The sequence below is a fragment of the Martinezella miluonensis genome, from assembly GCF_900094545.1.
Lineage (GTDB): Bacteria > Pseudomonadota > Alphaproteobacteria > Rhizobiales > Rhizobiaceae > Rhizobium > Rhizobium miluonense.
In genome coordinates this window covers 1-112685 of sequence record NZ_FMAH01000012.1, presented here as the reverse complement: position 1 = coordinate 112685, position 112685 = coordinate 1, and the positions used below count along the sequence as shown (strand labels likewise).

At 59.6% G+C, this 112685-nt stretch carries 110 protein-coding genes, 1 rRNA gene, 1 pseudogene and 1 riboswitch (1 of these 113 running past the window's edge); of the genes and pseudogenes, 50 read left to right on the top strand and 62 right to left on the bottom strand.

The features are described 5' to 3' along the window. The 11 genes from cydB to GA0061102_RS13030 all read left to right on the top strand — a co-directional run. Nucleotides 1–117, top strand: partial view of a cytochrome d ubiquinol oxidase subunit II gene (cydB, locus tag GA0061102_RS13085; protein WP_092847853.1) — the end only. 1038 nt of this gene lie to the left of the window's left edge; only the last 117 of its 1155 coding nucleotides appear in the window; its start codon lies off the left edge, out of view; the stop codon is at nt 115–117. 18 nt (nt 118–135) lie between these two features. Further along, complete coding sequence (cydX, locus tag GA0061102_RS13080) at nt 136–261, top strand: cytochrome bd-I oxidase subunit CydX (protein ID WP_004115294.1); 126 nt, start codon at nt 136–138, stop codon at nt 259–261. 259 nt (nt 262–520) lie between these two features. Next, complete coding sequence (locus GA0061102_RS13075; protein ID WP_092847848.1) at nt 521–1912, top strand: aminotransferase-like domain-containing protein; 1392 nt, start codon at nt 521–523, stop codon at nt 1910–1912. A gap of 206 nt (nt 1913–2118) precedes the next feature. Next, the gene (locus GA0061102_RS13070; protein WP_092847839.1) at nt 2119–2523 is read left to right on the top strand and encodes a DUF983 domain-containing protein; all 405 of its coding nucleotides are present in this window, start codon (nt 2119–2121) and stop codon (nt 2521–2523) included. Nucleotides 2524–3288: 765 nt separating this feature from the next. Then, nucleotides 3289–4173: an AraC family transcriptional regulator gene (locus tag GA0061102_RS13060; protein WP_092847829.1), complete on the top strand. Its 885-nt coding sequence runs from the start codon at nt 3289–3291 to the stop codon at nt 4171–4173. 204 nt (nt 4174–4377) lie between these two features. Next, a complete protein-coding gene (locus GA0061102_RS13055) occupies nt 4378–5463 on the top strand; it encodes an ABC transporter substrate-binding protein (protein ID WP_092847826.1) in 1086 nt (361 codons plus the stop codon). 86 nt (nt 5464–5549) lie between these two features. Next, nucleotides 5550–6371, top strand: coding sequence for an ATP-binding cassette domain-containing protein (locus GA0061102_RS13050; protein WP_092847823.1), 822 nt, complete (start codon nt 5550–5552; stop codon nt 6369–6371). Beyond that, nucleotides 6368–7618, top strand: a complete 1251-nt coding sequence (locus GA0061102_RS13045; protein WP_092847820.1) for a sugar ABC transporter permease — start codon at nt 6368–6370, stop codon at nt 7616–7618. The genes GA0061102_RS13050 and GA0061102_RS13045 overlap by 4 nt, the downstream gene beginning before the upstream one ends. Nucleotides 7619–7643: 25 nt before the next feature. Next, nucleotides 7644–8372: an SDR family oxidoreductase gene (locus GA0061102_RS13040; RefSeq protein WP_092847951.1), complete on the top strand. Its 729-nt coding sequence runs from the start codon at nt 7644–7646 to the stop codon at nt 8370–8372. Further along, entirely contained in the window at nt 8372–10003 is a 1632-nt protein-coding gene (locus tag GA0061102_RS13035) for an FGGY-family carbohydrate kinase (protein ID WP_092847817.1), read from the top strand. The genes GA0061102_RS13040 and GA0061102_RS13035 overlap by 1 nt, the downstream gene beginning before the upstream one ends. 384 nt (nt 10004–10387) lie before the next feature. Then, the gene (locus tag GA0061102_RS13030) at nt 10388–10786 is read left to right on the top strand and encodes a (R)-mandelonitrile lyase (protein WP_092847814.1); all 399 of its coding nucleotides are present in this window, start codon (nt 10388–10390) and stop codon (nt 10784–10786) included. Between the two features lie 95 nt (nt 10787–10881). On the opposite strand, the gene GA0061102_RS13025 is transcribed toward GA0061102_RS13030, so the two are convergent. After that, nucleotides 10882–11757, bottom strand: a complete 876-nt coding sequence (locus GA0061102_RS13025; RefSeq protein WP_092847945.1) for a LysR substrate-binding domain-containing protein — start codon at nt 11755–11757, stop codon at nt 10882–10884. A gap of 114 nt (nt 11758–11871) precedes the next feature. Between GA0061102_RS13025 and GA0061102_RS13020 the strand changes: the two genes are divergently transcribed. The 4 genes from GA0061102_RS13020 to GA0061102_RS13005 all read left to right on the top strand — a co-directional run bounded on the left by GA0061102_RS13020 (nt 11872) and on the right by GA0061102_RS13005 (nt 15905). After that, nucleotides 11872–12780, top strand: coding sequence for a DMT family transporter (locus GA0061102_RS13020; protein WP_092847948.1), 909 nt, complete (start codon nt 11872–11874; stop codon nt 12778–12780). A 268-nt stretch (nt 12781–13048) separates the two neighbouring features. Further along, a complete protein-coding gene (locus tag GA0061102_RS13015; RefSeq protein ID WP_092847811.1) occupies nt 13049–13426 on the top strand; it encodes a hypothetical protein in 378 nt (125 codons plus the stop codon). Nucleotides 13427–13975: 549 nt separating this feature from the next. Continuing rightward, on the top strand, nt 13976–14680 hold the full coding sequence (locus GA0061102_RS13010; RefSeq protein ID WP_092847808.1) for a transcriptional regulator NanR: 705 nt from the start codon (nt 13976–13978) through the stop codon (nt 14678–14680). A 352-nt stretch (nt 14681–15032) separates the two neighbouring features. Then, nucleotides 15033–15905: an undecaprenyl-diphosphate phosphatase gene (locus GA0061102_RS13005; protein WP_092847805.1), complete on the top strand. Its 873-nt coding sequence runs from the start codon at nt 15033–15035 to the stop codon at nt 15903–15905. 178 nt (nt 15906–16083) lie between these two features. On the opposite strand, the gene GA0061102_RS13000 is transcribed toward GA0061102_RS13005, so the two are convergent. From GA0061102_RS13000 to thiM, 4 genes are read right to left on the bottom strand one after another with little or no spacing between them, the layout of a single operon-like run. After that, nucleotides 16084–16848: a 3-oxoacyl-ACP reductase gene (locus GA0061102_RS13000; protein ID WP_092847802.1), complete on the bottom strand. Its 765-nt coding sequence runs from the start codon at nt 16846–16848 to the stop codon at nt 16084–16086. Next, nucleotides 16845–17666, bottom strand: a complete 822-nt coding sequence (gene thiD, locus GA0061102_RS12995) for a bifunctional hydroxymethylpyrimidine kinase/phosphomethylpyrimidine kinase (protein WP_092847799.1) — start codon at nt 17664–17666, stop codon at nt 16845–16847. The genes GA0061102_RS13000 and thiD overlap by 4 nt, the downstream gene beginning before the upstream one ends. After that, entirely contained in the window at nt 17663–18298 is a 636-nt protein-coding gene (thiE, locus tag GA0061102_RS12990) for a thiamine phosphate synthase (protein ID WP_092847795.1), read from the bottom strand. The genes thiD and thiE overlap by 4 nt, the downstream gene beginning before the upstream one ends. Continuing rightward, on the bottom strand, nt 18295–19098 hold the full coding sequence (thiM, locus tag GA0061102_RS12985; RefSeq protein ID WP_092847792.1) for a hydroxyethylthiazole kinase: 804 nt from the start codon (nt 19096–19098) through the stop codon (nt 18295–18297). Before thiM ends, thiE begins: the two co-directional genes overlap by 4 nt. A 47-nt stretch (nt 19099–19145) precedes the next feature. After that, a riboswitch (TPP riboswitch) is annotated at nt 19146–19242 on the bottom strand. 235 nt (nt 19243–19477) lie between these two features. On the opposite strand from thiM, the gene GA0061102_RS12980 reads away from it, so the two are divergent. Both GA0061102_RS12980 and yghU read left to right on the top strand, forming a co-directional pair. Next, nucleotides 19478–19624 (top strand): DUF1127 domain-containing protein, encoded by a 147-nt coding sequence (locus GA0061102_RS12980; RefSeq protein ID WP_092847790.1) that lies wholly within the window; start codon nt 19478–19480, stop codon nt 19622–19624. 503 nt (nt 19625–20127) lie between these two features. Next, complete coding sequence (gene yghU, locus GA0061102_RS12975) at nt 20128–21003, top strand: glutathione-dependent disulfide-bond oxidoreductase (protein WP_092847784.1); 876 nt, start codon at nt 20128–20130, stop codon at nt 21001–21003. 72 nt (nt 21004–21075) lie between these two features. Here the strand turns inward: yghU and GA0061102_RS12970 are convergent, their stop codons facing one another. Next, entirely contained in the window at nt 21076–22452 is a 1377-nt protein-coding gene (locus GA0061102_RS12970; protein WP_092847775.1) for a sigma-54-dependent transcriptional regulator, read from the bottom strand. Continuing rightward, entirely contained in the window at nt 22449–24311 is a 1863-nt protein-coding gene (locus GA0061102_RS12965; RefSeq protein WP_245298000.1) for a sensor histidine kinase, read from the bottom strand. The genes GA0061102_RS12970 and GA0061102_RS12965 overlap by 4 nt, the downstream gene beginning before the upstream one ends. 233 nt (nt 24312–24544) lie before the next feature. Here GA0061102_RS12965 and GA0061102_RS12960 point away from each other — a divergent pair, with 233 nt between their 5' ends. The 5 genes from GA0061102_RS12960 to GA0061102_RS12940 all read left to right on the top strand — a co-directional run bounded on the left by GA0061102_RS12960 (nt 24545) and on the right by GA0061102_RS12940 (nt 29705). Further along, entirely contained in the window at nt 24545–25873 is a 1329-nt protein-coding gene (locus tag GA0061102_RS12960) for a dicarboxylate/amino acid:cation symporter (protein WP_092847772.1), read from the top strand. Between the two features lie 323 nt (nt 25874–26196). Beyond that, the gene (locus GA0061102_RS12955) at nt 26197–26715 is read left to right on the top strand and encodes an NUDIX hydrolase (protein WP_245297997.1); all 519 of its coding nucleotides are present in this window, start codon (nt 26197–26199) and stop codon (nt 26713–26715) included. Between the two features lie 297 nt (nt 26716–27012). Next, complete coding sequence (locus GA0061102_RS12950; RefSeq protein ID WP_092847770.1) at nt 27013–27258, top strand: helix-turn-helix domain-containing protein; 246 nt, start codon at nt 27013–27015, stop codon at nt 27256–27258. A gap of 453 nt (nt 27259–27711) precedes the next feature. Next, a complete protein-coding gene (locus GA0061102_RS12945; RefSeq protein WP_092847767.1) occupies nt 27712–28443 on the top strand; it encodes a response regulator in 732 nt (243 codons plus the stop codon). Then, nucleotides 28440–29705 carry an ATP-binding protein gene (locus GA0061102_RS12940; RefSeq protein WP_092847765.1) on the top strand — a complete coding sequence of 422 codons (1266 nt, stop codon included), beginning with the start codon at nt 28440–28442 and terminating at the stop codon, nt 29703–29705. Before GA0061102_RS12945 ends, GA0061102_RS12940 begins: the two co-directional genes overlap by 4 nt. A gap of 859 nt (nt 29706–30564) precedes the next feature. Here the strand turns inward: GA0061102_RS12940 and GA0061102_RS12935 are convergent. From GA0061102_RS12935 to GA0061102_RS12925, 4 genes are all read right to left on the bottom strand, one after another. Beyond that, entirely contained in the window at nt 30565–31215 is a 651-nt protein-coding gene (locus tag GA0061102_RS12935) for a hypothetical protein (RefSeq protein WP_092847927.1), read from the bottom strand. 204 nt (nt 31216–31419) lie between these two features. After that, on the bottom strand, nt 31420–31581 hold the full coding sequence (locus GA0061102_RS33150; protein ID WP_167667973.1) for a hypothetical protein: 162 nt from the start codon (nt 31579–31581) through the stop codon (nt 31420–31422). Nucleotides 31582–31663: 82 nt separating this feature from the next. Beyond that, nucleotides 31664–32515, bottom strand: a complete 852-nt coding sequence (locus GA0061102_RS12930; RefSeq protein ID WP_092847762.1) for a helix-turn-helix domain-containing protein — start codon at nt 32513–32515, stop codon at nt 31664–31666. A gap of 69 nt (nt 32516–32584) precedes the next feature. Beyond that, nucleotides 32585–32812: a DUF1127 domain-containing protein gene (locus tag GA0061102_RS12925; protein WP_092847924.1), complete on the bottom strand. Its 228-nt coding sequence runs from the start codon at nt 32810–32812 to the stop codon at nt 32585–32587. Between the two features lie 206 nt (nt 32813–33018). Between GA0061102_RS12925 and GA0061102_RS12920 the strand changes: the two genes are divergently transcribed. Next, on the top strand, nt 33019–34161 hold the full coding sequence (locus GA0061102_RS12920; protein ID WP_092847759.1) for a M24 family metallopeptidase: 1143 nt from the start codon (nt 33019–33021) through the stop codon (nt 34159–34161). A gap of 68 nt (nt 34162–34229) precedes the next feature. On the opposite strand, the gene GA0061102_RS12915 is transcribed toward GA0061102_RS12920, so the two are convergent. The 7 genes from GA0061102_RS12915 to GA0061102_RS12885 form a co-directional block, all read right to left on the bottom strand. Further along, complete coding sequence (locus GA0061102_RS12915) at nt 34230–35279, bottom strand: DUF2278 family protein (RefSeq protein WP_092847756.1); 1050 nt, start codon at nt 35277–35279, stop codon at nt 34230–34232. Nucleotides 35280–35430: 151 nt separating this feature from the next. Further along, a complete protein-coding gene (locus tag GA0061102_RS12910) occupies nt 35431–36489 on the bottom strand; it encodes an ABC transporter ATP-binding protein (protein WP_092847753.1) in 1059 nt (352 codons plus the stop codon). Between the two features lie 4 nt (nt 36490–36493). Beyond that, nucleotides 36494–37324 (bottom strand): carbohydrate ABC transporter permease, encoded by an 831-nt coding sequence (locus GA0061102_RS12905; protein WP_092847750.1) that lies wholly within the window; start codon nt 37322–37324, stop codon nt 36494–36496. Nucleotides 37325–37327: 3 nt separating this feature from the next. Beyond that, nucleotides 37328–38260, bottom strand: a complete 933-nt coding sequence (locus GA0061102_RS12900; protein ID WP_092847921.1) for a carbohydrate ABC transporter permease — start codon at nt 38258–38260, stop codon at nt 37328–37330. An 88-nt stretch (nt 38261–38348) separates the two neighbouring features. Next, nucleotides 38349–39608, bottom strand: a complete 1260-nt coding sequence (locus tag GA0061102_RS12895; RefSeq protein WP_092847747.1) for an ABC transporter substrate-binding protein — start codon at nt 39606–39608, stop codon at nt 38349–38351. Nucleotides 39609–39647: 39 nt separating this feature from the next. Further along, a complete protein-coding gene (locus tag GA0061102_RS12890) occupies nt 39648–40814 on the bottom strand; it encodes a PLP-dependent transferase (protein ID WP_092847744.1) in 1167 nt (388 codons plus the stop codon). Further along, complete coding sequence (locus GA0061102_RS12885; protein WP_092847918.1) at nt 40811–41506, bottom strand: FadR/GntR family transcriptional regulator; 696 nt, start codon at nt 41504–41506, stop codon at nt 40811–40813. Before GA0061102_RS12885 ends, GA0061102_RS12890 begins: the two co-directional genes overlap by 4 nt. 204 nt (nt 41507–41710) lie before the next feature. Between GA0061102_RS12885 and GA0061102_RS34050 the strand changes: the two genes are divergently transcribed. Both GA0061102_RS34050 and GA0061102_RS33145 read left to right on the top strand, forming a co-directional pair. Then, nucleotides 41711–41965 (top strand): hypothetical protein, encoded by a 255-nt coding sequence (locus tag GA0061102_RS34050; RefSeq protein WP_092847741.1) that lies wholly within the window; start codon nt 41711–41713, stop codon nt 41963–41965. 428 nt (nt 41966–42393) lie between these two features. Then, entirely contained in the window at nt 42394–42534 is a 141-nt protein-coding gene (locus tag GA0061102_RS33145) for a hypothetical protein (RefSeq protein ID WP_167667971.1), read from the top strand. A gap of 33 nt (nt 42535–42567) precedes the next feature. On the opposite strand, the gene GA0061102_RS12875 is transcribed toward GA0061102_RS33145, so the two are convergent. Beyond that, the gene (locus tag GA0061102_RS12875; RefSeq protein ID WP_092847738.1) at nt 42568–43242 is read right to left on the bottom strand and encodes a helix-turn-helix transcriptional regulator; all 675 of its coding nucleotides are present in this window, start codon (nt 43240–43242) and stop codon (nt 42568–42570) included. Nucleotides 43243–43365: 123 nt separating this feature from the next. Between GA0061102_RS12875 and GA0061102_RS12870 the strand changes: the two genes are divergently transcribed. The 3 genes from GA0061102_RS12870 to GA0061102_RS12860 all read left to right on the top strand — a co-directional run bounded on the left by GA0061102_RS12870 (nt 43366) and on the right by GA0061102_RS12860 (nt 46351). Beyond that, a complete protein-coding gene (locus GA0061102_RS12870) occupies nt 43366–44502 on the top strand; it encodes an aminotransferase class I/II-fold pyridoxal phosphate-dependent enzyme (RefSeq protein ID WP_092847733.1) in 1137 nt (378 codons plus the stop codon). A 108-nt stretch (nt 44503–44610) separates the two neighbouring features. Next, entirely contained in the window at nt 44611–45897 is a 1287-nt protein-coding gene (locus GA0061102_RS12865) for a DUF763 domain-containing protein (RefSeq protein WP_092847731.1), read from the top strand. A 265-nt stretch (nt 45898–46162) separates the two neighbouring features. Then, nucleotides 46163–46351: a hypothetical protein gene (locus GA0061102_RS12860; protein WP_092847728.1), complete on the top strand. Its 189-nt coding sequence runs from the start codon at nt 46163–46165 to the stop codon at nt 46349–46351. 38 nt (nt 46352–46389) lie between these two features. Here the strand turns inward: GA0061102_RS12860 and GA0061102_RS12855 are convergent, their stop codons facing one another. The 3 genes and pseudogenes from GA0061102_RS12855 to GA0061102_RS12845 all read right to left on the bottom strand — a co-directional run bounded on the left by GA0061102_RS12855 (nt 46390) and on the right by GA0061102_RS12845 (nt 48687). Then, nucleotides 46390–47118 carry an esterase family protein gene (locus tag GA0061102_RS12855; RefSeq protein ID WP_092847726.1) on the bottom strand — a complete coding sequence of 243 codons (729 nt, stop codon included), beginning with the start codon at nt 47116–47118 and terminating at the stop codon, nt 46390–46392. Then, nucleotides 47115–48074, bottom strand: coding sequence for an acetylxylan esterase (locus GA0061102_RS12850; RefSeq protein ID WP_092847723.1), 960 nt, complete (start codon nt 48072–48074; stop codon nt 47115–47117). The genes GA0061102_RS12855 and GA0061102_RS12850 overlap by 4 nt, the downstream gene beginning before the upstream one ends. 68 nt (nt 48075–48142) lie before the next feature. After that, a pseudogene (locus tag GA0061102_RS12845) lies at nt 48143–48687 on the bottom strand (GNAT family N-acetyltransferase). Nucleotides 48688–48835: 148 nt separating this feature from the next. Between GA0061102_RS12845 and GA0061102_RS12840 the strand changes: the two are divergent. The 3 genes from GA0061102_RS12840 to GA0061102_RS12830 all read left to right on the top strand — a co-directional run bounded on the left by GA0061102_RS12840 (nt 48836) and on the right by GA0061102_RS12830 (nt 51667). Continuing rightward, entirely contained in the window at nt 48836–49222 is a 387-nt protein-coding gene (locus tag GA0061102_RS12840; RefSeq protein WP_092847716.1) for a hypothetical protein, read from the top strand. Between the two features lie 30 nt (nt 49223–49252). Further along, nucleotides 49253–49546, top strand: coding sequence for a hypothetical protein (locus GA0061102_RS12835; RefSeq protein WP_092847705.1), 294 nt, complete (start codon nt 49253–49255; stop codon nt 49544–49546). 375 nt (nt 49547–49921) lie between these two features. Then, entirely contained in the window at nt 49922–51667 is a 1746-nt protein-coding gene (locus GA0061102_RS12830; protein WP_092847702.1) for a GGDEF domain-containing protein, read from the top strand. 81 nt (nt 51668–51748) lie between these two features. Here GA0061102_RS12830 and GA0061102_RS12825 read toward each other — a convergent pair whose 3' ends face one another. The 5 genes from GA0061102_RS12825 to GA0061102_RS12805 all read right to left on the bottom strand — a co-directional run bounded on the left by GA0061102_RS12825 (nt 51749) and on the right by GA0061102_RS12805 (nt 57688). After that, nucleotides 51749–52711 carry a Csu type fimbrial protein gene (locus GA0061102_RS12825; protein ID WP_092847697.1) on the bottom strand — a complete coding sequence of 321 codons (963 nt, stop codon included), beginning with the start codon at nt 52709–52711 and terminating at the stop codon, nt 51749–51751. 15 nt (nt 52712–52726) lie between these two features. Then, nucleotides 52727–55141: a fimbria/pilus outer membrane usher protein gene (locus tag GA0061102_RS12820; RefSeq protein WP_092847694.1), complete on the bottom strand. Its 2415-nt coding sequence runs from the start codon at nt 55139–55141 to the stop codon at nt 52727–52729. Further along, on the bottom strand, nt 55113–55832 hold the full coding sequence (locus GA0061102_RS12815; RefSeq protein WP_092847691.1) for a fimbrial biogenesis chaperone: 720 nt from the start codon (nt 55830–55832) through the stop codon (nt 55113–55115). Before GA0061102_RS12815 ends, GA0061102_RS12820 begins: the two co-directional genes overlap by 29 nt. A 25-nt stretch (nt 55833–55857) precedes the next feature. After that, complete coding sequence (locus GA0061102_RS12810; RefSeq protein ID WP_092847682.1) at nt 55858–56355, bottom strand: Csu type fimbrial protein; 498 nt, start codon at nt 56353–56355, stop codon at nt 55858–55860. A 427-nt stretch (nt 56356–56782) separates the two neighbouring features. Further along, nucleotides 56783–57688, bottom strand: coding sequence for a hypothetical protein (locus GA0061102_RS12805; protein WP_092847679.1), 906 nt, complete (start codon nt 57686–57688; stop codon nt 56783–56785). 289 nt (nt 57689–57977) lie between these two features. Here GA0061102_RS12805 and GA0061102_RS12800 point away from each other — a divergent pair, with 289 nt between their 5' ends. Beyond that, nucleotides 57978–58592, top strand: coding sequence for a hypothetical protein (locus GA0061102_RS12800; RefSeq protein WP_092847677.1), 615 nt, complete (start codon nt 57978–57980; stop codon nt 58590–58592). Between the two features lie 93 nt (nt 58593–58685). On the opposite strand, the gene pepT is transcribed toward GA0061102_RS12800, so the two are convergent. The 3 genes from pepT to GA0061102_RS12785 all read right to left on the bottom strand — a co-directional run bounded on the left by pepT (nt 58686) and on the right by GA0061102_RS12785 (nt 62192). Then, a complete protein-coding gene (pepT, locus tag GA0061102_RS12795; protein ID WP_092847675.1) occupies nt 58686–59918 on the bottom strand; it encodes a peptidase T in 1233 nt (410 codons plus the stop codon). Nucleotides 59919–60166: 248 nt separating this feature from the next. Further along, nucleotides 60167–60691 (bottom strand): DUF992 domain-containing protein, encoded by a 525-nt coding sequence (locus GA0061102_RS12790; protein WP_092847672.1) that lies wholly within the window; start codon nt 60689–60691, stop codon nt 60167–60169. Between the two features lie 253 nt (nt 60692–60944). Next, a complete protein-coding gene (locus GA0061102_RS12785; RefSeq protein WP_092847910.1) occupies nt 60945–62192 on the bottom strand; it encodes an adenylate/guanylate cyclase domain-containing protein in 1248 nt (415 codons plus the stop codon). A gap of 209 nt (nt 62193–62401) precedes the next feature. Here GA0061102_RS12785 and GA0061102_RS12780 point away from each other — a divergent pair, with 209 nt between their 5' ends. After that, nucleotides 62402–62983, top strand: a complete 582-nt coding sequence (locus GA0061102_RS12780) for a nucleoside 2-deoxyribosyltransferase (protein WP_092847668.1) — start codon at nt 62402–62404, stop codon at nt 62981–62983. Nucleotides 62984–63091: 108 nt separating this feature from the next. Here the strand turns inward: GA0061102_RS12780 and GA0061102_RS12775 are convergent, their stop codons facing one another. From GA0061102_RS12775 to GA0061102_RS12755, 5 genes are all read right to left on the bottom strand, one after another. Continuing rightward, nucleotides 63092–63910 (bottom strand): phosphate/phosphite/phosphonate ABC transporter substrate-binding protein, encoded by an 819-nt coding sequence (locus GA0061102_RS12775; protein WP_245297995.1) that lies wholly within the window; start codon nt 63908–63910, stop codon nt 63092–63094. A 5-nt stretch (nt 63911–63915) separates the two neighbouring features. Beyond that, on the bottom strand, nt 63916–64920 hold the full coding sequence (locus tag GA0061102_RS12770; protein ID WP_092847663.1) for an ornithine cyclodeaminase family protein: 1005 nt from the start codon (nt 64918–64920) through the stop codon (nt 63916–63918). A gap of 121 nt (nt 64921–65041) precedes the next feature. Further along, nucleotides 65042–66568: an HAL/PAL/TAL family ammonia-lyase gene (locus GA0061102_RS12765; protein WP_092847660.1), complete on the bottom strand. Its 1527-nt coding sequence runs from the start codon at nt 66566–66568 to the stop codon at nt 65042–65044. A gap of 623 nt (nt 66569–67191) precedes the next feature. Next, the gene (locus tag GA0061102_RS12760; protein WP_092847655.1) at nt 67192–68970 is read right to left on the bottom strand and encodes an adenine deaminase; all 1779 of its coding nucleotides are present in this window, start codon (nt 68968–68970) and stop codon (nt 67192–67194) included. Further along, on the bottom strand, nt 68960–69958 hold the full coding sequence (locus GA0061102_RS12755) for a LacI family DNA-binding transcriptional regulator (protein ID WP_092847647.1): 999 nt from the start codon (nt 69956–69958) through the stop codon (nt 68960–68962). The genes GA0061102_RS12760 and GA0061102_RS12755 overlap by 11 nt, the downstream gene beginning before the upstream one ends. Before the next feature lie 514 nt (nt 69959–70472). Between GA0061102_RS12755 and GA0061102_RS12750 the strand changes: the two genes are divergently transcribed. Further along, entirely contained in the window at nt 70473–72239 is a 1767-nt protein-coding gene (locus GA0061102_RS12750; protein ID WP_092847639.1) for a methyl-accepting chemotaxis protein, read from the top strand. Between the two features lie 282 nt (nt 72240–72521). Here the strand turns inward: GA0061102_RS12750 and GA0061102_RS12745 are convergent, their stop codons facing one another. The 12 genes from GA0061102_RS12745 to GA0061102_RS12690 form a co-directional block, all read right to left on the bottom strand. Then, nucleotides 72522–72941, bottom strand: a complete 420-nt coding sequence (locus GA0061102_RS12745; RefSeq protein WP_139115055.1) for a hypothetical protein — start codon at nt 72939–72941, stop codon at nt 72522–72524. A gap of 124 nt (nt 72942–73065) precedes the next feature. Next, nucleotides 73066–73962, bottom strand: coding sequence for an ABC transporter permease (locus GA0061102_RS12740; protein ID WP_092847633.1), 897 nt, complete (start codon nt 73960–73962; stop codon nt 73066–73068). 11 nt (nt 73963–73973) lie between these two features. After that, a complete protein-coding gene (locus GA0061102_RS12735) occupies nt 73974–74909 on the bottom strand; it encodes an ABC transporter permease (RefSeq protein ID WP_092847630.1) in 936 nt (311 codons plus the stop codon). Nucleotides 74910–74911: 2 nt separating this feature from the next. Beyond that, nucleotides 74912–75907, bottom strand: coding sequence for an ABC transporter ATP-binding protein (locus GA0061102_RS12730; RefSeq protein ID WP_092847626.1), 996 nt, complete (start codon nt 75905–75907; stop codon nt 74912–74914). Then, entirely contained in the window at nt 75904–76920 is a 1017-nt protein-coding gene (locus GA0061102_RS12725; protein WP_092847620.1) for an ABC transporter ATP-binding protein, read from the bottom strand. The genes GA0061102_RS12730 and GA0061102_RS12725 overlap by 4 nt, the downstream gene beginning before the upstream one ends. Beyond that, entirely contained in the window at nt 76913–77776 is an 864-nt protein-coding gene (locus GA0061102_RS12720) for a metallophosphoesterase (protein WP_092847617.1), read from the bottom strand. Before GA0061102_RS12720 ends, GA0061102_RS12725 begins: the two co-directional genes overlap by 8 nt. Before the next feature lie 67 nt (nt 77777–77843). Beyond that, entirely contained in the window at nt 77844–79484 is a 1641-nt protein-coding gene (locus GA0061102_RS12715; RefSeq protein WP_092847611.1) for an ABC transporter substrate-binding protein, read from the bottom strand. A 135-nt stretch (nt 79485–79619) separates the two neighbouring features. Continuing rightward, the gene (locus GA0061102_RS12710; RefSeq protein WP_245297994.1) at nt 79620–81155 is read right to left on the bottom strand and encodes an alkaline phosphatase family protein; all 1536 of its coding nucleotides are present in this window, start codon (nt 81153–81155) and stop codon (nt 79620–79622) included. After that, a complete protein-coding gene (locus GA0061102_RS12705; protein ID WP_092847604.1) occupies nt 81148–81969 on the bottom strand; it encodes a DeoR/GlpR family DNA-binding transcription regulator in 822 nt (273 codons plus the stop codon). The genes GA0061102_RS12710 and GA0061102_RS12705 overlap by 8 nt, the downstream gene beginning before the upstream one ends. 132 nt (nt 81970–82101) lie before the next feature. Continuing rightward, nucleotides 82102–82629, bottom strand: a complete 528-nt coding sequence (locus GA0061102_RS12700) for a GNAT family N-acetyltransferase (RefSeq protein ID WP_092847601.1) — start codon at nt 82627–82629, stop codon at nt 82102–82104. Nucleotides 82630–83112: 483 nt separating this feature from the next. Beyond that, a complete protein-coding gene (locus GA0061102_RS12695) occupies nt 83113–83796 on the bottom strand; it encodes a glutathione S-transferase family protein (protein ID WP_092847598.1) in 684 nt (227 codons plus the stop codon). A 22-nt stretch (nt 83797–83818) separates the two neighbouring features. Then, a complete protein-coding gene (locus GA0061102_RS12690) occupies nt 83819–84229 on the bottom strand; it encodes a DoxX family protein (RefSeq protein ID WP_092847595.1) in 411 nt (136 codons plus the stop codon). Nucleotides 84230–84312: 83 nt separating this feature from the next. Here GA0061102_RS12690 and GA0061102_RS12685 point away from each other — a divergent pair, with 83 nt between their 5' ends. After that, nucleotides 84313–84771, top strand: a complete 459-nt coding sequence (locus GA0061102_RS12685) for a MarR family winged helix-turn-helix transcriptional regulator (protein WP_092847591.1) — start codon at nt 84313–84315, stop codon at nt 84769–84771. Nucleotides 84772–84844: 73 nt separating this feature from the next. Here the strand turns inward: GA0061102_RS12685 and GA0061102_RS12680 are convergent, their stop codons facing one another. From GA0061102_RS12680 to ctlX, 7 genes are all read right to left on the bottom strand, one after another. Beyond that, on the bottom strand, nt 84845–85996 hold the full coding sequence (locus GA0061102_RS12680) for a M20 aminoacylase family protein (protein ID WP_092847588.1): 1152 nt from the start codon (nt 85994–85996) through the stop codon (nt 84845–84847). An 8-nt stretch (nt 85997–86004) separates the two neighbouring features. Further along, the gene (locus tag GA0061102_RS12675; protein ID WP_092847585.1) at nt 86005–86769 is read right to left on the bottom strand and encodes an ABC transporter ATP-binding protein; all 765 of its coding nucleotides are present in this window, start codon (nt 86767–86769) and stop codon (nt 86005–86007) included. A 26-nt stretch (nt 86770–86795) separates the two neighbouring features. Further along, entirely contained in the window at nt 86796–87497 is a 702-nt protein-coding gene (locus GA0061102_RS12670; protein ID WP_092847578.1) for an ABC transporter permease, read from the bottom strand. Beyond that, complete coding sequence (locus GA0061102_RS12665; protein WP_092847568.1) at nt 87497–88210, bottom strand: ABC transporter permease; 714 nt, start codon at nt 88208–88210, stop codon at nt 87497–87499. Before GA0061102_RS12665 ends, GA0061102_RS12670 begins: the two co-directional genes overlap by 1 nt. 184 nt (nt 88211–88394) lie before the next feature. Then, a complete protein-coding gene (locus GA0061102_RS12660) occupies nt 88395–89195 on the bottom strand; it encodes a transporter substrate-binding domain-containing protein (protein ID WP_092847560.1) in 801 nt (266 codons plus the stop codon). 29 nt (nt 89196–89224) lie between these two features. After that, nucleotides 89225–90028, bottom strand: a complete 804-nt coding sequence (locus tag GA0061102_RS12655) for a dimethylarginine dimethylaminohydrolase family protein (RefSeq protein ID WP_092847557.1) — start codon at nt 90026–90028, stop codon at nt 89225–89227. A gap of 41 nt (nt 90029–90069) precedes the next feature. Next, nucleotides 90070–91032 (bottom strand): citrulline utilization hydrolase CtlX, encoded by a 963-nt coding sequence (gene ctlX, locus GA0061102_RS12650; protein WP_092847552.1) that lies wholly within the window; start codon nt 91030–91032, stop codon nt 90070–90072. A 207-nt stretch (nt 91033–91239) separates the two neighbouring features. On the opposite strand from ctlX, the gene GA0061102_RS12645 reads away from it, so the two are divergent. Genes GA0061102_RS12645 through GA0061102_RS12630 form a run of 4 tightly spaced genes read left to right on the top strand, consistent with a single transcriptional unit; the run spans nt 91240 to nt 92989 of the window. Then, a complete protein-coding gene (locus GA0061102_RS12645; RefSeq protein ID WP_139115054.1) occupies nt 91240–91500 on the top strand; it encodes a hypothetical protein in 261 nt (86 codons plus the stop codon). A gap of 49 nt (nt 91501–91549) precedes the next feature. Beyond that, complete coding sequence (locus GA0061102_RS12640) at nt 91550–91879, top strand: ArsR/SmtB family transcription factor (protein ID WP_092847542.1); 330 nt, start codon at nt 91550–91552, stop codon at nt 91877–91879. After that, complete coding sequence (locus GA0061102_RS12635; RefSeq protein WP_092847534.1) at nt 91876–92355, top strand: SRPBCC family protein; 480 nt, start codon at nt 91876–91878, stop codon at nt 92353–92355. Before GA0061102_RS12640 ends, GA0061102_RS12635 begins: the two co-directional genes overlap by 4 nt. 13 nt (nt 92356–92368) lie before the next feature. After that, nucleotides 92369–92989, top strand: coding sequence for a glutathione S-transferase family protein (locus GA0061102_RS12630; RefSeq protein ID WP_092847898.1), 621 nt, complete (start codon nt 92369–92371; stop codon nt 92987–92989). 41 nt (nt 92990–93030) lie between these two features. Here the strand turns inward: GA0061102_RS12630 and GA0061102_RS12625 are convergent, their stop codons facing one another. From GA0061102_RS12625 to GA0061102_RS12595, 7 genes are all read right to left on the bottom strand, one after another. After that, nucleotides 93031–93507, bottom strand: coding sequence for an RrF2 family transcriptional regulator (locus tag GA0061102_RS12625; protein ID WP_092847526.1), 477 nt, complete (start codon nt 93505–93507; stop codon nt 93031–93033). Nucleotides 93508–93582: 75 nt separating this feature from the next. Next, a complete protein-coding gene (hmpA, locus tag GA0061102_RS12620; protein ID WP_092847523.1) occupies nt 93583–94791 on the bottom strand; it encodes an NO-inducible flavohemoprotein in 1209 nt (402 codons plus the stop codon). Between the two features lie 343 nt (nt 94792–95134). Next, nucleotides 95135–95896 (bottom strand): SDR family NAD(P)-dependent oxidoreductase, encoded by a 762-nt coding sequence (locus GA0061102_RS12615; protein WP_092847520.1) that lies wholly within the window; start codon nt 95894–95896, stop codon nt 95135–95137. Between the two features lie 13 nt (nt 95897–95909). Beyond that, the gene (locus tag GA0061102_RS12610) at nt 95910–96722 is read right to left on the bottom strand and encodes an ABC transporter permease (RefSeq protein WP_092847517.1); all 813 of its coding nucleotides are present in this window, start codon (nt 96720–96722) and stop codon (nt 95910–95912) included. Continuing rightward, nucleotides 96722–97588: an ABC transporter permease gene (locus tag GA0061102_RS12605; protein ID WP_092847513.1), complete on the bottom strand. Its 867-nt coding sequence runs from the start codon at nt 97586–97588 to the stop codon at nt 96722–96724. Before GA0061102_RS12605 ends, GA0061102_RS12610 begins: the two co-directional genes overlap by 1 nt. A gap of 84 nt (nt 97589–97672) precedes the next feature. Then, on the bottom strand, nt 97673–98836 hold the full coding sequence (locus GA0061102_RS12600; RefSeq protein WP_092847511.1) for a polyamine ABC transporter substrate-binding protein: 1164 nt from the start codon (nt 98834–98836) through the stop codon (nt 97673–97675). A 22-nt stretch (nt 98837–98858) separates the two neighbouring features. After that, the gene (locus GA0061102_RS12595) at nt 98859–99950 is read right to left on the bottom strand and encodes an ABC transporter ATP-binding protein (protein ID WP_092847508.1); all 1092 of its coding nucleotides are present in this window, start codon (nt 99948–99950) and stop codon (nt 98859–98861) included. Between the two features lie 185 nt (nt 99951–100135). Here GA0061102_RS12595 and GA0061102_RS12590 point away from each other — a divergent pair, with 185 nt between their 5' ends. From GA0061102_RS12590 to GA0061102_RS12575, 4 genes are all read left to right on the top strand, one after another. After that, a complete protein-coding gene (locus tag GA0061102_RS12590) occupies nt 100136–100948 on the top strand; it encodes a helix-turn-helix transcriptional regulator (RefSeq protein WP_092847504.1) in 813 nt (270 codons plus the stop codon). Between the two features lie 175 nt (nt 100949–101123). Further along, on the top strand, nt 101124–101759 hold the full coding sequence (locus GA0061102_RS33975; protein ID WP_159432160.1) for an EthD family reductase: 636 nt from the start codon (nt 101124–101126) through the stop codon (nt 101757–101759). A gap of 83 nt (nt 101760–101842) precedes the next feature. Then, nucleotides 101843–102760 (top strand): alpha/beta fold hydrolase, encoded by a 918-nt coding sequence (locus tag GA0061102_RS12580; protein ID WP_092847496.1) that lies wholly within the window; start codon nt 101843–101845, stop codon nt 102758–102760. Between the two features lie 10 nt (nt 102761–102770). After that, a complete protein-coding gene (locus GA0061102_RS12575) occupies nt 102771–103622 on the top strand; it encodes a sigma-70 family RNA polymerase sigma factor (RefSeq protein WP_245297993.1) in 852 nt (283 codons plus the stop codon). A 101-nt stretch (nt 103623–103723) separates the two neighbouring features. Here the strand turns inward: GA0061102_RS12575 and GA0061102_RS12570 are convergent, their stop codons facing one another. Then, a complete protein-coding gene (locus tag GA0061102_RS12570; protein WP_092847492.1) occupies nt 103724–104752 on the bottom strand; it encodes a LacI family DNA-binding transcriptional regulator in 1029 nt (342 codons plus the stop codon). Nucleotides 104753–105107: 355 nt separating this feature from the next. Between GA0061102_RS12570 and GA0061102_RS12565 the strand changes: the two genes are divergently transcribed. From GA0061102_RS12565 to GA0061102_RS12530, 7 genes are all read left to right on the top strand, one after another. Next, the gene (locus GA0061102_RS12565; protein WP_092847486.1) at nt 105108–106010 is read left to right on the top strand and encodes a substrate-binding domain-containing protein; all 903 of its coding nucleotides are present in this window, start codon (nt 105108–105110) and stop codon (nt 106008–106010) included. 144 nt (nt 106011–106154) lie between these two features. Further along, on the top strand, nt 106155–107699 hold the full coding sequence (locus GA0061102_RS12560; RefSeq protein ID WP_092847483.1) for a sugar ABC transporter ATP-binding protein: 1545 nt from the start codon (nt 106155–106157) through the stop codon (nt 107697–107699). 68 nt (nt 107700–107767) lie between these two features. After that, entirely contained in the window at nt 107768–108691 is a 924-nt protein-coding gene (locus GA0061102_RS12555; RefSeq protein ID WP_092847896.1) for an ABC transporter permease, read from the top strand. A gap of 2 nt (nt 108692–108693) precedes the next feature. After that, nucleotides 108694–109650 carry a tagatose kinase gene (locus GA0061102_RS12550; RefSeq protein WP_092847479.1) on the top strand — a complete coding sequence of 319 codons (957 nt, stop codon included), beginning with the start codon at nt 108694–108696 and terminating at the stop codon, nt 109648–109650. Beyond that, a complete protein-coding gene (locus GA0061102_RS12545) occupies nt 109647–110921 on the top strand; it encodes a D-tagatose-bisphosphate aldolase, class II, non-catalytic subunit (RefSeq protein WP_092847477.1) in 1275 nt (424 codons plus the stop codon). Before GA0061102_RS12550 ends, GA0061102_RS12545 begins: the two co-directional genes overlap by 4 nt. A 279-nt stretch (nt 110922–111200) precedes the next feature. Then, nucleotides 111201–111623, top strand: a complete 423-nt coding sequence (locus tag GA0061102_RS12540; protein ID WP_208858644.1) for a DoxX family protein — start codon at nt 111201–111203, stop codon at nt 111621–111623. A gap of 752 nt (nt 111624–112375) precedes the next feature. Then, nucleotides 112376–112685: ribosomal RNA gene (locus GA0061102_RS12530) — 16S ribosomal RNA — on the top strand; the annotation flags it as partial.

The window sequence follows — 112685 nt, the reverse complement described above, 5'->3', positions numbered from 1 at the left end:
GTCGTCACCATCATCTTCCTACCGCTCGTGATCGCCTACACCGCCTGGGTCTATCGGGTGCTGTGGGGCAAGGTCGATGCGGAGATGGTCAACGACAAGGGCGGCCACGCCTACTAACCTTCAAGGAGATTTCGCATGTGGTACTTCGCTTGGCTCCTCGGTTTCCCGCTGGCTGCAGCCTTCGCCGTCCTCAATGCCATGTGGTACGAGCTCGTCGACGATCAAGCCAAAGAGAAGGCTGCCCGCAAGCAGGGGAAATGATCTCGGCTGCCAGCCTTGCTTGAGAATACGACACGCCGATTTTCGCCGGCGTGTCCACTTGTTCAAGGATTCATATCAGCACAATCTATTCCGGATTGAGTGCATTCAATTCTTGCCTCTTTGGCCTCTCCCGGGGGGAGCGTCCATGCTGTAACAAAGCTGCGGATGGCATTTTCACATGACTTGAGTGGCGTGCAACAATATACCATCAATGTCGGATAGGTTCATTCCCGTCAGATCCCGATTCCGGAGCATTGAAATGAAGAACTGGCACCCCGATCTCAGCCGTTCCGCAAATCCTCGCTATATCGCCATCGCCGACCTGATCGAGATGGATTTACGCAGCGGCGTCCTGGCTGCCGGCGATAGGTTGCCGCCGCAGCGCGAGCTCGCCAAACGCCTCAACGTCGATTTCACCACGGTGGCGCGGGGCTATGTCGAGGCGCAGAAGCGCGGACTGGTGGACTCGCATGTCGGTCGCGGCACTTTCGTAATCGGTGGCGCTGGTGCGGAGCGGAGAGGTTTCGTTTCCGATCCGCGCCGAGCATCCGCAGTCGACTTCTCGATGAACTTGCCGCCCGATGTGACGGATCCGGACGTCATCGCCCGTATGCGCGAGGGCATGTCGGCCGTGGCTGCCAATCTCGTGTCGTTGCTGCGCTACCAGGATTTTGGAGGCTTGGGCATGGACAAGGAAGCCGCTGCCGTGTGGCTTGGTCGACGCAGCTTGACGCCGCCGCTGGAGCGCATTTTCATCACGCCCGGGGCTCATCCTACGTTGCTCGCAATCGTCGGCTTGCTTGCCAGGCCGGGCGACGTCGTGTTGTCGGAAAATATTACCTATGCCGGAATACGCTCGATCGCCGCCCAGCTCCGGCTCAACCTTGCCGGTCTGCCAATGGATGAGCAGGGTGTTCTGCCCGACGCTTTTGGCGAAGCCTGCGAGAGAATGCGACCGAAGGCACTCTACCTCAATCCGACGCTGCAAAATCCGCTGACCCTTACTGTTCCAGAGGGACGCAGACGGGAGATCGTCGCCGTTGCCCGGCGGTATCAGGTGCCTATCGTGGAGGATGATGCCTATGGCTTCATTCCGTTACGGGGGCCGCCGCCGATTGCCGCGATTGCGCCGGATATCACCTGGCATATTGGCGGACTGGCAAAATGCATCGGGGCGGGGCTTCGCCTTGCCTATGTCGTCGTGCCCGATACCAAGAACGCGTGGCCTTTTGTCAGCGCCATGCGGACCGGCAATGTCATGGCATCGCCCCTTAACATGGCCTTGGCAACCCGCTGGATCGAGGACGGCACGGCAGACGGCATCCTGCGCTTCGTGCGAATGGAGGCCGCTGCGCGTCAAGAGATGGTGGCAAGCATATTGCCTTCCGGCAGCTATCGGGCCGATCCGATCAGTTTCAACATCTGGCTGCCACTGACCAACGGCTGGACGCGGTCCACCTTCACCAGCCACATGCGCAACGCCGGCCTCGGCGTGGTGGCAAGCGATGCCTTTACCGTCGAAGGACCAGCGCCGGAGGCCGTCCGCGTTTGCCTCGGCGGCCCCGTTGGCCGCGATAGGCTGAAGGGTGCGCTGGACTTCATGGGCCACGCACTCGAAGGGCCTCCGGAAATGGCCGCTTCCTTTTTCTAGATCGATCGCTTCGTCGCGGCGCCTGGATTGAATGCATCATGACTGGAAACGACTTGAATAGGCCTTTGCCGCCCTGTCGTTACTTCCGGCTGCGTCATTCTGACGAATGGACTCGCATACTGCCTTCAATGTAGCTATATTGAATGCAAACAATATGGCCATTGAATGCATCATGCCGATGGCCTTCATTTGAAAGCGAGATCGCCATGGATACCGACTATCCTCCGTTAAGCCCGTTGCAGACTGGTCTTCGCTGCCGTTGCCCGCGCTGCGGCCAGGGGCGCATGTTCGACGGATTTCTGACCCTGCGCAAACAATGTGAGGCGTGCGGGCTGGATTATTCCTTCGCCGATCCGGCCGACGGACCCGCATTTTTCGTCATCTGCTTTGCCTGTATTCCGAGTGTTCTTCTCGGTGTCTGGCTGGAAGTGGCCTTCTCCGTTCCGGTCTGGGTTCATTTCCTGGTGACGGGACCGTTCATGCTGGCGACCTGCATTCCACCGTTGCGGCCGCTCAAAGGTTGGTTGGTTGCGAGCCAATATTTCTACAAGGCCGAGGAAGGCAAGCTCGCCCGCCTGCCGGAAACCGAGACGCTGCACTCAGCAAACTAATGTCTGTGGGGATTCATCTTGAATTGATGACGGCTGCGGCGAGATGGATGATAGCACCACTTATGCCGTGTGGATGGGAATTTTATGATCGAAGTTAGATTCGACGATGGTTTGAACAAAACATGAAGCTGCTGAAGCAGCAGTTTTGAGGTGGTGCTCCTCACGATAGATAGTGTCAAGTAATAGCCTGGAAATATTCAAAATGCTGGATTGGTTCCCTATAGTCTTCATTCTGTTCAAGGTTCTCGTGTTAGGCACGGGCATGTTCTTCGCCATCAAGTGGCATCACGATCAAGGGAAGAAGAAATAACGAAACCAGCGAACCGTAAGCGTCCGCCGAACACACCCTTGACGCCTCAGATTAAAGCGGAAATTGAAGCGCGTCCCACACTCAGAGGCGAATCGGCCGACCTCGACCGCCTAGTCCACTATGGCTGCCGTTCTTCTCCACTGTGTGTAACTGCAACTTTCCGATATTGGTGGCTGACCAGCGGCACGCCGGCTGCAGGTCCTTGTCAGCTTTAGGCAGAACTCTCTGCGCTCTGCGCCGGATATCAATGCTTCGGCATCGCAGTGCCCATCCCGCACTGCACATTCGACCAAATATGCCGCCCCTCATGTCAAAAAGTATCGGTTGAGCGTACAAGGCGTAGTAGCGGCAGGTTGCTGCAAGGCGTAGATTTGACCTCATAGAAGACGTTATGGCCTCTGGGAGGAGGCGCCGCAGTCCTAGTAGCGTGCGGACGGACGAAAGGAGGTTGGCTGATGAATCCCGATTTGGAAGTGGTCGCGATCGGCAGCGGAGAATCCTTCAAGGCGTGGGAACACGGTTATCCCTACCGCACGGTTCGCTGGCATTTTCACCCCGAATATGAAATCCATCACGTCGTTGCGACCACCGGGCAATATTTCATCGGCGACTTCATTGGCGAATTCGAGCCGGGCAATCTGGTTCTGACAGGCCCCAACCTGCCGCATAACTGGGTTAGCGATGTTCCGGCCGGCGTGACGCTTCCCTTGCGTTGCCGGGTTCTGCAATTCTCCGAATCCTTCCTGGCAGAGGCGAGCCGGGTCTTTCCCGAGCTAGCGGCCTGCGCCGCCATGCTGGAAACGAGCCGCCGTGGCGCGCTCTTCACCCCCGAAACTGCCGCCATCGTTGGTCCCATCCTGGGCGAACTTGTCGAGGCGACAGGTATTCGCCGCATCGAACTTTTCATGAATGTTCTCGGTGCGATGAGCAGTGCCCAGGGGACACGGACGCTTGCCAGCGCCGGTTATCAGCCCGATCCATCTGGCTTTATGTCCGCAGGCGTCAATCAAGCGCTGGCTTACATCAACACGTATCTGACCGAGCCCTTCAGCGAAGGCGATCTTGCCGAGTTGACCGGCCAGAGCCCGAGCGCCTTTTCACGCAGTTTCCGCCGCCATACGGGCATGGCGCTGGTGCAATATGTCAATCGGCTGCGCATTAACTTCGCCTGCCATCTGTTGATGAGCAAGGCTGAGATGACGATTACCGACATCTGTTTTGCGGCAGGCTTCAACAACATCTCAAACTTCAATCGGCGTTTTCTGGATCAGAAGGGCATGGCGCCCTCCCGGTTCAGATCCCTATTGGCACAGCATGCACGCGCGGTGGAGGCCGCCTAACAAAAGGGAGGACAGGGAGGAAACCATAATTCAGGGCAAGCGAACGGGCCGGCATCTTTGCCGCTCGAAGGAGAAGGCTTGCCCGAAACTTACCGCCGCGTCGGTCTGACGACCGTTCTTGGCGACGCATCAAACAAGAGCATCGCGTGCGGACAGCCGCGATGATCGAGGGAAACCATTACCATTTGGAACGGAGAATTTCCAATGACTCATGTCGCACTCAAAATCGCCGGCGCAGCCGCGCTTGCGGCCGGCCTTCTCGCCGGTTCGTCCGCATTCGCCCAGTCCGCCAAGGTGACGGACGCGACCGTCGCCTTCCTGATGCCCGACCAGAGCTCCACACGCTATGAAGAGCACGACTTCCCCGGTTTCCAGGCGGAGATGAAGAAGCTCTGCGCCGGCTGCAAAGTCATCTATCAGAACGCCAATGGCGATGCCTCGCGTCAGCAGCAGCAGTTTAATTCGGCAATCTCGCAGGGTGCGAAGGCCATCGTGCTCGACCCGGTGGACTCGACGGCGGCTGCTTCGCTGGTGAAGCTGGCGCAGAGCCAAGGCGTGCGCGTTATCGCCTACGACCGTCCGATCCCGTCGGCTGCTGCCGATTACTATGTCTCCTTCAACAATGAGGAGATCGGCAAGATGATCGCCAAGTCGCTGGTCGATCACCTGAAGGCGAAGGGCGTGAAAGCAGGCGATGGCGGTCTGCTCGAGATCAACGGTTCGCCGACCGATGCCGCTGCCGGCCTGATCAAGAAGGGTATCCATACCGGTCTTGCCGAAGGCGGCTATCCGGTCTTGGCGGAATTCGATACGCCGGAATGGGCACCGCCGAAGGCGCAGCAATGGGCAAGCGGCCAGATCACCCGCTTCGGCAAGAAGATCCTCGGCGTCGTTGCCGCCAATGATGGCACGGGCGGCGCAGCCGTCGCTGCCTTCAAGGCTGCCGGCTTCGATCCGGTCCCGCCGGTGACCGGCAATGACGCGACCATCGCCGGCTTGCAGCTCATCATTTCCGGCGACCAGTATAATACCATCTCCAAGCCGAGCGAGATCGTGGCCGCCGCTGCCGCCAATGTCGCGATCGAATTGCTCTCCGGCTCTGCACCGAAGGCGGACACCAAGCTCTTCGATACGCCGACCAAGCTTTTCACGCCGGCATTGGTCACGTCCGAAAACCTCAAGGCCAAGATCATCGACAAGGCGGTCAACGGCAAGCCGATCCAGACGCCGAACCAGCTCTGCATCGACCGTTATACCGATGGCTGCAAGAAGCTCGGTATCGGCAGCTGAGAGCTGCTTCCTCCCAGTCTCCGGTCGCTTCGGCGGCCGGAGACGAACGCAATCGATAGCATTTCAACCCGAGAAGGTGGCGAGTCATGAGTGACGCTTCCGATCATAGAACCCCCTCAGGCGAGCTTGTGCTCAGCCTCAAAGGGGTCTCCAAGCACTTCGGCGCCGTCTCGGCACTGACGGACATCAACCTCGACGTGTATGCCGGCGAAGTCGTGGCGCTGGTTGGCGACAACGGCGCGGGCAAATCGACACTCGTCAAGGTTCTGGCCGGCGTCCACCAGCCGAGTGCGGGCACGATCACGTTCCGCGGCAAACCGGTCACGCTTAGCGATCCCGCAACAGCGCTCGATCTCGGCATTGCCACGGTCTTCCAGGATCTGGCGCTTTGCGAAAATCTCGATGTCGTCGCCAACATCTTCCTCGGCCGGGAGCTGAGCCCGATGAAGCTCGATGAAACAGCAATGGAGGTTCGCGCCTGGACTTTGCTCAATGAGCTGGCGGCGCGGATCCCGAGCGTTCGCATCCCGATCGCATCGCTTTCGGGCGGCCAGCGGCAAACGGTGGCAATCGCCCGCTCGCTGCTGCTGGAGCCGAAGCTCATCATGCTTGACGAGCCGACCGCAGCGCTTGGCGTGGCACAGACCGCCGAGGTGTTGAACCTCATCGAGCGCGTCCGCGACAAGGGGCTCGGCGTGATCATGATCAGCCACAATATGGAGGACGTGCGCGCTGTCGCCGACCGCATCGTCGTTCTGCGCCTCGGCCGCAACAACGGGATTTTCTATCCCGACACTTCAAATCAAGAGCTTGTCAGCGCCATCACCGGTGCCACGGAAAACTCCGTGTCGCGACGCGCCGTGCGGCGCCAGGCCCAACAGGAACAGAAAGAAGGGGGCCAGCCATGAGCCAGGATAGCAAGCAATCGACCCTGCTGCTCGATCGCAGCGACGTCCGGGTCAACCATGACACCGGGCTTGTGGCAACGATCCGCTCCTCCATCGACAAGGTGCGCTCCGGCGATCTCGGCTCGCTGCCCGTCGTCGTCGGCCTCGTCATCATCTGGACGGTGTTCGGCACACTCAACCCGACGTTCCTCTCCAGCAACAATCTCGCCAATCTGCTGTTCGACGCCTCAACCGTCGGCATCATCTCGCTCGGCATCGTCTGCGTACTGATGGTCGGCGAAATCGATCTTTCCGTCGGTTCGATCAGCGGCTTCGCCTCGGCCACGGTCGGCATGCTTTGGGTGAATGAGGGCTGGCCGGTCGTCTTGGCGATCCTGGCGGCGCTCGTCGTCGGCGGCGTGATCGGCGCCATCTACGCCGTATTGTTCAACCGGCTGGGCATGCCGAGCTTTGTTGCGACATTGGCGGGTCTTCTCGCCGTGCTCGGCATGCAGCTTTATTTGCTCGGTGCGACGGGTTCCATCAATCTGCCCTATGGCTCGGCGATCGTGAATTTCGGCCAGCTCCTGGTCATTCCCCGTCCGCTTGCCTATGTCTTCGCGCTCATTCCGGGTGTGATCATGCTGGTTACCGGCTTAGGCACTGTGCGGCGGCGCAAACAGGCGAACCTGTCGGCGCCTTCCGTCGCTGGCCTGTTGGCGAAGGCAGCCGTCATCACGGTCGCTTTGGAGTTCGTGGCCTTCTATCTCAATCAGGACCGCGGCATTCCCTGGATGTTTGCCCTGTTCGTAGTGCTGGCGATCGTCATGAATTATGCGCTGACACGTACGCAATGGGGCCGGTCGATGTCCGCCGTTGGCGGCAATCGCGAGGCAGCGCGCCGCGCCGGCATCAATGTGCGGCGGATCTATACCAGCGCCTTCGTTCTCTGCGCCATGTTCGCAGCCCTTGGTGGCGTGCTGGCGGCAGCGCGCCTGGCTTCGGCCAGCCAGCAGGCGGGCACCGGCGACGTCAATCTGAATGCGATCGCGGCGGCCGTTATCGGCGGCACCAGCCTCTTTGGCGGTCGCGGCAGCGCCTATTCCGCTCTACTCGGCATCATCGTCATTCAATCGATCGCCAGCGGTCTGACCATGCTCGATTTGTCGTCGGCGCTTCGCTACATGATCACCGGCGCAGTTCTTGCCATTGCCGTCATCGTCGACTCGCTGGCCCGCCGTTCCCGCGCCTCGCATGGGCGCGGCTGATTTCTTCAAGAAGGTAAGGATTGTTATGAGACAGGATTTCGCCGGCAAGGTCGCCGCCATCACCGGGGCCGCGTCTGGAATTGGTCTGGAATGCGCCAAAGCACTATTGAATGAGGGCGCCAGCGTCGCCCTCGTCGACCGGGCCGAAGACAGCTTGAAAAGCCTTTGCGCCGAACTGGGTCAGAATGCTCATCCGGTCGTCGTGGATCTTCTGAAGCCCGAGAGTGTGGCGACCATGATGCCGCAGATTCTCGATAAGTTCGGCAAGCTCGATATCTTCCATGCCAATGCGGGCGCCTACATCGGCGGCGAGGTCGCGGAAGGCGACCCAGATGCCTGGGACAGGATGCTCGATCTCAATATTAACGCCGCTTTCCGTTCGGTCCGGATGGTGCTGCCGCACATGATCGAGCGCAGGACGGGCGATATCATCATGACCAGCTCGATCGCCGGTCTGGTGCCTGTGGTCTGGGAGCCGATCTACACCGCCTCCAAGCATGCCGTTCAGGCGTTTACGCATACGGTACGACGTCAGGTCGCCAAGCATGGCATCCGCGTTGGTGCCGTCGCGCCGGGTCCGGTGGTGACGGCATTGATCAGCGATTGGCCGCAGGTAAAGCTGGACGAGGCGATTGCCGCCGGCGGTCTCATGGAGGCAACGGAAGTGGCGGAGGCGGTCGTCTTCATGCTATCGAGGCCGCGTAACATCGTAATCCGGGATCTGGTGATCCTGCCTTTGAGTACGGATCTCTGATGACGGCACCTTATTTCATCGGCATCGATGTCGGCACCGGCAGCGCTCGGGCCGGCGTTTTCGATGCGCATGGCCATCTGCTGGCCGCAGCCAAGCGACCGATCACCATCTGGCACGAGACCGGCAGCATCGTCGAGCAATCCAGCGAACAGATATGGAGGGCTGTGTGCGACAGTGTCAAAGAAGCTGTCGCAACGGCTGAGATAGCGGTCGATAACGTCGTCGGCATCGGCTTCGATGCAACCTGCTCGCTGGTCGCCGTCAACGCAGATGGCAGCCCCGTGGCTGTGGGGCCGTCGGGGGACGCCGATCGCAACATCATCGTCTGGATGGATCATCGCGCCGCCGGCGAGGCGGCGGAGATCAATGCAGGAAACCACGCGGTGCTGCGCTATGTCGGCGGCCGCATCTCGCCCGAGATGGAGACGCCGAAGCTGTTGTGGCTGAAGCGAAATCTGCCGCAGTCCTTCGCTGCAACGGATCATTTCTTCGATTTGGCTGATTATTTGACCTGGCGCGCGACGGGTTCGCTGCAGAGATCGGTGTGCACGGTGACGTGCAAATGGACCTATCTGGCCCATGAGAAGCGCTGGGACGCGCAGTATTTCAAGGATATTGGCCTCGGCGAACTTGCCGACGAAGGCTTTGCACGGATAGGCACCGAGATCGTCGAGCCGGGTACTGCATTGGGTGACGGCCTGAACGAGGCCGCCGCGCGTGATCTCGGCCTTGCTGTCGGCACGCCGGTTGGCGCATCGCTGATCGATGCCCATGCCGGTGGCGTCGGGACCCTGGGAGGGCAGGGGCCGGATGGCAAAGCAGATGTCAGGAGCAGGCTCGCCTATATCTTCGGCACATCGGCCTGCTCGATGGCGTCGAGCGAAGGGGCCGTGTTCGTTGACGGGGTATGGGGTCCCTATTACTCGGCCATGGTGCCCGGCCTCTGGCTGACCGAAGGCGGTCAATCTGCGGCAGGGGCGGCGATCGATCATCTCGTCACGATGCATCCGGCCGCCGCCGAGGCGCATGCCAAGGCTGAAACAGACGGACTGTCGCTGGTTTCCTGGCTCGACCGCCGGGCCATGAAGGCAGTTACGAACGCTTCCGACGCCGTGAGGCTTGCACAATCCATCCAGGTCGTTCCCGAGTTCCTCGGCAACCGCTCGCCCTATGCCGATCCGGATGCTCGCGCCGTTATCTCCGGGCTTGGGCTGGAAACCGGTGTCGATGATCTGATTGCTCTTTATGTCGCCGGCCTCTGCGGCATTGGCTACGGCCTCCGGCAATTGCTCGAAAAGCTGGCACAGGATGGCATTGGCTGCGATCTCATCATAGCGAGCGGCGGCGCTGCCCAGAGTGGTCTCGTACGTCAACTACTGGCAGACACGACCGGTCGTCAGGTCGCCGTTGCCGATACCGAAGAACCCGTTCTTCTCGGTGCCGCCATGCTCGGCGCTACGGCAGGTGGACATTGCGGCTCTCTTGTCGAAGCCATGGCTGCCATGTCGAGGCTGGCGAAACGGTTTGAGCCGGCGGACGGTGCCGTCAAGGCACTGCATGAGCGGCGCTACGAAGCCTTCGAACTGCTTCAGTCGGCAGATCGCAGCATCCGCGCGTTGATGACATCTTAAGTCCTGCTGCGAAGCCGCATCAGCCGCGGTGGCGCAGGGCTTCCAGCACGCGAATAAGGCGGCAGCGACGGGAGCGATGCGGACGGCAATCATGCCATCCTCGATCGTCTGGCCGAGGCGCACGCCGGCATCGAAGCTCTCCCCGACGATATCGAGCAGGCCGCAATTGTTGATTATCTCGACATCGATGTCGGGATAATCCCTAAGCACGCGGGTCTGAAGTCCGGATCTCGGCGCTCTGGCCGGTGATAGTCCGGGAGAAACACTGATAGATATTGCTCATAAGTCTATGCATCGACGCCCCCCTATTGTTCTGTGGAACAGGCGTTAAATTAGCGCGATACGGTCGCGCCACTGCGGCTCATGACAAGGAAGGACGCCATCATGGATATCAACAGGAACGGTATGCAGCCCTCAGGAAAAGGCCCGTCGGACTGGTTCACCGGCACGGTGCGCATCGACCCGCTGTTTGCCGTCAACGAAGCACGCCGCGCCGCGGCCGGCAGCGTGACTTTCGAACCCGGCGCCCGCACCGCATGGCATACCCATCCGCGCGGCCAGACGCTGATCGTCACCGCAGGCCTTGGGCGCGTCCAGCGTGAGGGCGGTCCGGTCGAGGAAATCCGTCCGGGAGATATCGTCTGGTTCGAGCCCGGCGAAAGGCACTGGCACGGCGCTTCGCCGACGACTGCCATGACCCATATCGCCATCCACGAACACCTCGACGGCAAGGTGGTGGATTGGATGGAGCATGTCACCGACGATCAATATCAAGGAAAGTGACGCCTTCCATCAAGGTGAAGGTGTGATTGGCGTCTGCCGCGGCAAGAATAGCTGGCGGCAGGCGGTTTCCGCTGCGGTGCCGGCGCCCTGAAGCCTTAAGGCTGCAGCAGGCTCGACATGGGCCGAAACGCTTCCCTGACCATGTCCGCAAGCTCTCGGATCGCCGCGCTCGAGTGATAAGGGTTACGGCGAAGCACGACGCGGGAAGAATCGACCGGAGGAAAGCCATCCTCGAGCGTCAGCTCTCTGCAGCCATGGGGGATGTTGCTGCGCGACAGCGTCGAAACGGCAAGGCCGGCGAGAACGGCGCTCTTCAGGCCCGATCCGGTGTCGGCGATGAAGGCGATGCGATAGCGCAATCCCGCCTGCTCCAGCGAACGCAGGGCAAAATCACGGCACCAGGTCGAGTTCCGGTAAACTGCGATGGGCAGCGGTGTCGCCTCGTGCAGGCGATGAACCAACGAGGTGACCCAGACCGTGGGGTCGATGCAGAGAATTTCGCCTGTCGTCTGGTTGCTCCAGTCGAAGACAACGGCAAGGTCGAGTTCGTCCCTCTCAAGGGCTGCAAGATTGCGGGCGGTATAGTCGCAGGAAACGGTCACCTCGACAGCCGGATGCCGGACGGCGAAGGCGGCAAGGGCCGCCGGGAGTATGGTCTGGCTGTATTCCTCGGGAATTCCGATCCGTACCGGTCCGTCGAGCGGTTTGGTGCGGATTGTCGCGGCTGCTTCGTTCAGGAGTTCGATAACCCGCTGCGCATAGGGAAGCAGCTGATTTCCCGCCCGGGTCAGCGCGGCGCCCCGCGCATTTCTCTCGAACAGTGTTTCGCCGATCGTTTCCTCAAGGCGCCGGATCTGAGCGCTCACGGCGGATTGCGTGCGTCCGATGCGCTGCGCGGCAACGGAAAAATTCAACGTCTCGCTGATGACGAGGAAGGTTCGAAGCAGATCGCTTTCGATGGGTTCGCGCATGAACGACCACAAATATTTCTGATGGCTACTATCTCTACTATTCGTTTGCCTGATGTCAAATATCAGCGCACACAGATGGCATTCGATTCCTATTTTATCCTTGAGTCCTCTCAAATGACCTTCCAGCTTCCGGCCCGCTCCGCTCTAACCAGCGATTACGAGAGGGGTGTCATTCTTGTGGCGATCGCAACGCTCGCCTGGAGCTGCAGCGGCATCTATGCGCGGCTTCTGACCACCGACATATGGACGGCGATTGCCTGGCGATCGCTGTTCGGCGGCGTGTTCCTGTTTATCCCGAGCTTGTTCCTCGAAGGTGGGTTCTCGTGGCGCCAGTGGAGCTCGGTCTTTCGCCCTGCCGGTCTGGCGATGATCGCCTGCCAGGCCATCAGCCAGGCCTGCTTCATCGGTGCGCTCTACATGACCACGGTCGCAAACGTGACCATGATCTATGCGACCGCGCCTTTCATCGCCGCTTTCCTCAGCTGGACGATGCTGAAGGAGCGTGTGGCGAAGCGAACCTTGATTGCCGGCGCCATCTGCCTGATCGGCGTGGCCGTCATTGTCGCCTCGTCGATCGGCGGCGGCACCGGCGTCGGCGATCTGCTGGCGCTCGGCATGACGGTCACCTTTGCGCTCATCATCGTCATCCCGCGGATGGACCGCAGCGTGCCGATCCTGCCTTCGAGCATCGTCAGCGGCTTCCTCACATTCGTGATCTTCGTTCCTTTCGCGTCGACGGCCGCGCTCGATGCCCATAACTGGTTCTTGCTGGCGGCCTTCGGCGCCACGAATTTCGCGCTTGCCTTTGTCCTGTTCCTGTTCGGATCGAGGCGAATGCCCGCAGCGGATGCGGCCCTCATCAGCTCTATGGAGATCGTGCTGACCCCCTTCTGGGTCTGGCTCATTTTCTCCGAGAGACCGCCAGCCGCGACGTTCATTGGCGGTATGATCATCTTTGCCGCGATCGTCTGGCACACAGCGGTCGACCTCCGTCAAAGCCGCCGTGCGCGCGTCTCAGCCTAGAAGACTATAGCCATACCGTGACGAATGACGAGCTTTGCCTGGAGCGCTGTTCCGAATAGCCTGGCCCGATGTGAAGGGGCTTGAGATTCGATAATAATTTCCAGAAATATCAACAGATTAAACGACAATTCTAAGGATCTTTCGAGGATTCCCCCTGCAAGGATGTGTCGTGGATCCATCATCGTCCTGAAACAAAATGTAACAACTTCAAACACTGCGTTACGTCCGAATCGGTATATTCGCCTCATCTCAAACAAGAGGCTGCTTGATGCATTCAGACAATTCGCCGTCCCTTTCGCAGACCGATGTACTAATCTGCCTGGACAATCAGCAGGCCGCGACGCGCATAGGTTCCGTTCTGTCGGAGCGAGGTCTGACGGTGGCGACCATACCGGCGACAGGCATTCAGGAATGGTTCGAACCGAATGGCTGTCAGGTGGTGGTGACGCATACGGCGATGATCGGTGAGGTGCGCACCCGACTGAAATTGCCGATCGTCAACCTCGAAGCTTTCATCTTCGATCGTCCAGACCATGCTACCGAAGGTGCCGCACGGCAGTTCGACGGCGATGCATTCATCAAGCGGGTCTTCTCGGTCATGGGTGACGCCCAGAAGCGCGCGCCGCGCGGATCCGTGCCAGCCTAACCCTGGCCGGCGTGATGGGCGCCTAAACGCGGCTTCGGCCCTATAGAGCATTTCTAGGAAAAGTGCGCTGCGGTTTTCCTGGAAATGCCTAAAAAACAAGAAGATAGAGCGTTTTCGCGATTCGAAGAAAAGCGGAAATGCTCTCGGGAAGTCCGCGAGTGCTCGCCCCTATCAGTCCTGCTTGTTTCCCATCCCTTCGATCGGGCGCGGCACGCGCTTAGAAGTGGATCGGTTCTGCCGTCGTGCCTTAGTACCCCAGGCAAAGCGAGAGGCTACGGGTATGGTCCCGATCTAGATCCAAGTCTTCATCCGCAATCCGACGGCGAACTTTGACAGCAGTTCGCCTCAATGCTGCCCGAGGTTTCGATAGAGTAGGCAAGGCTGCTCCTTCCGCGGATGATTTTCGGATGGTGAGATCTGACATGATGAGAGCTTCCTGCTCTCCGAGCGATTTTTCGCTCGGTGGCGGGCGAGTTGTCCGGTATGGACTACCGCGGCGGTGAGCAAGAATGCATAGGCAAGAAACAGCCTTGAGCGCGCAGGGATTCCATGGGGCAGCCAGTCGAACAAATTGTACGCCGAAAACTTTCCGATGAAGTGTTCGACCGGCTGGAACGGCTGATCACATCGGGCGAATTGAGGCCGGGCGATGAAATGCCGTCGGAGCGCACCCTTATGGAGCGCTTTGGCGTGGGACGGCCCGCCATCCGTGAAGCCATGCAGACGCTTGCCAATATGGGATTGGTCAATATCTCTCATGGCGAGCGGGCCAAGGTGCTTGAGCTCACAGCGAAGTCCATCTTCCGGCAGGTCGATCTGACGGCGAAGATCATGCTGTCGCAGTCACCGGCTTCACTGGAGCATCTGAAGAGCGCGCGCATCTTCTTTGAGCGCGGCATGACGCGCGAGGCGGCGGCGCATGCGACTGAAAAGGATATCGCCGACCTTCGGGAGATTATCGAGCTGCAGCGGACTTGGCTCGGCCATCCTGAAGAGTTCATTTCTGCCGACATGCAATTTCACACGCGCATTGCCCAGATTTCCGGAAACCCGATCTTCGTTGCCTTAAGCGAGGCCATGCTGATCTGGCTGAAGGCCTACCAAACGGATATGCTGATCTGGACCGGCAACGAGGATTTTACCCTCATCGAACACGAGGAAATCCTCCAGCGCCTCGCCGAGAACGATGCAGACGGCGCGGAGCGGGAAATGCTGAAGCATCTCGAAAGGTCGCGCGCGTTCTATACGAAATGAGGCGCACTTTCGCAGAAATACCTCTGATGTCAGCCCTGCTGCGGCCCGATCTTCATCGCAATTTCCCTCGCTGCTCAGGGTATCGGGCTTCTATCGCGCTCCATCCGTCATCTCTGCCACAGGAAGGCCTTGCGCGAAGGTGATGGTCGAATGTCATGAAACCTAAAAACAAGGCTGGCAATTTCAGATAGAGTTCAGCCTGCCCAATTATCTTCGCCCTCGATTCCGAGCGCGAGATTGGCAAAGCCTCTGATAGGTATGGCCAGTAACGTGTCGGAAAACGGTTTCGCAGCAAAGTTCATCGCACCGTTCAGGTGCAAAGCCCCCCAAAGAGAACTGAGGATTTCGAAACGTGGCTGATGTTTGTACACAAGGCGTGGACACGGGCTTTGTCGCCCTGGGCTATGCCAAAATTGCTATTCTAGGCGTCGTGCAGGGCTTGACGGAGCTTCTGCCGGTCTCTTCCACTGCCCATATGCGCCTGGTGCCGGCCTTGCTCGGCTGGCAGGATCCGGGCTCGGCGTTTTCGGCAGCCATGCAGCTTGCCGCGCTGGCGGCGATCGTCTCCTATTTCTGGAGCGACGTGCGCTACGTCACCTTCGGGTCGCTCGACGCCATCAGGCGGAGAGATTGGGGCTCGCCCGCCATGCGGCTTGCGATCGCCATTGTGATCGCGACGATCCCGATCGTCATCGCCGGCCTGCTGCTGGCATCTTCGCTGAATGCCTGTGGCACGTCGTTCCGCAGTCTGTGGGTCATCGGTATTGCCTGCGTTGTCATGGGCGTGCTTCTGGCCGTTGCGGAATTGTATAGCCGCCACAGAAAGAACATCGAACAGATGACGCTGATCGATGCGCTGTTTGTCGGCATCACCCAGGTCGGCGCTCTCGTACCCGGCGTTTCGCGCTCCGGCTCGACGTTGACCGGCGCGCTCTTTCTTGGCCTGAAGCGCGAGGAAGCGGCCCGGTTCTCCTTCCTGCTCGGCTTGCCCGCAATCGCGCTTGCCGGCCTGAAGGAACTGTTCACGCTCTATAAGGCCCATATTCCAATGGAAGCCTGGTCCATTCTGATCGTCGGACTGATCGTCGGCAGCATCTCGTCCTTTGTAACCATCTGGGGACTGATGCGCTTCCTGGAACGGTTCTCCACCTGGCCCTTCGTGATCTACCGCGTCGTGTTGGGCGTAGTCATCATCTTCGGCGTGCTGACCATGGGCTGGGCCTGACCGGCCGACGCAAACTGAGCTCAGAGAGAAAGATGGAGGTGTCGACCAAAAGTCGGCGCCTCCTTGTCGTTTTGCCTAGAGCATTTCCAGGAAAAGTGCGCGGCGGTTTTCCGTCCGGAATGCGTAAAGAAACAAGAAGATAGAGCGTTTTCGCGATTCGAAGAAAAGCGGAAACGCTCTAACCGAAGACCAGCCCGCCATCGACGATGAGGTTTTGTCCGGTCACCGCGCGCGCCCAAGGGCTGGCGAAGAATAGAACCGCGTCGGCCGCTTCCTCCGGCGTGGTGACACGGCGAAGCGGCGTATTGGCGGCGATGAGATCGAAGACGGCTTCCGGCGTGGCGCTGCTGGCATCGGTCGTGCGCAGCAGGCCTCCTGAAACCATGTTCACTGTGATCCCGAGCGGCCCGAGTTCGGCTGCAGCTGTTCGGGTCAATGACAGGAGGGCCGCCTTCGCCGCCGTATAGTCGTGATAGGGCACGACTGGATTCTGGAAGAGGTTGGTGCCGATCGTGACAATTCTGCCAAAGCCATTTGCCACCATCGCCGGCCGCACCGCCTGAATGAGGTTGAGAGCCCCCTGCAGGGCCGTCTCGAGCTGCGTCGCCATCTCAGCCCAGCTCAACGCATCCAGTTTCGAGCGCGCATCGCCATTGAAGCTGAAATCGGCAAGCGCATTATGAATGATCGTCGTCGGTGCCCCGAAATGAGCGGTCACCTGTTCCACCAGCCGTTCCGTTTCGGCGGGGCTGCGCATATCGGCTTGGAAAGCCTTCGCACGATCGCCGAGCTGCGTCGCAAGCGTTTCCGCCTGCGCGCGGCTGGCTCGATAATTGATCGCGACCTTCGCGCCTTCGCGGGCAAAGGCTGCCGCGATTGCTGCTCCGAAACCACGCCCGGCGCCTGAAACGATAACGATCTGGTCCTTGATTGGCAGGCTCATCTCTTCACTCCTTCATTGTCCGCCCATAGCGCATGGAAATGCTGCACGGGTCCGTGGCCGCTACCGACCGAAAGCTGACCAGCGGCCGCGACAGCCTGGGCGAGATAGTCCTTGGCCGAGGCTATGGCTTCCGGAAGCGGCAGGCCCTTGGCGATCTCGGCGGCAATGGCGCTGGAGAGGGTGCAGCCGGTTCCATGCGTGTTCTTCGTCGGCAAGCGGTCGGCTTCGAACCAGGTGATGGTGCCGGCGCTTGCCAGCACATCGGGGCTCTCATCGCCTTCGAGATGACCGCCCTTCACGAGTACGGCTGCAGGGCCGAGCTTTGAAAGGGCGAGCGCCTGACGCGCCATGTTTTCGCGGCTTCTTGCTTCGGCTTCGTGCAACAGTGCAGCCGCCTCGGGCAGGTTCGGCGTCACGACTGTCGCCAGCGGCAGCAGCTGCGTGGTCAGCACGTCGACGGCATCGGCGGCAAGAAGGGCTGCGCCGCCTTTGGCGATCATGACGGGATCAAGCACGACGGGGACATCGCGATGTCGCGCCAGGATCTCGGCAACGGCGCTCGCGATCGCCGCATTGGCGATCATGCCGATCTTGACGGCATCGACGCGGATATCGGCAAAGATCGCCGCGATCTGATCGGCGACGAATTGCGGAGGCACCGGATGAACGCCGGAAACGCCTTGCGTATTTTGAGCGGTTAGTGCGGTCAAAGCAGCCATTCCATAAACGCCACAAGCCGAAAAAGTCTTGAGGTCGGCCTGGATGCCGGCGCCACCGGAGGGATCGGAGCCGGCGATGGACAGGACGTTACGGATCATTTGCGTGCCTCCCTGATGGCTTGGGCGATAAGGACTGTCGCGGCCGCGGGATCGGGCGTGCCGCATATGGCCGAGACAACGGCCAGCCCGTCTGCCCCGGCCGCCAGCACCGCAGCGGTGTGCTCGGCCTTCAGGCCGCCGATAGCGACCGTTGGAACTGGGCAGAGCTTGACGATGCCGGCCAGCCCGTCGAGGCCGATCGGCTGCTTGTGGTCGGGCTTGGTCTGCGTTGCAAAGACGGGGCCGACCCCGGCATAATCAACGATCCCCGCATCTATCGCCGAGGCGAGGGCCTCGGTCTCTACCGAAAGGCCGAGAATCATATCCGGGCCGATCATCCGTCGTGCCTCATGGGCATCCATATCCTCCTGACCGATATGCAGGCCATCGGCGCCGATGGCGATAGCGGCCTCGACGTTATCGTTGACGATAAGGCGGGCATTGCTACCGGCCAGCATTTGCTTGAGGGCAAGGCCGGTCTCGATCATGGCTGCGGTCGAGGTATCTTTGTCGCGCAGCTGCACGATGGTTGCGCCGCCGGCGAAAGCGGCACGGGCTGTTTCGACCATGCCGATATCAGCGCATAGGACAGGATCCAGAACGAGATAGAGTGAAAGATCGAAGCTTTTCATGCCGTCATGATCCTCGCTTTGGCGGATAGGGTCTCGGCGTCGAGGGCAGCCAGCGCATCGAGAAAGCGCCAGGAAAAGGAGGCGGGGCCATCGGCCGCCGCTCCGGCCTGCTCCCCGGCAACGGCAAAGACGGCGAGGGCCGCGACAGTCGCATCGAAGGGATTGTCGGGCGTGGTCGCCGCGAATGCTCCAACAAGGCAGGTCAGCGAGCAGCCGAGTGCCGTGACCTGAGGCATGAGCGGCGAACCGCCGGCGATGCGTCGCGCCTTGCGTCCGTCGGTCACGAAATCGGTGACACCGGTGACGGCGACCACGCATTCATGCCGTTCGGCGAGTTGCCTTGCCAATTCCTCGGCCAATTCGACGGGGTCGCGGCTGTCGACGCCCTGGCCGCGACCGGCGCCACCGGCAAGCGCAATGATCTCCGAAGCATTGCCGCGGATGATCGTCGGCTGCAGCTCCAGCAATTGTGCGACCGCCTTGCGCCGGAAGGCTGTAGCGTAGTGAGCAACGGGATCGAGAACCCAGGGCTTGCCGGTCTCTCTTGCCGATCTTGCTGCGGAAAGCATGCCCGCGAGCCATCCGGTCGATAGCGTGCCGATATTGATCGTCAACGCGCCCGAGATGGCGGCGAATTCGGCGGCTTCTTCCTCGGCGTGGACCATGGCAGGCGATGCGCCGGCGGCGAGCATCACGTTGGCGGCGATATTCATTGCCACGAAATTGGTGATGCATTGTACCAATGGTGGGTTGGCCCGCATGGCATTGAGTAAAGTGCCTGTCGTGGTTTGGTCCGGCATATCGCCCCTTTCAGGCGGGCGAGACGCATAGGGGCACGAGCAATGTTGCAAAGCCCCGAGCGACTCCCTCCGCCAGCATGATCTGGTTCAGGTTCAAAGGGTGCTTCTCAGCCCGCCGAACAGCGGACGCCCCTGTCTCTCGTCCCTTCCTTTGTCGCAGACAACGCCGGCGATGTCATCAGCAAATTGCAAGGGATGTGGTTGGCCGGTCGTGACGGGTGTCACCGGAGCCGCATTAATCCATGCATTCGATGCATGGGTGCAGTGAAGCCTTGGCGCTGCAAAAGGGCAGGGGGTTGGACTATATGTGTCCCATCGAAGCGAACAAAGCGCCAAGCACGGCAGCTCAGCTTCGAATGCCCAAGGAAAGGGGATCATCATGAACGTAGCACGCTCTTTCAATAACTGGCGCAAGTACCGGCAGACGGTCGCTGAACTGGGCCGTATGTCTACCCGCGAACTGCACGATCTGGGTATCGATCGCGGCGAAATCCGCAATGTTGCCCGCGCAGCCCTCGCTGGCTGACAGTCGGCAAGGCTAAGTTATAAGCTGTATTTTGCGAGCGCCTGCCTCCTCCCGAGCAGGCGCTTTTGTTTTGTCCGCATGAAAGCCCGAACTGTGCTCTCTGCCGAAAAATGCTCCAGTCGAGCTTTTGCTTTTCGCATAGCGCATAGCTGTCTTGCAAAGAAATGCCTATCAACTGAGCAAAAGACTGGTATGTTTAATTCATCGAAGCGATGCACCTCCTCCCGCATCCCTTCGCTTTGCAGACGCCCTTCTCCTCCTCCCAAGGTCGTCTGCGTGAACAGCGGAACTCCTCCTCCCATCCGCTGTTCGGTTCTTGAAGAAAGCCTGCCGCACCTCCTCCCGCGGCAGGCTTTTTTGTTCTGTCCAAGACCATCAAAAGCATCGTGCGCGCCTCTCGTAAAAATGAACTGACGTCACTATGTGCGACAGGCGTTGCGCACTACGTTGCGCGCTACATCGAAGATCACCTCAACCTGATTCACCGAACAAGGAGGATGCCCATGACCGGTTCTGCCGAGTATACGCCGCCGAAGATCTGGACTTGGAACAAGGCGAATGGCGGCCAGTTCGCCAATATCAACCGTCCAATCGCCGGGCCGACCCATGAAAAGGAATTGCCTGTCGGCCGGCATCCTCTTCAGCTCTATTCGCTCGGTACGCCGAACGGCGTGAAGGTCACGATCATGCTCGAGGAGCTGTTGGCGCTTGGTCATAGGGGCGCCGAGTATGACGCTTGGCTGATCAGGATCGGCGATGGCGACCAGTTCGGCAGCGGCTTTGTCGAAGTGAATCCCAATTCGAAGATCCCCGCATTGCTCGACCGCAGCGGCCTCAAGCCGATCCGCGTCTTCGAATCCGCTTCAATCCTGATGTATCTCGCCGAAAAATTTGGCGCCTTCCTGCCGACCGAGCAACCGGCTCGCGCCGAATGCCTGTCCTGGCTGTTCTGGCAGATGGGCAGCGCACCCTATCTCGGCGGCGGTTTCGGCCATTTCTATGCCTATGCGCCGACGAAGATCGAATATGCGATCGATCGTTTCGCCATGGAAGTGAAGCGCGAACTCGACGTGCTCGATCGTCGCCTCGCCGAGAGCGAATATATCGCCGGCAGCGAATACACCATTGCCGACATCGCAATCTGGCCCTGGTACGGCGGCCTTGCTAAGGGCTGGCAGTATGGCGCAGGCGAATTCCTGCGGGTCCAGGATTACAGGAATCTCCAGCGCTGGGCCGAGCAGATTTACTCGCGCCCGGCCGTCAAGCGCGGCCGCATGGTCAACCGTATGTCGGGCGATCCTTCCGAGCAATTGCGCGAGCGTCATGATGCCAGCGATTTCGAAACGAAGACGCAGGACAAGATTGAAGCCGTGGGCTGACCTTCAGATCCTTGCCTTGATCCGGAGATGCTCGCGGCTCAAGGCCGCGAGTTTTCGTTTTTGGGTGCCGGCTTACGAGCCCTGCCGTTCGCTTCCGTCAAAACCCGCAAAGTCGCCTCTGACGATGCCGTGGCGTTGCAGCTTGTCGTAGAAGGTCTTCCTCGGGATCCCTAGAGCCTCGATAGTGCGGCGGACATCGCCATTGTTCTGCGACAACGTCTCGCGAATGAGCTCGGCCTCATAGCGCTCCATCCGGGCGGGTAGGGATAATGCTGCATCCGTGGCAGGCGCGTCACCGGGTTTCGGCGCGGCTGCGGTTTCGAGGCCAAGCACCAGGCGTTCGGCAAAATGGGAGAGCTCGCGAACGTTTCCCGGCCAGTCGTGCTGCAGCAAATGGCGGCGGACTGTGCTGGAAATGGCCGGCGGCTCGCGCTTGAAGCGATTGGCGGCACGCTCGGCAAAATAGCTGAAGAGTAGGGGAATATCGTCGCGCCGCTCGCGCAGCGGCGGGATGGAGAGCGTGACGACATTGAGGCGATAATAGAGATCCTCGCGAAAATCCCCACGCTGGGCGGGATCGCCGAGATCGACCTTGGCCGCCGCCACCACGCGCAGATCGACGGGGCGAACCTCGTTCGTACCAAGCGGCGTCACTTCGCGCATTTCCAGTACGCGCAGCATCTGCACCTGAATCGCCGGCGGCATGCTTTCGATCTCGTCGAGAAACAGTGTACCGGCGCTTGAATGTTCGATGCGGCCGATGCGCTTCTTCTGCGCGCCGGTGAATGCGCCCGGCTCGTGGCCGAAGAGTTCGCTTTCGATCACGGTTTCGGGGAGCGCCCCGCAGTTCAGCGCAACGAAATTGCCCTTTGCGCGACGACTCCAGCGATGCAGCAGGCTTGCCACCACTTCCTTGCCGCTGCCCGTCTCACCGGTCACAAGCACATCGATATCCGTATCGGCGATCTGCCGCAAGGTATGGCGCAGCCGCTCCATGGCCGGGGTCTGGCCGATCAGCGGCAGATCGCCTTGCGCCTGCTCGGCGGCGAGGCGGAGCGAGCGGTTTTCAAGAACGAGCCGGCGCTTTTCAGCGGCTCGCCGCACGCTTTGCACCAGCCTGTCCGTGGCAAACGGCTTGGCAATGAAATCATAGGCGCCATCCTGGATGGCCTGCACCGCCATGGGAATATCGCCATGGCCGGTCATCAGGATGACGGGCAGATCGGCATCGCGTTCCTTGATGTGGGCAAAGAGCTGCTGTCCATCCATTTGCGGCATGCGGATATCGGAGACGACGACCCCGGCAAAACCCGGTTCGAGAGCGCCTAAGGCGTCGCTTGCCGCAGAGAAAGCCGAGACGGCAAAGCCTGCCAGCTCCAGCGTCTGCTTCGTTGCCTTCAGCAGATCCTTGTCATCGTCGATGAGAAAGACCGGAGAGCTGTCGTTCATGTCGTGGCCTTGCGCAAATGAATGGTGAAACGGGTTCCTCTGCTGCTGCTTTCGACCTCGATACTGCCGCCATAATCGACGACGATATCCTTGGAAATGACAAGGCCGAGGCCGAGGCCCTTTTCCTTGGAGGTATTGAACGGCGTGAACAGCGAGTCGAGGATTGCGGCTGGAATGCCAGGCCCATTGTCGGAGACGATGATCTCGACGTCATCCGACGTCTCCTGCACCGAGACTTCGACCTTGGCGTGATCCCGGCCTTCGAGGGCTTCCAGCGCGTTCTGAAAGAGGTTGATCAAGACCTGCTCAAGCCGGATCCGGGTGCCGACGACGTTGACCCCTGTCGGCGGCAGTTCGATCTTGAGGGCGTCGAGGCGGCCAGCGAAACGGCTTCTGAGCAGAACGACAGCACCTTCGATGACGCTTCTCATGTCCACCGGCTCGGGCGCCGTTCGTCCCTTCCGGGCAAAGGCCTTGAGCTCCTCGGTGATCGTTCCGATCCGCTCCGTCAGTGCCGCGATGGAGGATAGGTTCTCCTTGACCGGTTCAGTCTGCTGCCGCTTGAGGAAGACGCTGGCATTCTCCGCATAGGCGCGGATCGTTGCGAGGGGCTGGTTGATTTCATGGGCGACGCCGGCCGCGACTTGGCCGAGAATGGCGAGGCGGTTGGCCTGCACGAGATCCTGTTGAACCCCCTGCAGTTTCGCCTCTGTCGTGCGGTGATCGGCAATCTCCGCCTCCAGGCGATCACGCGCGCGGCTGAGATCTTCGGTACGTTCGAGCACGCGCCGCTCCAGCTCCTCGCGGGCGATCCTGCTGACGGCGATCTGCATCGCAGAAACATCACGCCTGCGCAGCAGGAAAGCGGCGAATGCCAGGATCGGCAGCAACACGGTCAAAGTGAGAAAGCGTGTCTCTCGCACCGAGGACGCGATCGCCTGGTCGGTCGGTATCAGGTAGCCGAGCCGCCAGGGTGTCGATGGGATCGCGGTCGTCAGCTGCAAATATTCGGCCGCACTGCTGCCCGGCAGAACGGCGCGCATAATGGTCGCATCCGGACCTATGGGCTCCGGACGGCTGATTGGCAGCTGCGAGAGGGGTGCCGCACCAAATTGCAGGCTCTTTCGAATGGCGGCGGCTTCCTCGCGTGAAAGCGGCCCCGCGGCCATGAAGCGCCAGGAGGGCAGGCTGGTAATGAGCACGATACCACGTTCGTCTATAACGTAAGCGGGGCGTCCGGTCTCGCTCCAATCGGCTTCCAGCTGATCGAATTCCATCTTCACCACAACGACGCCCAAGGCCGAACCGGCATCGCCGACGCGACGGGAAATATAGAGGCCCGGGCGATTGCTGACGGTGCCGAGCGCATAGTGCTCGGCTGTTCCCGCCTCCATGGCTTTACTGAAATAGTCACGGAACGAATAATCATTGCCGACAAAGCTCAACGGCTCGCGCCAATTGCTCGAGGCCATGGCGATACCGTCCTTGCCGACGACATAGAGAACCGAAGCACTCGTGCCGGAGACCAGGCTTTCCAGTTTGCGGTCAAGAGCGATGACGGCATCGTCCTGCCGTCTTGCTAGTGCATCGCGCACCTGTTGATCATCCGCCAGCAACAGCGGCAGCGCGCGCGGACGCTCAAGCACCGCCCGCAGGAGAGCAACCTTGAGGTTCGCATCCGTATGTCCCTGCCTTTGCAGCATTTCGAGGGCTGTGAGGCGACCGTAATAGCTGGCACCGTACAAGGCGGCGGTGATGATGGCTGCGCATAGCAGCGCAAAGACAAGCCAGACCCGCCGGGATCGCCGTCCCAGTTGCTCTGGTGTCAAAAATCGTCCTGTCGCCGGCTGCTGCAGCATTCTCACATTGTGCATGTTTTCGCGCGCGGCGCAATTCTGGCTGTGTGGATTTTCGCACAAATCCGGAGGCGTATTTCAGCTGAGAGAATTTAAATTCATATAAATCAATGGATTATCTCGGTGCAATTCATCTGGCACGCTCATTGCAGTGGGAAATGGAACAGTCGGAGGCTGTTGAATTCTAGTCGTCGCCCGGAGGGCCGAGAGATCGGTTGGGCTTAACGGAGGACATCATGATTGCTCCCATCGCTGCCGCCGAAACGCGCGGCAAACTTCCCTTTTACCGGCATCTCTATGTGCAGGTCCTGACCGCAATCGCCGCCGGCATTCTGCTTGGCCATTACTATCCGCAGTTTGGCGCGTCGCTGCAGCCGCTCGGCGATGCCTTCATCAAGCTTGTGCGCATGGTCATCGCACCCGTCATCTTCCTGACGGTCACCACCGGCATTGCCGGAATGTCGGATCTGAAGAAGTTCGGCCGTGTCGTCGGCAAGTCTTTCATCTACTTCCTGACCTTCTCGACCCTGGCGCTGATTGTCGGCCTCATCGTCTCGAACGTCTTGCAGCCGGGCGCTGGCATGCATATCAATCCGGCGACGCTGGATACGAAGGCAGTCAACAATTATGCGGCGCAGGCTCATGATGCCTCCGTCGTCGGCTTCCTGATGAACATCATTCCCGACACGATCGTCGGCGCCTTCGCCAAGGGCGATATTCTCCAGGTGCTGTTCTTCTCGGTCATCTTCGGCATCGCGCTCGGCGCTGCCGGCGAGCGCGGCCGTCCCGTAACCGATTTCCTGCAGGCGCTGACCACCCCGATCTTCCGCATGGTCGCATTGCTGATGAAGTTTGCTCCGATCGGTGCCTTCGGCGCCATGGCCTTCACCATCGGTAAATACGGTATCGGCACGATCGCCAATCTGGCATTCCTGATCGGCACCTTCTATGCCACGTCGCTGCTGTTCGTGCTCGTCGTGCTCGGCGCTGTCGCCCGCTACAACGGCTTCTCCATCCTGGCACTGATCCGCTACATCAAGGAAGAGTTGTTGCTCGTGCTTGGCACGTCTTCCTCGGAAGCCGCATTGCCCGGCCTCATGAACAAGATGGAGCGTGCGGGCTGCAAGCGTTCGGTCGTTGGCCTCGTCATCCCAACGGGTTACTCCTTCAACCTCGATGGCACCAACATCTATATGACGCTGGCGGCACTTTTCATTGCCCAGGCGACCGATACGCCCCTGTCCCTCGGCGACCAGATCCTGCTGCTGCTCGTGGCCATGCTGAGCTCCAAGGGGGCTGCCGGCATCACCGGCGCAGGCTTCATCACGCTCGCCGCGACGCTTGCAGTCGTGCCTTCGGTGCCGATCGCCGGCATGGCCTTGATTCTCGGCATCGATCGCTTCATGTCGGAATGCCGTGCCCTGACCAACTTCGTCGGCAATGCGGTCGCTACAATCGTGGTTGCCCGCTGGGAAAACGAACTCGACCAGACCAAGTTTGCCGCCGCCATGGCGGGGCAATTGAGTGAAGAGATCGAGATACCGGCGTTGCAGGCGGCAGAATAAGCCTCCCGTCGATCCCCCCAAGTGCGAAACGGCCCCTCTCGGGGCCGTTTTCAGTTTCTGCTCCTGACTGGATTGTCAGCTCCTGCCCCGATCACAAGGCCATGATCAACAGCTGCCTTCATAATACTGTCATTGCAACGGCTCACAGCATGATGCTGACAATTGCGAATTTCGGCAGAGCCGCAGAAGGGACAGGAGGGCAGCGTGGCGCAGAAAGTTTTGATGAGCACGCGTCTGCGAATTTCGCGGCGGCCTTGCGGCGGGCGGCGAGGTCGCGGGTAGTCGGCAGCATGGCGTCTTCATTGTCAGCGCAGGAAAAGGCCTTGAGGCGTTCAGAGAGTTTTCTTTCCGAACTTGCATTGCATGCGGAGGCCCTGCTTCATGGCCCCGTCTACGAGCAATATGCCGCCATCTGCTATAGAAGAGTGCCTGAGCACCGTACTGCCGAGGTTCTTATGGTCACGAGCCGGGAAAGCGGTCGTTGGATCGTGCCCAAAGGATGGCCGATCAAGGGCAAGAAGCCGCACGAGGTCGCAGCAATCGAGGCTTTTGAGGAGGCCGGCGTGCGCGGCAAGGTGAAGAAGAAGCCTTTCGGCTACTTCACCTACCTGAAGCAGCTTGGCGACGGCTATTGCGTTCCCTGCGTCGTCGGATTGCACCTGCTCGACGTCGAGCAGGTTTTTCAGGATTTTCCCGAAAAAGGCCAGCGCCGTAGCGAATGGGTCTCCTTCATCGAAGCGGCAAGTCGCGTGCGCGAACCGGAGTTGAAGGGGCTTCTGCTCGCAGCCGAACGAAAAATATCCAAGTCGAGCGGAAAAAATAGCCGAGCCAATAAGGCCTAGGGGGCTGGATGCCGTGTTCTTCCCATTTGCGGCCAGCGCTTGTTTGGTTTGAGTGATGGCACCTGCAGCTGTTGGCTTGCGATAATGCAACCGGGTGTTTGTCCATCCTGACCGTGCCAAGCGAGCTATATGCCAGGATCTCGGCTGCCATGCGCTTCGATGCTTGCCTATGCCGCATTGATGCCTATATTGACCCAGCGCTCGGCCACATTTGTTTGGGTCGTTATGCTCCATGGCTGCAATAGCTGCCTTCACCCGGCATTGATTTTGCCGGTGGACTTTGGAAGGAGAAATTTCATGTCCATTACTCAGAATAATATCGATAGTTCAAAAGCTTCCACCGTTCCGCATGGTGAAATTGCAGCTGCTGTGCGGCAGGCGCGGGAAGCTATCGGCTATACGATTGCTGATCTGTCTGAGACCTGTGGCCTCACCAATGAGGAAATTGTTGAGATCGAAGCCGGCGCCGATGCAGATCCGGCAAAACTTCGGCGGATCGCTGCCGCGTTGCAGGTTCCGCCTTCGACTTTCTTCATCGTTTGACCTAGAGGGCGCGCCCCGGCGCGGGGTGCGCCTCTACAGCCCTTGCGGCGGGAAGTCCGCAATCAGTTCAGCGCCCATATCTTGCATGAGTCTCGTGCCTCCAAAATAATTTGGTCGTCAGCGGTAGTCTGAACTCTTCCATCTCATCTTCGATCCCCATGTCGATTGCTGACTAGCCGCTGGAATGACCGATTCCTCTTCGGCGCGGAGGTGGATTGCCACGGTCAGATCTTCGGCTTTCGGGCTGGAGTGTCGAACGGCTAAGGGTGGCGTGATATAGTGAGCGTGCGCACCTGTTTTGCTCGATGGCATTATTTCATTGCTCAACATTTCTGCCTGCGGGAATTTTGTAAACTAACGTTTCCCGCGTGGAATTTCCGTATTCATGCCGCAAAACCCTTCTTTTCAGCGGATTGATAGTTTGTATAACGGTTGGAAAATGGGACGAAATCTATGACTGCGATAGCTGCGCCGGATATTCTGATAGTTGATGACGACCACGAGATCCGCTCGCTCCTCAGCCGATATCTGGAGGAGCAAGGTTTCCGCGTGTCGACGGCAAGTGATCTTCGCGGCTGCAACGATGCGCTCAACCGCCGCCATCCCGATCTGCTGGTTCTCGATGTGATGCTCCCGGACGGGTCCGGGCTCGATCTCTGCCGCGACCTCAGAAACCGCCGTCCCCGGGTGCCAGTCATCCTGCTGACCGCGCTCAAGGAGGACATCGATCGAATTCTCGGACTTGAGATCGGAGCCGACGATTATCTCGGTAAGCCATTCAATCCGCGCGAGCTGGCGGCGCGTATTCGCGCCGTCCTGCGTCGCACGACTGAAGATCTCTCGATCGAACCCGAACAAAGGCGATTCCAGTTCGGGGATATGATGCTCGATCCGCAGCTTCGCCGCGTGACTAGAAGCAATGGCGAGGTCGTCTCGCTAACCGGAGCAGAATTCGATCTGCTCAAGGCGTTTCTGGAGCGCGCCGGCCGGTTGCTGTCGCGCGATCAATTGCTCGACCTGACGCAGGGGCGCGATCGCGATCCCGCCGACCGCTCGATCGATGTCCTGATGAGCAGGCTGCGCCGCAAGCTTTCCGAAACGGCCGAGGAGCCGATTTTCCGAACGATCCGTAACGGCGGCTATCAGCTCGTCGTACCGGTGACGGCGATAAAGGGCGATTCATGAGGTCGCTGGGTGCGCGTCTGGCGCTGCTCCTGCTGACGGCCATCGTTCTGGTCGTCATCTCCTCGTCTTTGGTGGCAAGCCTCGTCATGCGGGGTCCGCGCCCGGATATGATGATCCAGCCCATGGCTCGTCAGCTCGCCATTCTTGCGACTTTCGCCGAGAAGGACAGGGCCTCAGCGACATCGGCTGGCCTGGTGGTCGCGCCCGTTCCCGCCGATGGCCCACGCGATGAAGAACTGTCGCGCTTTCTCATGGAGGCGCTGCTTCGCATCTCCGGCATGCGTCAGGCGATTATATCCCACCAGTCGACAGGCGAGATGATTGCGTCGCTGAAGCTCGATGACGGGACATGGCTTATCATGCCGATGCCGCAGCACGGGCCGCCGCCGGGGGGCTGGAAAATCCTTGCGGAATGGCTAGGCCTGATCATCATCGGCAGCGTGCTGGTTTCGATCTTTGCCGCGTCCAAGCTCATGAAGCCGCTGCGTTTGCTGGAGCAGGCAGTGGCGGCCGTCAACCCCGACGGCACGCTGCCACATATACCGGAAACCGGGCCTGGTGAAATTCGCGTTACCGCACAGGCGCTCAATGGTCTGTCGGCCAGGGTAAAGGCCGCCACGGAAAGCCGCATGCGGCTCGTTGCGGCCGCGGGGCATGATCTCAGGACGCCAATGACGCGGATGCGCTTGCGAGCGGAATTCATCAAGAACGATGAGGAGCGGCAGAAATGGCTCGCCGATCTTGAGGAGCTCGACAGGATCGCCGATAGCGCGATCGGGCTGGTGCGGGAAGAGATCTCCAGCGACAGCCTGGAGCAGGTCAGGCTCGATGCGATCGTGAAGGATATCGTCACGGAACTCAAGGCGATCGATATGCATGTCGAGAGCGGCGAGCTGGAACCTGCGACGATCAGCGCCGGGCCGCTGGCGGTCACGAGAGCACTGCGCAATCTTCTCATAAACGCCGCGACGCATGGCCAATCGGCGATGGTGACTGTCACGCATCTTGGCAACAGGGCGGTGGTGAGGATCACCGACACCGGCCCCGGCATTCCCGAGGAGCGCCTCAATCAGGTCTTTGAGCCCTTTTTCCGTATCGACATTGCCAGACAAAAGTCCTTTCCCGGCGCCGGTCTCGGCATGGCCATCGCGCGTGAAATCGTCACCCGCTTCGGAGGAGAGATCACCGTGCGCAACCGGCAACCCAAGGGCCTGGAGCAGGTGGTGTCATTCAAGAGCGCCGCTGGCAGATCCGCGAGCTGAGCCGAAAGCCAAATTGCTGTGAAGCGCAACTGCGGCCTCTCCTTGAAGTGAAGGCCAAGACACCTACTGAGAAGATGATCTGGGTCTCCCGTGGCTAGGGAGAAACAAGGACATTATAGTGTTTCCGCACCCGGTTTTAACAAATGGGAGCGCTCCAATTCAGCATCGGAGTTTTGCGTAGAGAGAGCTTACTTGTGTAATGTTTTCTACATTTCGGAAGATGGTAATATCAAATTAAGTTTGCGGAACTTATCAAAAGGTAATACTCAAATAGAAAAGCCAAGACACCAAATTTCTCTAAAATGCCCCATTTGAGAAACATTCAGAAATATTTAAAGCATCGACTCCTGTAGAATTGCAGCCGATCACATGCTTGGCTCAATCAGGCTTTGATCGCCCCGCGTACCCGGCTTCGCCATGGCGCCCCCAACACGAATGGCGAAGCCGGATTACAGCTCGGGCATGCCGAGAATCCCCCGAATAGTTCGTCTCTGGATAGCGCGGAATATCGTGCGCCCAGCAAATTGCTGACCTAAGTGTGTCGCGGCGTGGGCCGCGGCACTTAGGATAAGTGCGCGAGGCACCTGAACTTCGGGCTGCTTCCATCAGTGGGAGAATTGCAAGGTTTTTGCAGGTTTGGTCTCAGCCTTGCCGTCTCAATATGATGGCAGGGCACTGTGGAAAGGTGCCCGAGGCTCGCGCTATTGGCCCGGGAGCGCCGGGCGGGGCGCTCCCGGGCCATTCGGCCCTTTGACGGGCCGCTCCTTCCAACCGACAAGGGCGTCCGGGGGATCTCGATCGGTTGGAAGAGGAGAGAAATAGCCTTGGTTATCTAGCGAGTTCCGGCCGATCGGGCCGTCTAGCGTCGATCACGAAATGCATGCGGTCCGGGAATGAGGGATCGCTCGGCATTCTCCAGCTTTGCAAGTTGATCGGCAGTCAGCGCGCTGCGCAGGGCTGTGGCCTTCTCCTTGAGGACAGCTGCCTTAGCGGCTCGATCCAACGCGAAGTCGGCCATGCGCTCGCCAAAGAGTTCGTTCTGCCTGTCCGGCTGGTTGTCGCCGTCCTGGCCGGATGGCGGTGCAGCATCCTCATTCGGGAGCGGCGGGCCGGGCGGCCGATGCTTCGGAAACGCCAGAAAATCCGTCAGCGCGTTGGTGTAGTCCCTCCAGGCATCGAGTTGGGCGCTGCGAATGCCGATCAGCGTTTCCATGGCCGACAGCTTGCCGGCAAGCTCCAGTGCCGGATTCGGCCCGCGGGGAAAGCCGCCGGGCGGGCCGAATGGCGGCATGGGCCTGCCGTCACCAAAGCCCATCATCGGTGCTCCGAAATGCGGACCAGGCCCCGGACAACCGGCGGGTGGTGCCTGGTCCGGCGCGGGCTGCGGAGCTTCGATGCCGGCTGGAGGCTGCGCCTCCGGTGTTGCGGCCGGCTCGGCAGCAAGAGCAGAAGCGGCTATACCGCCGGTCGCTGCTATCAACAAAATTGCGACGATGTGTCGTTGCCTCATGTTCAGTGCCTTCATTCCGATTGACTGATGCTGAGGCTATCGCGGCCGTATGAATGCAATAGGTCCTGATATTTCCGAGTATTTCTTGGCGAGGGAATGTTGCGAACGAAGTTTGCTGGGAGCCGTGCGGCAACACTCCATTACAATTTCATCTACGAAAGAAGCCGCGCCCAAGACGCGACTTCTACCGCTTGAGTTGCGCTTCTATTCCTTGCTGACGGAGGACGCCGACGTCGATTGATCGGCTTCCCGCAGTGCGACGGCACATTCCTCGCAGCAGACTTCGACCGATTTGCCGCCAAGGTTGACCTTGATGGTATCGGCGCCAAGTTCGCAGTCGCAGGCAGCGCATGTCGTCTTTTTCATGTCGTGATCCTTTCCCAAACAACTCCCCAACAGGGGCAGGATCATCAGATCACCGAACACCGCGTCGGCGCTGTCGAAATCTTTAGCGAGCTGTATAGCGCTTCGGCTTCAATTGTGCCGAGTGCTGGAATTCAGCTGGAGTCAGACCACAGGTCTGCTTGAAACTGGCGCTGAAATGGCTGTGGCTGGAGAAACCAAGATCAAGGCCAAGCAAGGTGAGATCGTCATACTGGCCGAGAAGGTCAAGGGCACGCGCCAGGCGCAGCCGCAATTGATAGCGATAGAGTGGCACGGCCTCGACCTGCTGGAAAACCTGCGTCAGGTAAACCGGCGATACGCCGACTTCCTTGGCGATTTCGGCAAGCGTCCATCGACGGGCCAGATCCGACGACAGGACAAGCTTTGCGCGATCGACAAGCTTCTGCCGGCCAAAGCTCGCGCCGGCCGCATGCGATGTCCGCTCACCGAGCGAGCGGCGCACCAGTGTCAGAGCCAGGGTCTCGCCCTCGAGGCTTTCGGCTATATTGCGGCTCAGCCCATGCCGAAGAAGTGCGACCAGGGCCTGGGCGCGCGGGTCGATGCGACGGCGCTGCCGGCGAAAGACAAGGTCTTCGCCGGCCTGCACCTGGTCGGTCGGCGCAAGTTCGTGAAGGACGGCCTCGTCGATAGCAAGATCGAGACAGGAATCTCCGCCGTCGACGGGGTGACTGATCCTGTAGTCCTGTCCGCGATTGAAGAACACGACCTGATTGGCCTCGGCAACCACATCGTTTTGGCCGATATGGCGCTTGAAGACGCCGCGGTAGGGATAGACCAGACTTGTTTTGTGCGCACATTCCTCGTCGCTCTTGTGACGGCATTCGCCGTTGCACACGACATCGCGGATAATAACCGTATTCGTTTTCAGCAACAGAGCTGTCGAAATCAGTGACATTCAGCAGTCCCCATTGTGCCGCAGATGCCGGTCGCGCTGCATAAAGCTAACACGTTCTGCATCATCCTTTTAGTAGCGGCTGTAAATATGAACGTCGCTCCCGGCCTGACCGCGTGAAAGGCCTATATCCTTCAGCTGATCGTCCGAAAGCTCCATGAGTGCATTTCGGTTGCGCCGTTCTGCCACCTTGCGTGCAAGCAGGCCCGCCACTCCCATGAGCGCTGAAAGCAACTTGCGTCGCGGTTTGCTTGAAATGCGGATGTGCGCGGAAGGAATTGCGATGCCTGGAGTTTGCATGATGATCTCCTCGATCATGTGTTTCGATGGAGACAATCAACCACTGGCGCCGCATTCGCGCTGTCAGATAATTTAGCGATCGCAATGCTGACTCCGCGGCCGTTTTCGTTGTCGACATTTTGCCTACAAGGCTATTAGTGTCGAAATCATCGCGCCGTGTACGGCGCAGAACGCATTCGGCTGAGAATATTGAGGAGAGTTGAAGAATGTCGTGGCAACATCCAGTCCCCAGGATCACCGAAGAGGAAAGGCAGGCGCGGCTGTCGAAACTTCGCCAGGTTCTTGAAGCGGAAGGCTTGGCAGGTATGCTGCTCGGGCCAAGCGAGAGCCTGCGCTATTTCACCGGCCTCGTCTGGCATGCAAGCGAACGCTTTCTTGGGGCGCTGGTGACGCCGACCGGGCTCTACTACATCGTCCCCGGCTTCGAGCGCAGTCGCGTCGAGACTCTGCCGCATCTGCCGGCGGAAATCCTTGTATGGCAGGAGGAGGAAAGCAGTGCCGCGCTCGTCGCAAGTCTGCTCGGCGGTAGCGGCATTCTCGCACTCGACGACAGCATGCCGCTCTTCTACTACCATGCCCTGGCTGCAAAACTCGGAGCCGAAAGGCTGACGAATGGCGGGCCGATCATCAATCGCCTTCGCCGGATCAAGTCTGCGGCCGAGATCGCGCTCATTCGCTATGTGATGAACCTGACGCTTGATGTTCATAAGCAGGCTCACGCTCTGCTCAAGCCGGGCATTCGCGCTTCCGAAGTTGTGGAGTTCATCGATCGGCGGCATCGCGAGGCTGGCGCTTCCAGCGGCTCGACCTTCTGCATCGTGTCCTTCGGCGAGGCGACGTCGCTGCCGCATGGTGCCGATGGTGATCAGACGCTGCGTGAAGACGATGTCATCCTGGTGGACACCGGCTGCCGCATCGATGGCTATCACTCGGACCTGACGCGAACCTACAAACTGGAGGCCGGCGATACCGCCTTCGAGGAAGCCTGGGCAATCGAGCGCGAGGCGCAGCAGGCGGTCTTCGACGCCGCCAAGCTCGGCGCTGCCTGCTCTAGCCTCGATGATGCGGCTCGCGCAGTTCTTGCGAAACATTCGCTAGGGCCGGACTACAAGATGCCAGGATTGCCGCATCGCGCCGGCCATGGCTTGGGACTGGATATCCACGAAGAGCCCTATATCGTGCGCGGCAACGCGACTCCGCTTGCCGCAGGCATGTGCTTTTCGAACGAGCCGATGATCGTCTTCCCGCAGAAATTCGGTATCCGTCTCGAGGACCATATCTACATGGCGGAAGATGGGCCGCGCTGGTTTACCCAGCCATCCAAGGGGCCGACCGAGCCTTTCGCCTGATGGCAGATCAGCCCGACGCTCGCGCGCCGGGCAACGCCGGACATTGGCCTCTATTGCTGCCGAAACTCTCACCCCTGGAATGGGATGGTCCGTCCGGGTTGTCCGGCCTGTTCCTTAGTATAGGAGACGCCGTGGACCTTGAGGCCCTGTGCATTGAGCAGAGTGATGATCCCGCCTTTGTTGGATAGGGCGACTGGCGGCTGGATTTCGACGACCTCGGTCGCGCCTGCAGCGATCGAGCCGCTCAAGGCCATTGCGTTCTTCTGCTTGTCCTTGATTTGCCATCCCGTGAGATCGACGGGCACATCGGCTGTATTCAGCAGCGTGACGGTCTCTCGCTCCGGCGTCTTCACGTCGTTGACATAGGCCGCGATGATACGCACCAGCCCATCCGGGACATCGAAGGTGGGAATGGCGTCGCGATCGATCGGCGCGTGCGGCAGGTTCGGATGGTCCGCATCCTGCTGAACGATGACAGAGCCATCCGTGTCGTGCGAATGCCATGCCTGTGTCTGGAATTTCATGAAGATGGCGACCCATTGCTGCTCGCGGGGGAATTCCAGTATCAGGCCGCCATCCTGCCAGGGACCGTTTTGAGAGGCATATTTGCCGGGCGGATTGCCTTGGTTGAAATGGATATCATGAATGCCGCGGCCGGGCTTGAAGCCGAAATATTGGTCCGCCTTGTCATTCTCAGGTCCCCAGGTCTCGCCGAAAGCATAGATCATCGCCTGTTCGTCCGACATGGCGCGCTGGATATAGCTATCAATCTTCTCGTTGAGATCATTGTCCGGGCCTGCCGCCGAAATCGGAAGCGGCTTCAGTTCCCAGGGCTGCATCAGGTTGCCACGGATAAAATCGAGCGCCACTCCGCCGGGCTGGCTTGGCGTCGGGTGCAATCCCTCCGGCAGTTCCGCTAACTGCGCCGTGATCGGATGCTCGAAACGTGAGCGCACGAGGAATTCGACCTCGCTCCCATCCTGCGAGCGCACGTTGATCGCAATGCGGTACAGCGTTCCGTTTTCCGAGACCAGCACTTGATAATGCGGGCTTGAGCCGGTTGCCAACCGGTTGTTGATGGGCCGGCCCTTGAGAACGGCGTAATTATTGAGCGGCATGACATCCTCCCGGAGCTATTGAGGAGTTCATAGTGTCGCATCAGAATGAAACTTCTGCGACACTGGCAGCCGTCAAATACGCGCGTCAAAGTTCCATCGGTCTGGCAACCGCGCGAGGTGATCTAAGCGATTGTGGTAGAAAAGACGGCGTTTAAGCCGCCCTTTTTCCTTCCTCGTCGAAGACATGCAGATGCTGCGACGGGAATGCGACATTGACCCGGTTGCCGGCACTCAATGCGGTGCGATCCAGCGTGAACACTTTGAAGGGCAGGCCGTGCAGCGAAAGATGCAGGATGATGCCGAAGCCGGTGGGCTCTATGAGTTCGACATTGGCAGCCATGCCGGACGGGTCGGAAGACAGCACGACATGCTCCGGGCGAATGCCGAGCGTCACCTTCGTCCCCGTAGCCAGTTTCAGCGGCTCCAAAAGCGGCACGAGCGTGCCGTTCTTGAGCTTAACGCCGCTTCCCTCATAGGTCGCATCGAGGAAGTTCATGCCGGGGGACCCGATGAAGCCGGCAACGAACAGATTGGCAGGACGATCATAAAGCTCAAGCGGGCTGCCGACCTGCTGCACCACGCCGCCATGCATGGCGACGATGCGGTCCGCCAGCGTCATCGCCTCGATCTGGTCGTGGGTGACATAGATCGACGTGGCTTTCAGATCGCCGTGCAACTTCTTGATTTCTGCGCGCATCTGCTCGCGCAGGCGGGCGTCGAGGTTCGAAAGAGGCTCATCGAACAGGAAGGCTTTCGGCTGCCGTACGATGGCGCGGCCCATGGCGACGCGCTGACGCTGACCGCCGGAGAGCGCCTTCGGCCGGCGTTCCAGCAGTGGGTCGAGACCGAGCTTTGCTGCCGCATTGGCGACGGCCTTGGAGATTGTATCCTTCGCCATCTTCCGCAGTCGCAGGCTGTAGCTCATGTTGCCGGCTACATTCATATGCGGATAGAGCGCATAGGATTGGAACACCATGGCGATGTCGCGATCCTTCGGATGCAACTCGTTGACACGTTTCTTTTCGATGCGGATTTCGCCGCCGCTGATGTCTTCGAGGCCGGCAATCATCCTCAGCAAGGTGGACTTGCCGCATCCCGAGGGACCGACGAGGACGACGAACTCGCCGTCCTTGATCCGAAGGTCGATGTCGTGCAGCACCTGCACGTGGCCATAGGCTTTCTTGACGTTCTGGATATCGATCGATGCCATTTGACTAACCCTTGACCGCGCCGGCCGTGAGACCCTGCACGAGATAACGTTGGATGAGCAGGAAGAAGAGTGCGGCCGGAATGAGCGCCATGACGCCCGCTGCCATCATCTGCCCGAAATCCACGGAGAATTTCGAGACGAAGGTGAGAAGCCCGACCGGGAAGGTCGCAGCCTGGTTGCCGTTGATGAGCATCAGCGCAAAGAGCAACTCGCTCCACGCCGCCGTGAAAACGAAGCCGAGCGTTGCCGCGATGCCGGGCAGGGTAAGCGGCAGGATGATCTGCCTGAAGGCCGTGAATTGCGTCGCGCCGTCGATCATGGCAGCCTCTTCAAGGTCCTTCGGAATGCCGTCGAAGAAGGACTGCATCAGGAAGGTGGCGAAAGGCACGTTGAAGGCCGTGTAGACGACGACGAGGCCGGTCAGGCTGTTCGTCAGATGCAGTGGCGTCAGGATCTTGAAGATCGGCGCGACGAGCATGACCAGCGGAAACATCTGGGTCAGCAGCATCAGCGCCACGATCCAGTATTTGGCACGGAAGGTGAAGCGCGAGAGCGCGTAGCCCGACAAGGAAGCGCAGATGGTGACCGCAATCGCCGTCGAGGCGGAGACGATCAGGCTGTTCTTGAAGAAGGTCGGGAAGTCGCTGTGCTGCAGCACGAAGGAATAGTGTTCCCAGGTCGTGCGCGACGGCCACATGCGCACGCCTTCTGTATAGAGCAGGTCATTCGGCGTCACCGATACCTTGAGCAGCCAGAAGAGCGGAAAGAGCGCGAAGACGACATAGCAGAGGATCGCCAGCCGATGTGCAATGGTGGGGATGATGGATCGTCTCATGGCTCAATCCTTCAGCAGGGTCTGCCGCAGCAGGATGATCAGCATGGAATATGCAAGCAGCAGCACCAGCAGAACCAGGGCGATGGCCGAGGCATAGCCGAAATCCAGCCGCCTGAACGCCTGTGTGAAGATGTAGCTGGCGACGATCTGCGTGCGGTCCGCGGGGCCGCCGCCCGTCATGACGATGATCAGGTCGGCGAAGTTGGACACCCAGACTGTGCGCAGGAGCACCGTGATGGCGATCGTCGGCGCAAGGAAGGGAAGGGTGATCGAGCGGAAGCGTTCGAACCAGCCGGCGCCGTCGATCGAGGCCGCCTCATAGAGATCGCGCGGGATCGCCTGAAGTGCCGCCAAAAGCGTGATCGCGAAGAAGGGAATGCCCCACCAGACATTGGCGACGATCGGCCCCCACATCGCATATTGCGGATCGGAGAGGATATTGCCCGGCTCGCTCATCAGGCCGAGAGCGTAAAGCCAATGCGGGATCGGGCCGATGACCGGGTTGAACAGCCAGGACCAGTTGAGGCCGGCCAGGAAAGAGGGAACCGCCCAGGGCAGGAACACCAAAGCCTGCACGATAGACCGGCCGACGAATGGCTTGTCCAGCAAGAGAGCCAGGATCAGCCCGAAGATGAACTGCAGAGCGACTGAAGCACCGGTCCACCACAGCGTGTTCTTCAGCGCCCAGTAAAATGCGCCATCTTTTGCGAGGTCGCGGAAGTGCTGGAGGCCGATGAAGCCGCCGGAAAATGGATTGAGCAACTGGATATCGCGAAAGGCATAGGAAACGCCGATTGCCAGCGGCACCAGCATCACGGCAATGATGAGGATAAGGGCAGGCGCGCTGTAGAGATAGGGTTCCGAGGCGTCGGCGAGGCGCTTCAGCCACGGTCTGCGGTCATGCCGCCCGTCGAGCGTGTCGGCGATCGAAGTCATCTGCAAGAGTTCCCGTTCGCGGCGTTCGGACGCCGTCTGTTTCAAGGGCAAGAATGGCGGCGGATCGCTCCGCCGCCGAACACGCGGATTATTTCTTGGCGAGGAATTTCTGCTGCGCCTTGGTCAGATAGTCTGCCCACTGGTCGGCAAGGTCCTTGGCCGAGATGTCGCCGAGCATCGCCTGCTGCGAGGTCTTGATGGCGAGCGAATCCTTGAAGAAGGCGAATTCTTCAAGATAGGTCGGCATGACAGTGGGAACGGTGTTCTTGTCGGCCAGTTCCTGGAACCAGCCCTTGAACTGATCGCCGGCGTAGAAGGGGTCCTTTTCCGCGGCCGTGTAGGCCGGGAGAGCGCCGATCTTCTTGTTCCAGGTGAGATTGCCTTCCGGTCCCTCAAGCGTTTCGATCAGCTTCCAGGAGAGATCCTTGTTCTGGCTGCTGGCGAACATCGACCAGCCGCCATAGCCGATGGTCGGGAAGGATTTGCCATCCGGGCCCTTCGGCAGCGGTGCGACGCCGAAATCGTCCTTGCTCATGCGCTCGGCGACGGCAATCAAAGCATCCGGATCCTGATCGAGGAAGGCGCAGGTGCCGGAATAGAAACCGGCGACGACTTCGTTGAAGCCCCAGTTGACGCTGTCCTTCGGCGCGTATCCCTTCTTGTAGAGATCGACCATCCATTCGATGCCCTTGGCCCAGCCGGCGCTGTTCATCGTCGAAGTGCCGTCATCCTTGAAGTACTTGTTGTCGCCAGCCATGGAGGCGGCGAAGATCATCCAGCCGTTGAGACCGCCCGGACCGCCGCGCATGCAGTAGCCGTATTTGCCCGGCAGCTTCGAGACTGCCTGCGATGCCTTGACGAAATCGTCCAACGTCTTCGGCGGCTCGCTGACACCTGCGTCCTTCAGAAGCTTCTTGTTGTAGAACATGGCACGCAGGTAGAAGCCATAGGGCAGCATGTAGGCCGTGTTCTTCACGTCGCGACCGAGCTCGAGGGCTCGCGGCGTCAATTCCTTCGTGTGCTCCCATTTCGCCAGGTAAGGCTCGAGGCTCTCGAGCATGCCGTTGTTGCCGTAGAGCGATAGCCAGGTGTCCGGCATTTCCATAACATCGGGCGTGTCACCGGCCGAGACCATGGTGGCGAACTTCTGGAAGGCTTCGTTCCAGGGCAGGGAGATGATGTCGACCTTGGTCCCTGGGTTGGCGGCTTCGAACTTGGCGACGATCGACTTGAGCGTCTCGGTGCGCTCCGGGCTCGTGATCACTTCCACCAGCTTCAGAGTCGTGCCGGCAAAGGCGGTGCCCGCCATCATGGCGGTAAAGAGTGCTGCTGTTATCAGTCTTTTCATGTTGTTCCCCTTTTAGGTTTTCCTCACAGGTTGCTTAATTCACGAGGCGGCGGCGATTGCCTCCTCGAGTTCCTTCCACAGGGCTTCGGTTCCTTCGAGGCCGATATGGAGACGCACGGAGCGCGCGTTGATGCCGAATGCGTGTGCGGAATTCGGCTGAGCTTTCTGCTGCAGCACGACTTCGCCCGGCACGATCAGGCTTTCATGTCCACCCCAGCTCACACCCAGTTTGAAGAGCCTGAGGTGGTTGGCGAAGGCGCGGACATCCACGCCCTCGCCGAAGATGAAGGAAAACAGGCCCGAGGTTCCGTTCAGGCCGGCAGGCAGGCGATTGGCAAGGCCCGGATGGCAGACCTGCTCAACGACGTCGAGCTCCTGCAGCCGCTTGGCGATCGTCATCGCCGCAGCCTCGTGCGCCTTCATGCGGATCGGCAACGTGCGAAGACCGCGAATCAGAAGCCACGCGTCGAAGGGCGAAAGCTTGCCGCCCAGATAGGGGTAGGCTTCGGCCTTCAGCCGCGCGATCATCTCCTTCGAGCCCGCGACCACGCCGGCGACCACATCGCTATGACCACCGAGATATTTGGAGGCGGAGTGAATGACGAGGTCGACGCCGAGCTTGAGCGGCTGCTGGAAATAGGGAGTTGCCCAGCTGTTGTCGATCATCGAGACGACGCCATGCTGCTTGGCAAGCGCCGCAAGCGCGCCGACATCGTGCGCTTCCATGATCCAGCTGGTCGGGCTTTCCATATAGAAGACCTTGGCGCCGGGAAGCGCCTTGGCGACGGCTTCCTCGTCGCGGCCATCGACATAGGTCACTTCGACCTTCATCCGCTTCAGAACGGTGCCGAAGAGGCGGAAGGCATCGGGATAGACATGCTTGACCGCAACGATCCGGTCGCCCGGCTCGACAAAGCTCAGAACGGCTGACGAGATTGCCGCCATGCCGCTGGCGAAACCGAGCGCATCCTCGGCTCCCTCGAGCTTAGCCAGCATTTCCTCGAACATGCGTACCGTCGGGTTGAGGCCGCGCGTGTAGATCGGCCGTACCTTTTCGCCGCGGTAGGAGGCGATCATCTCATCATAGCTGGAGAAGGTGAACAGCGATGTCTGGAAGATCGGCGGCACCACGGCTTCGGCGAAATTGCCGTCGTCATGGGCTGTGATGAGGGATGCAAGTTCGAACGGCTCTAACCCGTCAGTCATTTGGACATTTCCTTGATGTCTTCCTCGACCACGTCGAGAATTTTCAGTGTTTCGGCGCGCGCCGCCTCGGGATCCTGATCGACGATGGCGTTGAACAGCGTGCGGTGAAAGGGAAAGGACCGGCGGGCAAAATCCTCCCGGTCGAAGGGGTGATCCCAGAAACGCTCGAAGGTTTCGCGCATCTGTTCGAGAAGTTGCCTGAACAACGGATTGTGCGTGGCGTCGTAGACCGCCAGGTGAAACGCAAGGTCCTCCGGTCCGGAAGTGCCCTTGGCGATGTGGACGCGCTCCATCTCGTTGAGCTTCTGTTCGATGATGACGACATCTTCGTCGGTGCGCTTTCGCGCTGCCACCATGCCGGCCTCGCATTCGATGCCGCGGCGGACCTCGAGCGTCTGCAGCAGCGCGTCACGCAAATGCGGGGGATCCAGCGAAAGCGGCATATGGATGGTCGCCTTGGAAACGGGCTTCAGCAGATAGGTGCCGCTGCCCTTTCGCGATTCCATGACCCCCAACGCCTGAAAGTAGGTGATCACTTCGCGGATCGTTGAACGCCCGACGGAAAGTGCCGTCATCAGCTCTCGTTCAGTAGGCAGCCGATCACCCGCCTGCAGCTTCGAGGACTCGATGAAGCTCGACAGCGCGTCGATGACTTGCTGCGTGCGGTCGATGGAAGGAAGTGGTGTGAGCATGGCCTTGGTCATGGATGCTAAATTGGTCTGACATCTGCCATCAGGTCAATCCTTTTTTGCAGAAAATACGATTTTTTCTGTGGTCGATATCGTCCAGCCTGCAATCCATCGAATTGTAAGGAGGAAGGGAGGTCGGCCGCAGCCTTCAAGAGCGTCGGCAGCGCTGATAAAAGGAGCGCAATGTGAGTCCCGGATTGGAAGAGAATGGCTGCGCGAGATCGATATTCACGGAAACTGGAATGCGCGAAATGTGGACACGCCGGTTTTGCTGAGGTTTCGGAGACCGATGACCGCCGCACATCCGGTCGCGACTTCAAGATCGATGAGATGCCCCGAGGCTTTTCCACCGAGCGACAGTCGCCCGATCCGCGCAAGCATATGATGAAGTGCCGCTGCGGCGCCGTCTTCAGGTTCGAACAGGATACGGTCTATGCGCCCGGCGGCGAGCCGCGCCGATAGAAAACTGTATCCAGAAAAGAAAAAAGCCTCGCAGAGGCGAGGCTAAGCTTGTGTTGCTCCGGGGAAATCGGAAGCAACGCGGCGTGGTTTAATCGTGACTGTTCATTCCGACTAGGTCACTATTGGCGATTACGGTACGCTCGCATAAAAAAGCTCTGCGAGTTCTTGGGCTCGCCCACTGGTAGAGTCATCAGCGCTGCTGTCTTTAAACCGCTCCATGATTGCATGGGTCGGGATTGTCTTCCAAAGGATGTAGGAACGGGATCGCCAAACCATCTTGACGTGCATTAGTGTTCAGCTACCGTTCATTTGGGTGGAGGCAAAAGGCATGTACCGCAACGCCTTGCGGTCGTCGAGGTCCGGCTTCCGATCGGCTTTCCGATCCGGTCGCCGGGCCTCGCAGATACTTAAAGAATTTGGATATTCGCATGCGACTGCTTCTCGCTTTCATCGACTGGGTTCGCCGCCGCCGTCAACGGCGACTGGAGTGCGAGACGATACAATATTCGGCGGATGATCCGTGGGTCCTGCAGCAGATCGAAAAATTCGAGCGAGAGTTGAAGCGTTAAAGCGACGGCGATCGGGCGTCGCCGGTCTCGCGCCTAGTCTTCAGCCGTCAGCAGCTTCTTTTGCCTAGCTTCGCGCAGGTGCTTGTAGACGGTTGCCCGCGAAATGCCGAGCAGGCGGGCGAGATAGGGCACCAGATTGCGGATGGAAAAATAGCCTTCCTGTTCCAGCCGCTCGACCAGGGTTGCGTGATCTTCCTTGGCAAGTGCGGAGGCTGCAAGCCCTCGTTCGCCGAGAAAATCCGCGATGGCGGCGTTGACGGTTTCCTGCCAGTCGGCATGGAAAAGCGCCGATGGCTGAGCACCTGCCCCTTGAAAGGCTGCCAGCAGGTTCAGGGCGTCGCGAGCCGCTTCGATCGGTGCGATATCAAAATTGATGCACAGCAATCCGTAGGGTTCGCCCGTGCCGTTTCGCAGTACCGCGGTGATTGACTTGAGCTGCCGTCCGTCGAAATTTGTCTTGCGATAAGGTCTGACAACATCGGCGCCAAGCGATCCGATATCCTTCAAGTCGGCAAGCGACGAGCCGCCGACATCGCGCCGTGAGATATTGTTGGCGATATAGGCGATCGTCTGCGTTTTCAGGTCATGAATGACGACTTCCGCATGTGGCTTGAGCAGGATCGCGACGGCTTCGGCGACTGGCGCGAACTGCAGCACGTCATCTTGATCAGGCGCTGTTTCGCTATTCGGGTCAATCTTTCTCGACATCGCTTCTTTCCGTCTGAGGTGTTTACATTAAGTCTATATTTGACAAATTGTCAACGCGCCGCTAATTTCGAGCCAATAAACGTCGGCGCGGATGTGTGCCGATCATTCTAGGAGAAACGACCCATGCCGGTCCTGCCAGATTTCAAGCTCGAAACCTATTTCTCGAAGTGGGAGTTCAGCGCGCGCTATCATATGACCGCATCCGACGTGCAGAGCATGACCATGGCGGAATTGCTCGACATGGCAACGCCGGAGCAGCGGCAAGCCCATGAGAACCTGTGGTTGGGATATACCGAAACCTTCGGCTCTCCGGAGCTGCGCGATATCATCGCTAGTCTGTATCAACAGATGCAACGGGCGGATATTCTGTGCTTCGCGGGCGCGGAGGAAGGCATCTATATCGCCATGCATGCGCTTCTCGAAAAGGGTGACCACGCGATTGTCGTGACGCCGAACTACCAATCATCCGAAACGATCCCGCTCAGCATTTGCGAGGTCTCCGCCGTGGCGCTTGATCCGCAGGACAGCTGGTCGCTCGATATCGACGCCGTGGGTGCAGCCATCCGGCCCAATACCAAGCTGATTTCGATCAATTTTCCGCATAATCCCACGGGCAAGGTCCTCGAACGGGAGAGATTCGACGCGCTGGTCAATCTTTGCCGTCGCCACGGCATCTGGCTCTTCAGCGACGAGGTCTATCGGGGTCTCACTGTCGAAGGTCGGGCCATGTTGCCGGCCGCTGCTGATGTCTATGAGCGTGGTGTATCGTTGGGCGTCATATCGAAAGCCTATGGGCTGCCGGGGCTGCGCATTGGCTGGATCGCCTGCCGTGATCATGGCCTGCTTTCGAAGATGGAGCGGATGAAACACTATCTCTCTATCTGCAATTCCGGCCCGAGCGAAAGCCTGGCGAAGATCGCTTTGCTCAACGCCGACAGGATATTGGAGCGCAACAACCGCCTGATCGCCTCCAATCTGGCAAAGCTGAAATCGCTGTTTGCCGATTTCGAGCATCTTTTCGATTGGTACACGCCCGATGGCGGCTGCGTCAGCTATCCCCGCTACAAGGGTGCGGACGGCGTCGAGACTTTTGCGCGGGAGCTGGTCGAGCAGGCAGGCGTGCTACTGCTGCCCGCCAGCCTCTATCGATCGGATCTGAACGAGACGCCGGCCGACCGCTTCCGCATAGGTTTCGGCCGCGCCAATATCGATGAAGGCATTGCGGCAATGCGCTCCTACCTGCTTCGCAATCGCGCCTGATCCTCGCCGGCGTCCGTGGCGGACGCCTGTGGCAGGCGGAGACGAATGGATGGCGCAAATCAGCCGCCGATACTACAATGCCGTCACCGAAGATCGAGAGTGACGACATTGGCGCAGAGAGCTGGCAAAGCTGACCTTCCGTTGCATGGCGGCCGCGTGCCGCGGTGGCTCGGCGACCGGATGACGAGACTGGGCGCCGTCATCACCGAGGCGGTCGTCCAGCATTATGGGCGCGACGAGCTGTTCCGTCGGCTGGCCAATCCCTTCTGGTTTCAGTCCTTCGGCGCCGTGATGGGCATGGATTGGCATTCCTCCGGCATTACGACAAGCGTGCTCGGAGCATTGAAGCGCGGCCTCACGCCGCTTTCCGGCGAGCTTGGCATCCATGTTTGCGGCGGGCGTGGCGCACAGTCGCGCAAGACGCCCGACGAATTGCTCCATATAGGCGATCGGGTCGGCATCGATGGAGCATCGCTTGCCAGCACAAGCCGGCTGATCGCGAAGGTGGACAGCGCGGCACTGCAAGACGGGTTCGATCTCTATCTGCACGGCTTCATCGTGGCGGATGACGGCAAATGGGTTGTCATTCAGCAGGGCATGAACGGCGATCGGCGGCAGGCCAGGCGATATCACTGGCTTTCCGAGGGTTTGGCCAGCTTTCTGGATTCTCCGCATGCAGCAATCGAGGGAAGGGAGCAGGGAGAGATCATCAATCTTGCCGATCGGCGGGCCGAGCGCTCTCGCAAAGGCCAGCTGGATTTGCTTGCGTCGCTGGGGCCTGATAAAATCATTCGTGAATTCAAGGTGCTGGATGGAGAGGCTCCAGTGGTTCGCGAACAGGACGCGCAACCGATGTTGCCATATCTCATCATGCCCGCGCATCATGATGTGCGCGAGGAGGATGTGAACATGCGGCGCCTGCATGGAAATCTCGCGGCTGCTGCGGATCGCGGTCCGGTGGATTTCGAGGATCTGCTTCTGACGCCGGGTGTCGGCGCGCGAACGGTGAAGGCACTGGCGATGGTTGCTGAGGTCGTGCACGGCGCGCCCTGTCGCTTTTCCGACCCTGCGCGCTTCTCGCTTGCCCATGGCGGCAAGGATCGTCATCCCTTTCCGGTACCGTTGAAGGTCTACGACGAGACCATCAACGTGATGAAATCCGCCGTCAGGAAGGGGCGCTTAGGCCGGGATGAAGAGCTGGCGGCTCTCAAGCGACTGGATGACCAATCGAGGGTTCTGGAGCGCTACGTCACGGGACCCGATCTTAAGGAAATCGTTGCCGGCGAGTTCGATAGATCCTTCTCTTATGGCGGCCGCAGCGTCTTTGGCTGGGAGCCCGCGACGAATTCCGAAGACGATCGCACACCGAGCGACTTCCGTTCGTCCGGGCGCTGAGCCGACAAATTGGCGGAAGAAGGCAGCTTGCCGAGGCCGCTTTGATGTTAACTCTTGTCGAGATATGGCGGGTCACATCGTTGCTGGTTTTGGCGCCGATGGAGCTTCGGTCGCCGGCCATCGTCACGTCATCGACGTGCAGCCAATCCGCTATTGCAGCCCCCGAATTGATTAATGGACGTAGTTAATTTTTTAACAATTGCGCGACTATTGTTGGAACAGAACGTGGAATCGAGAGTTTCCGAGCCAGGCCGGAGGATTAGAGATGAATTTGAAGATCGTCACTGCGCAGTCGGAAGTCGAGACTGATGATACCGGAACCTATCCGGATGGCATGGTCGAGCGCATGCTTATCGACTTCTCCGCGAGCTACGAACAGCAGCACCGCAAATCCCACGAGCGTGACTATGGCGCGCGCAAGGCGATAAGGCCCATTCCGTTCGGTCTGGTCTAGTCTCGCCGGCGGCTGGTGCCGCTCAAGCTTGGGGTAGCTCAAATATAGAGCGGGGCCATTCTACGCCATGCGCCAGCCCTGTGCGCGCGACCATTCCAGACATGCAAGTGGTGGCCGATTTGTTTGTCCGCGAGCAGCTGGCTTAGATGGCGATTGTTGTCGAAGAATGGGTCGGCGTCGCCGATCGTCAGCACGATATCGACCTGCCTCAACCTTTCCAGCTGCCATTCGCAGGCCAGTCCGGGCAGGAAATGCGTCGGCGTATGGAAATAGATATCGTCGTCATAATAGCCGTCGAACAGATCGGCAAAGGATTCGATCTGCATCGTCAGATCGTAGCGGCCTGAAAAGGCGACGAGCTTGCGAAAGAGATGAGGGTGGCGGAACACCAGGCTGGCTGCCTGGAAGGCCCCGAGGCTGCAGCCATGGACGATCGTGCATTCATGGCCGTTCTTCTGCGCCATCAGCGGCAGGACTTCATTCAGGATGTAATCCTCGAAAGCCCTGTGCCGGCGAATGCGTTCTGCCGGATGCTGGCCATAACCGTAGAAGGTTTCGCCGGCGAGCCCTTCTATGCAGTAGAGCTGAAGATGTCCGGCATTCAATTTTTCCGCGAGGCTGGCGACGATGCCGATCTGCTCATATTGCCAGAAGCGCCCGTCTCTCGTAGGAAACATCAAGACCTTGGCGCCGGCGTGGCCGAACACCAGAAGCTCCATGTCTCGTTCCAGCCGCGGGCTGTACCAGCGCAGATATTCGCGGTTCATGACACCTTGAAAAAACGTCCCACCCTATCTCGCAGAATTGCGTTCTGCTCATCCATAGCATCATATTCGAAATGGCCGGCGTCCAGGATGAAGATTTCGTTAAATTTCTGCGTCGCATTTACGACGGCGAATTGGCAAGGCGGCGCCACGGCGGGGTCGAAAAGGGCAGGCGCGATGAGCATCGGCACCTTGATGCGGCTTGCTGCGATTGCGGCATCGAAAAAGCGCAGAGTCTCGAGCACGCTTCCGTGTTTCTCCTGATAGATCTGCACGGATTGAGCACTGCCCACGGTTGGCAGGGTGAGCCAAAGCTGCCGATGGCCGAATGTCGGGACGACGAGATGACCGCGATCGATGCGGGCGTCGTAGGGGATCGCGAGAGCGCCGATGCCGCCGCCGAAGCTGATGCCGCTGTAGCCGATGCGGCCGGCAATCCACGGATAGAGGGTTTCCAGGGTTGAAACCGCAAGCCAGAGATCTTCGACGCAGCCGCCGATGACGTAGGTATCGCGGCTCTCTATGCCGCAAATGACGTGGCCCGAAGCATCCGCTGGAATTTGCAGGCAGGCGCTGAGAGACAGGCCGCGGGAGCAGGGAAACAGTACCGCCGTCTCTTCCAGCGGCAGATCAAAATCGGGTTGGTCTCTTCCGCCATAACCATGCCCGACGACCAGTCCCCGCCGCACCTGCCCCTTGCGGGGAACAAGAAGCCAGCCGTTGATTTGAAACGATCCGGTCGATGTGAAGCTGATATCGAAGACATGCCAGTTTTCGTGGCGCAGCTTGCCGTGGCGGAGCCTCGGTTGTGGATCGACCGATATGGCAGCACTGTAGCGCTTCTGCCAGAACGCGTCGAAGCCGGCCGGCGCCTCCGGGAGCTCGATGAAGCGGAGCTGTTCGAGCTGCATGCCATAGGTTGGGTCGAAGGCGAATGGGTGGACTGTCGGGATGCTCATAAGCGCGTTTTCGCGTGAATGCGCCGACGGCGCAAGGCCGAGATTCCGCTCCCCATCGGTTCTGATGTCTATTGCCCCGGCCTATCGACGCGATAAAGCACATGTGGTCGCAAGATATGCCCCGGCGGCACCGTGATGTCGTCAAAGTCGCCATCTTCCACACGAGCCATGCCGATCTTTTCCATCGCCTGCCGGGATGGCAGGTTGATGTTCGACGTGTAGCCGATCACGCATTCGGCACCCAATTGCTGCCAGGCGAAATCGAAACAATGATGGCTGGCTTCCGTGGCATAGCCCTGCCGCCAATGGGCTGTCCGAGAATCCAGCCGATCTCCAGCAGGAAACTGCCCGGAACTTCCGGTCCGGGACGCGACAGACCCGCGCCCCCAATCAGCGCACCGTCGGCTTTACGCTCGACGGCAAGGAATCCAATCCCGTCCCGCATCAATCGCTCATTGGCCTGGTCGATCAGCTTATCCGTTTCCGCCGCTGTCAGCAGACTCGGGTAATAATATCGTCTCACTTCGGCATCGGCATTGATGGCAGCGAACGGCGCACGATCCCGATCCTGCCAGGGCCGGAGGATGAGCCGGGAGGTTTCCAGAGTAAGCATCATGCCCCTTGCAATAAAAATATTCGACATCACGTAGCCTGCTGCGCCGCTCCTCCGGCATCGAGGAGTTTCGCGGCATCTCCATCCATGAACCCGCGCAGAAAGTCCACCGCTGCGTGCAATCGGCGTCGTTCAGCAACGCACCGATATGCATCCGCTGCGACCTGCTGACATACAACGAAAAGATGAGGCAAACAGCCTGGTATTCTTGCGGGCCGAGGTCGCCTGCGCGTTATTCTTGGGGTATACTGCCTCCATGATCAGGATCTTAGCAGCACTCGTCGGAATCTCGATTGCGGGCTCGGCATTGGCGGGGCAGGGCCAGGTTGTTCCAGTCGCCGACAAAATCCAGGATTGCTCGAACGCCGCCGATCAGGTGTTATCGAAGACAAAGGGGCGCTTGCTGTCCGTCAGGCCGCGCGACAATCGCTGCATCGTGACCGTGATTGTACAGCATGGCGAGCAACGGCCAGAAAAGGTCGTCGTTCGTGTCGACTATATCGATACCGATTCTAATCAAGAGAATGGCCAATAGCTGCGAGTGGTAAAGGGGATCACGTGAAAAATGGGCGATATCATCCCGTTCAGGCGCACGACGAGATATAGCAAGCGGCTTGACGAGCAAGCTCGCATGGAAAGAGAATTGCTGCTTCCCTTCGCGAAGGTGGAAGCGTTCCATGCAAATTCGGCGAAGCTCTTGGCATTGGACGCTACGCCCAAGACCGGCCTTCCGTTGCACGGCATTGCCATCGTCCTCGGTACGTTCCTCGTCTACGCGCTGGTGATCTCGCATGTTGTCGGACAGGCGCATTATTCGGCCCGCGCCAACCTCATGCCCGCGGTTTTCGTGGAGAATTAGGTCTCCCCGGGCAAGCATAGCCGCGCTACTGCAGGTTTCGCGGCGAACTAAGCCCGGCAAGCAAGCTGCGTTTGACGACGTAATTTCAGCACTTTTCTTTCCTACGGCGCTTCTACTGGCATGGCGATGGCATCTGGTCGCCGCGCGAGGCGGCATGGGCGGTGTCTGTTCTCATCTGTGTTGAGAAGCCCGTCCGGGGTGTCGGCGATCGCGGCAGCTCGGTCGTCCGACTATGAGAAATATTTAAGCCTGTTCGTTAAGTGAAGATTTCACTGAATCTGGTGTAGTCTAGATCAGGTGCTTGTTTGTGGAGTGCATTCCTTGTCGCGGCTTAGAATTCAACAGCTGCAATGGATCGGAGCCATAGCTGTTATCATGGTTTGCTTGATGATGGCCGGCTCGACAATTGCCTTCAGCTTATCGGATTACATCAATTACAAGCGAGGCGTGACGGAATTCAGTCGATTCCATGTCGCGTTGCATGCAGCCGCGGCGATCTCGCGGGAGCGTGCGCCGGCAAACAGTCTTATGAGTGCTCCCGAAGAACAACAACCGCCGTTTGCCGTTGCCCTGAAAGAGAGCAGGGAAGAAACCGACCGGGATATCGCTGCCATAGAGACGCTGTTTCGGACGGAGATCGATACATCGCCGGAGATGCATAGCGCATTCGTAGCCGTCAAAGCTCAATTGGAGACTGGCAGAAGTGCGGTGGATGCAGTCGCAGCGGTTCCGTACAGCGAGCGAAATGGAGCTGGTATTGCCGACGCCATCCAGGCGATGTTCCGCGCTGCGGATCGCGCCCAGACCTATCGCGACGTGGCTGGACGCTCGATTATCGCTCTGGCGCCGGAAACGAGTGCCGAGGTCATACTGACCTCCCTGGCCGGAACACTGAGGGAGCGTGCAGGTCGGGTCGGATCCTATGTCGTGATGATGCTGATCTCCCAGGGGCAGGCGCGCGCCCACTATCGCGTTGCTTTCGACGGCGAATTGAACCGGCTCCTCGAAGTGAATGCGCTGCTGAAAACCTATGCTCCCGGCGCCCTTCAATCCCAGGACATCGCCCAGTTGCTGGATCAAGTGACCGTAAACTACTTCGCCAGGTCCTTGCCCTATGCGCAACAGGTAGCTTTTGAGCTCAATGGCGGCAGTCCGCCCACGCCGGCTGAATTCAGCGCAAAATACGTTCCAGGACTGAAGTCGACGGAAAAGCTGCGCGAGGAGATCGAAAGCAGCGCGCTGACCTCTCTGCAGAAAATGCGGGAGAAGGCCTTCAACATCATGCTGGTCTCGACGCTACTGGCCGGCACGGCGATATCTGTCATGCTTGGATTGGCTTACGTGCTCGGACGATCGCTTTTCCGGCCGATGCTTGCGGCCATACGGCAGATCGAGGATATCGCTGCCGGTAATCTGCTGCAGCCGCTACCCATGCCTCACGCGGGGCACGAGGCGCGTGAGATGTTCCAGCGGCTCGATCTGCTGCGGGAGCAGCAGCGTTTCAAGCGGCATCTGGAGGTGGAGCGCAAGTCGATGACGGAGGAGCTGAGGCGCCTCTCGCAAACCGACGCGCTGACCGGCCTTCTCAATCGTCGTGCACTCGGCGAGGCCATGGAGGAACTGTTTACAGATTCCGGAGCCGATTTCGGCGGCATTGCCATCATCATGTTCGACATCGACCACTTCAAGTCGATCAATGATCGCTACGGGCACGCCGTCGGAGATCTGGTGCTTCAAAGGACGGCGCAGATTTTGACCCACTATGTGCGCGCGCAGGATCTATTCGCTCGCTATGGCGGCGAGGAGTTCATTATCATATTGGTCGATGTCACCGAGACCTTCGCCCACACCACTGCAAAGCGGCTGTGCGAAACCCTTGCGCAGACTGTTGTCAACGAGGAGCATGAGCTGACGGTCACCGCCAGCTTCGGCGTCGATTGGCGAGCGGAATGCGCCTCGGGGCAGTGGGAGGAGCTGGCAGCCGTTGCCGACAGGCGGCTCTACCAAGCCAAGCGGAACGGTCGCAATATGGTTTGTTTCTCCGATATGCCGGAGGAAGAAGCAGCGGCAGCCGCCGAGGAAACCCGGCCGCGTGGCGCAAGCGGCGCGGATGCGGCGTGATGAGGCAGCCTGTTCCGTTGCCCGAAGGGTGAGGCAACTTATCCAAGACCAGTGGCATCAGCCCTTTAGCCACAATCTCGATCAGTAGGTAAGTGTGACGACCACCGTATCGGTATAGCTGCCCGGAGAGGGTGTCGTCTGAGGTGGCACACGACCATAGACGGTCAAAAGCTGTGCCGTTCCAGTGCCGGTCCCAGCCACGGTACTGCCGGGTGTATTGGCGTCACCCCAGGGCTGTGAGCGGTTTGAATCCTTGTAAAGGCCATAAGTCACGGTCTCCGTCCCCTTGGACATCTTTCGCGCCGTCGGTGCAGCGCTCGCGTTGCCGCCATTCAGCGAGATCGTATAGGTCGTGCCTTGCGTGCAGGTCGCAGTCACCGAGCCCGTCGCATCGACATTGGTGTGCAATACGCCCTGTGTCCCGAAATTGACATTCTGGATGCTGACCAGACAATTGGCGGCGACACTCGCGCTCACGCTGAACGGAGCCGTTCCCACCGAACCAGAAGGGGAATCGCAATTGGTGGCGCTGCTGTAGCTGTAGTAAAAGGAAGTGTCTGTGGTCGAGAAATTTGATGTAAAAGCGCCCGCCGCCGCCGTCGGTTGACTGCCCAGGACCGTACCGTACAGGGTCATGCTCCCGGTTGCCGCGCTCAAAATGCCTCCGAGTATGGTCATGGTCATGGCGAAGGCAGGCGCCCGCGACGGATAGGACCAGGTGCTCGATCCCCAGACCACGGTTCGGCCGGAATCGGAGTAAATCTGATAATTTAATGGATTGGTTCCACTCACCATCTGCCGGGCCGTTGCCGAGGAAGCGCCGCCGCTGCCCAGTCCCAAGTTCGGGCAGATGAGGATACGTCTGCCGCCATCGAGGAGGCCGCCGGTGCAGCTGATGTTCAACGTGGCGGTTGAGGTTACGGGATTGCCGGACAAAGTATCGACGGCGCCAAAATTCATGTTGGTGACGGTGAAATTGCAAGTCTGCGCAAAGGCCAGCGATGGCAGCAGCGCGACGAGGAGAAAGGCAATGGAACGAAACATTTTTTCAACCTCCTCTCAGAAACATTTCACATTGTCGATCGCGACCTGCTCTCCACGCTTTGCCTCGTAGGTGAACTGGGCGTGGCACATGCTTCCGTCTTCGAGCGATACTTCGATCGAGTTTCGCTCGTGCAGTCCCCGGATATAGGCCTGGCCGTCATAGCCGATGACGAACTCCTCATCCGATCCCTGCAATTTGCCGCTGAGACCGGCGGGCAGAGGTACGCCATTCTTGTCCCCGATCGTCACAAGTGCTGCCTGAGGGGCCTCTGCCACGCCGAATTTGACCACGACACCGCTACGATCCGCGGGGACGACGACTTCCTTCGTCGCCGGTACATCGGCATCAACGGGAAGGTTCTTGGGATCGATGGAGACGGTATTCGGCTCGTAGGAATTGAGGTTGGGCACCAGGATGCGGCCGTTTTGGTTGGTCTTGCCAACCGGCCTGTTCTGCTGCTGGACCTCGACATCGGGGGCGCCGACATCGACGACGGCAAAGGCATCGTCGATGCGGTTGGTTGTGAAGACGCCGCCGCCGGCAGCCGCAATGGCACCATCCATGCGAACCGTCGCGCGCGCATCCCGATCTTGCTGCTGAACGCCGGCTTCGACTTGCCCGAAAGGCGCCCGGTAGCTGACTGCCGCTTCCCGGTTCCTGTCCTGCCCTTCGGATGTGCGCAACCGCCAACCGAAGCTGCCATTCTCCTGCTGCATCGACTTGGAAACGTCGGCAACCAAATCGAGCCCGTCGGGCCCGCTCTGAACGCCGGTATTGGCGGTGATATTGCTCCCGAACGGGATAGAGAGACCGGCAAAGACACCGAAATTGCTGCGCTCGTCGAGATCGGTGAATGCGGTGGCGTATAGCGTCGCGTGCTTGAAGGTTTGACTGTAGGAAAGGCTGGCGATGTTGCTCTTCGTGCCATCAGCGTTTTCGAGCCTCGTGTAGGAAAGATTGAGGCTCGAAAGGTCCAGCGGCGTCGGCGCGCTCACAGTGATCTGGTCGATCGCGCGCGGCACGCCTGTGCTGAATATTGTGAATTCACCTGCGGAGCTCGCCGTCGGTTTGGCGGATACGGATGCGATGTCATCGTAATCGTCAAAGGCGCGCTGCACGCGCGCATAGAGGGCCCATCTGTTGTGGTTCAATTCGAGCGAAGCATTGACGAGCGCGCCGGACCGGTCCTCGCTCTTGCTTGCTGCAGCCGCAACCGAGGCCACGCCCCAGGCACCCAGTGGGAAAGCGGCGCCCGCGCCGCCATTCAGCAGATCCGTTCCGCCCTCGAAATGGCCCTCCAGCGTCAGCCAATCGGTCAGGCCGTAGCGAGCGGTGGCAACGCCCATGATCCGGTTGTCATAATCGTCTGATTCCGTTCCGAAATTTCGACGGGGGACACCAAGTTCGGCCGAGAAGTCCATAAGGCCGCGCCGCAGAAGCCGGTTGGAGGAATAGAACGGCAACGTTTGGGTCGTCTCCCGCCCAAGGCTGTCGCGCAGCACGACCGTTGCTTGTCCGCCGCCTGAAAAGACGGGCAGATTGGTCACTTCGAACGGCCCTGCGGGGACGTCGCCCGAATAAGTCCTGACATTCTGGGCATAGATCTCGAGCGTCGAGGGGACCGCGGCAGTTCCGGCGAATGCCGGAAGAGGCTGGGTCACCAGATCCGAGCGCAGGGAGAAATTGCGCTGAAATTGAATGCCGCCGAAATAGACCGGCCGCGTCCATGAGAGCCCGCCGGTCGTCAGGTCGCCCGCACGATAGGTGATCAGATTTTTCGCATCGGAATAGCTCCAGGTCGTATTGAGGCGGGTCACGCCGTCGAGACTGCCGTTGGAGTATCCGGCGATGAAGGATTGGCTGAGCGTGCCGTAGGGACTGAAAAGCCGAGCGTCGAACGATCCGGATATTCCCTGGAATATGCTGGAGTCATTTTTGAAAAGGCTGTTGGAGCTTGCATAGAGAGAATAGTTGAGCACGGCGCCATAGCCGGCCTGGGGTGTCTGGGCCTTGCTCTCCTCCTCTTGCCTGACGTTGATGACGTGAGGCGCGCGCTCTTTGTCATTCGCCTGAATGTAGACCCGCTGGGTCGGATCATCGACCTGATATGACAAGCCGGGCAGCGCGCCGAGTTCAATGAGCTTGTCACCCTCCGCGTGTGCCGGGGGCTTTATGCCGACCTCGCGCAGCTCCTGGGCGGTTGCTGCAAGCGAGCCGTTCGGGTGCTGTTTGAAATTGCCGATCATCTTTGTTGAGACGTTGTTGATGAATACTTCAAGGTAGACGTCGCGCGTGCCGGCGGACTGGTCGGCGGTGGCACCAGCGGCTGGCAGATCGGGAACTTCTTGAGCACGCAGTGCCGAAACCGAGAGAAAAATGCTTACAAAGACGGTGCCGGCCCTAGTTTTTCGCGACGGCGACGTTTGCATTGAACGGCCCAAGATCGCTCTGGCCTTGCAAGGTGATTGTCCCGCCCGCGAGATATCTTGCCGTGGCAATCGGCCATTGCATCGTCGCGCCGCCGAGGACGTATCCGACCAAGCCGCTACGGCTGGCGATTTTCGCGGATCCCTGAGTGAGAGTTAGGTTCGATAGCCGGAAGCGGCCGCCGCCATTATTCCTGCCGGTCAAAAGCAGGCTGTTGCCTTGCTTGCTGAGGTTCCAGGAGACTTCGGCTGGTTTGATATCGGCCCTCTTGAAAAAGACGGGAATGGAATGGCGCATGATCAGCGTTACCGTTCCGGACCGCGCGAGCTTCGGATCCGGTAATTCGTCGACGATGACACGGTACGTCTCCTCCATTTTCACCGGCGTCTTGCTCGTGCGAACCACCCGGACGACATATTGGCCGTTCGGACTCATCTTCGCCGAAGGGGGGCTCGCAACGACATCTCTCGTCGGCTCGAGCCGCTCTACGCCACCGGTCTGGCTCCATTTGAAGATGCGTACCTGAACATTGATCGTGTGATCCCCGTCGTTGGCGAGGTTGAGGACCGCAGTACCGGATGGCGCAATGAGCTCCAGGCTGGTGGGGGCCACGCGCAGCGATGCTGCGTTCACGCCGTGGGTACTCAGAAACAAAAGCATGGTCATGGCAATGCGTGGCAACATGCGTTGCATGGCAGCCTCCTGTGCGTGAGGTTTTCTAGTAGGTGACGGTGATCGCCACGGTATCGGTATAGGCACCGGGAGCAGGGGTCGTCTGCGGCGGAACCCGTCCATAAACCGTGAGGTTCTGGACATTGCCATTGCCCGTGCCAGTCTCGGTGTCGGTGCCGATCGTTGTCCCCCAGACTTGGCTACGCGCGGAATCCTGGTAGAGGCCGTAGCTGATTGTCGCCGCCCCAGGTCCGGTCATGAGACGAACGCTCGTCGTCGCGCCGGTCCCCGCGCCGGCGCTCAAGCCCACATTATAGGTTTGTCCCGTTGTACACTGAACGCCGATGGTACTCGTCTGGTCGATATTGGCGCCGATGACGCCGTTGGTGCCGAAATTAAGATTGCCGCTGCTCTGGATCAGACACTGCGCCTGGATGGTGATGCTGACCGTCATGTTGCCGTTCACGACGGTCGCCATGGCGGGCGGTTCTGCTATGATCATAGCGGCACCAAAGAGAACAGTACCGCACAGCACTCTCTGCATTCGCGATCCCCTAACCGTGTTCCCTGAAACATCGGAATATCAGAAACTAATCATATGTTATTGATTCGAGCAATCAGGCAGAGACCGCGTTTATTTGCGGTCAATATATCAAATGAGTTGCCCGCCGATATAAATCGCATTTGTTCAGCATTTACTTATGTATGGATGATATTCTCGGAAATAGGGGTTAACGCTCGCTCAGCGTGCCTATTATAATATCTACTATCATAGATAGAATATATTTTTCATTTCAACCTAACAATTCGACCCTGCTCATGGCGGCAGCCAATCGGTGATTCGACTTAGTCACGATGGAAGGAAGGGGCATAAATCGTGCGCTCTGCATGGCTGCGATGCCGGCATCAATACTCGACTTGCCGAGCGAGTGACCCGTCGTACCCCGTCAAATAGGGGTGAGCGTAGCCGCTCAATCGATAACCAACCCGAGAGCCGTAGCACCCGATCTTTCATCGCTTCCGTCAGCGGCGTTGAGCACGATATGGCTCACGGAGTCGATGATCGCGTATTTCTCCGCTTGATATCTCCAGTATTCGGAGACGAACGTGTGGGACAGCCAGAAGCTGCTCTTTCCCGGCGCGCCAACCCATCCGACGCTGCCGAATTCGGCGGCTCGCTTGAACAGGCGCTTCAGATGCGTTCTGGAAATCATGAACTGATCCTGCATCATCTTCATGGAAACACGGCCGATCAGCACCTTGTCCGCTGCAAAGTCGATCGAGGTTATCCGGGAGATGAGGTAATCCATGACAATGCTGCCGGATGTGGCCCAGTTGAACAGGTTGTACGTCACTCCGGGATTGCGAAGAGCATCGCTATCCACGATGCGCTTGGCAATGATGGGATGCATGCGCCAGGTCGCTTCCGGATCGAGGGCGATCGTCGCCATGCGGTTGCCGCCGTCGAGCGTATCGAGCACGATGAGATGGGTATGGATCCAGCGCATCATGTAGTCGCGAGTGAATGGTGTCGGCTCCAGTAGGGTGATGCGACGATCCGGACTGCGCTGCACCGGCTGAATGAACTTGTAGGCCAGCATCTCCTTTAGGAAGGCGGCGGCGGTATTGCGGCTGGCGATGCCGTGCTTCACGGCAAAATCGATGAATCGGCTACTATAAAGCCCTGGCGTCGGCTCGTCGGGATAGCCGAGGGACAGCGAAAAACCCGCATGTGCCATAAGCCATCGCTGCTGCGCTGCCATAATGGAGGCTATGCGGGGATTCTCGCTGTATATCGCCATAAGCTCATGTGCGCTCTGCAATATAGCAGATAGAAAATGCTCGTTGCGAACTAGCGCATTTGCCGTGAATACCATGCGAAAAATTCAATATTTTAAGTTTCATAAGGGAATCGTGAGTGGCTCCAGCCTCGGCCACGGGATGATAAGATCATAAGAACAGTTGTTTGTCTCGTGGTCTGCTCGATTAACTTTAAGCATAAGGCTTAACGGGGAAGTGTATCCCTTAAGCATCAGCCATTTTCGGCCCGCGCGCTTTCTTCAACATTTCTTTGCACAAGGCCTGCAGTTAGCCATGTTTCGGTAAAATCCGCGCCACAGTTCTCGCGAGAATGGGCATTCTAGATTTTGTCGGATGGAGCGATCGATGGATACGCAGCCTGTGAGATGGTGGAATGGTCAAAGCGAGACGACCCGGAGGTTGGGTACCGGGCTCGCAGTTTGCGGCACCGTGGTCGGTGCTCTCTATCTGATTGTCGAAACGGCCCCGACCGAGCGGGCTATGCGGCTGTTCGACGAGAGCGGCCGCATCACAGTCAGTAGCGCCAAGCCTTTCGAACATGTCGCGATGAATGGGCCGCAGCTCGCAATCGATGCGAGCCCGGTCCAGCAGCTAATGTCCGTGCCGATCCCGACATCGTCGCCTCTTGCTGCCGTCAAAGCCACGGTTCCGGCAAAGCATGTGGCGTCTCGTTCCGATATTGCAAAGACCAAGGTTGCAGCTGCCAGCGGCGTCGAACAGTTTGACCGCTGCCTGCCGCAATGTGAAACGCGCGATCCTTTGATTGCAGGCTATCCGCAATATGCCCAGGCCGAAGTGCCGCCAGTGAGCAGCGATCCGGCTCCCGTGGTGGAGGAAAGCGTAGGGTTCCGCCCGCTGGCGGGAGCGCGCAACCTGTTGAGCCAGGCGGTGGATGCGCCCGGCAACGTGCTTCGTCGCGGACGGCAGGCGCTCGACGATGTCGCTCGTCTTGACTGGTAAGCCTCCGCGCCTCCCACATAAAGCAGCCCCATTTCGCAACGAGGCTGCTCTTCGTTTAGATCTCGATGGGAGTTATTCTGCCTGACGTTGCGACTATGCTCGCTCCGCCCAGATCTTCGCCAGTTCAACGAGCGTTTTAACGGCCCTTTCCATATCCTGCCGGCTCACCCATTCGAGCGGCGAGTGAAAAGCATGGCCGCCGGCAAAGAGATTGGCGCATGGCAAGCCCTTGAACGAGAGCCGAGAGCCATCCGTGCCGCCGCGAATGCTGCCGCGCACGGGCGTCATGCCGGCGCGCCGGATTGCCTCCACGGCATGATCGACGATTTCCGGATGACCGTCGAGAACGGTCTTCATGTTGCGGTACTGGTGCTTCACCGTGAAGGTGTAAGACGAGCCGGGGTAGGCTGCCATGACGTCCTTGACGATCCCCTCCAGCATGGTCTCCTTGACCGCGAGGCCAGCCTCGTCGAAATCGCGGATGATGAAGCCGAGCGAGGCCTTGTCCATCGAACCGCTGACACCGGTCGGATGGATGAAACCGTCACGGCCGCTCGTCGTTTCGGGCGCGATGTCCTTCGGCAGCCTGTGGATGATCGCGCCGGCGATCTTGATGGCATTCTCCATCTTGCCGAGGGCAAAGCCTGGATGGATGGCGACACCCTGGATGAGGACCTCGACGCCGTCAGCCGAAAACGTCTCGTCTTCGATGTGGCCTGCGGTTTCGCCGTCAACCGTATAGGCAAATTGCGCGCCGAGCTTCTTGAGATCCACCTTGTCGACGCCACGGCCGATCTCTTCGTCGGTCGTGAACAGGAGCTTGATCGTGCCGTGGCTGATATCCGGATTGTCGACGAGATATTGGGCCGCCGCAACGATCTCGGCGAGGCCTGCCTTGTCGTCGGCACCGAGCAATGTCGTGCCGTCGGAGGTGATAATGTCATTGCCGATCTGGTCGCGCAGGGCAGGGTGCTCCTCGACGCGAATGACCTGCTGCGGGTCGCCGATTAGCCTGATATCGCCACCGCGATAATCCCGCAGAACCTGCGGCTTGACGTTCGTGCCGGTGAAATCCGGAGCGGTATCCATGTGGGAGCAGAAGCAGATCACCGGAACCGGCTTGTCGACATTGGAATGAATGGTCGCGTAGACGTAGCCGTGCTCGTCCAGATGCGCATCGGTCAGCCCGATCGCCAGCAGTTCATCGACGAGAATGCGTCCCAGATTCCTCTGCTTCTCGGTGGATGGTTGCGTGTTCGAGGTCGGGTCCGACTGGGTGTCGACGACGACATAGCGAAGGAAGCGATCGGTGACGGTATCGGTCATGAGCTTGGCTCCAATTGGTTTTCTGCGTTGCATAGCTATAAAGCTGTGCCGCCTTAGCGTGAATCCGTTTCGCGCTAAACGAAGATGCCGAATAACAGGAAAACATGGGCCGGAGCCACGGAAAGCGGAGCCGGCTTGCCGACAAGGGCTCAGCAAGAGGCTGAGCGATGGCTCCAGCCAAGAAATGGCCGCCCCAGCGGGAGCCAGGGCGGCCGTAGAAACCATGCCGCTTCGCTGCGGCATATATCTTAGTTCGCCGGAGTCAGCGTGACAGACGTGCCGGTCGCGGCAAGGTTCAGGCCGAGCTGGCCGGTCACGCTCACAGTCTGGAGATGGATCGAGCCGGCGGTGCCGCCAACAAGAATGTTCGTGCCGATGCCGGCACCGACGGTCGCTTCGACGGTAGCACCCTGATAGAGGCCGCTCAGCGAGCCATGATGATAGCCGGCTGTCGGCGCGAAGACTGCCCAGAGGAGACGGCTGCGAGTGGTGAAGCCGAGATCGACACCCATCTTTCTGATCGCACCGGTATAGTGATCGATGCGCTCGCGTCCGACCGTCGAATGGAAGGTGCAATCCACCTCCTTGGCCGATCCGAGCACATAGCCGACGCCACCGCCGATATCGCAATCGAGATAGCCGATCTTAACGCCGTTGCGCTGGTCGGATTCCTCTTCGCGATAGGTCGTCGTCAAATCCGCCGCGCGCGCCACCGCCGTGCCGGCGACGATCAACGACGCTGCAGAAAATGCCAGTGTCAGAATTTTTCTCATCTGTTTTCTCCTTGTCAGAGTATTATGGGTGTCGGGCACCCTGTGCGGTCGAGCCGATAGAATCAACCCTTACCCAACGTCTGTAGCCGCAGAACGATCTCAAAAATAAGGCGGCTATCGTCATGATCCGCCTCACAATATAGAGCGCTATGCCGGTGGCGGCAGCCCCTTGCTCTTTCACGTTTTGCAACCGACTGAATCGCGCCGCGTCAAATCGGCCGCGCAAGAGTGCAGAACCCGAGGTTTCGGCCGATCACGCGTCTTCCAGCAGTTTCTCTTTTGCGGTGAAGGCAAAGACATCGACCGGTTCGCCAAGGCCCTTCAGCGGAAAGGAGCCGAGGCATTCCATATCGCGCTGGCAACCAGCCATGTCGACGAATGCCTTGGACAGCAGCACCGGCCGCTTCACCTGCTTGGTCAGCGTCTCCAGCCGGGAGGCAATGTTGACGGCTGGGCCGATGACGGTGAAGTCGAGACGGGTGCGTGAGCCGATATTGCCGTACATCACGTCGCCGACATGCACGCCGACGCCGTAGCGCAGCACCTCGCGGCCATTCTTGCGATTTTCGTCGTTGAGCGCTGCGACCGCTGCCTGTGCCTCGCTGATGGAGACGAGGAGATTGTGGCAGGCGTCGGGATTGCTGAGCGGAAAGATCGCCAGGAGCCCGTCGCCCATGAATTTGAGAATTTCGCCGCCATGCTTTTCGATCGGCTCCACCATCGCGTCGAAGTAGCCGTTGAGCAGCTCGATAACGTCGTCGCGCGGCCACATGTCCGAGATCGAGGTGAAGTCGCGAAGGTCGCAGATCAGGATCGCTGCGCCCACCGTGGTGCCGCTGCCGCGCGTGGTCGCGCCCGCCAGGATCTTCTCGCTGGCATGCGGCCCGACATAGGTGCGCAGCATTGTGCGAGTCATGATGTTCTTCAGCCTGATTTCGGTCACCATCGTCAGCGCCGGAAGCAGATCCTTCAGGAAGGTGATGTGCGCGTCGGTGAAGCCGCCCGGCGCATCCGAGGCGAAGGTGACGATATGGCGCTTACCGAGCGTGTGGTAGATCGGCCAGGCGATGTAATCGGTCAGTCCCTCCGCATGCAACTCCTTATAGAGCGAATAGGGAAGCTCATCCTTATGCGAAACCTCAAGATTTTGCCGGACCTCGACGGCCCCGTTGAAGATTTCGTTGATGGGGCTGGCCAGAAACTGCGGCGTGTTCTCGACGCCATAACTGAAAGTGGCGATGTCGCCTTCCTTCATGCCGGTACGCCAGAGGATTCGCGCGCCGAGCCACTGCGGATGCAGCGTCCTGAAATGCAGCGTCGATCGTCCGACCGGAACTCCGATCGCCCGCATCTTCTCGCACAACTCGACGAGGATGTTGTCGATGAAGCGTTGATCGCGAACGTCATTCATTAGCCAATCGAGGATCTTGCTCTGCTTCGTCGGCCAGATGCCACGGTCATCGATTTCTGAGCCGGCCATTGTCTCCATAGAAGATTGCATTTCCATACCCCGTAAATTCCTTCGCCTGTCATCGGCTCACGCAGCGTGACTATATCTTCCTCGCCATTTACCGGGAACGGTATTCGCGCCCAAGCTCGAGGATTTACAAGCCACTCGTCCGGTCTGGCGCGGCAGCGCTGAATCGGTCATATCACTGATATGGTTCCGCAGCTTGCCTGCGGCAAACATTTTGTTGGAAGGGCAAAGAATTGAGAGCATATTTGGCGGGGCCTGAGGTGTTCCTCCCCAATGCGAGAGAGGTTCTGGACCGCAAGATTGCCATGGCGCGCAGCTATGGTTTTACGCCGGTATCGCCCGGCGATCTTACGGTTCCCGAAACGGAAACAAGGCATCTGCGCGGTCTCGCCATCAGCGCCATCAACGAAAGCCTGATGACGAGCGCCGACCTGATCATCGCCAATCTGACGCCGTTTCGCGGCGTTTCGGCCGATGTCGGCACGGTCTTCGAACTGGGCTTCATGTGCGCCCGCGGCTGCCCGGCCTTTGCCTTCTCCAATAGCAGCGAAAATCATTTCGAGCGAGTGAGCGATCTCTATGGTGGCAACGTGCAGCTCGGCCCGGACGGACGCCACCGCGGACCGGATGGCATGGCGCTGGAAAACTTCGATATGACCGAGAATCTGATGCTGGACGGCGGCATCGCGGTCCGAAACGGCGCGATAATGACGCGCAGGGTGGCACCGGGCCAGCTCTTTCTTGACCTGACAGCCTTCGAGGATTGTCTGAAGCTGGCTGCCGAAAAATTGTTGAAACCGGCAATTCGCGCCTGATCTCTGGCGAGTGTCCGCTTGGTTTCGAGGCCGATCAATTGGATGCAAGGCGGGAAGCATGGCAGTTGCGAGCATTCCTGCCGCGATGGTGGCAGGCATGCCAGAGTGTCACCACGGCCCTCCCAGAAGGTCATCGATGGCTTTAGCTCTTGCCGGGAGCCGATCATAAGCTGCGATATCCGGTTTGGCGAAGCCAGCAAGGCCGAGCGAGCTTAGAATATCGTGCCCTTCCGGGCTTCGGTGCGCCTCAAGAAGGGCAGCTTGAAGTGCATTGATCCTCTCGGAAGGCTGCTGCCTGGCGGCGACCAGAAGTGGAAAGGGCGCCGGCCTTGTTGTTGCGACGATGCGCAATGGGGCAATCATGTCCGGCTCGTGCAGTTCCAGTAGCTGATAGGCGTAGGCGTCGATCGCACCGACATCGATCGCACCGGTGCGGATTGCCTCGACCACGCCACGCGGATTGAGCAGCGGGCCGGTGGTTTCGCGCACCGAACGTCCGTTTGCGATCTCGGCGAAGAATTCCCGCGGGGCATTGTAGCCGGACTGCGAGTCCCGCACGGTCCAACCCCAGCGCAAGGTCGCAAGATCGGCCTCTGCGAACAGTTTGTCACGCGCGGCGACGATGTGGCTTGCATAGACCGGCTGCCCCTTGGCCCAATCCGCCAGCGAAACGGGCGCAGCTAGCGGCACTGGTCGTTCGGCTGCTGCAACCCTCGAAAACGGAAAGCCGCACATGAAGACCGCACCCATGTCCGGCCGCGACCAGAGTTCGGAGAGGGGAGCTGGTGCCGCATGCAGAATGACCTCAATGTCGATACCGGATTGGCTCGACAGCCAATGGAAAAGGCGATCCCATAGTCCCGAAATCTTCGGGCTGAGATTGTACATGCGCGAACAGGCAATGGCTGGGGAGAGGCGCGTCGTCATGGCGGTCACGCGAAACGGAGGCGCTGGCCGATATTCATGCGCCTGGCCTTGTCGACCATCGCCGCGCCGAGTGCGACGTCGGTGGTGCTGAGCCCGCGATGCCAGAAAAGGATGGTCTCATCGTCGTTTTCGCGGCCTGGTTTAGCGCCACAGACGATCTGGCCGATTTCAGCATGCAGCGTCTCGGCGGTGACCTTGCCTTCGTCGACGTGGCGGCGCAGCGCGCCGAACGGACGGCCAGGCCCGCACTGACCCCAATCGTCGACCACCACCTTGTCCATGATGTCGGTCAGGTCGAATTCGAGCGCGCTCATCGTGCCGTAGGGGACGACGAAAGCACCTTTCTTGACCCAGGCGGTCTTGAAGAGTGGCGTCGGCTCCGGCAGGCGGCTGGCCTCGATCATGATGTCGGCACCCTTGAGGCAATCTTCCCAATTGTCCGTCACGATGATCTTCTTGCCCAGATCCTTCTCCAATCGCGCGGCGAAGGCGTCGCGGCTTTCCGGGCGGCGTGAATGGACGCGGATCTCGTCGAAATCGAAGAGGTGATCGAGCAGGCGCACGTTCCAATAGGAGGTGCCGCGCGCGCCGATATGGCCGAGGATCTTGCTGTCCTTGCGGGCAAGATGCCGGGCGCCGATCGCCGTGACGGCACCAGTGCGCATGTCGGTGATGGCAGTCGCATCGATAATCGCCTTCGGCACGCCGGTGCGTGGATCGAACAGGTTGAGCACGGCCATTTCAGAGGGCAGGCCCTGCTTGTAATTGTCGACGAAATCGCCGGCGACCTTGACGCCGGCATAATCAAGCGGTTTCACATAACCGCGCAACACATTGAAATGACCTTTGTCTGAGCTTTCCGGGACGAGATGGACACGAGGTTCGATCACGGTCTCGCCACGCCCCTGCGCGTCGAGCGCCTTGGTAACGGCGTCAAGAATCTCATCGTTGGAAAGCGCAAGTGCCTTCGCATCGATGGCGTTCAGATAGTCGATCCAGATTTCCTGCATTGCCATTCTCCAGGTCAGTTGCCGGTCATGCCGGCTTATCGAGGAAGGAGGCCGCGGACGGCCTGCCGGAAAGCTTCAATCAGGTGAGGCTATGCTCTTGGTGCTGCTGCCCCTGATTTCGTCATGGATGGGGAGCAGCCCTTTCTTCCCAAGGTGTATTTCCTATGAATTCCGAAAGCCTCTGAAAATCCGGTCCCTGAGCCCGGTCCTCGTCGAGCGGCGGCACAAGGGCGCGAACCTGCCGATAGGCCTGTTCTGTGCCCGCGCCAAGCTCACCCTGCACGCCGCGAAGCTCGACGGCCTGGGCCGAAGCGATGAGCTCGATGGCAACGAGATAGCGCAGCCGTTCGATGATCGCCTCGGTCTTTGCCAGAACGCTTGGCGCCATCGATGCCTGGTCCTCGATGCCATCGGCGACCGGAATGGGCGTCAGCGAAATCGGCGCAGCAAAATGGCGTATCTCGGTTTCGAGCGCCGAGACGGTTTTTTGCACGGTCGCGAAACCTGTGCGGCTCTGGCCGAGCGGCGTGAGGAACCGTGGCAGTTCCGACATCGCAGCCGACATGATCTTCATCGTGCGGTAGGCCGTCGCGGCTGCGCAATGCGCCAGCGCCTGGCCGAGGCGCTCCCAGGCGAGCACGAAAGCCGTCATGTCGAAATTGCCATGCGAAAGGACGAGGCCTTCGTCCGCCAATACGACGGGGTTGTCACCGGAGCTGGCGATTTCGATCTCCGTCGCCTCGCGAGCCTCGGCGATCGCATGGAGAAGCGCACCCCAGACCTGCGGAGCACAGCGATAGCTCAAAGGATCCTGCAGCCGCCGGGCCGCGCCTTCGGTGAGCAGCGAGCTTCCGGAAAGCAGGTCGCGGAGCCTCGTTGCCGCCTCACGTTGACCGAATGCCGGCCTTGCCGCCAATGCCCGGTCGTCGAAAGCGGATACGTTGGCGCGGAAGGCTTCGAAATTCAGTGCGATGGCCGAAAGCGACCAGTCGGACAGCCGCTCCACATCTTCGAGGCAGAGGCAGGCTTTCCCGACGGAGAGGCTGTTGGCGACGACAAGAGCGTGACCGTCCTTCGGCCCGAAAGGCAATGGTTTCAGTCCAGCCGTTTCAAGAGCTTCGCCGGCCGCCATGACGACACCGCCGACTTCGGCCTCACCATCCCCTAACAAGGCCCGACCCATATGTGCAAGCGGCGCGAGATCGGCGGCGCCGATGGAGCCCAGCGAGGGCACAACGGGATGGAAGCCGGCATTCAGCGCCGCCACCAGGCCGGAGAACACCGGCAACGAGACGCCAGAGCCGCCAGCTGCCATGCCGGTGATGCGCGCCGCCATCATCGCCCGCACGACATCCCGCGGCAACGATGCTCCGACGCCGACTGCACGGGCTTGCGGCACACGCATCTGGAAAGCGACAAGATCATCCGTATCGAGCCTGGTATCGACGCCTGCGCCGAGTCCTGTCGTCAAACCATAAACTGGCCTATCGTCTGCCAGATAGCGTTCCACGACGGCACGTGCGGCGACGATCTTCCGCTCGACATCAGGTGAAATCTCAATCCAGGCGTTCTGCCGCGCGATCGCGGCGATATCGCTCACCGTCGGGGGCATTCCGGTGAAGGATATGATGTTGTCCGCCTTGCTCATTGCCGCCTGCCTCCAAGAAGTGTGATCGGTTTCCTGCGATCTTCGCCGGAATGCGCCTCCCGTCGAAATCTGTCGCTGGAATAGATCAGCACACACATATCACGGCATGGGGGTGGCGACAGTCATACCGATTGGAGAACACTCTATCTCCTCGCTCCGTTGGATCAGATGTCGCATCGCATCCTGCCATGCTCTTCATTGGAACGTCTTGGCTGATAGCAGGCCTATGCGATCGGCTGACGGCTCATTCAACTTCATCGACAAAAAGACGAGCATTGAACCACTTTTCACAAAGTGGTTCCTGCCGATGTCCACAGCCGCAGCTCAGTTCGCTGACCCAGACATGACGGAGGAAATCGACGGCCGGAGGACACAAGATCGTCTTTGCGAACGGCAAGGGCGAATTCTGGACCGACGAGCGCTGCTAAATCACCGAGCTGCACAATTGCGACGCATCCTCGGAAGTGCAGCTTGCATTGGAGCAGGTTGGGGTCACCACCCAGCTCATAGCCTCATCGGCGTGAAGCAGAGGCTCTAGGTCGGCGATCAGGCCGTGATACCAGCAATGATTTCCGTTATGTATATCTCCTAAGTCGGCAAACGCTGCCGTTTGGCGGGTGACATCAGTTTCGGCTTGCAGCCAGAAGCGGTCTGATTTCCTGGGTCGTCCCGTCAGTCAGTCCAAGATCGGTGACGTGCGGGCCGGGGTTGCATGCAAGGCTGGCCCCAACGACTGCCTTGAAGGTGCGAATTGGCGGCATCCAATCGGCGATTGCATCGGCTGCCGCGCGCAGCTTGGCGAAGTCGTCGGCAACTTGCTTTGCAGGAGCGTCCGACAACAGTCCGCAGACGGGCAGGGCGAGCACGGCCGTAACCTTGCCGTCTGCCGACGTTGCCATGCCGCCGCAGGCGTCGATGACGGCATTGGCAGCCGCAGCCATATCTGCGGGATCGCGACCGAAGACGGTAAGGTTGTGGCTGTCATGCGATATCGTCGTTGCCAGGGCGCCGCGCCAATGGCCCCAATCTTCCAGAATGCCGATGACGGGCGTGGGGTCTTTTCTTCCATGGCGATGGATGACGGCCATCAGGAGCATGTTGTCAGGCAGCAAGAGCTTGTCGTCGCGCACCTTGACAACCGCCTCTCCCCATTTGGTGAAACGCGGGCTGACGACCGTGTGGACACGCGCCTCGGTCGTGCCTGGAAGCCTGATGTCAAAATCGGCGGCAGAAAGCCTTTGAAGCTTTACGGTGTCGCGGTAGGCGTCTGTAGAGACGCTATCACCGGCTGCGGTAAGTTCGCCATTTCTTGCGACCTCGCGACCCGATGCATAAACACGGTCAACCACGATCTTTTCGAGATCGGACAGGATGACGATATCAGCGCGCCGGCCAGGAGCGATCAGTCCGAGATCGTACCGATTGAACCACATTGCGGCATTGAGCGTGGCGGCGCGAATGGCGTCGATCGGCTTCATGCCGTGGGCAATGAGACGCCTGAGAACGGATGACATTGCTCCGTCGCTCACAAGATCATCGGGGAAGACATCGTCGGTGCAGATCGTCAGCGTCTGCGGCAAATGCGGCAGCTTCTTCAGCGCCTCGATTACGCCGGGAAGGACATAGTCATGGGAACCGCGCAACTCGACGGTAAGGCCGGCTCGCAATTTCGCCAGCAGATCTTCGCCCGACGTAATCTCATGATCCGATTGAATGCCAGCCGAGACAAAGGCCTGCAAATCCGCGTCTTCGAGGCCGCGGGCATGGCCGCAGACGCGCTTGCCGCTGGCAAGCCCGGCTTCCACGACGCCGCGCATCGGCTCGCTTCGCTCAAGCACGCCGCGCATGTTCATCACTTCGGCAACGCCCGAAATCTCCGGCCAGCGCAGCATGGTTGCCATTTCGCCGGCCCGGAATTCCGCACCGGCGAGCTCCAGGCCTGGTGCCGAAGGGACGCAGGATGGCGCCAAGGTCAAAAAGCGCAGCGAAAGTTGTTTGGTTTCTTCCAGCGCCCATCGAATGCCGTCGAGGCCGGCGACATTACCAACTTCATGGGGATCCCAGCACACGGTCGTCGTTCCCTGAGGGACGACGGTCTCCGCATATCGCCTCGGCGTTACCATCGAGCTTTCGACATGCATGTGCGTGTCGATAAATCCGGGCGTGATGAAGCGTCCTGAGGCATCGATGGTCTGCTTGGCGTCCGTCCTGCTTGCTGGAGCATGAACGCTTGCAATCAAGGGGCCGACAAGGCCGATATCGGCCGGCCGCATCTCCGAGGTTGCGACGTCGACAAGTGTCCCGCCGACGATCAGCACATCGAATGGCTCAAGACCGCGTGCCGCCCGTACGGCGTGATCGCGCAGGGCAGACGAATTGAGGTCATGAGGTTCATTCGGCATTTTTATCTCCCTGAGAGAAGGCCGACGGGCGTGCGGTGGATTGCCTCACGACAAGATCGGTTGGGAAAATTCTACTGGCATCAGCTTCGCCGGTGACGAAGGAAAGCGCATGGATGGCCACCGCCTCGAGATCCTGGCGGACCGTGGTGAGGGGCGGCGAGACTATCTGCGCCCACATCAGGTCATCAAAACCCGTGAGCGATATATCCTGCGGGATGCTGTAGCCTCGGTCCCGGACAGCGAGAGCAAAGCCTATGGCGAGCGCGTCATAGGCGGCAGCGCAGGCGGTAAAGCGACCGAGATCGAGCTCGCGGCCAAGAACACTGCCTGCTTCGAGGGTTGCGTCGCTATATTTCAGCGTCGGCTGGATCCCAGCCGAAACGAAGATCTCGCACATTCCTTCGACGCGCTCGCGCGCCACCAGCGAATTTTCCGGCCCGGCAAGGACAAGAAGTTTGTCGTGACCGAGCTCAATCAGGTGCCGAGCTACCTTGCGACCACCTTCGCGGTGATCGCTTGCAGCAATGTTGCCGGCGGTGGCGGCGCTGTCGATGATGGCAACCGGAACTGAAAAGCTCTTCGGCATAACTGTCGTGCCTCGAGTCGGTATGATGATCAGAGCATCGACGCCGCGAGCGATCATGTTTCTTATTTCGAAATCCTGCTGCGCGGGATCACCCTCGCTGTCGCCGATCAAGACGGCAAGGCCTCGCTGCTTGGCGGCGCGTTCGATGGCCTGGGCAAAGGCGGGAAACAGAGGCTGCCCGATATTCGGAACCAGCAAGCCGATTGTATTGCTTTTCCCCGTGCGCAGCGCGCGCGCCGCGTGATCCGGGACATAGCCCAGCGTCTCCGCCTCTGCCCGAATCTGCAAGGCCAGGGCCGGCGAAACTCGTCCCTTACCACGCAGGGCATTGGAAACGGTTGCCGTAGAGACACCCAGCCTGTCTGCAATCTCGCGAATCGAAGAAGGGCGTGTTTCGCTCATTTGGGAATGGTCTCGATCTCCTCTGATTAAACGATTAATCAAAGTGACGTATTTTTGCAAGTCCTTATTTGCAGAGGATGTCTTTTGCGCGAGGTTCGCCGATAATGGTCTATCCGCATCTATAGGTGAAACAGCCTTAGCCTCATCGCGTCGATTGGTTCAAGGCTAAACGCATGGATTGTAGCTCGCCATCGGCCGCTGAAGCCATCGGCAGGCACAACAATGGATCTTATCGCCATTTTTCGCCTTCCGTCCAAAAAATGCGGAAAGTCTATAGGAAGTATATAGATAATGTAAATCCTATATATGAACTATCATATGTGAGAGATAGTCTATCGCGTCTGCGTATTAAAGCCTCTCCTTGAAGTAATGAAGGGGCGAATCCACGCCCTAAAGATTTCGTTAAGTATTATGATTTATTAAAATTGAACATACTAATTTTGCAAATTCGAAGGAACTAAATCCTTCGTCGACTGAATTTCTAGTTGAAAGAGCCGGAAGGGATATCACGACGATGTTAGGAATCCATGGTGCCGCTGGAACGATGAAAACCGGTGCGTTGGATGCGATGAGCGCCAATATCATGATCGCCGACGCCAAACTCAACATTGTCTATATCAATCCGGCAACTCGGGAATTGCTGCAGGAGGCCGAAAACGACCTCAAGAAAGAACTGCCGCGGTTCAGCATGGCGACCCTCGTCGGCTCCAACATCGATATCTTTCATAAGAATCCGGCGCATCAGCGTTCAATGCTCGCGGCTTTGAAGAAACAACACAGGGCGACGATATCCGTTGGCCAGCGCATGTTCGATTTGATCGTGACGCCGCTTATGCGAGCAGAGAGGATCATGGGCTTCGTCGTTGAATGGGCCGATGCGAGAGCGAGAATCCAGAATACCGATTATCGCAATCAGCTGTTGGCGATCAATCGTGTGCAGGCTGTCATAGAGTTCACGCCAGCCGGCGAGATCGTCAGCGCCAACGACAATTTCCTGGCGGCGGTCGGCTATACGCTCGCCGAAATCAAGGGGCGAAATCACCGCATATTTCTGGAGGAAGGCGAGGCGGGAGATCGTCAGTTTGAGCAGCTCTGGACAGATCTCCGCGCCAACAATCCTCATATTGGGGATATTATACGCTACGGCAAAGGCGGAAGAGCCATCTATCTGAATGCGTCCTACAATCCGATCACGAATGACGCTGGAAAAGTCGTAAAAGTCGTCAAATTCGCAACCGACGTCAGCGAGCGCGTATTCGCAGTTCGCACGGTCGGCGATGCATTGTCGAAACTCGCGCTCGGCGATCTGAGCTTCTCGCTCGATCGGCATTTCGCAAAGGATTTCGAGGCTTTGCGGGAGAATATGAACTCGGCCATGCAGCAACTCGGCGAGACGCTCGCCTCTGTTTCCCGGTCCACCGGCTTGATCGATGATGGTGCGCGCGAAATCAGCGATGGCGCCAGCAATCTCTCGCGGCGCACGGAGCAGCAGGCTGCGGCGCTGGAGGAAACGGCAGCCGCCCTCGATGAAATCACGGTCAATGTCGGCAACGCCTCAAAGCGGGCCAATGAGGCGCGCCAGGCCGCCGCAACGGCAAATGACAGCGCATGCCGCTCCGGACAGATCGTTGCCGATGCCGTCGGCGCAATGGCGCGTATCGAGGAGTCCTCCAATAGCATCGCCAACATCATCGGCGTGATCGACGAGATCGCCTTCCAGACGAATCTCCTGGCGCTCAATGCCGGCGTGGAGGCTGCGCGCGCCGGCGAAGCGGGTAAGGGATTTGCCGTCGTCGCTCAGGAAGTGCGTGAACTCGCCCAGCGCTCGGCCAAAGCTGCCAAGGAAATTAAGGAGCTGATCCGAAATTCCTCGGAAGAGGTGAAGCATGGCGTGAAGCTCGTCCATGAGACGGGCGATGCGCTCAAGACGATCCAGGACAATATCACCTCCGTCAACGAGCATATGCAGGCCATAGCGGTCTCCGCGAACGAGCAGTCCACCGGATTGTCCGAGGTCAATTCCGCCGTCAACCAGATGGATCAGGTGACGCAACAGAACGCGGCAATGGTGGAGGAGGCAACAGCCTCAAGCATGACGCTGGCCCAAGAGGCCGAACGGCTGCGGCAGATGATTACGCGCTTCAAGCTGCCGGGGCAGTCAAGCTACGCCGGGGCAGCTCAATCCGCGGCCATGTCGACCAATGAGGATGCATTCGCCTCGTTCGGCGAACCGAAGAAAATCGTACGCCTGTCCTCCAATTCGGTAGCGAGAGGTCGATGAGGAAGCGCACAGGTCCCGGCGGATGGAAAGGTTCGATGTCGAATCCGCAAAAGGACCTGTGCAGCCCTCACGAGCAATTGGGTTAAGAGCGATCGGCGTTCATTCGATCATTTCCGGAAGCGACGGTTCAGCCGAAGGCTGGATCGTCGCTTTCGTCAAATAGGAGCTTGCTGTCACGCATCGGATAATACGGTGCGTGCGGCAATCGCTCATGTTTTCGCTATGAGCCTAGCAATACCCTGCAAGATATTTGGATCTCGCCGGACGGCATCTGCCGTCGGGTCAGACGTATGCTTCCCGCTTGCCGAAGTCGGTGGAGGCGTCGAAATTCTTGGTTCCGATGCGATCGCTTTCGCCGGAAAGCGCCGAGCCCGATTTGCCACCCTTATTTTCAGTGTTTGCGGCCGAGTTCGCCTTATCGGCGTCCTGGAGCTTTTGAAGCTGTGCTTGAAGCTTGCCTATCTGCTTTTGCAGGGAGGCCTTCGTCTTTTCGTCCGTTGCCTTAACCAGCTCTTTCGTCTTCTCCTTGATTGCGGCTTGAAGCTGAGCCTCGGTGGCGGCAGACGATGAGGCGTTGGCAACTGCCGTTGCAGCCGCAGATGAAGAGACAGCAGAAACCATGGAGCGTTGCCCTTTGAAAAGTTTGCGCGAGCATCGCATGGCCTTGGTTAACGCAGGACTAATCCGTAGCCTGCCGGGCATGACAGTTGCCGAGTTGTGTTATGGACGAAAGTCTCCGGATCGTCGCTTTGAACGAGCACTGCGATGCCGCAAGGGGCTGGGGTACAGCGGCGCCGGCAAAGCCCCAAGCTTAAGATAACCTCCTTCAGCGCAGGGTGGGGTCCAGCCTGTCGCGCAGCCAGTCCCCGACGATCGATATCGAAAGTGTCGTGACAACGATGATCGCGGCGGGTGTCAGCATGATCCATGGTGCGGACTGGATATAGTCGCGGCCGTAGCCAACCATGTTGCCGAGACTGGTCTGCGGCGGCTGCAAGCCGATGCCGAGGAACGATAGGCTGGATTCGAGCAGGATGACGCCAGGGATGTTGAGCGTCATGGCGACGACGATCGTGGTGGAAATATTGGGCAGGATATGTCTTAGGTAAATGCGGGCCGGCGAAGCGCCGATATCGCGGGCGGCAACCGCATAGCCCTGGGCATTCGCGGAAATCGCAAGCCCCCGCGCCATGCGGGTGATGATATCCCAGCCGTTAAGGCCAAGCAGCAACACGAAGATGATGAGAGAATTGCCGAGGAATGCCAGCACGGCTATGGCGATGATCATGAAAGGCATGGCCAGCTGGGCGTCGACCATCATCAGGATCAGCTGGTCGACCCAGCCGCGAAAATAGGCGGCAAGGAACCCCAGCGTCACCCCGATGATGGTGGTGATGATGGTGGCGGCGAGTGCGATGGTGATTGATATGCGGATCGAAGCGATGACGCGGGAAAAGACGTCGCGTCCAAGCTGATCGGTGCCGAGCATGTGCTCGAACGTGCCGCCGAACAGAGCGGGCGGGCGAAGGCGCGCCAGGACATTGGTGGCCATGAAATCATAGGGCGCCAGCCAATGGGCAAAGAGCGCGACAAGAATCATCAGCCCGAGCCAGGCGAGGGAGATCAGCACCAGCGGCGGCCAAGCGGAGAAGAAGGCCCGGAGGCCGCATTTCCTCTGGATAACGCCGCCGAAGGCCGGCGCGTTTTCAACTTCGGCTGCCATCGGAAGTTCTCCTATGATTTGGCCTGGCGTGGCGCGCGCATGCGCGGGTCGATGACGCCGTAGAGAAGATCGACCAAAAGGTTGGACATGACCATCATCGCGCCGATGAGCAGCAGGATGACCTGCACCACCGCCAGATCGCGGGACGTGACCGACGAGATCAACAGACGCCCGATTCCGGGCCACGAGAAGACGCTTTCGACGACGACGGCGCCGCCAACCATTGAGCCGAGCATGAAGCCGAAGATGGTGACGATAGGCACGGCGGCATTGGGCAGTACGTGGCGAATGACGATTTTGGTCCACGGCACACCCTTGGCGCGGGCGGTCCGAACGAAAGGTTGACCGAGCACTTCGACCATTGCTGAACGGGCGTAGCGCGCGATGACCGCAGCGCCGGCGATTGAGAGGGTCACGATGGGCAGTACCATGTGGAGCGGGCTCGAGTAACCGCCTGACGGCAGCCAGCGCAACTGCACCGCAAAGATCAGCGCCAGCACCAGGGCGAGTACGAAGGTGGGCACTGTAAAGCCCAGCACGGAGATCGACATGATCAGCCGGTCGAACACGGAATTGCGATGCAGGGCGGCGGTAATGCCCGCCAAGAGGCCGAGCGCCGTTTTGAGCAGCAGCGTGGGTGCCATGATGGCGAGCGTCGCCGGAAGCCGGTCGAGCACGACGGCGAGGGCGGGCCGGTTCTCGCGCATGGAATTGCCGAGATCGCCGTGCAGCACCGCGACCAGATACTTATAGAACTGTACCCAGATCGGCTGGTCGAGACCCCATTGGCGGCGGAAGGCCTCGATGACTTCCGGCGGCGTATTGGCAACGTCGAAAAACCGGCTCAGCGGATCGCCCGACAGGCGCATCACGAAAAAGGCAAAGGTGACGATGATGAACAGCGTCATCAGCGCTCGCAAAAGTCGCGAGCAGACGAACTGGACCATGCTCAGGCCACCTCCATGCCGGATAGCGAGGGATTGTTGACGAGGTGGCAAGCCACTGCGCGACGGCCCTTTTCGACGAGCTCGGGGCGGATCGAGCGGCAGGCTTTGCGTACCTCTGGGCAGCGGGTGTGGAAGGGACAGCCGGCGGGCATGTCGATGGCGCTCGGCGGATCGCCCTTCAAGACGATACGATTGCGTCTGCTGCGTCCCGGCACCGGCACGGCGGAAACCAGGGCACGGGTATAGGGATGGGCCGGGTTGGCGAAGACTTCACCGACATCGCCCATTTCGACGATTCGGCCCAGATACATGACGGCAACGCGCTCGGCGACCTGACGCACAACCTTGAGGTCATGGCTGACGAAGACGCCGGTGAAGTTGGCGCGGGTGCGGATGTCGTCGAGCACATTGAGAACCTGCGCCTGCACGGAAACGTCGAGCGCGGATACCGGCTCGTCGCAGACCAGCAGCTCCGGATCGATGATGAGCGCCCGGGCGATGATGACGCGCTGGCGCTGGCCGCCCGACATTTCATGCGGATAGCGTGTGCCGTGGTGGGCGAGCAGGCCGATCTGCCCCATGACATCGGCTACATGAGCGCGACGTTCGGCGGCGGAGAGCTCCGGTCGATGGACGATCAGCGGCTCTTCGATCTGCAGCCCCACGGGAATGCGCGGGTCGAGCGCTCCGAGAGGATCCTGGTAGATCATCTGCATGCGCCGGCGCATGCGGCGCCAATCGGCATCCGGCTTGGCACTGACCTTTTCGCCGCCGAAGCGGATTTCGCCGCGGCTGGCGGGTATATGACCGAGCAGCAGCCTAGCCGTCGTCGATTTGCCGCTGCCGCTCTCGCCAACGATGCCGAGCATTTCACCGGGCGCAACGTTGAAGGAAATTCCGTCGACGGCTTTGAGGACCTTGGTGGCGGAGAACAGCAGGCCGCGTTCGCGCACCTTGAAGAGCCGGCTCAAGTTTCGAACTTCCAGCGCGCCCTTCATTGCATGGCTCCCGCCAGGGCATCGCTCGCCGCCACTGACGGAGACATGAGCATGCAGGCGGCGCGGTGCGCAACCTGGCCATCCACCGCGCGCAGCGCCGGCACCGCTTGCGCGCATGTTGTCATGGCCGCGGGGCAGCGCGGTGTGAAGGGGCAGCCGGGCGGCAGTCTATCGGGTGGCGGCACCGTGCCGGGGATGGCGACAAGCCGGCGGCGAGGGCCATCGAGATCCGGCAGCGCGGCAATCAGCCCGCGCGTATAGGGATGAGCAGGCCTGGAGAACAGCGCACTCGTCGGCGTGTCCTCGACCACGCGACCGCAATACATGACGACGACGCGCTCGGTCATTTCCGATACCATGCCGAGATCATGCGAGATCAGGACGAGCGCCATATTGCGTTCGCGACGCAGGTCATCGAGGAGATCGAGGATCTGCGCTTGAATGGTGGCATCCAGCGCTGTCGTCGGTTCGTCGGCGACGAGTAGTTCGGGATCGCCGGCCAAGGCCATGGCGATCATCACGCGCTGGTTCATGCCGCCGGAGAACTCATGCGGATATTCGCCCAAGCGGCGGCGGGCATTGGCGATCCCGACGCGATCAAGCAGACGTTCTGCTTCTTTGCGGGCTTCCGCTCCGCGCAGATTCCGGTGCAGCGCGAGGGCCTCGGTCAATTGCCAACCGATCTGGTGGAGCGGGTTCAGCGAGCTGGTCGGGTCCTGGAAGATCATCGCCACACGACCGCCGCGAATGGCGTTGAGCTGTGGCTCGGGCAAGCCAAGGATCTCGCGGTCGTCGAGTTTGACCGAGCCGTCAACGCGGGCATTGGCACCGAGCAAGCCAAGGCTTGCCATCCAGGTGATCGACTTGCCGCAACCGCTTTCGCCGACGATGCCAAGCGTCTCGCCGCGGTGGATGGATAGATTGACGCCGTGCAGGGCACGCGCCGTGTGGTGGCGACTGCTGAAATCGACGCAAAGGTTGGAAATCTGGACGAGCGGGGCAGCTTCAGCCATGTTGCGTTTCCATCTGCTGTTCGCGCAGGGCGCGCAAGGTGCCACGATCGACGGTAATAAGGTGCCGTTCTGTACCCTCAAGCACCACGCAGCTCAGGACCCCGGTGGCGTAGATGCCCGTGTCGACATTGATGCGGTTGGGCAGGCTCTCGACGCGAGGGCCTGAGGTATGGCCATGCACCACGACCTTTCCAAAGTCCGTTCTTGAGGTCAGAAACCGGTCGCGGATCCATGTCAGGTCTTCTTTGCGCTGCTCCCCGAGGGATCGATCGGGATTCACGCCCGCATGAGCGAAGAAGTAGCCGCCCCGTTGGTAGGATAGTAGCAGGGTGGCGATGAACTCCTTGTGACGCTGCGGCATGCGTGCGACGAGAGCGAGCCGCATGACCTCGGCTGCTACCGGATCGGCCATTGCGCGCATGACCTCCTCGGGGGAGAAGTCGTAGGATGCCAAGGTCTCAAGCCCGCCCTTGCGGCCCCAGAGTGGTAGAACGGCGGCGTCGGTCAGGAACTCATTGAGCCAGGCATCGTGATTGCCGGTAAGGCAGACGATTTCCATCGTCTCGTTGGCGGCATTCTGCTGGGCGGCGATCTGCTCGATGACCGACCGGGAATGCAGGCCGCGATCGATCAGGTCGCCGAGATAGACAATCACCATGCGCTCGACAGGGTGCTGTGCTCGATCGGCGGCGATAGCTGCCTGCATGGCCAGCAGATGATCGAGATGGCCGTGGATATCACCAACGGCATAGATGCGCACGCCTTCGGTGCCGGCCGGCAGCACGTCGCGAAAATGGCTCCAATTGCCGCCGCTCATGTCGATCGGCAGAGGTTGCCGCATAAAGAAGGTGGTCACGAAGTTCGTCCTGCAAGGTCGAGGAAGGCGGCGGACGAGCGTTGAAGCGCCCGCCCGCGCGGTGTCTTTAGTTCTTGATGGCGAAATGGCCCGGCGTGAAGTCCATGGCAAACATCGCCGACGGCGCCCATTCGATGTTCGATCGCTTGCCGTAAAGAATGGCGTTCTGGTGCAGGACGATCATGCCTGGATCTTCGTTCTCGATGATGTCGAGGGCGCGCGTGAAGGCCTTTTTGACCTCGGCTCGATCGGTCGACTTGTTCAGTACGTCGCACAGCCGGTCGAACTCGTCGTTCTGCCACATCCCGGACTTTGGATTGGTCTTGGTGTTGTAGGTGCCGTTCGGGCAGTTGTTGGCCAGAAGCGCTGCCGGGAAGGCGAAATAGGCGGTGTTCGAAAGGTCCTGCATCATGCGGTCGGGGCTCGGATCATTGGGATTATCGATGACCGAAAATTCGATGTTGAAGCCGATGGCACGCAGATTTTCGAGATTGTACTGCGCAATGGTCAATTCGTTGGGATAATAGTTGTTGTGTGCGCGGTAGGTGATCGGTTCGCCCTTGTAGCCGGATTCGGCCAGAAGCTGCTTGGCCAGTTGCGGATTGTACTCCGAGGTCTGGTGATCGGTGGCGAAGAGATCTCCGAACAGTGGATGCTGGAAGCCTTGCGACATCGCGGTGCGGCCGCCCCAGAGCGTCTTGACGATGGTCTGCCGGTCGATGGCATGGCTCAAGGCCTGGCGCACCTTCACGTTCTTGAGAGGGCCGTTGTTCTCGTCGAGAGCGATGAAGCGTACGTTGGCGACGGGACCGCCGACGACACGGAAGTCGGACGAGCCTTCGATCATCGGGACCTGATCGGGACCGACATCGGAGATGATATCATACTCACCCGACATCAGGCCGTTCACGCGGCTGGCAGCTTCCGGCACGACGAGGATGTTAAGCTTGTCGATCGGAGGCTTGCCGCCCCAGTAATCGGGATTGGCGACCATGTGGATGGCCGAGCCGGGCTCGATGTTTTCGACCTTGTAGGGGCCGGTGGCGATCGGCTTGGCCGCCCAGGCGTTCCAGCTGGCGGTTTTCATGAAACCGCGCTTGGAGATGATGGCGGCATAGTTGACGCGGGCGAGGCGGGCTTCGGTATCAAGCGTGGCCTTCTTCATGACGAAGCGGACGGTGAGGTCATTGACGGCTTCAACATGGTCGAGCAACGGCCATTCGGAGGCGCGGCTGGCCGCGACGGTCGCCGGCGGCACGATGCCCTTGCTGCCGTCGGCACGGGTGAAAGTGGTTTCGCCCTTTTCGCGGGCGGTCGTCTGCTCGGGCAGCAGGCCGAAGCGTTCGTCCGAGAATGAGAAGACGACGTCTTCCGCGGTCATGGTGTCGCCGTTGTGGAACTTGACGTTCGGACGCAGCTTGAACTCGAGCGTCTTATCGTCGATCCACTTCCATTCGGTCGCGAGCCCCGGCTTGGAGGCAAGGTTGGGGTCCTGCAGATCAAGCGCGATAAGCTGTTCGAAGACCGAGTTCTGGAATTTGCGTGCCGCTGTGCTGCTGTACTCGACGGTTTCGATCGAGCCGGCATTGCCCATGGACTGGACCGCAACGTTGATGGTGATGTCCTTAGCGATCGCAATGGAGGCGAAGCCGAGGAACAAGCTGCTCATCAGAGCAGCTTTGGTGAAGGTCTTGAGGGTCGTTTGCATATACGTCTCCCGTGAGGCCGCCTGTTCGCGGCATGGCTCGACCGTGATCTACCGAAGAGGGTTCGGCAGACTGCGTGATTGATGGGCGCCGCGAGATCGCCCTCGCAGCGGGAAAAGTTCTAGATGTGGCGCTCGTTACTCGGCTGGCGCCTTGACCACGATTGCCTCGTGGCTGACCGATGGGACCGTCGCCGCCGGCGAGGCCCAGGCCTCGTCGACATAGCTTTGGGTCCCCACACTTCCGAAGCGCAGGTGCGAGGTCTTGCCCTGTGCCGTAGCCGTAAACTCTTCGGAGACCGGGGCGTCGATGGCTTCACCGTTCTCCAGCAATTCGTGCATGACGCGGCCGGTCATGGTGTCCGGCGCGGCAATGCCCAGCATGTGCAGGCACGTCGGCGCCAAATCCGTGATACCGGTGCGGGTGGTGATGACCTGTCCTCCCGCCTTGAGGCCGGCGCCGTCGGCAATCAGCACAGCCGTCAATTCGGCGAGATGCAGGCCGCCATGCGTGCCGCCGCCGACATCGATCTTGTAATTGCCGACATCGCAGGTTGATGTGCCCGGCACGCCGAATTCATTGGGCGTATGGTCGCCGGCGAGGTTGATATAGAGATCGGGTGCGCGCAGATGACCGGCCCCGGTCAATTCCAGCGCCAAAGTACCGTCGATCGTGCCATAGGGCGAACCAGGCTCGATGGCGCGGGTAAAGGTCGCGCCATACCAATCCTGCGCCACGATGGCATCAAAGGCGGCCTGCAGGAGTCCCTTATCGTACTGGCGCAGCCACAGGCCAGGCGCGCGACCGCGGCGGAAGATGATATCGACATCATCGTCGAAACGGGTGGCGGCGCGGATGCCTGCGGCCTTGAAGGCATCGTCGACGTTGATGAAGCGTGTCGAGGTTGAGTGGCCGTGGTCTGAGGTGATGAAAACAGCGATCGCATCGCGCTCGGGCTGATGCTCGCGCCAATCGAGCAGGGTGCCAATGGCCGCATCGCACTGGATCAGGCTTTCAATCTGCCCTTCGGTGCCGAGCCCGTGGAGATGGGAAGCGCTGTCGACTTCGGTCAGCCAGATGATCGAGGCGCTCGGCTTCTTGGCCGACCAGACGGAATTGACGAAGATGTCGACTGCCTTTGCCTCGGCGCCGCGCTCGAAGCCTGTGCTTGGGACTTTGTGGCGTGCCGTGATGTCGATGGCGAGATCGTGCGGGAAGGCGAGCTGCGGATGGCGGACGTTGAAGCCCGTCTGCCCATGTTCTGCACCCTTCCAATTAAGCGCGGTGAACGAACCCTGACCGCTGGAGGTGACGACGGCAAAGGACCTGCCGGCTTTGGCGAGGGTTTCGCTGAGGTTGACCGTATGCACCATGCCGCCGGCATATTGTGCTTCGCCATGGCGCCAATCGTGGATGGTGTCGGTGCCGGCAAGTCTGTTGCCGCCATTGCGGGCGTAGAAATCGTTGCCCAGAACGCCCGTGCTCTCGGGCTTGGCACCATTGGCCAGTGCCGACAGCGCGCCGCGCGTTTCGCTCGGAAACACCGTGCGGTGATCGCTGCTGGCGACGCCCCTTTGCTTCAGGGCGTGAAGGTTCGGCATGGTCACGGCATTGATCTGGTCGGGCCGGAGCCCGTCGACGCCGAGAATGATGACGTGGGCAATGTCACTCATGGTCCGGGTTCTCTGCTGCGGTAGAAACTTGGAGCGCGTCGTCGTCCGCTTTCTCCGGGTAAAGGATGCTGGCGCCAGCCTCTGTGAGAAGAGCGGTAAAACGGGGGGCGAGCTGTTCGTCGGTGACGAAGGTGCTGATATCCTTGAAGGGGATGGACTGGTAGCGGCCAGGTGCACCGATCTTGGTGTGATCGGCCACATAGATGGCGTCGCGCGACTGGCTGACGATCTGCAGCTTGAGCCGCATGTTGTGGCGGGTTTCTTCGACGAGGCCGAAGCGTTCGTCCAACCCGTAGACGCCGACTATGGAGAGATCGAAGCTGCAGTTTTCGATGGCATCGAAAACTTCGTCGCCGATCAGCATCTTGCTTGAGGCATTATATTCGCCACCGGTGAAATGAACACGGTGGCGCTGGCCCGCCTGCAGCGCTTCGCCGATAGCAGGCATATTCGTCATCACCGAAACGGTCGGGCCGTCGCGCATCGCCTCCGCAACGGCAAGCACCGAGGAACCGCCGGTCATGAATATCCATTGATCGGCTTCGATGAGCGAGGAAACCCTGCGGCCCATGGCCTGCTTCCCAGCCCGCTCCATCAGCACACGGTCTTCGAGCGGCGCCTTGCGATCCGACGGGATGGCGCCGCCATAAACACGTCTTAGGGCTCCATTGCGCTCGAGCGCCACCAGGTCGCGGCGCACCGTCTCGGTCGAAACCCCGAATGCCTCGGCCATGGCGGCGATCGACATGCCATGGCCGCCGTTGACGAGGCTGACAATGTTTTGATGTCGACCGGCTGCGGGAAGTTTCGACAAAGGTCTCTCCTTGGTTCGCGGAGAGACTTAGAGGTTCAAAATTACAGTCGCGTGACACCTAATTGAAGTTTGTGTAACGAAATTAAGAGAGGCAACATTATCACACAAAGTCCAACATTCGGCGGCGCAGCTCTACAGACCTGCCGATAGAGCCTTGCTCAGCATGACGCTGCGATAATTGGTGTGGGACCATTGTTCATGGCCAATGAAACGATAGCCAAGCCGGGTATACCAATCGACCAAATGCGTGGCGGGCTCAGCCGTATCGAGCGACAATTCCCGCGCACCACTGGCAATCGCCTGTCGCTCGGCAAAGGCGATCAGCTGGCGGCCAAGCCCCTTGGCCTGCAGGTCGGGCTCGACGCCGAATTGAGCAATGCTCGATACCTCCGGTTGGTCGTACCAGGCACAGCCCTTGGTCTGGCTTGCATTCTTGAACAGGATCGTGCCGCAGATTTTCCCGTCGATTAGGCCGACGAAACACTGACCTTCGGCAATGCGCTTCGCGGTAACCTCATCGCTCTGATGGGTCGCCATAAAGCGCAGCCCCATTCTCGCCAAGCCGCCATACGCGCGATGCAGCAATGCGGTCATTTCGTTTATGGAGTCGGTTTCCATCCATGGGCGTATGACCAGAGTAGAGGAGGTTGGACGTGTCATGTGCGATGCTCGCTGGCTGTCGTTAATATGGAGGTGATGAAAATTGATCTGCCAATACCTTTGAGCAGGACCCTTATGACCGCAGGGAGGTCGTTTTCGCCCTTCGTCGTATCCGCTTGGCTCAACAGGAGAGCTAGAAGCTCAAAATTACGGTTGCGTGACATTTGTTTGAAGTTTGTGTGCCCGGGCACACAGGATGACACTTATCCATAAAGGACCACAGGGAGTGGCAGGCAGTTCCATGCCCTCGCCGGTAAAGCCTCGCTCTGCGTGACGTTGCAATGACCGGCAACGACCTTGCAGACCGCGGACACCAACCAATAGAAGATCAATGACATCAAGATCGTGATTTCGCCGCTGGCCAAGATCGCTTCCGAGGCGATGGGGGGACAGATAATGAGGCCTGTACGCCGGAAAGGCTCGAGCCAGCGATTTGTCCTGCGCCGATGCTTTCATTGCCGCTGGCCTGGAATTGAGCTCATTTCATGCCGCCAATTTCAATAGCCAGGCATCATGGTGTTTGAGGAAGGCCATGAGGCGATTGCTGTAGTCGTCACTAACAGCCTGGCGTACGCTTTCGCGCTCGGCCAAGGCCTCTCGCCAGGGTTTGACGCGCGGCAGCCTATCAAAGACTCCGGTCGGTGTAATGGTGTCGAACACATCGAAATAGCGGAAGATTGGGGCAAAGACCGCGTCGACCAGGCTAAACGATTCGCCGGTGAAAAATGGCCCGGCACCCAATTCGGCCTCAACGCGGCCGAACTTGTCGATAAGGGCGAGGCGCTTGGCTTCATAGGTAGTGGCATCCTTGGCGGTCTCGAAGCCCCACAGGTCTGAAAGGATGGAGGAGCCGAACTCGATCCATCCCCGGTGCAGCGCCCGCTTCAATGGGTCAGCAGGGTGGAGCGGAGCGCCGGGTTGCGTTTCCTCCAGATATTCGCAGATCACGGCGCTCTCGAATAACACCGCTTCGGTTCCATCTTCCCCACTGACGATCAGCAGCGGCACCTTGCCGAGTGGCGAGATGGCATGGAACCAATCGGGCTTTGCCGACAGATCGATATAACGGCGCTCGAAAGGGATGTTCTTTTCGGCAAGGGCGATGGCGGCGCGCTGGACGTAAGGGCATAAATGGTGACTGACGAGGGTCAACTTTGTTTCGGACATGGTGAGTTCTCCTGAAGTCGGTTCAGCGTAAGGGAAGAGTTGGACGGAGTGCATAGCGGCCGTCGCCAAGCAGGAATTGGGCTACGGACAGCACGACGAGGTAGAGCGGATACTCCCAGCCACCGCCCGGCGCGTTGAACACCCACCCATTGCCGCTATGCGCCCAGATGATCGCGCCGAGCAGCGCCGGGAGCAGCGCTAAGGCGACCCAACGGGCATAGATGCCAAGAACCAGCATTAAGCCCCCGACGGCCTCGGCCGAGAAGGTGAGATATGCCAGCCATCCGGGCAGGCCAATCGACTCGAAATAGCTCGCCGTACCGGCAAGTCCGAAGGTGAAAAGTTTGAGCACGATGGAATGGGCGAGATACATCAAGCCGAGGCTGACACGCAGCAGCGTGACGGCATATTCGGTCAGGCGATCATGAGACATGGGCGGAGGCTCCACTGAGTGTAGATGTAATTGCATCTATATTGAGTCTTGCGCTTTCGGTCAATATGGATGTAATTGCATCTATGTCCGAATGTTCAGATGCATCGCAACTCCACCCCTCCATCACCCGCGCATGGGTGCGGCTCATGCGCGCCCAGCAGATTGTCCTCGAGGCGATCGAGCAAGATCTGAAGGCGGCCTCTGTTCCGCCGCTTGGGTGGTATGACGTGCTTCTGGAACTGTCGCGAGCCGAGGACGGTAGATTGCGGCCTTACGAAATCGAGCAGCGCACGCTGCTGGCACAGCACAATCTGTCTCGCCTTCTGGACCGGATGGAAAAGGCCGGGCTCGTTCAGCGGGAAGTATTCTCAGAAGACGGTCGCGGCCGTTGGGTCATCATTACCGACGATGGCCGAACCATGCAGAAGCGCATGTGGAGTGTCTATGCGCCAGCGATCCAGCGTCATCTCGGCGATAAATTGGACGCTGCTCAGGCCGATCAACTGGCCGATTTACTGGCCAAGCTGTCACGCACTCCCTGATTTCTCGAGTAAAAGCGGAAGGGCACGGTTTGCCGTGCCCGCCCAGTCCATCGGCGTCGCTTTGTCTGGAGATCTATGCCAGTCGATCCTTGGCCAGATAGTAGAAATACAACGCGCCGCGCCCAAGGATCTCGTCGTTGAAGTCGTAGGTCGTGGTGTGCAGGCCAGCGCTGTCGCCGTTGCCGATCAGGACATAGGCGCCGGGAACCTTTTCGAGCAGGAACGAAAAGTCCTCGCTTCCCATCAATGGAAGGTCAAGATCGACAAATGCGTCCTCGCCGAAGCGCTGCACGATCATGGATTTTGCTGCTTCCACGGCTTGCCTGTCGTTGATCGTCGCGGGATAGCCGACATGCCAGTCGAAAGAGATATCTGCACCGTAGCTCTTGGCCTGAAATGTTGCGATCTGTTCCACGCGCTCGCGGATCTCCTCGCGCACCATCGGGCTCATCGCCCGCATGCTGATCTCAAGCGCTGCAGTGTCGGGGATGATGTTGGATGCCGAGCCGGACAGGAAAGCGCCGACGGTCACGACTGCAGGCTGGTGAGGGGAGATGTTTCGCGACACCAGCGTCTGGAGCGCCATGACGATGCTGGAGCCGACGACCACGGGATCGACGGTCAATTCCGGCTGCGCACCATGGCCGCCTTTGCCCTTCACGGTCACCGTCACCACGTCGATCGAGGCTGCGATCGGCCCGGCGCGGGTCGTGAAGGTACCGGTTGGAATGCCCGGCCAGTTATGCAGGGCGAAAACCTGATCGCAGGGGAAGCGCTCGAACAAACCATCCTCGATCATCAGCTTGCCGCCGCCAAAATTCTCCTCGGCCGGCTGGAAGATGAAATGCACGGTGCCGGAGAGGCTCTTATCCTGCGACAGCGCCCACGCAGCACCGAGTAGCATGCTCGTGTGGCCGTCATGGCCGCAGGCATGCATGGCGCCCGGATGCTGGCTGGCATAGGGAAGGTTGGTTTCCTCCTGCATCGGCAGGGCGTCGAAATCGGCGCGAAAGCCGATGGCGCGATTGCTGTTGCCAGCGCGAAGGCTCGCGACGATGCCGGTCTTGCCGAGGCCGCGCGTGATCTCGAAGCCCCATTTTTCGAGTTGAGCGGCAATGAAATCGGACGTCTTAAATTCTGAAAGCCCGATCTCCGGCATCTGGTGCAGCCGGTGCCGGATCTCGATAAGCTCCGGCAGGAAATTCTGGAAATTGATGTCGCTCATTTCAGTCCTCATCCCATCCGGAGAAATTGACGAAGCCGTTCGGATTGCGGGTTCCTCATGACGTTCTCAGGGGCGCCACGCTCTTCGACCAGTCCCTTGTGCAGGAAGATCACCTCGCTCGAAATGTCGCGCGCAAGCGCCATCTCGTGGGTGACCATGACCATGGTGCGCCCTTCTTCGGCAAGCTTCTTGATCACCTGAAGCACCTCATTGACGAGCTCCGGATCGAGTGCGGATGTCGGCTCGTCGAACAGCATCACCTCTGGCTTCATGGCAAGCGCACGGGCGATTGCCGCGCGTTGCTGCTGCCCGCCGGAGAGTTGTGCCGGATATTGATCGCGCTTCGGCGTAATGCCGACCTTCTCCATCAAGACTTCAGCCTCAGCGATCGCATCCTTGCGTGACGTGCCGAGAACATGGATCGGTCCTTCGATGATGTTTTCGAGGATCGTCCGGTGAGACCAGAGATTGAAGCTCTGGAAGACCATGCCGAGCCGGGTGCGAATGTGTTCCAGCTGCCGGGGATCCGCAGCATGCATCTTGCCGCCCCGCGCCGAAGCCGTGCGGATGGCTTCGCCCGCCACCGAGATTTCGCCCCTGTCCGGCGTCTCGAGATAGTTGATGCAACGAAGCAAGGTGCTCTTGCCCGAACCGCTGCTGCCGATCAGCGAGATCACATCGCCCTTGCGGGCTTCGAAGGATATACCCTTCAACACCTCGACATCGCCGAAACTCTTGTGGATGTCCTTCACCGAGAGCGCAGTCTCGACCATTTCAATTCCTCCCGAGGCTTTCAAGCTCACTTCCGAGCGGCGCGATAGCGCGTCATGCGGAGCTCGACGATGTTCATGATCCGGGTCAGGATGAAGACCACGGCGAAATAGATGATGCCGGCGGCGATCAGCGGTTCGAAGATCAGCAGCGACTGGCGCTGCAGCATCCGCGCGGTTCCCATCACCTCAAGAATCGTGATCGTCGAGGCGAGCGATGTCGTCTTTAGTAGGATGATGAGATCGCTCGTCAGAACCGGCATGCAGTGGCGGAATGCTTGCGGCAGGGTCACGCGACGAAGGATCGTCCATGGTCTCATGCCGACCGAAAGAGCCGCCTCGATCTGACCGCGCGGAATTGCCTGAATGGCGCCGCGGATGACTTCGGCATTGTAGGATGCCTGGTTCAGGCTGAGTGCTGCAATCGCGTACCAAAGGCCGTCACGCAGATAGGGCCAGAGGAAGCTATGGCGAACCCAGGTTCCAGGCAGGACCTGGCCGAGGCCGTAATAGATCAGATAGATCTGCACCAGCAAAGGCGTGCCGCGAAAGGTGAAGGTGAAGGCGAAGGCGGGCCAGGCCAGCAACCTGTACTTCGACAGGCGGGCGAGCGCGGTCAGCGTGCCGATGACGAGGCCGAAGATGCCTGCCGTTACCGTCAGCAGCAGCGTCAGCGGCATGGCCTTGATGAGGGCAGGCAGGAAGGAAATGACGTTGGTGATCGTTTCCATCAGCGATGCCCCCGGTTCAGGTGCTTTTCGATGCGGCTGATGACGAGAACGGAAACCAGCGTAATAAGCAGGAAGAGCAGGGCCGTCAGGCCATAGAAGAGAATGTATTGCTTGGTGCTGGCGGCTGCGCGGTAGCCGGTATAGAGCAACTCGCTAAACGAGCCGAGCACGGAGATGATGGCGCTTTCCTTGGTGATGGACAGCCAGAGATTGCCCATTCCGGGCACCGCATGGCGCATCATTTGCGGCAGGACGACGCGGGTCAGGATCTTGCGCTGCCGCATACCGATCGACACGGCCGCCTCGATCTGGCCGGGGGGCACCGCAAGATAGGCGGAGCGGAGAACCTCGGTCATGAAGGCACCGGAGACGAAGGCGAGCGCGATGATAGCCGCCCAGAAGGGGCTGAACTGGAAGCTGGAGTCGACGAGGCCGGCATATTTCAGGAAGCGTTCGGCACCGCTTGCGACGGAGAAATAGAGAAGAAGAATGACCAGCAGTTCCGGCAGCGAGCGTACGACCGTCGTATAGATTCCGGCGATGATGCGAAGCGACCGGTGGTGCGAAAGCTTGCCGACGGCTCCCAGGAAGCCGAAAATCACTGCTACTACGTAGGAGACGATCGATACCTGGAGGGTCATCAGCAAGCCCCAGGCAAAATTTGCGCCCCAGCCTTCCGGCCCCCAGCCGAGCAAGTGCCAATATGTGTCCATGCGTTCTACCTGCTCTATGCGGCTTCGCCTGTGGTGGTCAGCCGGACGGCCTTATGTTGCCGATATGCGGAATCGGGCGCCGTCTGCTCATGAAGGCTGCGATGAGGCTGTGGAAGCGATGTCGCGACGGGAGCAGGAGAGGGCGCCGCCGGGCGCGGAAGAGGCCACGCCCGGCGTCACGCAATTACTTCTTGTCGAAGATCCACTTGTCGACGAGCTTCTGCGTCGTGCCGTCCTTGTCGAGTTCGGCAAGGGCCTTGTTGACCTTGCCGAGTGTGTCCGCATCGCTCTTGCGGATGGCATAGGCTACGCCTTCGCCAAGCGTGGTGTTCTTCGGGACTTCGAGCTTCACCTCGTAGTCGGCACCCGCGGGCGACTTCAGGAACGTCTGGATGTAGAGATCCGGGATCAGAACATAGTCGACGCGGCCAGCAACGAGATCGGCAACGGAGTTGTCAGCGGTGTCGTAGCTCTTGGCTTCTGCACCCTTCAGGTACTTCGCGACGTAGGCGGCCTGGACGCTGGAGGTCTGCACGCCGATGATCTTGCCTGATACGATCGACGGATCGAGGATCTTGCCTGCGCCGTCAGGCGCATCGGCCGTGGTGATCTTCGTGCTGTCGGACTTGGCGCCGACGAAGGACGTTCCCTCGGTGTAGTAGGGCGTGCTGAAGTCGACGACCTTGCGGCGGTCATCGGTGATTGAGAAGGCGCCGATGATGAAATCGACCTTCTTTTCGTTCAGCGACGGGATCAGGCCGTCCCAAGCCATCTGCTTGATATCGCACTTGATCTGCATTTTCGCGCAGACAGCGCGGGAAAGATCGGCCTCGAGGCCTTCCCATTGGCCCGCGGAATTGACCTGCGTAAACGGCATATAGGGCTCGGGGGTCATGCCGAGGCGGATGGTATCCTCGGCATGAGCAAAGCCGGCGGACAGTATCAGTGCGACACCGGCGATGATTTTCGATTTGAAGCTGTGCATTCTATTCTCCCGTTTGTTCTTGAGTTTGCTTATCGGCCGTTGCGGTACCAGCGCAGCGACATGCAGGACAGGCCCGCATCGATCTTTCCGATCTCGGTCGTCTTCATCGGCACGACCTTGTAGCCGAGCTTGTCGAGCATCTCGATCGTGCGCGGGAAGTCGGAACCGACCATGACGACATCATTGACGCGCAGCGCGTTGGCAGCCGGCTCCTCGCCTTCCGGAATGATGATCTGCTTGAAATCCTTGAAGACGCCGGAGCGGGCGAGGCGGGCGGTCGACAGCACGCTTTCGTCGTCGAGCAGCGAGCAATCGGTTTTGAAATGCAGCACGCCTTCCGGGGTCGCTACGATCTCAGCCTTGCGGCCGAGCTTGGCGATGCAGGCGGAAAGGGCCTCGGCACCAACCTTGTCGGTGCGTGCGGAAAGGCCGATCATGACGCTCTTCGGCGTCGTCAGCACGTCGCCGCCATCGGCAAAACCTGGGGTCGGCAGGTCAAGCACGGTTTCGAACATATCGCGCAGCGTCGGGGTGATTTCGGCCGTTTCGCCGACACGGCTGACCGCGCCCGGACGAAGGAGGATCGCGCCTTCGGGAAAGACGAGTGCCGGGTCTTCCACGAAGATCGAGTCCGGGAAGGCTTCGAGCGCTGGCAGGATCGTGACTTCTACGCCGGCGTCACGCATGGCGGCGATATAGCCGTCGTGCTCGGCCTTGACGCCTTCATAGGTCGGGTTGCCCCGATCGTCGGCGCGAAGGCCATTGACGACAGAACGCGAAGGCTCGCGGACGATGACGGAATTGAAGTGATAAACTGATCTTGCTTGCGACATTTGCAGGTACCTTTACTTTTGTACGGGCTTCTCTATCCGGCTCAACCGGCGGCGTAAAGCAATTGTGTGGCTGCCGGCTCGCGGCGCGAAAGATGAATTCCGGCGAGCATGCAGCGGACCGATCCGCCGGCGAGCTCGATGGTCGAGACGTCGAATGGCAGCAATTTTGCCGACTGTTCGATCTCTTCGATCTGAGCGGCATCAAGCGCTTCATGGGCCCTGGCGGACAGCACGACCAGCCTACCGTCCTTGCCGTCCAGCTCAATCGCGTTGCCGGCGAAGTTCTCAATCTGCTCGACCGACAGGTCGATGACCTTGCGGCCAGTCTCTTCGAGGCGTGCGATGATTTCGCGCCTCCGGGCGACATCCGGGATCATCTGCGATCCGAGAAGTGCAAAGTCGGTTCCGACGCACATCAGCACGTTGGTGTGATAGATCGCCTTGCCGTTGCGATCGACTGCGTCGAAGACCATCGGCTCGAAATTGAAATGCGTGCAGAATCGTTCCAGTGCCACCTCATTGGTGCGGTTGGAGCGGACGGCATAGGCAACGCGGCCGATATGGTCGAGCACCATGGCGCCGGTGCCTTCGAGATAGACATGGTCTTTCTCAAGGCCGGAATAGTCGATTACGTCCTGGACGCGATAGTCTGTTTTCAGCATCTCGATCACGTCGCTGCGCCGTTCGGACTGGCGGCTCGCCGAATACATTGGATAGATGGCGACATGGCCGCCCGAGTGCGTGGAAAACCAGTTGTTCGGAAAGACGGAGTCGGGCGTTGCGGCTGTCTTGTCTTCGAAGACATGCACGGTCACGCCGGCCGCAGCCAGCCCCTCGGCCATGCGCGTCACCTCGTCGAAGGCGGTGCTGGCTATGGCCGCCGCCGCCCGCTTCTCGTCATTCGACTGGAACGAGTTGTCGTTGGCGGTCATCGGATTCGGCGTGAAGTGATGCGGCCGGATCATGACGACGGACTTCGGCGCTTGTACGGAAAGCTTGCTCATTGCTCAGACATCGCTCCGTCGCAGCACGGATGCTGTCTGACCAGGCAAGAGTGTCTTTATACCGACTGATCGGACCAACCCAGCGACATTGCCGCCGCCTACATAATCAACCACGTGTTTCAGCTCCCTCAGGAAGTTTGATGAGGGCAGCGTAGGTAGGCATAGCGTTAGTTGAAATTTGAGAACTATAGAAATTTTGACAGAAAAGTGAGCATACTGCTTAGTCGCTTTGTTCAAATTGTTCAGTGCACCTTTATGGTGTGCGGATTAGCGTTCGATTTCCTCTTCGCGGGAGGATTGGCGGACTGTGTTCTCTCGGTCTTGCTGGATGCGCTTTCCTACCTGGGCAAGGTGCTCAGCTTCGATCCTCAGCAGTCCCGGAGCGAATTGCTACACGAACGGGAAGGTGACGAAGATACGCCGCATGGAGAGAAACTAAGTGCACATTTGGCGCATCGAGATGCTTGACCTTGGCTCAATAATATTGCTATATGGAAATATAGCTAAAAGGTGATATATGCAGCAAAACCTCGATGCAATCTTCTCGGCACTGTCCGATCCGACACGACGGGCGATCGTCGCCAGGCTGAGCCAGGGCGCCGCCACGGTCGCCGAGCTCGCTGATCCTTTCGATCTGGCGCAGCCTACCATTTCCAAACATCTAAAAGTTCTGGAGGAAGCGGGGCTCATCGCCACGAGGCGGCAGGCGCAGTCACGTCCACGCGAGCTGTGCCCCATTGCATTGAAGGGGATCGCCGATTGGCTCGAAGACTACAGCCACTTCTGGCGAGAGAGCTTCGATCGCCTGGATGCCTACATCGAGAAGACAGGAGGAAACGAAAAATGAATTCCGATCAACTGCGTACGCCCGTCTCGAACGAAATTCGGATGGTGCGAGTGTTCGCCGCAACGCCCGAAGTGATTTTCAAGGCGTGGACCGATCCCGAAATCATGGTGGAATGGATGGGGCCGAAAGGCTTCCGATGCGTTCCGGACAAACTTGAGCTGCGCGTTGGCGGTGCTCACCGCGCCTGCCTCATAGCACCCGATGGCGAGCGCCACTGGGTCGCCGGACGCTATTTGGAGATCAATCCGCCATCGCGTCTCCGCTTCACCCATCATTGGGAGCAAAGCGACGGCGGCATAAGCCCCGAGACGATCGTGACCGTCGATTTGGTCGCATTGGGTGGCTCGACGGAAATGACGTTTCACCAGGGACCGTTCAGCAGTGACGCGTCGCGTGATGGCCACACCGATGGCTGGAACCAGACCTTTGAACGACTGGCGATCCTGCTCAAGCACCAGGTCGAAGAGGGCCGCTGACATGGGGCAACCGATGAAACTCTATTATTGCGAGACGCTAAATCCGCGAAAGGCCTGCGCGGCAGCCCGCTATCTCGGTGTGGACGTCGAGTTCATTCGCGTGGATCTGGCGCGTGGCGAGCAGAGAACGCCCGAATTTCTGGCACTCAATCCGAACGGCAAGGTTCCGGTTCTAACCGATGGCGATTTGCGGCTATGGGAAGCCAACGCGATCATGCGCTTCCTGTCGGATCGGGCGGGTTCGGATTTTTGGCCGGAAGATGCGCGACGGTTCGATATTACACGCTGGATGAGTTGGGATGCTGCCCATTTTACCCGCTATGGCGCAACGATATGGTTCGAGAGGTTGATCAAGCCGTTGTTGGGGCTGCATGAGGACGAGCGGATCATTGAAGAGGCATGTGCAAGCCTCGTGGTGAGTTGCCGGATCATCGACGAACATCTCGCCGGTCGAACATGGACCGTCGGATCTGCGGTAACTGCTGCAGATTTCGCAATCGGTGCCGCACTTCCATACGCGGATGCAATGGGATTCGATTTCTGTCAGTTTCGTCACCTGTCCCGATGGTACGAAGCGCTTGATCGGATCGACGCCTGGCATGATCCATTTCCGCTGAACCTTCAGCGAGATTAGCTAGGCCCCATGCTTACGATTGGAGACATTGATGAGTGCTGCTACTTGCTTGTTACCGTATTCGGCACCGGGTTAGGATTCTCGATGCCCAGAAGTTGGCGTAGCGCCACGGTTGGTCCGACGAGGTCCTGCAGCGTATAACCATCCAGGACCTCGAGAAAGGCTGCAGCCGCGGTTGCAAGCGCGCGCTTGAGCACACAGGCCGGCAGCACCACACAGGCGTTGCCGCCTTCAGCCTCCATGCAGGGGACCAGCGCGAAGTCTGGCTCGCAGGCCCGGACAATATCCCCGACCCTGATCGCCGATGCTTCACGGGCGAGGCGCATTCCTCCTTGACGTCCCCGTATGGTCTCGATCAAACCCTTCCTGCCGAGTTCGTTGGTGATCTTCATCAGGTGAGCCTTGGAGATACTGTAAGCGGCTGCCACGTCGTCGATCGTCGACAAGCTGCCGCCCTTGCGAAGGCCGAGATACATCATCAGCCGCAACGCATAGTCGGAGTAAACTGTCAGCCGCATGAATTCTCTCCCGATTCCATCACAGCATAATAGCAATCAGGCGGCGGAGCGAACTCCAGCCGCCTGATGCTCGTCTTATGCCGCCAGATCGTCGGCTGGACCGAAGAACTCGTAGTGGATCCTGTCTTTCGGTATGCCGGCTCTGTCCAGTCCATTGACGAAGGTCGCGAGGAACGGCTTTGGCCCACACAGATAGATGTCGGCCTCCTTAAGCGGCGTGTTCTCGGCGAGCCACTCAAGGGTCACAAAGCCTTCCTGGTCGTAATGAACGCCCTTCCGATCGTCGGAGTGCGGCGCGCGATAGAAGACTGTAGATCTCATCCCATCGCGACCGAAGATGAGCTTGCGAACATGCTCGCCCATCGCATGAACCTTGCCGTCTTCAGCGGCGTGAACGTAGTAGACATTCGCATTGTTCTCTTTTGCCGCCATGGCTTCCAGCATGCTGACCATCGGCGTCAGACCGACGCCGCCGCTCAGCAAGACGACCGGCCGCGACGTATTCTCCTTGAGTAAGAATTCGCCTGCCGGCGGTGCAACCTCGAGCACATCGCCTACGACCAGTTTGTCATGCAGATAATTCGATATCAGGCCCGAGGGCTCGCGTTTGACGGAAATTCTGTATGTCTCACCGTTTGGAGCGGAGGAGATGCTGTAGTTGCGGCGGTATTCACCCTTTCCGGGCACGACGATCCGGAATGTCAAATACTGGCCTGGGAGATGGCGGACGACTGACCTGCCATCTTCCGGCTTCAGGACGAAGGAGGTGATGACGTCGCTCTCGCGGCGCTTGTCGGCAATGCGGAAACGGCGCCAGCCGGACCATCCGCCTTCGGCAGAGCTTAGCTCATCATAGACCTGCTTTTCCCTGCCGATCAGGATATCCGCCAGGAACCAATAGGCCTCGCCCCAAGCGGCAAGCACTTCGTCGGTTGCGGCATCGCCCAGCACCTGCTTGATGGCCGCAAGCAGGGCATTGGCGACATGCGGATAATGATGCTCCTGGATCTGAAGGCCGACATGCTTTTGTGCGATCCGCTCGACCGCAGGCCCGAGGACTGCGAGGTTATCGATATTTTGCGCATAAGCGAGGATCGCCTGCGCCAGCGCCTTCGTCTGCCCGCCGCCTTCGCCTTGGTGGGACTGGTTGAACAAATTGCGAACCTCCTCGTCCTTGAAAAGCAGCAGGTACATGGCGGCGGTGATCTCCGTGCCGTGGGCCGCAAGCGCGGGTACGGTGGCCCGCACGATTGCCTTGGTTGCCGCGCTCAGTTCTCTAGCCATTTCGGATCTCCATGGTTTTGTTGGTGGCGGCATCGATGTATGCTCTAAAACATATATCTACAATATATCTTTTAGCTTTGAGTCCGTCCTGTGCGGTTCTGTCACAGGCGGGTGTCAATGTGGGGCGGGAGCCAAAGCCAACTGTGGTGATTACACGGAGATCTGAGCGCCAACATCACCGTCACGAGCCGATAGGCGGGTGGTGAATGCAAATAACGGCGATGCCAGGTTATTCGGCGCCGAGTTTTGGCTGGTAGTCGGGCGGCATGATCGGACGGCTGAAGAAACAGAGAGGACCCGCCCGACGGCACCTCACGACCGTCTTTTCGAACGTTTCAGCGGCCTAGACGATCGTTTCGCCGCCATCGACGACGAGGATCTGTCCCGTCATATAGGAGGAGCGGTCTGAGACAAGAAAGAGGATGGGTTCGGCAATTTCCGAAACGTCGGCCCATCGCCCGAGCGGCACCTTTTCAGCGATATAGCCTTCGATGGCGCTGCGTCCACCCATTTGCGTAATGAACGGCGCGTTGAACGGCGTGTCGACCCAGCCGGGGCAGAGCGCGTTGACGCGGACGCCAAACCGGGCATAGTCGCCTGCCATCTGCCGCGTCATGGCGATGACGGCGTGTTTGGACGTGGTGTAGGCGATCATCTCGCGGTCATAAAGGACGCCCGACGATGAGGACGTGTTGAGAATGACGCCTTTGCCAGCTTTCTTCATGATCGGCATGACGAGGCGCGAAGCCATGAAATGCGCGCGGACGTTCAGGTTCCAAGACGTATCGAAACCGGAAACGGCGACGTCCTCCAGATTGCCCGCCACCTGGGCGCCTGCATGATTATGCAGGATATCGATGCGGCCATGTCGTGTTGTAATGGCTGCGATACCGGCTTCGAGGGCCTGATCATCCATGACATCGACCATCATGCTTTCGGCGCTGTGGCCTGCCTCGGCTATCTGGCTCACGGTCTCCTCGGCATTTGCCAAATCGATATCGGCGACAATCACATGCGCGCCTTCGCGCGCCATGATGAGCGCGCCGGCGCGGCCGATGCCGGAGCCGGCTCCGGTGACGATTGCGACCCGATCCTTGAGTATCATGATATTTCCCTGGTCAGTTTGTCGTTGTCTTTTCGCGCATCAGGAAACGCGCGATGAGAATGAGGACGAGCGATGCGATCAGCACCATCGTCGCGATCGCGTTGATCTCTGGCGTGACGCCGCGGCGGATGGAGGCGAAGACATAGATCGGCAGCGTCGTATTGGATCCCGCGACGAAGAAGGCGATGATGAAATCGTCGAAGGAAAAGGTGAAGGCGAGCAGGAAGCCGGCTAGGATCGAGGGCATGATCTGCGGCAGGACGATCTGCCGAAACGTGGTCAGCGGCGTCGCATAGAGATCGCTGGATGCTTCGACGATGTCGCGGCCGAGGCTGGCGATGCGCGCCTTCACGATCATCGTCACAAGCGCCATGGTGAAGAGACCATGTGCCGCGATGATCGAGCCATAGCCGAGCGCGAATTTCGGTGGCTGGTCGCCGGGCCAGACGGCCGCGATCAGCGGGTTGATGACGCCGAAAACTTCCACCAGCGCCACCAGCGTCGCAATGCCGATGACGACGCCCGGAACGACGATCGCGGCGGCAAACAACCCGTCGAAGATGGCGCGCATGCCGGGACCGAGCCGTTCCAGGCCGATCGCTGCCATTGTGCCGAAGATCGCGGCCAGTGCCGCGCTGGTGAAGGCGATGATGAGGCTGTTCTGCAACGCCTCCATTAGGAAGGTGTTCGACAGTGCACGCCCATACCATTGCGTGGAAAAGCCGGTGAACTCGCTCGCATTGCGGCCTGCATTGAAGGAAAACAGCACGACGAGCGCGATCGGCGTATAGAGGAACAGATAGACGAAAGTGACGAGCGCGCGCATCAGACGAGATCCACCTGGCGGGTGCCCGCAACGCGCCAGGCAATCCGCATGGCAACCAAGAGCACGATGACGACGACGGCAACCAGCGTCACGGCGATCGCCGATCCGAATGGCCAGTTGCGCGACTGCAGGAAGAGATCGACCAGCGCATTGCCGATGAAGAACACCTTGCCGCCGCCGAGCAGCTGCGGGATCAGATATTCCCCGAGCAGCAGGATCGTCACCAGCGCCACGCCGGTCATGACACCTGGCAATGACAGCGGCAACGTAATGCCGAAGAAGGTCGAGATGGGCTTGGCGCCAAGATCAGCCGATGCCTCCAGCAGCCGGCGGTCGAGCTTTTCCAGGCTGACATAGATCGGCATGATCATCAGCGGCAGGTAGCCGTAGACGATGCCGAGAAGCACAGCACCCGGCGTGTTGATAAGCCTGACATTCTCTATTCCGAAGTATTCGAGCAGATGCGGGATACCGCGCGCGCCGAGCAGGTACATCCAGGCATAGGTACGCACGAGCAGGCTCGTCCAGAAGGGAACGACGACAAGCGAGACGAGCAGCAGACGACGCTGCGGACTTGCCTTCACCGCCAGATAATAGGCGACCGGATAGGCGACCAGCAGGCAGGCCGCCGCGCCGATCGGCGCAAGAATCAGCGTATTGATGAAGGCTGCCGAGCGCGAGCCGAGATTGGCGAATTGCGCAAAGGTGAAGGCCGCCTGATACCCGCCTTCCGGGGCACGTTCGCCAAAGGCAAAGACGATGATGGCGATGAATGGCAGCACCAGGAAGACGAACAGCCAGATGCTTGCCGGACCGACAAGGGCAGCGGTGACGAGGTGCCGTTTGGTGGCAGGGTTAAGGGGCATCGAGAGGGTCTTTATCCGCCGGTTCGGGATGCGAGGCCGGCCCTGGCCGCCATGGCAGCAGGGGCCGGAGTTGGGCGAGGACGATCAGGCCGACTTGAACCGTGCCATCAGCTCGGCGCGGCTCGGATCGGTGAGCGTAACGGCGGCACCGAATTCCAGCGGCGTCAGCGCAGCCTCATCCGGATAGACGATTTTGTTCGACGTGACATCCTTTGGCAGCAGTGTGATGACGCGGCTGTCGGTGGTGGGCGCCCCGTTGGCGATGTGCTCCTTCACCGCGTTCTTCGGATCCATAAGATAATTGAGCAGCGCGTAGCCGGCCGCCTTGTTCGGCGCATCCTTCGGGATCGCATAATAGTCGGTCCAGATCTCGCCGCCGTCCTTGCCGAGCACATAGGCAAGCTCGGGCATGTCGCGGTTGAGCTGCGCGCCGTCATTGGTCCAGCACATCGTCAGCCAGGCGTCTGTCGAACGCATGGACGGCTGATAGTCGGAATTGATGGCGAAGAGATGCGGCTTGACCTTGATCAGCAATTCTTCGGCCTTGGCGAGTTCTTCCGGCTTGATCGAGTTGAAATCGTAGCCAAGGGAAACCAGCGCGCTGCCGATGGTCGTCAGCTGATAGTCGTGCACCATGGCGCGGCCATCGGCCTCCGTCTGGGCGATTTCGAAGAAATCTTTCCAGCTTGAAAGCTTCCTCTTGATCTTTGAGGTGTTGACGGAGAAGCCGGTCGTGCCCCAATTTTTCGGCACGGCATAGGTCTTGCCGCCGATCTGCCCTTCCTTGGTGAAACGCGGGCTTTCGGTTGCCTGGCTAAAATTCGGGATCTTCGAAAGATCAAGTTCCTCGATAAGGCCGAGCTTGTGATGGGTTGAAATCGTGTAGTTGGTGGGCACGAACAGTGACCAGCCGGAGGCGCCTGCCTGCAGTTTCGCGAGCATTTCCTCGTTCGAGCCGAAGACATTGACTTCGACTGCGACGCCGGTCGCTGTCTTGAAGTTCTCGAAGGTTGCGGGGTCGTGATAATTCGGCCAGGTTGCGATCGACATCTGCGTGCCGAGTTCGCCTGCGGCATAGGCCGGCGTCGAAAGCGCGCCGGGGATGCGCGACAACACCGCCGTCGCAAGGCCGAGGCCGGTGATGCCCAGGAAGTGACGGCGGCTGACAGAGCCGCGCTTCAGGCGCATGAATTCATCCATGAAGCCTTCGGCTGAAATGGGGAGATTGTCCTTATAATCCTTGCTCATGATGCTGTTCCCTTGTTTTGGCTTATGCATTCGATGCTGGAAAGACATGTAAGGCTGCCGGATCGAAGCGGAGGAAAACCTGTTCGCCCGGCCCCACGAGATCGCTCTCGCTCATGCTGCGGCGATCCGAAGTGATCAAAAAGTCGCCCAGTCCTGGAACGGTGACCGCGTATTCCGCTGACGATCCCAGGAAGATGCGGTGTGTCACGGTGCCTTTGAAAGACTTGCCTGATGCCGCCATCTCGCGGCTCAGATGGATCGCCTCGGGGCGCAATGCCGCAATCGCTGCTCCCGGTGCGAGACGCTTGCCGGCCGAAAGTGCCGAGCCGTCGGCAAGGCGAAGCGTTTCGCCATCGGCTTCCATCATCGCCTCTATGCGGTTCGTCTTGCCGACGAAATCGGCGACAAAAAGATCGGCCGGACGATCATAGACTTCCTGCGGCGTGCCAAGCTGCCGGATGCGGCCGGCGCTCATGACGCAGACGACATCGGCCATCGACAGCGCTTCCTCCTGGTCATGGGTGACGAGAACGAAGGTGATGCCGAGTTCGCGCTGCAGCGTCTGCAGCTCGATCTGCATGGCCGAGCGCAGCTTCTTGTCGAGGGCGGCCAGCGGTTCGTCGAGCAGGAGTACGGAGGGGCGATTGACGATGGCGCGCGCCAGCGCGACGCGCTGCTGCTGCCCGCCTGACATTTCATGAATGCGCCGCTTGGCGAAGCCGCCGAGCCGGACCATCTCGAGCGCTTCGGCCACACGCCGGTCAATCTCGGCAGCGCCGACCTTTGGCCGCATCTGCTTCAGCCCGTAGGCGACGTTCTGCGCGACATTGAAATGCGGAAAGAGCGCATAGTGCTGGAACACCATGTTCACAGGGCGCCGGTAGGCTGGAACGCCATTCATCTCGCGCCCGTCGATCAGCACCGTGCCCTCGCTCGGCTGTTCGAAACCGCCGATCATGCGCAGGCAGGTCGTCTTGCCGCAGCCGGAAGGTCCGAGAAGCGCCAGGAATGCGCCCTTGGGCACATTGAGATTGATGTCCGTTACGGCTGTCACGGCGCCATAGGCTTTTGTGACCGAACGGAATTCGATGTCGTTCGTTGAAGCGGATGCCACGTTTGTTCCCTGCGGTTGGTCGGCAGTCTTGATCTGCCTTATTGCCACCGTCGTTAAGGAAAGAGTAAGCCTGCGCCTCTTGCGAGGTATATACCCCGAAAGAGGTATTTCAGCGCGCAATGCTTCATGGAAGGTGTATATAGGGCTGCGCTAGATGGCGCAGGGCGGGAGAGGGGATCCGTCACATGAGCACCGACCTTGAAGGACTGTTTTCCGCCTTCAACGCCACGATCGGCAGATCGACGATGGCGGATGCCGAGTTCGGCGAGACCTTCCGCCAGATGATGGCGGCGCTGGTACGGTTCGATTACGTTGTTGTCTTCGCCTATCGCGGCAAAGAGCGGCCGATCGATCTCTACAGCACCTTCGACCGAGAGGAGCACGTTGTCTTCGTCACGCTCTATCAGGCCGGCCCCTATTTGCTCGATCCGTTCTATCATACGGCGCGCGAACGCCGTGAAGGCGTGCTGAGGATGCGGGAGCTGGCACCGGACCGCTTTTTTTCCAGCGAATATTACCGAACCTATTATGTCCAGACCGGGCTTGCCGAGGAGATCGGTTTCTTCGTCAATGCAGACGAAGATGTCACTATCGTCCTGTCCCTCATGCGGCGTGAGACGACCGGGGTTTTCCCACCCGCCGAATTCATGACGCTCAAGAAGGTCGAGCCGCTCGTTGCAAACATGGTAAGGCATTATTGGTCCGGCCTCGCCTCGCGCTTCGATGCGCAATTGGCTGCCGGCAGCAAGAGTAAGCGCCGGCAAGGTCAGAACGAGAATATTGCGCCAGCCGAAGCGGTCTGGCGGGATCTCAACCTGACAGGCCGCGAGACTGCTATCGTCGAACTCGTCCTGCAGGGACATTCGTCGGAATCGATCGGCCTGAGGCTCAATATCTCCACGGGGACGGTGAAGGTTCACCGGCGCAACGTCTACCGCAAACTCGGCATTTCCTCACAGACCCAGCTGCTCTCGCTCTACCTCAAGAACCTCGCATAGCGGTGTCGGGGATGGCCCTTTTCGGCTGATCGCCAACCCGCATTTTTTTGAATATCGCCCGGTTCGGGACGCTCTCCAAAAAATCTTCTAGGTCGCGATCCGTTTCCGACCTTCGGATCGTCCTTGGCATATCCGAAACAGAAGGAAACATGCCATGTCCAACGAACCCGTTATTTTGGTCAATCTCCTGCGGGTCAAACTGGGGAAGCAGGATGCGCTGATCGCGCTCCTGAAAGAGAATATAGATACCGTGATCCGCACGCTGCCTGGCTGGAAGACGACCCGGCTGATCGCAGCCGAAGACGGCGCCGGCGTCGTCATCTACTCCGAATGGGAGACTCCCGCAGCCGTCGAGGCGATGCGCAGCGATCCGCGCATGAAGGCCTACTTCCCGAGGATCGCCGAACTGGCAAGCCTGGATTCGCTCATGGGCTCTGCGGTGGCTCACGAGCACGCGGCCGAGCCTGCATCACACAACCAGCAAACGAAAGCTGGAATGGCCCAGATGGTGGTGATCTATCGGACGCCGAAGGACACGGAGGCATTTGACCGGCATTACTTCGACATCCACGTGCCTCTTGCCAAGAAGCTTCCGGGGCTCAGGAGTTACGACGTCAGCCACGGCCCCATCGCAACGCCGGCCGGCTCGCCCGATGTTTATCGGATCGGGACGCTGCATTTCGATGACCTTGCAGCAATCAAAACAGCCTTCGCAAGCCCGGAGGGGCAAGCCGCCGCTGCGGATCGCCGAATTTATGCGCCTGATGAGTCGGGTGTTCAAATGTACCTTTTCGACAACAAAACGGTCTGACCCTCATATCCCCTTGTCCGTTCCGTGGGCGAGGAGACAGGTCGGCGGCGGAATGGCCGCTTGCCGTTCGGATAAGTTGCCAAATGATAACATCAGATAGGGAGAGCTCAGCAATGTCAGCACCCAAGGCCGTTTTTGTGCTGGTTCACGGCGGTTGGCACAATCGTTCAGCGTGGAACAGAATTACGCCAATCCTTGAAGCGAGCGGCTTTGCCGCCTTGACGCTCGACCTTCCCGGCGCAGGGGCAAATGCGATAGCGCCCACGTCACTCAATCGTCACCCATTCGACGCCGGCGCGTTTGCTATGGAGCGGTCACCTGTTGCGGACGTGACGCAGGAGGAACGGACGCAAGCGGTGATCGCCTTGGTAGAAGAGGCGGCATCACGTGCTGACGGTAGAGTCATTCTTGTAGGGCACTCGGCTGGCGGGATGACGATTTCGGCGGTGGCTGAAAGGGTTCCTGACCTGCTTCTCGCGGTTGTTTATCTTGCCGGGTTCATGGTCCCGAACGGCATGCCGTTGCTTGCCATGCTCCAGCATGAAACCATGTCTTCCGCCCTGGCGCCTCAGCTGTTCACAGGTGACCCCATCGCCATTGGCGCGACCAGGATCCATGCCGGATCGACCGACGAGGCCTATAGGTCGCTGCTCAAGGCTTCGTTTTATGCCGATGTGTCGGAGAACGAATTCGTACATGCGGCGTCGCAGCTTCATTGCGACGAATCCAACGCTGGCGCTCTGGCTCCATCGCAGATTACGCCGGCAAGATTTGGTACGGTGCGGCGCCACTATATCCGTTGCACCCAGGATCGTGCAGTTCCGTTGGCCGGCCAGGATCATATGATTGCTACCGTTGATGACGCGATCGGCGGCAAGACAGTGATCCACACATTGGAAAGCAGCCACTCGCCATTCCTGTCACAGCCGGCTAACCTGTCGAAGATCCTCATCGACATCGGTGTCCGATCCTTGGCAGAACTGAGCGCGGAAGTACGGTAGGTTTATGGACATGGATGGATTCGAAGATCGCCTGCAAGCGCTGCGGCCACGCCTTTATCGCTACTGCGCGCGCATGACGGGATCGGCCGTCAATGGCGAGGATGTCTTGCAGGATACGCTCGTGAAGGCCCTCCAAGCACGAAGCCAGGGGGCCGAGGTGGATAATCTCGAGGGCTGGCTGTTTCGCATCGCCCACAATGCGAGCCTGGACTTCCTGCGTAGCAGGTCGCGAAATACGGTTGTTCCGCTCACCGAGGACATCGAAGCCGAGCCCATACCCGAGGCGGATATCGTCGCAGTTGGTTTTCAGACGTTTCTGCGGCTGCCTGAACTCCAGCGCTGCGCGGTAATCCTCAAGGATGTTCTGGGGCATTCGGTCGACGAGATCGCAAGCATCGCCGAATGCTCTCCGGCGGCAGCCAAATCGGCGCTCCAGCGGGCGCGCATTACGCTCAGGCTGCTCGCACAGGAACCTGAGGATGCAAGGCTGCCGCTGATGTCCGATCTGGATCGGCAGAAGATCATCGCTTATGTCGACATGTTTCGGAACGGGGATTTCGACGCTATCCGCGCCATGCTTGCCGATGACGTGAAGCTGGAATTGGTGAACCGGCTCCAGTGGCAAGGGCGTGAAAAGACTACCCCTTATTTCACACGCTATGCCGAAGTGGCGAAGTGGCGGTTCGCCTTTGGCGCGGTCGAAGGACGGCCAGCCATGCTCGTCTTCGACGGCAACGGCCCGATGGAAAGACCGGCGCATTTTGTTCTGGTCGAATGGTCGGAAAGCCGCATTATCCAGATCCGGGATTTCTTATTCGCGCCCTATGTGCTCGAGGCCATGGATTGGGTGCGGTTGGGATAAATGCGCCGCCATTCCGAGGCGCCTGAGAAAGCGCGTGAAGCTTCCTTACCGGGCCTTCGTTTCTCTCGGCAGTGTCGCTACGGAGTTGAGCATCGGCATGCTTATGCGGATTGTCGCATGATGAGCCGCGCTTCCAGATGCATCGCCTTGCCCTGGTCGCTGGACTTCTCCGGCATTCCGCCGATCCTTGAAAACAGCATGTCGATGCCGGCGGCGGCGATGCCCTGGTAGTCCTGGGCCATGGTGGTCAGCGGCGGACAGGTGAAGCGGCTGAGCGGATGGTCATCATGGCCGGCCACACGCAGGTCGCAATCGCTGTCGTGCCCAACGCGTCGGCGTCGCTCGAAGGCGGCCGCGATGACGCCAAAGGCGAGCCGGTCGTTGGCGCAGAGCACAGTGCGCGTCGGAAAGCCGGAACCATCAAGCATGCGCCCAGCGGCCTCGTAGCCCAATTGCTCGAAATTCCAATCCTTGGCCGGTATCGGCAATGTGATGGGCTCCAGCCCCAGGCGCTCCATCGTTGCAACATAGGCGCTGCGCCGCTCGAGGGCATTCTGGTTGACGGCCGGCATTTCCAGGAAGCAGGGATGTTCGCCGGTCCTGCACAGATATTCGGTGATGTTGCCGATGCTTTTGCGGTTGTCTGTGCCGACAAAGGGCCGGTCGCCGATGCTGTTGTCGAGGAAGACCGTCGGCATGGCGTTGGCAAGGTTTTCGAGCAGGCGCGCATCGGTCTCGAAGCCGAGCGGCGCCATCAGGACGCCGGCAATGTTCAGAGAGAGAAGGGTGCGCATGGCCCGAGCCTCCAGCTTGCGTTCCCCGTGGGATGACAGCACGATCGTCCAATAGCCCTCCGCAAAGCAGCGCATCTCTATCTGCCGCACGATCTCGGCATAGAACGGATCCGAAATGTGCGGGACGATCAGCCCGATGTTTTTCGGATTCTTGCGGTTGAGGCTGACTGCGAAGATGTTGGGCCGATAGTCATAGTCCTTCAGCGCTTTTTCGATGCGGGCGCGGGTGGAGGGCTTCACGCTTTCGGGGTTGTCGAAATATTTCGAGACGGTCGGGCGGGAAAGCCCGCTTGCCGCGGCGAACTCCTCCATCGTCCGGATTTTGCTTTCGCTCATGATCGCTTCCGAGATTCGCAACGGTTTTGACGCATTTCCGCGTCTAATTATCATGTGTAAAAATAATTCTTTATGCCTATCAGCGGGATCTGCGCCTGCTTCCAGGCCGCCATAGCTCTTCATCGCATATATAGCCGCCAAATCCAACGTTACCAACAAATTTCCGCCCGCCTTAGAAGTTTTCACGTGTAAAGAAATTGATTGACGCGATGTTTAATCGATGGCATACGAACATCGCCCGATACGGGTGGATCGGTCCTGCGCAGGAGAGGAAAAGCGGTTTAGGCCGCGGCCGGCAGGGAAGGCTTCACGCATTCATCACAGCAGCCGGCGAGACCGGCCATTGGAGGAAATCATGCTTCGCAAAACGCTCGGTCGTATTCTTCTTTCCGGCGCTGCCCTTGCCTTGATGGCAAGTGTCGCCTCTGCGGAAGGCATCGGCGCATCGCTTCTGACCCAGCAGCATCCGTTCTACATTTCGCTCGCGAATGCGATGAAGAAGGAAGCTCAGGCGGAGAAGGTCTCGCTGGAAGTGGCCATCGCTAACCAGGATCTTTCCAAGCAGCTCGCCGACGTCGAGGACTTCATCACCAAGGGCGTCGACGTGATCGTCATCTCGCCGGTCGATAGCAAGGGCGTGCGCGCAGCGATCAAGAAGGCTGAGAAGGCCGGTATCAAGGTCATCACCGTTGATGTTCCCGCTGTTGATGCCGATGTCACTTCCTTCGTCGGAACGGACAATTTTGCCGGCGGCGAGAAGGCTGCCGAGCTGATGGCAAAGAGCGTCGGCGGCAAGGGCAAGGTCGCCGTTATCGACTACCCGACGGTGCAGTCGGTCGTCGATCGCGTCGAAGGTTTCAAGAAGGGTCTGGAAAAATATCCGGACATCAAGATTGCCGCCATTCAGACGGGCATCACCCGGCCGGAAGCGCTGGCCGCTGCCCAGAACATGCTGCAAGCCAATCCCGACATCGTCGGCATCTTCGGCTTCGGTGACGACGCCGCTCTTGCCGCCGCTTCCGCCGTGAAGGCCGCCAAGCTGGAAAGTCAGGTCAAGGTTATCGGCTTCGATGGCATGGAAGAGGCGCGCAACGCCGTGAAGAACGATCCGGTCATGGTTGGCGTCATCGCCCAGTATCCGGACCAGATGGGCAAGGTTGCCGTCGAAACGGCCGTCAAGGTCATCAAGGGCGAGACTGTTCCGGCCAAGCAGCCGATCGTGCCCGGCGTCGTGACCAAGGACGGCGAGACCAAGTAGACCGCATTTCGCGGCGGCCGCGGGGCCGCCGCCATTATCTTGCGCGGGTGGCCCATCTGCCATCCGCCGTGCGGACTGCAGTCCATTTCATTCGCCAACAGCCGGGCTTGCTGCTGCCGAGCACACGGCCGGGGAGGAGCGTGCGTGACACAGAGCAATGCAGCCATAAAGGAAGAGGCGTCGCGAGGCGCCGAGACGGCGCTGGAAATCCGCGATGTCGTCAAGTCCTTCGGCGCCGTGCAGGCGTTGAAGCGCATGAACCTTAAGGTTCGCCGCGGTCGCGTTCACACGCTGCTGGGGGAGAACGGTGCGGGCAAGTCCACGCTGATGAAAATCCTCGCCGGGGTCTACAGGCCGACCTCCGGCGAAATCCTGCTCGCCGGTAAGGCATACCAGCCGCAGAACCCGCGCGATGCCCGCGCGCACGGCATTTCCATTGTCTTCCAGGAACTCAGTCTCTGCCGAAACCTTTCGGTCGCGCAGAACATATTTGCAAGCCACGAGCCGAGCCGCTTCGGCTTCGTCCGCGACCGCGAGCTTGTCGCCAAGGCCGAAGCGCTCATCGAGGATCTTGGTCTGCCGGTCGATGTGCATGCCAAGGTCGGCGACCTCTCCATCGCCCAGCGCCAGCTCGTCGAGATCGCTAAGGGGCTCAGCCTGCCTGCGGACGTGGTCATCCTCGACGAACCGACGTCCTCGCTTTCCGATAGCGAGGCGGAAATCCTGTTCTCGATCATCGGGCGGCTGAAGGCGCGGGGCAAAGCGATCATCTACATCTCGCACCGCATGGAAGAAATCATGCGGCTTTCCGACGACATCACCGTCATCCGCGACGGCGAATACGTGACAACGATGGAAAAGAGCGAGACTAGCATCGACAAGCTGATCGCGCTGATGGTCGGCCGCGAAATGCAGGATATCTATCCGCCGCGCGTGGCGCCGCGTCCGGCCGCGGGCATTGCGCCCGTCCTGGCGACGAAAAACCTCACAGTGCCGGGGAAATTCCACGATGTTTCCATCTATGTGAAGCCGGGCGAAGTCGTCGGTCTTTTCGGTCTGATCGGCTCCGGCCGGTCCGACATCATGAAGGCGCTCTTTGGCATGGAACGCCCCGAAGGGCAGATCCTCCTTGACGGCAAGCCGTTGACGCTCGCCTCGCCCTCGGACGCGATCCGCAACGGTATCGCCTTCGTAACGGAAAACCGCAAGGAAGAGGGGCTCGTGCTTGCGCACAGCGTCGAGCGCAATGTCAACATGGTGGCGCTGAAGCAGCTTGCCGGCCCGTTCGGTTTGATGCGCGGCAGTGCCGAACGCGCAGCCGCCAAGGCGGAAGTGCTGCGCCTCGCCATCAAGGCGGCTTCGATCGACACCACAGCCGGATCGCTCAGCGGCGGCAACCAGCAGAAGATCGTGCTTGCCAAGTGGCTGCAGATCAGGCCGCGCGTGCTGATCCTCGACGAACCGACACGCGGCGTCGACGTCGGCGCGAAATTCGAGATCTACCGCATCATTCGTGAACTCGCCGCCGAAGGTGCGGCGATCCTGATGGTCTCCTCGGAACTGCCAGAGGTGCTTGGCCTCAGCGATCGCGTCGTCGTGATGCACAACAGGAGCCTGGCCGCTGTGCTCGATGCCGAGGGCCTGACACCCGAAACCGTTATGACCTATGCAGCGGGGATGCACGCATGAGCAATGTCCAGACTACGCAGAGTAAGGTAGCGGACGCCGAAGTCCGCCAGTCGTTCTTCCGTTCGCCGATGGTGCGCCAGTATGGCGGCATCATCGTTTCCCTTGCCGTGCTCTGCATCGTCTTCTCGGTGTTGAGCCCGCGCTTCCTCGCCCTCAACAACTTCATGAACATCATGCAGCAGGTGGCGGTGGTCGCCGTTGCGGCCTACGGCATGACCTATGTCATTCTGCTTGGCGAGATCGACCTTTCGATCGGTTCGATCATCGCGGTTGCCGGCATGGTGGCGGCGCAGGCCTTCGCTATGGGCTTCGGCTTTCTGCCGACCATTCTCCTGACGCTCGCGGCAGGCGCTATCATGGGCGGGCTGAACGGAGCACTGTCTGCGAAGTTGATGCTGCCTTCCTTTATCGTGACTGTCGCGAGCATGGGGATCTATCGTGGCGTCGTCAGTCTGCCGACCAATGGCGCACCGGCCATGATCGACAACGATGCATGGCTCGCCATCGGCTCCGATAGTCTCCTCGGGCTTCCGATCATCATTTGGATCATGGCCGTACTCTTTGGGATCAATCACATCGTCCTGTCCAAATCGATCTTCGGCCGGCAGGTCTACCTTTCCGGCGGCAACCGCGAAGCGGCGATCTATTCCGGCATCCGCGTCGATCGCATCAAGATCATTGTCTTCATGATATCAGGCGTGATGGCGGCGATCAGCGGCATCCTGCTCTCTTCGCGCCTGTCCTCGGCGCAGACCAATTCGGGGATGGGCTACGAGCTTGACGCCATCGCGGCGGTCGTGCTCGGCGGCACCTCGCTTGCCGGCGGTGTCGGCACGATGGTCGGCACCATTCTTGGCGCATTGATCATCGGTGTCATCAATAACGGCATGAACATGCTGTCGGTGCCGTATTTCTACCAGCTCATCGTCAAGGGCCTCGTCATTCTCATCGCCGTCTGGCTCGACGTGCGCAGCAAGGCGGTGCGGACGTGAGCATGAAGAAGATCATCACCATCGGGGAGATCGTCGTCGAGATCATGGCGGTCGAGACCGGTAATGGTTTCCGTTCTGCCATCCCGCTAATCGGCCCCTTTGCCTCCGGCGCTCCGGCGATCTTCATCGACCAGGCCGCCAAGCTAGGCCAGCCCTGCGGCATCGTCAGCGCCGTCGGCAATGACGATTTCGGCGTGCTCAATGTCGAACGTCTGCGGAACGACGGCGCGGATGTCTCGGCCATCGCCGTGCACCCGACGGCGGCGACCGGCAGCGCCTTCGTGTGCTACAGGCCGGACGGCAACCGGGACTTCATCTTCAACATCAAGCACAGCGCCTGCTCGGCGATCGGGCTGACACCCGCAGCCGAGGCGCTGGTCGAGACCGCCGACCACCTGCATATCATGGGCTCGGCGCTCTTCTCCGACGGCATCGTCGCCGCCATTCATGAGGCGACGCGGGGCATCAAGGCGAAGGGCGGCACGGTCTCCTTCGATCCCAACATCCGCAAGGAGATGCTGGACCTGCCCGGCATGCGCGAAGCGCTCGGCCATGCGCTTGAGAATACCGACCTGTTCATGCCGAGCGGTGACGAAATCTTTCTGTTTACCAGAGCCACTGAGGAAAAGGCTGCTGTCGCGGAATTGCTGGCGCGCGGCATCAAGGCCGTCGTGATCAAACGCGGCGCCAAAGGCGCCAGCTATTTCGACGTCTCCGGCGAGACCCTGGCTCCGGCATTCAAGGTGGAGGAGGTCGACCCGACCGGCGCCGGCGACAGTTTCGGCGCGGCCTTCGTCACCTGCTGGCTGCGCGGCATGGCCGCGGACAAGGCCCTTGTCATTGCCAACGCCACGGGCGCGCGCGCCGTGGGCGTCAAGGGGCCGATGGAAGGTACCTCCAGCATGACTGAGATCGAAGCCTTCCTCGCCGCCCGCAATCTTTCCGGAGTATCGTCATGAGCAGCACCAAGACCCTCAGCACGCTTCCTGCCCGCTACGCGGCCGGCGAACGGCGCGGCATTGCTTCCATTTGCTCGGCTCATCCGCTCGTCATCGAAGCCGCTTTCCTGGAGGGACTTGCGACCGATACGGACGTGCTGATCGAGGCCACTTGCAACCAGGTCAACCAGGAGGGCGGCTATACCGGCATGACACCTGCCGATTTCCGCCGTTTCGTGGAAGAAATCGCCGCCCGCGTCGGTTTCGACACGCGCCGGCTGATCCTCGGTGGCGACCATCTTGGCCCCAACCCCTGGAAGCACCTGCCCGCGGAAGAGGCGATGCAGCGCTCCGAAGTGATGATGGACGCCTTCGTGCGCGCCGGCTTCACGAAAATCCACCTCGATACGTCGATGGGCTGCGCCGGCGAGCCGGTGGCGCTGTCGGATGCCGTCACCGCCGAACGCGCCGCGCGCCTTGCGCTGGTTGCTGAAAAGGCAGCCGCGGAATCGGGCTTTGATCTGCCTGTCTATATCGTTGGTACGGAAGTACCGATCCCCGGCGGAGCCATGGAGGCGCTTGACCACCTGGAACTGACCAGCCCGGAGGCGGCACTGGAAACCGTCGAGGTGCACCGTCGCGCCTTTGCAGCCCTTGGTCTCGAAAATGCCTTCGCCCGCGCCATCGGCGTCGTGGTGCAGCCAGGCGTCGAATTCGGCAATGAGAACATCGTGGTCTATGACCGCACGGCCGCCCGCAACCTCAGCAGCGTTCTGGGCCGTATGCCGCAATTCGTCTTCGAAGCGCACTCTACCGACTATCAGCCGGCATCTGCATTGCGCGGGCTCGTTGAAGATGGATTTGCTATCCTAAAGGTCGGCCCGGGCCTCACCTTCGCGCTTCGAGAAGCGCTCTACGGTCTCGACCAGATCGCCGCATTTCTTGACGGAGGCCCGGAGACCTTGCGCCCGGGCATGGAGGCGCTGCTGCTGGCAGAGCCGAAGAACTGGCAGAAATATTATCATGGTAATGAGGGGGAGCTGCGCATACAGCGGCATTTCTCCTATAGCGATCGCATCCGCTACTACTGGCCGCATCACGATGCAGCGGCCCTCGTCGAGCGGCTGTTCGAACGGCTGGGGGAACAAGAACTGCCGGAGACCCTTATCAGCCAGTATCTCGGCGCCCTCTATCCGGCCGTCGCCGCCGGTAGAGTGGAAGCGAAGGCGCACACGCTGGTGCTGGAAGCCGTCCGCAGCGTCATTCGCACCTATAATCAGGCAGCATCCTAGCTTCGGCGCCAGGATACCCATGCCAGATAGGGACCGCCGGCCGGGGAGGCGGGAAGGCAGGCGGGAATCTCCCATGGAAAAACCCGAAGTCAATTGCCGCATCGGCAATGATCACAAGCCTGCAGCGGGGCAGGGCAGATGGTGACCGGAAAAATCTGACATTAACCCTGTCGTGAGACGCACGCGGTCGTCTCGACAAAAAAATCGCCACCTCTCTGTCGGAATCTCCTTCTACCGGCCGTCCTTGGAGCATCAACCGCTTCAACCCGGAGGGACATCGTGGAAAACACTCAATCAATCTGGCAGATTGCTGCCATTCTTATTGCACGCCTGATCTTCGCTGCTGTCTTCCTGATGGCCGTTTCGTTCAAGTTCATGGATATGAGCGCGACCGCCGGCTATATCGCTGCCGTCGGCTTCCCGTTCCCGCTATTCCTGGCGTGGTGTGCGGCGATCCTCGAAGTGCTGCTGGTACTCGCCTTCCTGACCGGCGCCTTCTTCACCCCGGCGGCGTTCGTCGCGGCCGTCTATGTCATCTTCCTCGGCTTCTCGTTTCATGGCCCGGCGCACTGGGCGGGCAACCAGGCCGAATTCGGCTTCTTTATCGACCACTTCACTTTCCTGGCTGGTCTGTTCTTCGCTGCCGTGCATGGGCCGGGGAATGTGCTTGCCGTCAAGTTGGGCAGGCCGGGCCTGGCGTGAGTATTCAGCTTCATCGAACAGCCCTGGCGGCTCTATAGCGAGCAGAGCGGACTTGCCCGCCACGAGAAGATCGTCCGGCTAATGAACTTGGCCGGCCTGTCGATGACGTTCGCTTTGGATGATGCGGGGCTGATCCAGCGTATCAGCCGCCGGATCAAAGTCACGGGGCAGGGGGCTATCGTTGCGGCTGGATCGGTCGAGAAGCGTTCGACCGGCCTGCGTCTGCCTCTACTCGCGAGCTTATTGCATCTTTGCCGAGGTTTAAGGCGCCTGGGGATGGAGGCTTAGAAGCGGTTGAATAGACAATTGCTTAAAAATCGAAATTTTTCAGTGCTTTATAAGATTTTCGCGATTTTTCAAAAGTCTGCCATTGACCTCGAGACGGAAGTACCTTTATAAGCCCGATCACTGACGAGGGCGGCGGCGCTGCTGGCGACGAAGACCTTCGCTCTGGTGTTTCCTGGATTGGCTGCGATGCTGATTGATGGTTCTGGGCTTAGGTGCCTGGGATTGCGGGAATGGATTTCGACTGGGTTTTCTGGTCTGTTATTTGACAATTGAAGATGAGAAGAAAGAGAAACGTGGGCGGCGGAGCTTGCGGGATTGGCAGAGATGCCGGTTCTTTGAATAGACTTCGACGGTCACGTTTTGAACAAGAGAATACACCTCATTATTATCGCAGTGATGCGTTTTGTGATGGGTGTGAGTTCTCGTCGATTCAGAATGACGTGATTTAGTCGAGATTGAATTCTCAACATGAGAGTTTGATCCTGGCTCAGAACGAACGCTGGCGGCAGGCTTAACACATGCAAGTCGAGCGCCCCGCAAGGGGAGCGGCAGACGGGTGAGTAACGCGTGGGAATCTACCTTTTGCTACGGAATAACGCAGGGAAACTTGTGCTAATACCGTATGTGTCCTTCGGGAGAAAGATTTATCGGCAAGAGATGAGCCCGCGTTGGATTAGCTAGTTGGTGGGGTAAAGGCCTACCAAGGCGACGATCCATAGCTGGTCTGAGAGGATGATCAGCCACATTGGGACTGAGACACGGCCCAAACTCCTA

Excerpts from the sequence above, each read along its gene's own strand:
- cydX (WP_004115294.1), top strand. The coding sequence starts at position 136 with ATGTGGTACTTCGCTTGGCTCCTCGGTTTCCCGCTGGCTGCAGCCTTC.
- GA0061102_RS13075 (WP_092847848.1), top strand. The coding sequence starts at position 521 with ATGAAGAACTGGCACCCCGATCTCAGCCGTTCCGCAAATCCTCGCTAT.
- GA0061102_RS13070 (WP_092847839.1), top strand. The coding sequence starts at position 2,119 with ATGGATACCGACTATCCTCCGTTAAGCCCGTTGCAGACTGGTCTTCGC.
- GA0061102_RS13060 (WP_092847829.1), top strand. The coding sequence starts at position 3,289 with ATGAATCCCGATTTGGAAGTGGTCGCGATCGGCAGCGGAGAATCCTTC.
- GA0061102_RS13055 (WP_092847826.1), top strand. The coding sequence starts at position 4,378 with ATGACTCATGTCGCACTCAAAATCGCCGGCGCAGCCGCGCTTGCGGCC.
- GA0061102_RS13050 (WP_092847823.1), top strand. The coding sequence starts at position 5,550 with ATGAGTGACGCTTCCGATCATAGAACCCCCTCAGGCGAGCTTGTGCTC.
- GA0061102_RS13045 (WP_092847820.1), top strand. The coding sequence starts at position 6,368 with ATGAGCCAGGATAGCAAGCAATCGACCCTGCTGCTCGATCGCAGCGAC.
- GA0061102_RS13040 (WP_092847951.1), top strand. The coding sequence starts at position 7,644 with ATGAGACAGGATTTCGCCGGCAAGGTCGCCGCCATCACCGGGGCCGCG.
- GA0061102_RS13035 (WP_092847817.1), top strand. The coding sequence starts at position 8,372 with ATGACGGCACCTTATTTCATCGGCATCGATGTCGGCACCGGCAGCGCT.
- GA0061102_RS13030 (WP_092847814.1), top strand. The coding sequence starts at position 10,388 with ATGGATATCAACAGGAACGGTATGCAGCCCTCAGGAAAAGGCCCGTCG.
- GA0061102_RS13025 (WP_092847945.1), bottom strand. The coding sequence starts at position 11,757 with ATGCGCGAACCCATCGAAAGCGATCTGCTTCGAACCTTCCTCGTCATC.
- GA0061102_RS13020 (WP_092847948.1), top strand. The coding sequence starts at position 11,872 with ATGACCTTCCAGCTTCCGGCCCGCTCCGCTCTAACCAGCGATTACGAG.
- GA0061102_RS13015 (WP_092847811.1), top strand. The coding sequence starts at position 13,049 with ATGCATTCAGACAATTCGCCGTCCCTTTCGCAGACCGATGTACTAATC.
- GA0061102_RS13010 (WP_092847808.1), top strand. The coding sequence starts at position 13,976 with ATGGGGCAGCCAGTCGAACAAATTGTACGCCGAAAACTTTCCGATGAA.
- GA0061102_RS13000 (WP_092847802.1), bottom strand. The coding sequence starts at position 16,848 with ATGAGCCTGCCAATCAAGGACCAGATCGTTATCGTTTCAGGCGCCGGG.
- thiD (WP_092847799.1), bottom strand. The coding sequence starts at position 17,666 with ATGATCCGTAACGTCCTGTCCATCGCCGGCTCCGATCCCTCCGGTGGC.
- thiE (WP_092847795.1), bottom strand. The coding sequence starts at position 18,298 with ATGAAAAGCTTCGATCTTTCACTCTATCTCGTTCTGGATCCTGTCCTA.
- thiM (WP_092847792.1), bottom strand. The coding sequence starts at position 19,098 with ATGCCGGACCAAACCACGACAGGCACTTTACTCAATGCCATGCGGGCC.
- GA0061102_RS12980 (WP_092847790.1), top strand. The coding sequence starts at position 19,478 with ATGAACGTAGCACGCTCTTTCAATAACTGGCGCAAGTACCGGCAGACG.
- yghU (WP_092847784.1), top strand. The coding sequence starts at position 20,128 with ATGACCGGTTCTGCCGAGTATACGCCGCCGAAGATCTGGACTTGGAAC.
- GA0061102_RS12970 (WP_092847775.1), bottom strand. The coding sequence starts at position 22,452 with ATGAACGACAGCTCTCCGGTCTTTCTCATCGACGATGACAAGGATCTG.
- GA0061102_RS12965 (WP_245298000.1), bottom strand. The coding sequence starts at position 24,311 with ATGCTGCAGCAGCCGGCGACAGGACGATTTTTGACACCAGAGCAACTG.
- GA0061102_RS12960 (WP_092847772.1), top strand. The coding sequence starts at position 24,545 with ATGATTGCTCCCATCGCTGCCGCCGAAACGCGCGGCAAACTTCCCTTT.
- GA0061102_RS12950 (WP_092847770.1), top strand. The coding sequence starts at position 27,013 with ATGTCCATTACTCAGAATAATATCGATAGTTCAAAAGCTTCCACCGTT.
- GA0061102_RS12945 (WP_092847767.1), top strand. The coding sequence starts at position 27,712 with ATGACTGCGATAGCTGCGCCGGATATTCTGATAGTTGATGACGACCAC.
- GA0061102_RS12940 (WP_092847765.1), top strand. The coding sequence starts at position 28,440 with ATGAGGTCGCTGGGTGCGCGTCTGGCGCTGCTCCTGCTGACGGCCATC.
- GA0061102_RS12935 (WP_092847927.1), bottom strand. The coding sequence starts at position 31,215 with ATGAGGCAACGACACATCGTCGCAATTTTGTTGATAGCAGCGACCGGC.
- GA0061102_RS33150 (WP_167667973.1), bottom strand. The coding sequence starts at position 31,581 with ATGAAAAAGACGACATGCGCTGCCTGCGACTGCGAACTTGGCGCCGAT.
- GA0061102_RS12930 (WP_092847762.1), bottom strand. The coding sequence starts at position 32,515 with ATGTCACTGATTTCGACAGCTCTGTTGCTGAAAACGAATACGGTTATT.
- GA0061102_RS12925 (WP_092847924.1), bottom strand. The coding sequence starts at position 32,812 with ATGCAAACTCCAGGCATCGCAATTCCTTCCGCGCACATCCGCATTTCA.
- GA0061102_RS12920 (WP_092847759.1), top strand. The coding sequence starts at position 33,019 with ATGTCGTGGCAACATCCAGTCCCCAGGATCACCGAAGAGGAAAGGCAG.
- GA0061102_RS12915 (WP_092847756.1), bottom strand. The coding sequence starts at position 35,279 with ATGCCGCTCAATAATTACGCCGTTCTCAAGGGCCGGCCCATCAACAAC.
- GA0061102_RS12910 (WP_092847753.1), bottom strand. The coding sequence starts at position 36,489 with ATGGCATCGATCGATATCCAGAACGTCAAGAAAGCCTATGGCCACGTG.
- GA0061102_RS12905 (WP_092847750.1), bottom strand. The coding sequence starts at position 37,324 with ATGAGACGATCCATCATCCCCACCATTGCACATCGGCTGGCGATCCTC.
- GA0061102_RS12900 (WP_092847921.1), bottom strand. The coding sequence starts at position 38,260 with ATGACTTCGATCGCCGACACGCTCGACGGGCGGCATGACCGCAGACCG.
- GA0061102_RS12895 (WP_092847747.1), bottom strand. The coding sequence starts at position 39,608 with ATGAAAAGACTGATAACAGCAGCACTCTTTACCGCCATGATGGCGGGC.
- GA0061102_RS12890 (WP_092847744.1), bottom strand. The coding sequence starts at position 40,814 with ATGACTGACGGGTTAGAGCCGTTCGAACTTGCATCCCTCATCACAGCC.
- GA0061102_RS12885 (WP_092847918.1), bottom strand. The coding sequence starts at position 41,506 with ATGCTCACACCACTTCCTTCCATCGACCGCACGCAGCAAGTCATCGAC.
- GA0061102_RS34050 (WP_092847741.1), top strand. The coding sequence starts at position 41,711 with ATGGCTGCGCGAGATCGATATTCACGGAAACTGGAATGCGCGAAATGT.
- GA0061102_RS33145 (WP_167667971.1), top strand. The coding sequence starts at position 42,394 with ATGCGACTGCTTCTCGCTTTCATCGACTGGGTTCGCCGCCGCCGTCAA.
- GA0061102_RS12875 (WP_092847738.1), bottom strand. The coding sequence starts at position 43,242 with ATGTCGAGAAAGATTGACCCGAATAGCGAAACAGCGCCTGATCAAGAT.
- GA0061102_RS12870 (WP_092847733.1), top strand. The coding sequence starts at position 43,366 with ATGCCGGTCCTGCCAGATTTCAAGCTCGAAACCTATTTCTCGAAGTGG.
- GA0061102_RS12860 (WP_092847728.1), top strand. The coding sequence starts at position 46,163 with ATGAATTTGAAGATCGTCACTGCGCAGTCGGAAGTCGAGACTGATGAT.
- GA0061102_RS12855 (WP_092847726.1), bottom strand. The coding sequence starts at position 47,118 with ATGAACCGCGAATATCTGCGCTGGTACAGCCCGCGGCTGGAACGAGAC.
- GA0061102_RS12850 (WP_092847723.1), bottom strand. The coding sequence starts at position 48,074 with ATGAGCATCCCGACAGTCCACCCATTCGCCTTCGACCCAACCTATGGC.
- GA0061102_RS12840 (WP_092847716.1), top strand. The coding sequence starts at position 48,836 with ATGCATCCGCTGCGACCTGCTGACATACAACGAAAAGATGAGGCAAAC.
- GA0061102_RS12835 (WP_092847705.1), top strand. The coding sequence starts at position 49,253 with ATGGGCGATATCATCCCGTTCAGGCGCACGACGAGATATAGCAAGCGG.
- GA0061102_RS12830 (WP_092847702.1), top strand. The coding sequence starts at position 49,922 with ATGGTTTGCTTGATGATGGCCGGCTCGACAATTGCCTTCAGCTTATCG.
- GA0061102_RS12825 (WP_092847697.1), bottom strand. The coding sequence starts at position 52,711 with ATGTTTCGTTCCATTGCCTTTCTCCTCGTCGCGCTGCTGCCATCGCTG.
- GA0061102_RS12820 (WP_092847694.1), bottom strand. The coding sequence starts at position 55,141 with ATGCAAACGTCGCCGTCGCGAAAAACTAGGGCCGGCACCGTCTTTGTA.
- GA0061102_RS12815 (WP_092847691.1), bottom strand. The coding sequence starts at position 55,832 with ATGCAACGCATGTTGCCACGCATTGCCATGACCATGCTTTTGTTTCTG.
- GA0061102_RS12810 (WP_092847682.1), bottom strand. The coding sequence starts at position 56,355 with ATGCAGAGAGTGCTGTGCGGTACTGTTCTCTTTGGTGCCGCTATGATC.
- GA0061102_RS12805 (WP_092847679.1), bottom strand. The coding sequence starts at position 57,688 with ATGGTATTCACGGCAAATGCGCTAGTTCGCAACGAGCATTTTCTATCT.
- GA0061102_RS12800 (WP_092847677.1), top strand. The coding sequence starts at position 57,978 with ATGGATACGCAGCCTGTGAGATGGTGGAATGGTCAAAGCGAGACGACC.
- pepT (WP_092847675.1), bottom strand. The coding sequence starts at position 59,918 with ATGACCGATACCGTCACCGATCGCTTCCTTCGCTATGTCGTCGTCGAC.
- GA0061102_RS12790 (WP_092847672.1), bottom strand. The coding sequence starts at position 60,691 with ATGAGAAAAATTCTGACACTGGCATTTTCTGCAGCGTCGTTGATCGTC.
- GA0061102_RS12785 (WP_092847910.1), bottom strand. The coding sequence starts at position 62,192 with ATGCAATCTTCTATGGAGACAATGGCCGGCTCAGAAATCGATGACCGT.
- GA0061102_RS12775 (WP_245297995.1), bottom strand. The coding sequence starts at position 63,910 with ATGACGACGCGCCTCTCCCCAGCCATTGCCTGTTCGCGCATGTACAAT.
- GA0061102_RS12770 (WP_092847663.1), bottom strand. The coding sequence starts at position 64,920 with ATGCAGGAAATCTGGATCGACTATCTGAACGCCATCGATGCGAAGGCA.
- GA0061102_RS12765 (WP_092847660.1), bottom strand. The coding sequence starts at position 66,568 with ATGAGCAAGGCGGACAACATCATATCCTTCACCGGAATGCCCCCGACG.
- GA0061102_RS12760 (WP_092847655.1), bottom strand. The coding sequence starts at position 68,970 with ATGCCGAATGAACCTCATGACCTCAATTCGTCTGCCCTGCGCGATCAC.
- GA0061102_RS12755 (WP_092847647.1), bottom strand. The coding sequence starts at position 69,958 with ATGAGCGAAACACGCCCTTCTTCGATTCGCGAGATTGCAGACAGGCTG.
- GA0061102_RS12750 (WP_092847639.1), top strand. The coding sequence starts at position 70,473 with ATGTTAGGAATCCATGGTGCCGCTGGAACGATGAAAACCGGTGCGTTG.
- GA0061102_RS12745 (WP_139115055.1), bottom strand. The coding sequence starts at position 72,941 with ATGCCCGGCAGGCTACGGATTAGTCCTGCGTTAACCAAGGCCATGCGA.
- GA0061102_RS12740 (WP_092847633.1), bottom strand. The coding sequence starts at position 73,962 with ATGGCAGCCGAAGTTGAAAACGCGCCGGCCTTCGGCGGCGTTATCCAG.
- GA0061102_RS12735 (WP_092847630.1), bottom strand. The coding sequence starts at position 74,909 with ATGGTCCAGTTCGTCTGCTCGCGACTTTTGCGAGCGCTGATGACGCTG.
- GA0061102_RS12730 (WP_092847626.1), bottom strand. The coding sequence starts at position 75,907 with ATGAAGGGCGCGCTGGAAGTTCGAAACTTGAGCCGGCTCTTCAAGGTG.
- GA0061102_RS12725 (WP_092847620.1), bottom strand. The coding sequence starts at position 76,920 with ATGGCTGAAGCTGCCCCGCTCGTCCAGATTTCCAACCTTTGCGTCGAT.
- GA0061102_RS12715 (WP_092847611.1), bottom strand. The coding sequence starts at position 79,484 with ATGCAAACGACCCTCAAGACCTTCACCAAAGCTGCTCTGATGAGCAGC.
- GA0061102_RS12710 (WP_245297994.1), bottom strand. The coding sequence starts at position 81,155 with ATGAGTGACATTGCCCACGTCATCATTCTCGGCGTCGACGGGCTCCGG.
- GA0061102_RS12700 (WP_092847601.1), bottom strand. The coding sequence starts at position 82,629 with ATGACACGTCCAACCTCCTCTACTCTGGTCATACGCCCATGGATGGAA.
- GA0061102_RS12695 (WP_092847598.1), bottom strand. The coding sequence starts at position 83,796 with ATGTCCGAAACAAAGTTGACCCTCGTCAGTCACCATTTATGCCCTTAC.
- GA0061102_RS12690 (WP_092847595.1), bottom strand. The coding sequence starts at position 84,229 with ATGTCTCATGATCGCCTGACCGAATATGCCGTCACGCTGCTGCGTGTC.
- GA0061102_RS12685 (WP_092847591.1), top strand. The coding sequence starts at position 84,313 with ATGTCCGAATGTTCAGATGCATCGCAACTCCACCCCTCCATCACCCGC.
- GA0061102_RS12680 (WP_092847588.1), bottom strand. The coding sequence starts at position 85,996 with ATGAGCGACATCAATTTCCAGAATTTCCTGCCGGAGCTTATCGAGATC.
- GA0061102_RS12675 (WP_092847585.1), bottom strand. The coding sequence starts at position 86,769 with ATGGTCGAGACTGCGCTCTCGGTGAAGGACATCCACAAGAGTTTCGGC.
- GA0061102_RS12670 (WP_092847578.1), bottom strand. The coding sequence starts at position 87,497 with ATGGAAACGATCACCAACGTCATTTCCTTCCTGCCTGCCCTCATCAAG.
- GA0061102_RS12665 (WP_092847568.1), bottom strand. The coding sequence starts at position 88,210 with ATGGACACATATTGGCACTTGCTCGGCTGGGGGCCGGAAGGCTGGGGC.
- GA0061102_RS12660 (WP_092847560.1), bottom strand. The coding sequence starts at position 89,195 with ATGCACAGCTTCAAATCGAAAATCATCGCCGGTGTCGCACTGATACTG.
- GA0061102_RS12655 (WP_092847557.1), bottom strand. The coding sequence starts at position 90,028 with ATGTCGCAAGCAAGATCAGTTTATCACTTCAATTCCGTCATCGTCCGC.
- ctlX (WP_092847552.1), bottom strand. The coding sequence starts at position 91,032 with ATGAGCAAGCTTTCCGTACAAGCGCCGAAGTCCGTCGTCATGATCCGG.
- GA0061102_RS12640 (WP_092847542.1), top strand. The coding sequence starts at position 91,550 with ATGCAGCAAAACCTCGATGCAATCTTCTCGGCACTGTCCGATCCGACA.
- GA0061102_RS12635 (WP_092847534.1), top strand. The coding sequence starts at position 91,876 with ATGAATTCCGATCAACTGCGTACGCCCGTCTCGAACGAAATTCGGATG.
- GA0061102_RS12630 (WP_092847898.1), top strand. The coding sequence starts at position 92,369 with ATGAAACTCTATTATTGCGAGACGCTAAATCCGCGAAAGGCCTGCGCG.
- GA0061102_RS12625 (WP_092847526.1), bottom strand. The coding sequence starts at position 93,507 with ATGCGGCTGACAGTTTACTCCGACTATGCGTTGCGGCTGATGATGTAT.
- hmpA (WP_092847523.1), bottom strand. The coding sequence starts at position 94,791 with ATGGCTAGAGAACTGAGCGCGGCAACCAAGGCAATCGTGCGGGCCACC.
- GA0061102_RS12615 (WP_092847520.1), bottom strand. The coding sequence starts at position 95,896 with ATGATACTCAAGGATCGGGTCGCAATCGTCACCGGAGCCGGCTCCGGC.
- GA0061102_RS12610 (WP_092847517.1), bottom strand. The coding sequence starts at position 96,722 with ATGCGCGCGCTCGTCACTTTCGTCTATCTGTTCCTCTATACGCCGATC.
- GA0061102_RS12605 (WP_092847513.1), bottom strand. The coding sequence starts at position 97,588 with ATGCCCCTTAACCCTGCCACCAAACGGCACCTCGTCACCGCTGCCCTT.
- GA0061102_RS12600 (WP_092847511.1), bottom strand. The coding sequence starts at position 98,836 with ATGAGCAAGGATTATAAGGACAATCTCCCCATTTCAGCCGAAGGCTTC.
- GA0061102_RS12590 (WP_092847504.1), top strand. The coding sequence starts at position 100,136 with ATGAGCACCGACCTTGAAGGACTGTTTTCCGCCTTCAACGCCACGATC.
- GA0061102_RS12580 (WP_092847496.1), top strand. The coding sequence starts at position 101,843 with ATGATAACATCAGATAGGGAGAGCTCAGCAATGTCAGCACCCAAGGCC.
- GA0061102_RS12575 (WP_245297993.1), top strand. The coding sequence starts at position 102,771 with ATGGATGGATTCGAAGATCGCCTGCAAGCGCTGCGGCCACGCCTTTAT.
- GA0061102_RS12570 (WP_092847492.1), bottom strand. The coding sequence starts at position 104,752 with ATGAGCGAAAGCAAAATCCGGACGATGGAGGAGTTCGCCGCGGCAAGC.
- GA0061102_RS12565 (WP_092847486.1), top strand. The coding sequence starts at position 105,108 with ATGCTTCGCAAAACGCTCGGTCGTATTCTTCTTTCCGGCGCTGCCCTT.
- GA0061102_RS12555 (WP_092847896.1), top strand. The coding sequence starts at position 107,768 with ATGGTGCGCCAGTATGGCGGCATCATCGTTTCCCTTGCCGTGCTCTGC.
- GA0061102_RS12550 (WP_092847479.1), top strand. The coding sequence starts at position 108,694 with ATGAAGAAGATCATCACCATCGGGGAGATCGTCGTCGAGATCATGGCG.
- GA0061102_RS12545 (WP_092847477.1), top strand. The coding sequence starts at position 109,647 with ATGAGCAGCACCAAGACCCTCAGCACGCTTCCTGCCCGCTACGCGGCC.